This window comes from Mesorhizobium sp. M2D.F.Ca.ET.226.01.1.1 (assembly GCF_004022705.2).
Lineage (GTDB): Bacteria > Pseudomonadota > Alphaproteobacteria > Rhizobiales > Rhizobiaceae > Mesorhizobium.
In genome coordinates, this window is the sequence record NZ_RZOY02000007.1 from 1 (window position 1) to 112,271 (window position 112,271).

Consider the following 112,271-nt stretch of genomic DNA (forward strand, 5'->3'; position numbering starts at 1 on the left):
CGGTGTCGGTCTGCGAGGCGAAGGAGTAGCCGTCGCGGGTGAGTTCGTCGCGCAGCTCCGCGAAATTCTCGATGATGCCGTTGTGGACGATGGCGACGCCGTCGGAAAAATGCGGATGCGCGTTGGTTTCGTTCGGCACGCCATGGGTGGCCCAGCGCGTGTGGCCGATGCCGATCGTGCCGTCGAGCGGGTCGTCCTTCAGCCGGCGTTCGAGGTTGATGAGCTTGCCTTCGGCGCGGCGGCGGCCCAGCTCGCCCTTCTCGACAGTGGCGACACCGGCCGAGTCATAGCCGCGATATTCAAGCCGCTTCAGCGCGTCGACGATGAGCGGCGCGACTTGGCCTCGGCCGACGATTCCAACGATACCGCACATGGCGCTGCCCCCCGATTTCCAGCGGAAAACCCAGCGTTATCTATGGATTGCCGGGCCGCCGTGAAAGTCACTTTGCGTTTCGTTCCGTGTCAGCCGGAACGGTGTTTGTCCAGTGCACCATGTCAGACCCCACTTGCAATCCGGTTACTTCAATTGTTCGCCTTTTCAGACGGATGGTTCTCTTTGCAGCAAGATTTGGCTAGATGTGAGGCCATGAGCGAAGCCGAGCCCACCACGACACTCTGGCGTCCAGTTGGACCGAAGGAACTGGACTTGATCAAGGCCTCCGGCATGCGCGAATTTCCGCCGCGCCTGCCCGACCAGCCGATCTTCTATCCGGTTCTTTCCGAAACCTACGCGATCCAGATCGCCCGCGACTGGAACGTTCCGGCGAGCGGCTCCGGCTTCGTCACCCGGTTTGAGGTCCTGAAAAGCTTCCTGGATGGCTACCGTGTCGAGCACGCCGGCAGCAAAGCGCATCTCGAATACTGGATACCCGCCGAGGACCTGCCTCAATTCAACAAGGCGATCATCGGCAAGATCGAGGTGACGGCTGCCTTCGGCAAAATTACCGAAGGCATCCCCTGAAAAGCTATTCCGCCGCGGCCTTCTTCCGCGCCGCGGCAGCCGAGGCAAAGCGCTCGCGCAACTCCTTGCCCTTGCCGGGGATCGTCTTCTGGCGGGCGCGGCCGAAAGCGAGCGCGTCGTCGGGCACGCTCTCGGTGATCACGCTGCCGGAGGCGATGTAGCCGCCCTTGCCGATCGTGACCGGCGCCACCAGCGAGGAATTCGAGCCGACAAAGACGCCCTCACCGATATCGGTGAAGAATTTCGAATAGCCGTCGTAATTGCAGGTGATGGTGCCGGCGCCGATATTGGCGGCGGCGCCAACGCGCGCGTCGCCGATATAGGTCAGGTGGTTGACCTTGGCGCCTTCCTCGATCGTCGCCTGCTTGACCTCGCAGAAATTGCCGACCTTGGCCTTCTCTCTCAGATCGGCGCCAGGCCGCAGCCGCGCGAACGGCCCGACATCGCAATTGGACGCAATCGTCGCGCCCTCGATATGGCTGAAGGCGTGGATCTTGGCGCCCGAGGCGATCTTGACGCCCGGCCCGAACCAGACATTCGGCTCGACGATGGTATCGGCGCCGATTTCGGTATCGTGCGAGAAATAGACCGTCTCCGGCGCGATTAGCGTCACCCCCGACAGCATCGCCCCGCGCCGCCGGCGCGCCTGCCAGATCGCTTCCGCGTCGGCCAGCTCGGCCCGGTTGTTGATGCCGAGCGCGTTCTCGAAACTTGCCTCCGTCGCCACCACGTCGAGGCCATCAGCGCCGGCGATCTCGACGATGTCGGTTAGATAGAACTCGCCCTTGGCATTGTCGTTGCCGACCTTGTCGAGCAGCCGAAGCGCATGCTTGCCCGCCACGGCCATCATGCCGGCATTGCAGAAGCCGATCTTCTTTTCCTCCTCGGAGCAGTCCTTTTCCTCGCGGATGGCGATCAAGTGGCCATCTTTCTCGATCAGCCGGCCATAACCGGTCGGATTGGGCGGACAAAAGCCGATGACCGCGACGGCGGCACCTTCCGCTAGCTTCCGCCGCACGGCTGCCAGCGCTTGCGCATCGATCAGAGGCGTATCGCCGAACATGACGAGGATATCGTCGTAACCCTTTGATATCGCTTCGCGAGCAGCCAGAACGGCATGCGCGGTGCCGAGCCGCTTCTCCTGCATGAAAGTCTGCGCCTTGGGCGCGAATTTCTGTGCAGCCTTGCGCATCTCGTCGGCGCCGTGCCCGATCACCAGCGCCAGGCCCGTCGCGCCGGCCGCCTCGGCCGCTTTCACGACATGCGCCACCATAGGCAGGCCGGCTATGGCATGCAGCACTTTTGGCATAGCGCTTTTCATGCGCGTGCCCTCGCCGGCGGCGAGGATGACGGACAGGCAGGACCTCTGGCTCATGGATGGCAACCGTATGAAATGGTTTGAATCAATGCATGCTAGCAGCGGCGTGATGCTGCACCAATGCGGTTAAATTCCGGTGAGACGGTGGAGACGAGGTCTCCAAGCGCGAATGTCCGGTGAGGTTCCAGATACAAAAGCACCGCCGCGGTGGCGTCAGCCGGTTACATAGGTCAGGAAATATCCCCGGCCTGCTGGGAGTGCTGTGTCAGCATCGGCGGAGGCCGCGCGAGCGTGTCGTCGGTTCTCTGTTGGCGGGGGCGACTCGAACGCTCCACGCCTCGAAAGCGGGATAGCGAATTCTCGTGAAGGCAAGGTCAAGCTGCGTTTCCGTTCAATATCGGCGGAGACTGGGAGAGATGGATACCATGCGCGTGGCGCGTCTGGAAGTTGGCAGGACATGGACGCGGGGCGGCCCGCGTGCAGGCGTATGGCCGAGCACGCAGCGCCACCTCGCAGCGATCCTGGCTTGCGACGTGGTCGGCTACTCGCGCCTGATGGAGCGCGACGAGCGTGGCACGCTCGAGCGGCTCAAGACCTACCGCAAGGATCTCCTCGAACCGCTGGTCTCCGAGCACCACGGTCGGGTCGTCAAGCTCACCGGCGACGGCATGCTGTGCGAGTTCGGCAGCGTCGTTAACGCGGTGACCTCGGCGATGGCGATCCAGCAGGCCTTGGCGGAGCACGAGTCCGAGACGCCCGAGGAAGAGCGGATTCGCTTCCGCATCGGCGTCAATCTAGGGGACGTGGTCTGCGAGGAGGACGGCGACCTCTACGGTGACGGGGTCAATATCGCCGCCCGCCTCGAAAGCGTCGCCGATCCGGGCACCGTGGTGGTCTCGGGTACTGCCTACGACCACCTTCAGGGCAAGCTCGACTGCGGCTTCACGCCGCTTGGCGACCTGCGCCTCAAGAACATCGAGCGGCCCGTGCGCGCTTACCGCGTCGAGGCCGACGCCAGCGCTGCACCACCTCCCCTACCCGAGAAACCCTCGATCGCGGTTCTGCCTTTCACCAACATGAGCGGCGACCCCGACCAGGAATACTTCGCCGACGGGCTGGTGGAAGACATCATCACGGGATTGAGCCGGGTGGACTCCTTCTTCGTCATCGCCCGAAACTCGTCCTTCACCTACAAGGGCCGGGCAGTGGACCTGCGCCAGGTCGGGCGCGAGTTGGGCGTCCGCTACGTGCTTGAAGGCAGCATCCGCAGAGCAGGTTCGCGGGTTCGCATCAGTGGGCAGTTGGTTGACGCGATCAGCGGGCACCATGTCTGGGCCGACCGCTTCGAGGGCGACATGTGCGACATCTTCGACCTGCAGGACAAGGTGACCGAGAGCGTCGTTGGCGCTGTCGAGCCGAGCATCCGGCTGGAGGAAATCAAGCAGGCGCGCATGAAGCCGACCGACTACATGAGCGCCTACGACCTCTACCTTCGCGCGCTGCCGCGCTTCTACAGCATGACCCGCGAAGGCTTTGCCGACGTGCGTCGGCTCACCAACGAGGCGCTCAGCATCGACCCTGGCTTCAACTTGGCGAAGGCACTCGGCGCCTATATCCGCAGCATCTCCGTGAGCCAGTGCTGGCACGAGCCCGATGATACCAGAGTCGCCACGCGCATGGCGCGCGAGGTACTGGCGGAAGCGCGCGACGACCCCACGAGCCTGCGCTTCGCGGCGCAGGTGATTGCCTACAGCGCGAAGGACTACGAGATGGCGCTGGCCACTATCGAACGATCCCTGCGGCTCAATCCCAATTCGGCGCAGGGCCATACCAGCTGCGGCTGGGTCAACGCACATTCCGGCCGCCCGCTCGTCGCGATCGAGCATTTTCATAGGGCAATGCGGCTGAGCCCAGTCGATCCCGAGAAGGGCATCGCGCTCTCGGGCATCGGGATGAGCTACCTGATGCTCGAGCGCTACGAGGAAGCGCTGGCATGGGGTGAACGCGCGCTGCACGAGATGTCGAACTACGGCTCCTCGCACCGGGTGGTGATCATGGCGCTGGTCAAACTCGATCGGTTGGACGAGGCGCGGACGGCGGCGCAGCGGCTGATGGAGGCGTTCCCGACCTACACGCTCACCCTGCAGAGACAGATCAACCCATGGCAGGACAAGGTGTTCGGCGAGCGTTACGTCGAGGCCTTGGGCATCGCCGGCGTGCCGGAGTGATCATCGCGCATAAAATGGCAACCTACCCCAACCGCCCCAGCACCGGGAAATTCTCAAGCAGCCAGTAGGACGCGCTCTGCACGCCGCCGGTGAGGAAAAACACGCCGGCGACCACCAACAAGGCGCCGATACCCTTCTCGACGCGGCCGAGATGAACGCGGAAGTTGGCGAGGAAGCGCATGAAAGCGCCGGAAAACAGCGCCGCGATCAGGAACGGGATGCCGAGCCCGAGCGAATAGGCGGCGAGCAGCAGCGCGCCCTCGCCCACCGTCTCGCGCCCGCCGGCCAGTGTCAGGATCGGCCCCAGCACCGGGCCGATGCAGGGCGTCCACCCGAAAGCGAACGCCAAGCCCATGATATAGGCGGCGACCATGTTTGCCGGTTTGCCTTGCACCTGGAAGCGCGCCTCGCGCGACAACAGCGGAATGCGCAGGATGCCGAGGAAGTTGAGGCCCATGACGATGATCAGCGCGCCCGCCACCATCGCCAGTTGTCCCTGACAGACCCGCAGCAGGTGGCCGATCGTCGAGGCGCCGGCACCGAGCGCGACGAAAACGGTCGAGAAGCCGAGCACGAAAGCAAGCGAGGCGTAGAGCAGGGCGCCGCGCGCGCCTTCCTTTGCCGTCACGCTCTGATTGCCTCGGAAATCCTCGACCGAAACGCCTGCCATGTAGCAGAGATAGGGCGGCACCAGCGGCAGCAGGCAAGGCGACACGAACGAGACCGCCCCTGCCCCGACCGCGCTGACATAGCCGATGTCTAATGCCATTTCGTCCGCCCTGATTGTGCTGGCACCGATATAGCGACGCGAATGGCTCTTTGCCAATCACCATTGTGTGGCACGTCGCCGCTTCGCGGAGGAAGAAACCCTATCCCCCACGCGTTGTCGGGATAAGCGCGCGATCGCCGCGCGCTTATCCTCAGGGAGATTCAGCATGAAAACGATCGCACTCGGGTTTGCCGCCCTTCTGCTCGGCACCGCCGCGTGCCAGGCCGCCGAGGCCTGGAAGGAAGCCGAAGTCGGCGGCACAAAGATCTACACCGACGCCAAGGGCATGACGCTCTACACTTTTGACAAGGACGAGAAGGGCAAGTCCAACTGCTATGACAAATGCGCCGCCAACTGGCCGCCGCTGAAAGCCAAGGCGAGCGCGAAGGCCGAAGGTGAATGGTCTGTCGTCAAGCGTACCGACGGGACCCACATGTGGGCCTATGACGGCAACCCGGTCTACACCTTCATCAAGGACAAGAAGGCCGGCGATATGAACGGCGAAGGCGTCGCCGGCGCCTGGCACGTCGCCAAGGCTGACTGAATCTGCCCTCGCCACCGCCTGGCTGGAGGGTGGCTGCCGGGTCCTTGGCGATCCGGCAGCCGGCGGTCCTTTTCGACCTGAGCCGGCTCGACGATCGCCTTGCGACACGAGCGCACGACCCGATTCCGCCCGGTTCCAGGCGCTGACCTCACCATCCCCAAAAATGTGATCTTTGCCATACACTCTAAGAGTGTATCGCCGATTGGCGCCTCGCAAATTGGCCGCCTCCCCTTGACCGATCGCAAAAGCGCGGCCATGTGAGCGACGAAAAGAGTGGGATTTCGTCGTGCGTCGCGGAGTTCTTCCGCCACCTCACAGCTGATTAAGAGACCTCATGGACGTCGTCGTCGTCGAATCGCCGGCCAAGGCGAAGACAATCAACAAATATCTCGGCAAGAACTATAAGGTCCTGGCCTCGTTCGGCCATGTCCGCGATCTGCCGGCCAAGGATGGATCGGTGCGCCCCGACGAGGACTTTGCCATGTCCTGGTCGGTCGACACCGCCTCGGGCAAACGCCTTGCCGACATCGCCAAGGCGGTCAAGGATGCCGACGGGCTGATCCTCGCCACCGACCCGGATCGCGAGGGCGAGGCGATTTCCTGGCACGTGCTGGAAGTCCTGAAGCAGAAGCGCGCGCTGAAGGACAAGCCGGTCAGCCGCGTCGTCTTCAACGCTATCACCAAGGCCTCGGTGCTGGACGCGATGGCCAATCCGCGCCAGATCGACGCGCCGCTGGTCGACGCCTACCTCGCCCGCCGCGCGCTGGACTACCTCGTCGGCTTCACACTGTCGCCGGTGCTGTGGCGCAAGCTGCCGGGCGCCCGTTCCGCCGGCCGCGTGCAGTCGGTGGCGCTGCGCCTCGTCTGCGATCGCGAATCCGAGATCGAGCGCTTCATCCGCGAGGAATACTGGCAGATCGCGGCCATCCTCAACACGCCGCGCAACGACAGTTTCGAGGCGCGACTGACGGCCTTCGCCGGCAAGAAGCTGCAAAAGCTCGATATCGCCAACAAAGCGCAGGCCGACGACATCAAGGCGATGCTGGAAGGCGCGACCTTCAAGGCTGTGTCAGTCGAAGCCAAGCCGACAAAGCGCAATCCCGGCCCGCCCTTCACCACTTCGACGCTGCAGCAGGCAGCATCGTCAGGGCTCGGCTTCTCGGCCACGCGCACAATGCAGGTGGCGCAGAGACTCTATGAAGGCATGGATGTCGGCGGCGAGACCGCCGGCCTGATCACCTATATGCGAACCGACGGCGTGCAGATGGCGCCGGAGGCGATCGAGGCCGCCCGCAACGCCATCGTCAGCGAGTTCGGCGCGAAGTACCTGCCGGAAAAGCCGCGTTTCTACACCACCAAGGCCAAGAACGCGCAGGAAGCGCATGAGGCGATCCGCCCGACCGATTTCCGGCGCACGCCCGCTTCCGTTCGGCAATATCTCGATGCCGACCAGGCGCGTCTCTACGAGCTGATTTGGAAGCGCGCCATCGCCAGCCAAATGCAGCCGGCGGAGATCGAGCGCACCACGGTCGAGATCGAGGCGGTCAACGGCGCCCGCACCGCCGAGCTGCGCGCGGTCGGCTCGGTCGTCCGCTTCGACGGCTTCATCGCCGCCTACACCGACCAGAAGGACGAGGACGCGGAGGACGAGGAGAGCCGCCGCCTGCCCGAGATTCGCTCGGGCGAGCAGCTAGCCCGCCAGGCGATCAACGCCACTCAGCACACGACCGAGCCGCCGCCGCGCTATTCGGAAGCGTCGCTGATCAAGAAGCTGGAAGAGCTCGGCATCGGCCGGCCGTCGACCTACACCGCGATCCTGAAGACGCTCGAGGACCGCGACTATGTCACCATCGACCGGCGCAAGCTGGTGCCGCAGGCCAAGGGCCGGCTGCTCTCGGCCTTCCTCGAAAGCTTCTTCGAACGCTATGTCGAATATGACTTCACCGCCTCGCTCGAGGAAAAGCTCGACGAGATTTCCGACGGCAAGCTCGCCTGGAAGGATGTTCTGCGCGACTTCTGGAAGGATTTCTCCGGCGCAGTCGACGACATCAAGGAACTGCGCGTCACCGACGTGCTCGACGCCCTCAATGACGAGCTCGCGCCGCTGGTCTTCCCGGAGCGCGAGGATGGCTCCAACCCGCGCATCTGCCCGAAATGCGGCACCGGAAACCTCTCGCTGAAGCTCGGCAAATTCGGCGCTTTCGTCGGCTGCTCGAACTATCCTGAGTGTTCCTACACCCGCCAGCTCGGCGATGCCGCCAACCCGAACGGCGAGAACGGCAATGGCGACGACGGCGTCAAGCTGCTCGGCAAGGATCCTTACACAGCCGAGGAAATCACGCTCAGAAGCGGCCGCTTCGGTCCCTACATCCAGCGCGGCGAAGGCAAGGAGGCCAAGCGATCGAGCCTGCCCAAGGGCTGGACGCCCGAGTCGATCGACCATGAGAAGGCGCTGGCGCTGCTCGCCCTGCCGCGCGATGTGGGAAAACATCCCGAAACCGGCAAGATGATCTCGGCCGGCCTCGGGCGCTACGGCCCCTTCGTGCTGCATGACGGCACCTACGCCAATCTGGAGAGCATCGAGGACGTGTTCTCGATAGGCCTGAACCGCGCCGTCTCGGTGATCGCCGAGAAGCAGCAGAAGGGCAAGGGCGGCCGCAACGGCACGACGCCCGCGGCGCTGAAGGAACTCGGCGACCATCCCGACGGCGGCGGCAAGATCGTCGTGCGCGACGGCAAATACGGCCCCTATGTCAACTACGGCAAGGTCAATGCAACGCTGCCCAAGGGCAAGGATCCGCAATCGGTGACGATGGAAGAAGCGCTCGCTTTGATCGCCGAAAAGGAAGCCAAGGGCGGAGGCGGCAAAAAACCCTTCCGCCGGGCGGCGAAGAAGGGATAACAGGACGTGGCGCGCAGGATCTCCGGAAGAAGCCACGGCGATCCGCGCCACGCCGACACGAGGGCCAAGGTGGTCAAGGACGATTACCGGCCCTCGCGCGACGAGATCCTGCGCTACATCGCCGAAAATCCCGACCGCTCCGGCAAGCGCGAAATCGCCAAGGCCTTCGCGCTGCGCGGCGAGGACCGCGTCTGGCTGAAAGACATGCTGCGCGACCTGCAGGACGAGGGTCTGCTCAACAAGGAGCGCAAGCGCCTCACCCGCGCGGGCGCGGTGCCTCACGTCGCGGTGCTCGATATTTTCGGCCGCGACGACGATGGCGTGCTCCTGGCCAATCCGAGCGAATATACCGGCGCCGGCTCGCCGCCCGTCATCGCCATCCGCATCTCGCGCGGCGCCAGCGGCCCGGCGCCCGGCATCGGCGACCGCGTGCTCGCCAAGACCTTCCCGACCGATGATCCGTCAGGCCCGGCCTATACCGGGCGGGTGATGAAGATCTTCGAGAAGCGCAGCGACGCGGTTCTCGGCATCTTCCGCGTGCTGAAGGATGGCACCTTCCGCATCGAACCCGTCGAACGACGCCAGCCCGAGTTGATCGTCGACAAGGAATTCCAAAACGGCGCCAGGAACGGCGATCTGGTCGAGGTCGAGCCGGCGCGGGCATCCCGCTTCGGCCTGCCGCGCGCCAAGGTGCTGGCGGTGCTGGGATCGCTGAGCAGCGAGAAGGCGGTCTCGATGATCGCCATCCACGCCCATGACATTCCCCATGTCTTTCCGGCGGACGTGATTGCCGAAGCCGACGCGGTGAAGCCGGCGACGCTTGATCATCGCGAGGACTGGCGCGACCTGCCGCTGGTGACCATCGACCCCGCCGACGCCAAGGACCATGACGACGCCGTCTTCGCGGCACCCGACACCGATGAGAAGAATCCCGGCGGCATTGTGGTCACGGTGGCAATCGCCGACGTCGCCGCCTATGTCCGCTACGGCACGCCGCTCGACCGCGAGGCGCTGAAGCGCGGCAATTCGGTCTATTTTCCGGACCGCGTCGTGCCGATGCTGCCCGAACGCATCTCGAACGATCTCTGCTCGCTGCGCGAGGGCGAGAACCGGCCGGCGATCGCGGTTCGCATGACCTTCTCCTCGGAAGGCCGAAAGCTCAGGCATTCCTTCCACCGTGTCATGATGAAATCGGCGGCCAAGCTCGCCTATCCGCAAGCGCAGGCCGCGATCGACGGTGTCCCCGACGACAAGACACGGCCGATCCTCGACAGCATCCTGAAGCCGCTCTGGGACGCGTATGCCGTGCTGAAGCGCGGCCGCGACGCCCGCCAGCCGCTCGAGCTCGATCTGCCGGAACGCAAGATCCTGCTGAAGCCCGACGGCACGGTCGACCGCGTCGTGGTGCCGGAGCGTCTCGATGCGTATAAGCTCATCGAGGAGTTCATGATCCAGGCCAATGTCGCGGCCGCCGAGACGTTGGAAGGCAAGAAAGAGCCCCTCGTCTACCGCATCCATGATGCGCCGTCGCTCGCCAAGCAGGAATCGCTGCGCGACTTCCTGCAAACGCTCAGCCTGTCCCTGGCGCGCGGCGCGCAGATGCGGCCGAGCCAGTTCAACGGCATTCTGGAACGGGTGCGCGGCGCCGACAACGAGGCTCTGGTCAACGAAGTGGTTCTGCGCTCGCAGAGCCAGGCCGAGTACTCGCCGAAGAACATCGGCCATTTCGGCCTCAACCTTCGGCGCTATGCGCATTTCACCTCGCCGATCCGCCGCTATGCCGATCTGATCGTGCACCGGGGCCTGATCTCGGCGCTTGGTCTGGGGCAAGGCGGGCTGACGCAGCAGGAGGCGGACCGGCTGGAAGAAGTTGCCGCGCTGATCTCTGCCACCGAGCGCCGCGCGATGGCCGCCGAGCGCGACACCGTCGACCGGCTGATCGCCGCCTATCTCGCCGAGCGCGTCAATGACACATTCGACGCGCGCATCTCCGGCGTTACCAAGGCGGGACTTTTTGTCCAATTGCCGCAGTACGGCGCGGACGGCTTTATTCCGGTGTCAACTCTGGGCGGCGACTACTATATCTACGACGAAACCGCCCGATCGCTCTTCGGGGAACGTAGCGGCAAAGGTTATCAGCTGGCCGACCGTGTCGAGGTCCGGTTGGTCGAGGTCGCGCCAATGGCCGGCGCGATGCGTTTCGAGATGCTGACCGATCCGAAGCCCCTGCCCGGCTCGAAGCGGTCGTTCCACAAGGCCAAAGGCCGCGCCCGCGCGTCGCAATCGCGCGTCGGTCCGCGCGGCAGGAGACGATGATGCCAGGCAACTTGCCGGTGGAAGAACAGGTCTTTGGCGGCGAACATCATTCCGGCCGCGTCGCGCGTCCGCTGTGGACGGCGATGAAGCGCGGCATGCTTGGCCGCTGCCCGCATTGCGGCAAGGGAAAGCTGTTCTGTGCTTTCGTGAAGCCGGTGGACAAATGCGAGGTCTGCGGCGAAGAGCTGCATCACCACCGCGCGGACGACCTGCCCGCCTATTTGGTCATCGTCATTGTCGGCCACATCGTGGTTGGATCCTTCATGGCAGTGGAGGCGACTACCACGCTGTCGAACTTACAGCACGCGCTGATCTGGGTGCCGCTGACCCTCATTCTGGCCGTCGCGCTGCTGCAGCCGGTCAAGGGCGCTGTCATCGGCCTGCAATGGGCGCTTTATATGCACGGCTTCGGCGACGAGAAGGACGAGTTCGAGAGCCATTGATAAGCCGGAATGCGCGGCTGTCCGCCCTGGTGCAAAGACCATGGCGCGCAAGCCACTTTCACATCCGAGAAGTTTCCGCTAGGTCGAGCGCATGGAACGAATGACCAAGGCGGATGTCGACAGGCTCGATAAAGGCCTGGCCGTACGCAGCGGCCGGGCATTGCGTCCGCGCGATGCCGCGACCCTCATCCTGCTCGATCGCAAGGACAAGGACGTTCTGGTGCTGATGGGCCGGCGCCACGCCGGCCACGCCTTCATGCCCGGCAAATTCGTCTTCCCCGGCGGCCGCACCGATCCGGCGGACAGCCGCATTGCCGTCGCCGCCACCCTGCCCGGCGAAGAAGAGAAAAAGCTGGTCGCGGGTCCTGGCCGCGCGAGCGCGGCGCGGGCGCGGGCAATTGCCCTGTCTGCGATTCGCGAGACTTATGAGGAAGCCGGCTTGCTGATCGGTCGTAAAGGCGCCTTCTCGACCGCGAAGCGCGACTGGCAGGGTTTCGTCGAGCATGGCGTCGTGCCGTCGCTGGACGTGCTCCGCCTCATTGCCCGCGCCATCACCCCGCCCAATCGCGTGCGCCGTTTCGATACGCGTTTCTTCAGCGCCTGGCGCCACGACGTCGCCGTGGAATTGCCGGATGGCGGCCCGACCAACGAACTGGAAGAGCTGGTCTGGCTGCCGCTTGCCGATGCCCGCAAGGCCGACATCCCCGACATTACCGGCATCATCCTGGAAGAACTGGAAAGGCGGCTTGCCGACGATCCCTTGCTGCGGCCAGGGGGCGCCGTGCCGTTCTTCCGGCTTGTCCGCAACCGCTTTGTCCGCGAAGTCCTTTAGAAGCAGAGCATTTTGATCCCATGACGGTCGATACCCAACAACAGGGCGACGAACGCGTACACTGGTTGCCGATGATCGCGGCGATCTCCTCGATCAGCGTCGTCGGCATTGCCATCGGCCTCGGCATGCCGCTGCTCAGCGTCATCCTGGAAACGCGCGGCCACTCGGCCTCGATGATCGGCCTCAACACCGCGGTTGCCGGCCTTGCCTCGATCGCCGGCGCGCCGCTCGCTACGCCGCTTGCCATGCGTTTCGGCGTTGCCTGGACCATGCTCCTGATGATCTTCCTCGGCGCGCTTGCCTTTGTTGGTTTCCATTTTGCGCCCGACTTCTGGATGTGGTTTCCGCTCCGCGTCGTGCTGCACATTTCGCTGACGGTGCTGTTCATCCTGTCGGAGTTCTGGATCAGCACCTCGGCGCCACCGCATCGGCGCGGCCTGGTGCTCGGCATATACGCTACGGTCCTGTCGTTGGGCTTTGCCGCCGGGCCGTGGCTGTTCGCGCATCTCGGAAGCTCGGGGTTCAGACCCTTTGGCGTCATCATCGCCCTGGTGACGCTTGCCGCGATCCCGGTGCTAGCCGCCCGCAATGAGAGCCCGACCATCGTCGCCGACAGCGAGACCAGCCATTTCCTGCGCTACATTTGGCTGGTGCCGACCGCCACCTTCGCCGTGCTGGTCTTCGGCGCTGTCGAGACCGGCGGCTTTGCGCTGTTCCCCGTCTATGGCAGCCGCATCGGCTATTCGGAGGCCGACGCAGCACTTCTTCTGACCATGATCGGCCTCGGCAATGTGCTTTTACAGATCCCGATCGGCATGATCAGCGACCGCGTCTCCGACCGCCGCTATCTGCTCCTCGTCTGCGCCACGGTAGGGTTGATCGGAACCGCCTTCATGCCGTTCTTCGCGCAGAACTGGCATCTGATGGCGGCGCTTCTGTTCGTCTGGGGCGGCGTCGTGGCGGCCATGTACACGATCGGCCTTGCCCATCTCGGCTCGCAGCTTTCCGGCCATGAGCTGGCGTCGGCCAACGCGGCCTTCGTGCTTTGCTATGGCGTCGGCATGGTTTTGGGTCCACAGGCGATAGGCATCGGCATGGATGCCTTCGGCCCGTCCGGTTTCGGCTGGTCGCTGGCCTTGTTCTTCGCCGCCTACATGCTTCTGGTCCTGGTCAGGCTGATGCGCAAGATTCTCTAGCGGCGAACGCCGCCGGCACAGGGTCTGCTGACATCACCGTGTCAGCAGCACCCCTGCTATACACTGCCTCCAACGCCAGGCAGGAGAATTACGATGATCGACAGCGGCTTTGAAACCAAATCCCTCAGGATGGAGTTGCTTCTGCTCGTCACGTTCCAGGCGCCGGCCGCCGATGTCGAGCGCATCATGGAGGCCGTGGTGGCGATCACGCCGCTGCGCATGGGCAAATATGACAGCAACGCTTATCAGTCGGCGCAAGGCATCGAGCGCTACCGGCCGCTTGAAGGTGCCGCCGCCGGCGCCGAGACGGAGTTGCGCCGCCGGCCCGGCACCGTCGAAGTGTCGTTCGAGATCGCCGACGACCAGGCGCTTGCCGCCCGCGTCGTCGAGGCGATTTTCCAGGCCCACTCCTACCAGGAGCCCGTCATCCGCATTCAACCGCTGCTTGCCAGCCGTTCCAAGGGGCTTGACGACCGCGCCAATCCCAACCGCTGGTGGAACACGACTGGCGACTGGAAAAAGGCTGGTCAGCCGATCAGGGAGAATGCTTGACGCCGTGAATCGGCGACCAGGAATGAGACAAGGAAGGCGCCCGGGCTTGACTTTCCGGGCGCGTTCTTTATGTGTCGCGCCAAGTTTCCCGCGTCCGGGTGTTTTCCCCGTGCTCCAGCGGCCAAAACTCCACGAACATTAACGGACGAACATCATGGCCAAAGCCGCAAACATCAAGATCAAGCTTCTGTCGACCGCCGACACCGGGTTCTTCTACGTGACCAGCAAGAACAGCCGTACCAAGACGGACAAGCTGTCGTTCCGCAAGTACGACCCGATCGCCAAGAAGCACGTCGAATTCAAGGAAACCAAGATCAAGTAATCTGGTTATCCTGAGAAATTGAAACGCCGCCCTCCGGGCGGCGTTTTTGTTTTGGAGCGATCGGACGACGAAGGAGCCGCGCTGCTGGTCAGCACTGGTTCCCCACTCGGTTTCTGTCGTTTGAAATAAGGGGGCCGGTCGGCGTTTGGCAGCGGTACGAGGAGGCCACTATGTGCCAGCGCCGGCCGGCCGACCCCACGGACCCAGGAGATGCGGCGGACCTGAGCATCATGGGGTATTTTTTTGGGATCGGGCCGGCTACTCTACCCTCGTGCCGGCCTCGTCTTCTGTCTATGCGCCGCAGATTTGCGCAAGACCTCATAAAAATCAACCATTTCTTAACCACCGCTCGCGAATCGCTTGGGTTAAGGTAAATTTGTAACCCTGTCAGGACGGCCGGGAATCGGTGCCTTTTCGCGAAGCATGGCCCCCGGAAGTGGAACCGGTTTCGAGATGAACACAGGCCCAAATCTAAATCTCTAGAATCTAAAGCATATGCGGCGAAGCTGAAAAATCGCGAGGCGCTTCAGGCGGCCTTGGCGACCACCCGGTTGCGCCCGCCGCTTTTGGCTTCATAGAGCGCAAGGTCGGCGCGCTTCATCAACGCCTGTACGCTGTCGGCCCCTTTCAGCAACGAGGAGACGCCGACGCTGACCGTCACCTCGATCGTCTTGCCGTCGTTTCCAATGGCAAAAGGCGCCTGCGCGATCTCGGCGCGGATGCGCTCGGCCACCTTTTCGGCGACCGCGCCGTCAGTGTCAGGCATCACCACCACGAACTCCTCGCCGCCGAAGCGGCAGGCGAGATCGATACCGCGCACATTCTTGCGCAGCCGCCTGGCGAATTCGCGCAGCACATCGTCGCCGCCGTCATGGCCATGGGTATCGTTGATCGACTTGAAACGGTCGAGGTCGGTGATCATCACCGACAGCGGCCGCCGCCGCGCCACGGCGCGGTCGAACAGTGTCTGCAGATGGCTGTCGAGGTAGCGCCGGTTGTGCAGTCCGGTCAGCCCGTCGATCACCGCCATCTCGATCGTCTGGGCGACGCTGGCGCGCAATTGGTCGTTGTAGCGCTTGCGCCGCACCTGCGTGCGCAGGCGCGCCGTCAGTTCATGCTGGTCGATCGGCCGGATCAGGTAATCGTTGATGCCGAGTTCCAGCCCGCGCAGGATGCGGCCTTCCTCGCCCTCGTCGGCGAGCAGCATGATCGGCAGGAAGCGGGTACGATCGAGCGAACGCAGTTGCGAGCAGAGCCTCAGCGCGTCGAAGTCGGCGAAGGCGGTCGAGATCAGCACGCATTCATAGGGTGTCTCGGCCGCCTGGAAGAACCCCGCGTTCGGATCGGTCGCGACATCGAGCTCGGCGCTGTTGCGCAGCATCTTCTGGATGCGTTCGACGGAAGACCGGCGTTCGTCGATAAGCAGCACCCTCGGCTTGACGTCCTCGGCCGCGAAATCGCGGCTCAAGAGTTCCTCGATGCCGATATTTCGCGTCGTCGAGGCGCGCAGCCTGAGTTCGTCGGTCAGCGACTTCAGCCGGACAAGGCTCTTAACGCGCGTCATCAGTTGCAGGTCGTTGACCGGCTTGGTCAGGAAATCGTCCGCGCCTGCCTCGAGGCCGCGCACCCGGTCCGAGACCTGGTCGAGCGCGGTGATCATGACGACCGGGATATGCGAGGTCGCCGGATCGCTCTTCAGGCGCCTGCACACCTCGAAACCGTCCATGTCCGGCATCATCACGTCGAGCAGCACGACGTCGACCTTGCCGTTCTCGCAGGTCTCGATCGCGTCCGGGCCGTTGTTGGCCGTCAGCACCTCGAAATACTCGGCCAGCAGCCGAACCTCCAGCAACCGCACATTGGCGGGGATATCGTCGACGACGAGGATCCGCGCGGTCATCTCAAAAGGCTCCGGTTCTGCTGGTATTCGGCATCAGGCATCGCCCAGATAGGATTTGATCGTCTCGATGAAGCGCGGCACCGAGATCGGCTTGGAAATATAGGCCTCGCAGCCGCCCTGGCGGATGCGCTCCTCATCGCCCTTCATGGCGAAGGCGGTGACGGCGATGACCGGAATCGAATGCAGTTCGTCGTCTTCCTTCAGCCATTTGGTCACTTCCAGGCCGGACACTTCGGGCAACTGGATGTCCATCAGGATGAGGTCCGGTCTGTGCTGGCGCGCGAGATCCAGCGCCTCCAGCCCATTGCGCGTGCGAACCGTCTCGTAACCGCTGGCTTCGATGAGGTCACGAAAGAGCTTCATGTTGAGCTCATTGTCCTCGACGATCATGACCTTCTTAGCCATCAATTTCCCGTCTCGATCGCCCTCCAAGGCGAGGACCATCGCAATGCGTCCCCTTCGGACCGCACCCAACCCTTTTCCACTCTAGCCCAATATCATTGACGAAACGGAAACCGGAGGTTGGAAAAGCTGCACCAATTCCATCTTCGGACGCTGCAAGGGAGAGAACGGAGGCTTGCCGCAAGCGATGCTTGCCGTTACTGCGGAGAGAGAGACTCAAAAAATCCACCATTGCAAAGGTAGTGATGGCGAACGCAGCGTCAATGCGCGAGGAAGCGGAAACCATTGCCGTCAAGGCGCTGGGCTTCGTCGCCGCCGACCCGGAACTTCTGCCCCGCTTTCTGGCGATCACCGGCATCGACGCGCAGTCGATCCGCAAGGCGGCCGCGGAGCCCGGCTTCCTTGCCGGCGTCTTGCAATTCATCCTCGCCCATGAGCCGACGCTGCTGCGCTTTGCCGAGGAGACCGGCACGCCGCCGGCCGCCGTCGGCAAGGCATTGCGCGCCCTTCCGCTCGGCAATGACGATCACGAGCGCTCGACATGAGCGACGATCCCGAGACGGCGCGGCAGATCGAAGAGCTTGCCGCCGATGACCGGCCGTTGCTGGTGCTCGATGTCGACGATGTCTTGCTGGAATTCATTCGGCCCTTCCCGCATTATTTGAAGTCGCGCGGTTTTGGCCTGACGCTCGCCTCCTTCCGCCTCACCGGCAATATCGCCGAAACCGCAACCGGCCGGCTGATCGAGCAGCCGGAAGTAACCGCGCTTCTCGGCGACTTCTTCGATGCCCAGGCCGATTGGCAGAGCATCACCGACGGCGCCGCGGATGCGCTGGCGATGCTCAGCCGGGGCGCCGAGATCATCCTGCTGACCGCTATGCCGCACAAGCATCGCGCCGTGCGCCGCACGCATCTCGATGCGCTGGGGCTCGACTACCCGCTGCTGACGACGGAGATGGCCAAGGGTCCGGCCATTGCCAAACTGCGCGGCGCCAAGGGGCGGCCGGTCGCCTTCGTCGACGACCAGCCCTCCAACCTGGTTTCGGCGCGCAGTTCGGTTGCGGACGCGCACCTCTTCCATCTGATGGCCGATAACGCCCTGCGCGCCTTCTTGCCGCCGACGCCCGAGGACATCATCTCGGTCGACAACTGGCGGGAGGCGGCCCCGAAGATTGCGGCCGCGCTCGGGCTTTAGAGAGATTCCAGGAAAAGTGTGAGCGGTTTTCCGTCCGGAATTGCGTGAAAACAAGGAGATTTCCGTAAACGGCGAAACGCCCTAGCTCGGGCTCTCAGGGCTGCAGCTTCGCGCCGGCCCCGCCATTGTCGCCGCCGCCATTGTCGCCACTGCCTGAATCATCGCCCCCGGTTGAATTGTCCGTTCCGTTCGCTCCGTCGTCGCCCGAGTTGTTGTCCTGGCCGGCGTTGTTGTCCTGACCCGCGCTGTCGTCCTGGGGGGCATCGGGCCCCTTCAGCATGGCGCCGTTGACCGTGACGGACCCGTCGGCCTTGGTGTTGATCATCCACTCCAGCCGGCCGTCGGGCAGCATCTTGCCAAAGCCTTTGACGGCCAGCGCGAACGGGAAAGCCTGCGCCATCTGCTCGTCGCTCTTGGCCCCTTCCTTCAGCGCATCGACGATCTTGTCATAACCGGCAACGTCGATGGTCACGGTCGCATCGGGTTTTTCGCCGGGAAACGTCATCTCGCCTTCCAGCGCGACCTCGATATTGCCGTTCTTCACCGTGCTGTGCGCGATCAGGACCTTCGGATTCTTGGCCTTGAAATCGGCGACCAAAGCCTTTCCGAACTCGTCCGAGAGCGGCGGATTCTTATTGAGATCAAAGGCTTCGATTGCCTTCTTCGCCATCGTATCGAGATCGATATTGGCGCCGCCGAAGTTGAGATCGATGTCGGTCGGCAGCAATGGGACGGTCCATTCCGGCAGGGTCTGATGCGGAATTTTCAGGCCGCTGGCCTTGATCGTGTAATTGACCTTGCCGTTCTGGGAGACGCCGTCCATGCCGAATGCGGTGCTGAATTGCGCGGCCCCGAATGTGCCGACAGGGCTATCCACCTCGAAATCCTTGAAACCGTAATTGCCGTCGATCCTTTCCCAGACGGGCAGTGCGGCCAGCATCAGCGATTTGAGCTCGGCCTGGTTCGCCTTGAGCTTGGCTTCGTCCTCATTGGCTACGGCAAAGGCAAGCAGGTCGAGCAGCGGCTTCGTCCGCACGCCTTTGCCGTTTGCGTCCACGGAAAGTTCCGGCGTTTTCAGGGTGAGCGGGAAGTTCAATCCGTTTTCGGGATCATCGACCTTGATCATCTCGACGAAGTTCGAGATTTTTTGCGTGGCCGTGAAGTCGACGCCGCCATTGGCGGCCTTGGTCGCGGTAACGGTGGCTGTGCCGGCGCCGGTCGAGACATCTGCCTGCTGCTTGGCTTCGCGGGACGTGATGGTCATCCCGGCCAATGAGCTTGTCGCGTTGGTGAAGGCAGCGAGCGCCGGATCGTAGACGCTGGTCAGCTTGCCGTCCTTGACCATGAACTCCATGCTCTGGCGCCCTTCCGGCCCATCGAATTCGAAGGACGCGCCCTGCGAGAAATTCGACGAGACGTCCCATGATCCGTCGCTGCGCGGCTTCACCATCAAGGCGTATGGCGCCATGTCGAATTTCAGGAGCTTCTGTTCCGGCACCGCATTGACGAGCGCTTTGACGTCAAGCGCGATCTTGTAGGCGTTGCCCTCCACCGAAACCTTGAGCACGCCCTTGTCGAACGCCTGTTTGCCGAAATAGCGCGCCAGATTGTCCGAAAGCTGCTTGGCGCCCTGGTCGTCTACGGTCTGCGCAAAAGTGGGCGCGCTGAGCGCGAGGACAAAGGCAAGTGGCAAAATACGCTTCACGTCGGTTCTCCGTTGGTCTCGGAAGACGAAACAATATGCTTCTGGTAGGCAAGAAGCGTTACAGCCGCAAGACGCCGACTGTAGGCCAAAAGCGCATTCGGCTAAAGCACCAGACGCATCAATGGCCGGCCGGGCTTGCGTTCGAGAAGCCTCTCGAAGCCGGCCTTCTCGAAAACCCGCGACGAGCCGACGAACAGCCCGATCGAGCGCGAATCGCGCGACAGGTCGATCGGGCAGGCTTCCAGCAGCCTCGCGCCATTCGCGCGCGCAAAAGCGATGCCGCCCGCAACGAGCCGATGCGAGACGCCGCGGCCCCTCGCCTTGACGCGGATGAAGAAGCAGGAGATCGCCCAGACGGCCGGGTCGCCGGCATCGGCCGGATCGACCGGCGCCGAACCCCTGCCCTGATTGTTCCACTCGGGCACGTCGGCGCGCGGGCCGACCTGCATCCAGCCGACGGCTTTGCCATCCTCGAACGCCAGCAGCCCCGGCGGCGGGCCCGCCTCTATGCGCGCCTTGATGAGATCCTTGTTGCGCTCCTTGTCGCTGGCGCGTCGTTCCGCCGGCGCCAGCCGGAAATGCGTGCACCAACAGCCGTAGCAGGCGCCCTGCTTGCCGAAGAGGTCCTCGAAATCGGGCCAACGCTCAGGAGTCAGCGGTGCTATGGTCGTGCTCATGCGTTCTCCCCAGGCCGAGCTTGTTGCCAGCCCTGCGCTGTCGTACCATTGCGTTTGTTCTCTTTATGTTCGCAGCGATGGCGGTTACTGTCAACAATCCCGAACACGGTTTTTGCCGTGACTGCCTCGCGCCTCAGCGCTCGCAGACGCGTCGCTGCGATCGCTGCGGCAGTCCGCGCCTCGTCCGCCACGCCGAGCTCTACCAGCTTCGGATCGCCCATATCGATTGCGATGCCTTCTACGCGGCGATCGAAAAGCGCGACAACCCGGCACTGAAGGACCGGCCGGTCATCGTCGGCGGCGGCCGGCGCGGCGTCGTCTCCACCGCCTGCTACATCGCCCGTATCCAGGGCGTGCGTTCGGCCATGCCGATGTTCAAGGCGCTCGAACTGTGCCCCGAAGCCGTTGTCGTTCCACCCAACATGGAAAAATATGTCGGCGTCGGGCGCGAAGTCCGCGCGTTGATGCAGGCCTTGACGCCGCAAGTCGAGCCGCTGTCGATCGACGAGGCTTTTCTCGACCTTGCCGGCACAGAGCGGCTGCACGGCATGCCGCCAGCGCTGGTGCTGGCGCGCTTCGCGCAGACGGTGGAGAAGGAGCTCGGCATCACCGTTTCAACCGGTCTCTCCTACTGCAAGTTCCTAGCCAAGATCGCCTCGGATTTCCGCAAGCCGCGTGGTTTTTCGGTGATCGGCGAGGCGGAAGCGCCAAGCTTTCTCGCCGCGCAGCCGGTGACCATGATCTGGGGCGTCGGCAAGGCGCTGGCCGCGACGCTGGAGCGCGACGGCATCCGCATGATCGCCCAGTTGCAGCGCATGGAGCGCGGCGACCTGATGCGCCGTTACGGCGCGATGGGCGACCGGCTCTACCGGCTGTCGCGCGGCGAGGACGACCGCCCGGTCGATCCCGACGGCGACGCCAAAAGCGTTTCGGCTGAAACCACCTTCGACACCGACATCGCCGCCCTGGCGGAACTGGTGCCAGTGCTGCGCGGCCTGTCGGAAAAGGTGTCGGCGCGGCTGAAGAAATCCGGCATTGCCGGCCGCACCGTGGTGCTGAAGCTGAAGACGCAGGATTTGAAGCTCCGCACCCGCAACCGCCAACTCGGCGATCCGACACGCCTTGCCGACCGCATTTTCCAGACGGGCCTCGACCTATTGCGCCGCGAGACGGACGGCACCAAATTCCGACTGCTCGGCATCGGCGTCAGCGACCTCTCCGACGACGAAAAGGCCGATCCGCCCGACCTGGTCGACGTGCAGTCGCGCAAGCGCGCGCTGGCTGAGGGCGCCATGGATACGTTGCGCGACAAGTTCGGCAGGAAAGCCGTCGAGACCGGCTACACATTCGGCAGGGGCCGCGCCGCGAATCCGCCCGAGCCGCTTGAAGAGTGACGCCGAGATAAGTCGATGTCTCTCGGACGCTATTTGGCGCGTTTGAGGTCGATCTGGCTCGTCACGACCATTTTGCCCGTAGCCGGATCCATGTCGGTGACTGTCATGCGCATATCGTCGCCATCGATCTTCTCGACGGTCAGTTCCGCGTCGCGGTCGCCATTGACAATTTTCGCCCAGTGGATGTCGAGGTTGATAGCATCGCCCTTGCGGCTTCCGCTGAGACCGGCGGGTCCGCTGCGCGAGCCGATGTAGGTGCCGGTGTAGCTCTCCCCATCGACCTTCAGATCGGCGCGGATTTCCCGCGACATGATCAACAGCGCGCGGCAGGTACCGTCGAGCGACAAGGAGTTCGCCGTCGCGTCCGAGGTGAAGGTGCAGTTGATGTTCATCACCGGCGTGTTCGTCCTGATTCGCACCGTTCCCTTGCCGGCAAACTTGCCCTGCAGCGAGCGCAGGAAGCCCGCCTCGTCGGCATGCGCGCCCGTCGCGCAGACAAGGCAGGCGGCAGCCAGCAAGGTAGCGGTCGATTTCATCAAGACGTCCCCTCTCGCGATCATAGCCCTTCGACGGAAGGCCTGGACTTAACGGATGCCCCGGACATCAGGTTCCGCCGCCGCAATGACGGTTTGTTGACACCGTCACCCGCTGGCCCAGTCGAATGCCGCCGCTATGGGTTGCGGCAGAGGCCCCGGCTTGCGAGATAGCGCCATGGCACCTGCTCCCTCGATCCCAAAAGCCGCGTTCTGGATGGCTCTGTCAATCGCCTCGTTCCTGGGGATGTCGGTTGCCGGCCGCGAGACGACGGCCGAGCTGAACGTCTTCCAGGTGCTGGAACTGCGCTCGGTGATCGGCTTCTTCATCCTGCTGCCGCTGGTGATGACAAGCGGCGGCTTCCCGGCGATGCTCACAAAACGCCCGTTCACGCATTTCGCCCGCAATGTCATCCACTATACCGGCCAGGCGGCGTGGCTATATGCGCTCACGCTGATACCGCTTGCCGTGCTGATTTCCATTGAATTCACCACACCGATCTGGACCGCGGTTTTCGCAGTTGGCTTTCTTGGCGAACGGCTCTCCAGGCCCAGGCTGACGGCTATCCTGCTCGGACTGATCGGGGTGATCATCATCGTGCGTCCAGGCGTCAGTTCGGTCAATCCGGGGCAGCTCATAGTGCTGGGCGCCGCGGTCTGCTTCGGCACTTCGGTGGTCATGGTAAAGTCGCTGACGAGGACCGACAGCGTCGTGCGCATTATCTTCTGGATGCTGATCATCCAGTCGGCGCTAGGCCTGCTGCCCGCGCTCTATGAGTGGCGCAACCCGCCGCTTGCGCTTTGGCCATGGATCGTGGCGATCGCTTTCACAGGCATGTCGTCACACTTCTGCATGGCGCGCGCACTGGCCTATGCGGACGCCACCCTCATCTCGCCGATGGATTTCCTGCGCGTGCCGCTGTCGGCGCTGGTCGGTTGGCTGCTCTATCACGAGCAGATCGACATCTTCACCGCCGGCGGCGCTGCGCTGATCCTCGCCGGCAACCTGCTCAACCTGCAGCGCAAGACGCCGCGAGTGGCAGAGGCGGAAGCAGCAACGCCCTGAGCTAAACCAGCTCCACTTCCACCACGCCGGGCACCGCTCGCATCGCCGAGGCAACCTGCGGCGAGATGCGGTAGCGATTGGGCAATTCGATCTCGACCTCGCCCTGTCCGGCTTCCTTGATCAGCACGAAACTCACCTGCCCCTCGCCCTTGACCGAAAGCTGGTTGGCGAGCGTGCCGAGCGGCGCTGCGTCGCGCACGAAGATGCGCAGCGCCTTCTGGATGCGGCTGGCTTCGTCTTCCAGCGACTGCACGGTCTGGATGCGCAGATTGATGCCCTCCGGCCGGTCCTCCGCCGAAACGGTGATCACCACCGAGCGGCCCGGCTCCAGCATGTCGCGATACTGCGCCAGCCCTTCGGAGAACAGCACCGCCTCGTACTGGCCGGTCGTGTCGGAGAACTGCACCACGCCCATCTTGTTGCCGGTACGGGTCTTGCGCTCCTGCTTGGTGGTGACGGTGCCGGCGAGCCGGCCCGCGGCAGCGCCGCGTTTGACAGCCGCCGAGAATTCACCCCAGTTCTGCACCCGCATCTTCTGCAGCGCCGCCTTGTACTCATCGAGCGGATGCGCAGAGAGATAGAAGCCGACCACCTGGAACTCGCGGTGCAGCCGGTCCGCGGCAAGCCACGGATCGGTCGCCGGCAGGTTGAGCGCCTGCGACTGGCTGCCGAGCGACGCGCCAAAGATGTCGGCCTGGCCGGAGATGGCATTCTGCTGCGCCAGCGAGGCAAGCCCCATCATCCGCTCGACGCCAGCCATCATCTGGGCGCGGTCGTGGCCGAAGCAATCCAGCGCGCCGGCCATGATCAAGCTTTCGAAGACGCGCTTGCCGACGATCTTCGGATCGACGCGTTCGCAGAAGTCGGCAAGGTTCTTGAACGGCTTCTCGCCGCGCACGGCGACGATATGCTCGACCGCCGCGTCGCCGACGCCTTTGAGCGCCGCCAGCGAATAGAAGATCTTGTTCTCGCCGACCTCGAAGGGGCGGAAGCTGGTCATCACCGACGGCGCCACCACCTCGATGCCGAGGCGCATGGCGTCCTGGCGGAAGTCGGCCAGCTTGTCTGTGTTGCTCATATCGAGCGTCATCGACGCCGCCAGGAACTCGACCGGGTAGTGCGCCTTGAGATAGGCGGTCTGGTAGGAGACGACAGCATAGGCGGCCGCGTGCGACTTGTTGAAGCCGTAGTCCGCGAACTTGGCCAGCAGGTCGAAGATGAAATCGGCCTGCGGCTTGGAGACGCCGCGCTCGACCGCGCCGGAGACGAAGCGCTCGCGCTGCTTGTCCATCTCGGCGCGAATCTTCTTGCCCATGGCGCGGCGCAGAAGGTCGGCTTCGCCGAGCGAATAGCCCGACAGCTCCTGCGCGATCTGCATCACCTGTTCCTGATAGACGATGACGCCTTGCGTCTCCTTCACCAGGTGGTCGATCTTGGGATGGATCGAGGCCATCTCCTCCTCGCCATGCTTTCTGGCGTTGTAGGTCGGGATGTTCTCCATCGGGCCGGGGCGGTAGAGCGCCACCAGCGCGATGATGTCCTCGATACAGTCCGGCCGCATGCCGATCAGCGCCTTGCGCATGCCGGCACTTTCAACCTGGAACACGCCGACGACCTCGCCGCGCGACAGCATGGCGTAGGTGTCCTTGTCGTCGAGCGGGATCGTCGCGAGATCGATGTCGAGGCCGCGCCGGCGGATCAGCTTCACCGCCGTTTCCAGCACGGTCAGCGTCTTCAGGCCGAGGAAGTCGAATTTCACCAGCCCCGCCTGCTCGACATATTTCATGTTGAACTGCGTGACTGGCATGTCGGACCGTGGATCTCGGTACATGGGCACCAGCTCGGACAGCGGCCGGTCGCCGATGACGATGCCGGCGGCATGCGTCGAGGCGTGGCGGTAGAGGCCTTCGAGCTTCTGCGCCGTGTCGAGCAGCGTCTGCACGATCGGTTCCTTCTCCGCCTCCTCGGCGAAACGCGGCTCGTTGGCGATGGCGTCCGCCAGCTTGACCGGATTGGCCGGGTTCTGCGGCACCATCTTGGAGAGCTTGTCGACCTGGCCGTAAGGCATCTGCAGCACGCGGCCGACGTCGCGCAGCACCGCGCGCGCCTGCAGCGTACCGAAGGTGATGATCTGGCCGACCTGGTCGCGCCCGTATTTCTGCTGGACGTAGCGGATCACCTCCTCGCGCCGGTCCTGGCAGAAGTCGATGTCGAAGTCGGGCATCGAGACGCGGTCCGGATTGAGGAAGCGCTCGAACAGCAGCGAGAAGCGCAGCGGGTCGATGTCGGTGATGGTGGTCGAATAGGCGACCAGCGAGCCGGCGCCTGAACCGCGCCCCGGCCCGACCGGGATGCCTTGCGATTTGGCCCATTTGATGAAGTCGGCAACGATGAGGAAGTAGCCCGGAAACTTCATCTTCTCGATGATGCCGAGCTCGAATTCCAGCCGCTCGCGATATTGCTCGACCGTGTAGCCCGGCGTCGGCCCATGCGCGGCAAGCCGCGCCTCCAGCCCCTCGCGCGCCTGGCGCGCAAGCTCGGCGGCCTCGGCTTTCTCGGCGGCGTCCTTGTCGGCTGCATCGGCGCCGGTGAAGCGCGGCAGGATCGGGCTGCGGTTCTTCGGATAATAGGAACAGCGCATGGCGATCTCGACCGTGTTGTCGATCGCTTCCGGCAGATCGGAGAACAGCCGAGCCATATCGGCCTGGCTGCGCAAGAAATTGTCCGGCGAAAGTCGCCGGCGATTGTCCGCGGCGACCACAGAGCCTTCGGCAATCGCAATCAGCGCATCATGCGCCTCGTAGTCGTCGCGCTTGGAGAAGAACGCCTCGTTGGTGGCGACCAGCGGCAATTCATGCGTATAGGCCAAGTCGACGGTCGATTTTTCGACCGTGCGGTCGTAGCCGGCGACCCGCTCCAGCTCGACATAAAGCCTGTCGCCGAACAGGCCTTTGAGGAACAGCAGCCGCTGTTCGGCAAGGTCGCGCCGATCGGCCTTCAGCGCAGCGCCGATCGGGCCGCGCGGGCCGCCGGTCAGACAGATCAAGCCGTCGCTTTTGCCTTCCAGCATGACGCTGGTCAGATGGACCGGCTCGCCGGGCGGTGTCTCGAGATAGACCTTGCTGATCAGCCGCACGAGATTGGCATAGCCAGCCTCGCTGGCGGCGATCAGCACGACCGGCGACATCTCCGGCCCTTGGCGGCGGCGGTCGCGCTGGGCCTCGACCGCCTCGCCGGAAAAGGCGAGATCGATCTGGCAGCCGATGATCGGCTGGATGCCGTCCTTGACCGCCTTCTGGGCGAACTCGAGCGCGCCGAACAAATTGTTGGTGTCGGTCACCGCGATCGCTGGCGCCTCGTCCTTGACCGCATGGCCGACGATCGCGCCGAGCTGCAACGCACCTTCGAGCAGCGAATAGGCCGAATGCACGCGCAGATGGATGAAGGTGCGGGCCGGCGCCTCCGGCCGCGCGGCCTTCACGGCTGCTTCGCGCTGCAACGGGTCGCGGGGAAGTCGTTCATCCGCCATGTTTTTCGCGCTGTCCCAAAGACTCAAAATCTATGCAGATGTATTGTCCCGGACGGAGCCATGCCAGTCCAGCACAAATGACCCGCAGGGCACAGGCTTACGGCTCGCTACCGCCTTTTATCAGGCGAACTCCATGATCACGGCGTCGACCGCCAGGCTGTCGCCGGGCTTGGCGTTGAGCCTGGCTACCGTGAGGTCGCGTTCGGCGCGCAGCACATTTTCCATCTTCATAGCCTCGACCACGGCCAGCGTCTCGCCGGCCTTCACCTCTTGGCCCTCCGCTACGGCGATCGAAACAACGAGGCCGGGCATCGGGCAAAGCAGCATCTTCGAGGTATCCGGCGCCACCTTCTCCGGCATCAGCCTTTCGAGTTCCGCCGTGCGCGGCAGCATGGCGCGCGCCGTCACCGACATGCCTTTCCAGGCGATGCGCAAACCGTTCAGCACCGGACGGATTTGCGCCACCACCTTCTCGCGGCCGACCGTGCCCTGCCAGATCGCGTCGCCCGGCCGCCAGTCGGAGGTAACCGTCAACGGCTTGCCGCCGTCGATCGACAGATCGACCTCCATCGGTATGGAAATCATGCCGTCGACGATGGCGACGGATTGATACTGCGCGCCGATCTTCACCACCCAGTCGCGCTTGAGATGGCCGGAATGCGGCGCGAGCCGGCCGCTCAGACGGTCAAGCCGGTCGCGGCGCAAAAGTTCGATCGCCGTTGCGACGGCCGCGAACACCGCCCTTTCCTCGCCATCCGGCGCGACCGGCGAAAAACCGTCCGGATATTCCTCGGCGATGAAGCCCGTCGACAGCCGCCCCTCGCGCCAGCGCGGATGCTGCATCAGCGCCGAAAGGAACGGGATGTTGTGCTCGATACCGTCGACGACAAAACTGTCGAGCGCCTCCGACATCGCGTCGATCGCCTCCAGCCTTGTCGGCGCCCAGGTGCAGAGCTTCGCCACCATCGGGTCGTAGAACATTGATATCTCCGAGCCTTCGGTAACGCCGGTATCGTTGCGGATCACGACGTCGCCGAACGTGCCCTCCTCCGGCGGCCGGTAGCGGGTCAGCCGGCCGATTGACGGCAGGAAGTTACGGAATGGATCCTCGGCATAGAGGCGGCTCTCCACCGCCCAGCCGTTCAGCTTGACGTCGCTTTGCTTGATGCCGAGCTTTTCGCCGGCGGCGACGCGGATCATCTGCTCGACCAGATCGATGCCGGTGACGAGTTCTGTCACTGGATGCTCAACTTGCAATCGCGTATTCATTTCAAGGAAGTAGAAGTTCTTGTCCTTGTCGACGATGAACTCGACGGTGCCGGCGCTTTGATAATCGACGGCTTTCGCCAGGGCCACCGCCTGCTCGCCCATCGCCCTCCTGGTCTTGGCGTCCAGGAATGGCGACGGCGCCTCCTCGACCACCTTTTGGTTGCGGCGCTGGATCGAGCATTCGCGCTCGCCGAGATAGAGCGCCGTGCCATGCGCGTCGGCCAGCACCTGGATCTCGATATGGCGCGGATCGACGACGAACTTCTCGATGAAGACGCGGTCGTCGCCGAAGGAGCTTTTCGCTTCCGAACGCGCCCTGTCGAAGCCGTCGCGCACTTCCGCCTTGCTCCAGGCGATGCGCATGCCCTTGCCGCCGCCACCGGCCGAGGCCTTGATCATCACCGGATAGCCGATCTCACCTGCGATCCTTTCGGCATGGTCAGCGTCTTCGATGACGCCGAGCCAACCCGGCACGGTCGAGACCTTGGCTTCGCTGGCGAACTTCTTCGATTCGATCTTGTCGCCCATCGCCTTGATGGCCTTGGGCTTCGGCCCGATGAAGATAATGCCTTGCTTCTCCAGCGCCTCGCAGAAAGAGGCCCGTTCAGACAGGAAGCCATAGCCCGGATGCACCGCTTCCGCGCCGGTCTCCTTGGACGCGGCAATGATCTTCTCCGGCACCAGATAGCTCTGCGCGGCCGGCGGCGGCCCGATATGCACTGCTTCGTCGGCCATTTCGACATGCACGGCATCGCGGTCGGCATCCGAATAGACCGCCACGGTGGCAATCCCCATCTTGCGCGCCGACTTGATCACGCGGCAGGCGATCTCGCCGCGATTGGCGATCAGGATCTTCTTGAACATTCGGATGTCGTTCCTCCGGCGAAGCGGTCCAGTTCTATGAATAATTCCGGCGCGCCTCAAGTGTCCGCGGATTGGCCCTGCCGGCCGGTGCCGATTGCAGAAAGCGCGCCGAAAAACGTCGCAAGAGACGTTGGCCGCCAGCGCGGAACTCGCTAAAGTTACCCACAAGGCTGAAGGGCTGGCAGGCTGGCATTCGCCACGGGCAGCTTGCCGTTAGCTAAAACATGCAAATAGCTTTGGGAGGAATGCCTCATGAAAACGCGTGCCGCCGTTGCCGTCGCCGCCGGAAAGCCGTTGGAAATCATGGAGGTGGACCTCGAAGGCCCGCGCGAAGGCGAGGTTCTGATCGAGGTCAAGGCAACCGGCATCTGCCACACCGACGAGTTCACGCTGTCGGGTGCCGATCCGGAAGGCATCTTTCCCGCGATCCTAGGCCATGAGGGTGCGGGCATCGTCGTCGATGTCGGCAAGGGCATCACCTCAGTCAGGAAGGGCGACCATGTCATCCCGCTCTATACGCCCGAATGCCGGCAGTGCCCGTCCTGCCTGTCGCGCAAGACCAATCTGTGCACCGCCATCCGCGCCACTCAAGGGCAAGGCCTGATGCCGGACGGCACCTCGCGCTTCTCCCTCGGCGGCGAGAAGCTGTTCCACTACATGGGCTGCTCGACCTTCTCCAACTTCACCGTGCTGCCCGAGATCGCGCTGGCCAAGGTCAATCCCGACGCCCCCTTCGACAAGATCTGCTACATCGGCTGCGGCGTCACCACCGGCATCGGCGCCGTCATCAACACGGCCAAGGTCGAGCAAGGAGCGACGGCGATAGTCTTCGGCCTTGGCGGCATCGGCTTGAACGTCATCCAGGGGCTTCGCCTTGCCGGCGCCGACATGATCATCGGCGTCGACGTCAACAACGACAAGAAGCCCTGGGGCGAAAAATTCGGCATGACGCATTTCGTCAATCCGAAGGAGATCGACGGCGACATCGTGCCTCACCTCGTCAACATGACCAAACGGGGCGCCGACCAGATCGGCGGCGCCGACTACACCTTCGACTGTACCGGCAACACCAAGGTGATGCGCCAAGCGCTGGAAGCCTCGCATCGCGGCTGGGGCAAGTCGGTCATCATTGGCGTCGCCGGCGCCGGCCAGGAGATCTCGACGCGCCCCTTCCAGCTGGTCACCGGCCGCACCTGGATGGGCACCGCCTTCGGCGGCGCGCGCGGCCGCACCGACGTGCCCAGGATCGTCGACTGGTACATGGAGGGCAAGATCCAGATCGACCCGATGATCACCCACACGCTGAAGCTCGAGGACATCAACAAGGGTTTTGATCTCATGCATGAGGGCAAATCGATCCGGAGTGTCGTGGTTTACTAGATGAAGGAGGTCCAGATTCGTGTTCGTATAAGGTTCATCGACTGGGAAAAGTCGACGGTCCATCGAATACGGAATTTTGGCGAGGACCTGTGGCGTAGCTTCAGGGACAACAATCGCATTCAGATCGACTTGGGAGAAATCGATCGGGCAGTTGATGAAATCACGTTTCTCGTACGCGACACTTTTTTGAAAAGGAGCCTGCCAGAGGTGCACCGCCTGCTCAGCGCGCACCTCATGGAGACTGAAGCGATCGTCGACACCAAACCGGTGTGATCAAAGAGGGAGGAAGTAGGAATGGCGGAAAAACTGCATCATTCAATTGACAACGGCCTGCCCAAGGAAAGCGCAAGCTTTGCCGGCGGCACGCTGGTTTGCCTGTGCACCAGCAAGCCGGTGAAGGTGAAGGTCAAGGGCCAGATCGCCCACAACCATGCCTGCGGCTGCACGAAGTGCTGGAAGCCGGAAGGCGCCATCTTCTCGGTCGTGGCCGTTGCCGGCACGGGCGACGTCACTGTTACCGAGAACGGCGATAAGCTCAAGGTGGTCGATCCGGCCGCGCTCATCCAGCGCCATGCCTGCACCGGCTGCGGCGTCCACATGTACGGCCCGGTCGAGCGCGACCACCCCTTCAAGGGCCTGTCCTTCATCCATCCCGAGCGCTTCGAGGAGGACGGCTGGTCGCCGCCCGGCTTTGCCGCCTTCGTGTCCTCGATCATCGAATCCGGCGTCGACCCGAACCGCATGGGGGGCATTCGCGGCCAGCTGAAGTCGATCGGGCTGGAGCCCTACGACTGTCTCAACCCCGGCCTGATGGACTATATGGCCACCTGGACGGCGAAGAGGTCCGGCGCGCTGCCGGCCTGACAAATCCTGCGATTTCTGCCATGGGGCTGGCTGACACGCCGGCCCCATATTGTTTGGAAGCAACGATGCCCGCACCCGTTATCTACGTCGATGCCGACGCCTGCCCGGTGAAGGCCGAGGTCGAGAAGGTCGCGGAGCGCCATGGCGTCGTCGTTACCTATGTCTCCAATGGCGGCCTGCGCCCGTCGCGCGATCCGATGATCCGCAACGTTGTCGTCTCCAAGGGCGCTGATGCGGCCGACGATTGGATCGTCGAGAACGCAAGAACCAATGACGTTGTGGTGACGGCCGACATCCCGCTTGCCGCGCGCACGGTGGCGCTCGGCGCGCATGTGCTGGGACCGACCGGCCGCCCCTTCACGCCGGAGACCATCGGCATGGCGGTGGCGATGCGCGATTTGAAGCAGCATCTGCGCGAAACGGGCGAGAGCCGCGGCTTCAATGCCTCCTTCACGCCGAAGGACCGCTCGCAGTTTCTCGGCGAGCTCGACCGCATCTTGCGACGCGCGCTCAAATCCGTCACACCGGACTGATCCAACGTCTTCAGGGACCCGAGCCATGGGTGAAGACCTCAAGACGCCGATGCATCGGCATATGCAGTTCGCTCTGGCCTTTGCCATCGGCGTCGTCGCACTGCTGCTAGCCCTGCTTTTGCGCGCGCCGCTCCCCTATTCCATTGGCGCCAATGTATTCTTTGCAAGCTATATCGTCCTGGTCCTGACGCTGATGCCACGGCTTACCGGCCGCTATCTCAGCAAGAACGCCCGCGCCACCGACATGCCCGTGCTGCTGATCTTCGCCGTCACGCTCTTCGTCGTCGTTGCAGCCATCGTCTCGCTGTTTCTTTTGATCAACCAGAAAGCCGCCACGCACCCCTGGCAGCTCGGCTTTGCCATGCTGTCGATCCCGCTCGGCTGGTTCACAATCCACGCCATGGCATCGTTGCATTACGCGCATGTCTACTGGAAGGACGGTGGCGAGATCGACGAGAAAACACAAAAGAAGATGCCGGTCGGCGGCCTCGATTTTCCCGGCGGCAAGCGCCCGGAAGGCTGGGATTTCCTCTATTTCGCGACCGTCATCGGCATGACGGCGCAGACCGCCGACACGGCCATCACCACCTCGCAGATGCGCATGGTCGTGCTCGTCCATTCGATCCTGACCTTTTTCTTCAACACGGTCATCGTTGCGGCGGCGGTCAATCTCGCGGTGAGCCTGGGATCTCCGTAATAAATCCGTGATCGTATGAAACATTGCCTTGTGCGGCGACGTATTGAGGGGGAGACAATGACCTGAGAAGCCGCTTGCATGAGGCGGCCGGAGGCAGAATGGACACTGTTGCCAACAACCAATCCGCCGCCAAGCCGGACGGTAAGGACACGACCCTTATCTATCGACAGTCGCGCTGGACGCGGTTGACCCACTGGATCTGGGCTCTCTCGCTGTTCTTCATGCTGCTTTCCGGCCTGCAGATTTTCAACGCGCGGCCGCAACTCTATATCGGCAAGCAGTCAGGCTTCGAGTTCCACAACACGATTCTGCAGATCGGCGCCGAAAACACCGCCAACGGTCCGCGCGGTTTTACCGAAATCTTAGGCCATCGCTTCGACACCACCGGCGTGCTCGGCTGGTCGGGCCCACTGGGACAGGAGACACAGCGCGCCTTCCCCTCCTGGTTGACGATCCCCTCCTACTACGACCTCGGCACCGCTCGCGTCGTGCATTTCTTTTTCGCCTGGGTGCTCAGCGCGACGTTGCTGATCTGGCTGGTCGCCGGCCTGATCAACGGCCATATCCGCCGCGACCTCGCCCCTCGCATGTCGGATCTGCGCAAGCTGCCGCGCGACATCGTCGACCACGCCAAGCTGAAATTCCACCATACGCGCGAATACAACACGCTGCAGAAGATGGCCTATGGCGGCGTGCTCTTCGTGCTTCTGCCGCTGATGATCGTCACCGGGCTGGCCATGTCGCCGAGCATGGATTCGGTGCTGCCGTGGCTCAACGAAATCCTCGGCGGCCGGCAGACGGCGCGCACCATCCACTTCACAATCATGCTGCTTCTGGTCGGCTTCTTCATCATCCACATCCTGATGATCCTTGCCGCCGGCCCGATCAACGAGCTGCGCTCGATCATCACCGGCTGGTACCGCACCGACCTGCCCGCAAAGCATGACGAGCCGGCTGAGAGGAATGTTTGAGATGGCCAAATTCCAGATCACGCGCCGTAAATTCTTGACCGCCAGCAGCCTCGGCCTGTCCGGTATCGCGCTTTCGGGCTGCGATGCCTTCGACAGCAGTCTCGGCATCGGCGGCGGCCTGCGCAGCTTCCTCGAAAACGCCAACGGCCTGACTTACCGCGCGCAGCGCCTGCTCGCCGGACGCGATGCGCTCGCGCCCGAATTCACCGAGGCTGACATCCGTCAGCCACAGCGGCCGAACGGCGTCACGGCTCCCGATGACGACACCTATAAAGGCTTGCTCGCCAACAATTTCGCCGACTGGCGCCTGGAGGTCACCGGGCTGGTCGAAAAACCGCTGTCGTTGAGCCGCGAGCAGTTGCAGAACATGCCGAGCCGCACCCAGATCACCCGCCACGACTGCGTCGAAGGCTGGAGTTGCATCGCCAAATGGACTGGCACGCCATTGTCGCTGGTGCTCGACCAGGCGGTGGTGAAGCCTGAGGCCCGCTACGTCATGTTCCACTGCCTCGACACGATCGAGCAGAGCCTGTCCGGCGACATCAAATATTACGGCACGATCGATCTTATAGACGCCCGCCATCCGCAGACGATCCTGGCCTATGGCCTGAACGGCAAGCCGCTGCCGGTCGAGAACGGCGCGCCGCTGCGCGTGCGCGTCGAACGCCAGCTTGGCTACAAGATGCCGAAATATCTCTACAAGATCGAGCTGGTCGACGGTTTCGCCAATGTCGGCGGCGGCCGCGGCGGCTATTGGGAAGACAATGGCTACGACTGGTACGGCGGCATCTGATGGCCCCTCACCTGCAGGCCGAGCACGATCTTGCGTCGGCCGAGCTTGATGCCATCGAGGAACGTCTCGACAGCGGCAACCGGCATCTGACAGGCCGTGACGATGATCGCGGCCTGGTCTTTGCGCTGCGGGACACAGCCGGACGCCCGATTGGGATCGCCGCTGGCTATTCGTGGGCTGGAATCGCCGAACTCAAGCTGATGTGGGTCGACGAAGCCTGTCGACGTCTTGGTCATGGCAGGAAGCTGCTGGATGCCTTCGTAACGGAGGCTGCCGCGCGAGGCGTTCGACGCATCTGGGTGGCAACGCACGACTTCCAGGCACCGGGCCTCTACGTGAAGGCGGGCTTCGAACGTATGGGCGAATTCGCCGGATGGCCCGAAGGCCATTCCAACATCATTCTCTGCAGGACACTTCCAGGAAACGCCTAGGCGACCTTATCCAGCAGCGGCTTCAGCGCTGGATGGATTTCCGGCGAGGCGTGCTTGATCAGCGTCAGCAGCGCGCGCTCATTGTCGCGCAGCGGCCGCTGGCCGCCGCCGACGCGCTCGGCCAGCCATTGGGCTTCGTCGGCGTCGATGGTCTCCGCGCGGCGAGCAAGCGCCTCGCTGGCCCGGTTCCTGGCTTCCCATTCGGCCTCGATGTTGTCAGGGGAATTATAGGCCTCGAGGATTGCGGAAAACCCGCCCGAGACCATGCGGCTGAAGAACCCGCCCAGCGTCGGCGCCGCCTCGTCGAGGAAATCTTCATGGCGCAGCGCCGCTTCGCGCGTCGGCGGCTCGTAGCCGGCCGAGCACATGACATAGTTGGCGATCGCCTTGACGAAGAGGTCGTTCCACGACGGATCGTTGTCGGCGGCCGCGGTCCGGTCGTTGATCCTGAACAGGACCTCGGCCTCGGCCTTGCTGATGGCGATGTTGCCGTCGCCGCCATAGGCATAGAGGATTCGCCGCAGCAGATCGACCTCGGCCCTGGCGATCAATCCGGGCACAAGTTCGCCGCCGAGCATCAGCGGCCCTCGGCCGTCGATCACCGCATGCGCGACCTGCTCCAGCGCATAGGCCGAAAGCTCATTGGGCGAGGATTTCGCCTCCTCCAGCACATGCACCAAGAGCTCGAGCTCTGTGCGGCTGTCGACCATGCCGTCACGCGAGATCGTACGAACCAGCCAGCCGGCGTTCTCCTGAGAAATGTAGCCCTCAGGCCTTTCCTGGTGGACGATGTAGTCGGTCACCGCCTCGACGAAGAACGGCGCCCATTCGCCGCATTTGTCGCGCGCGCTCTGGTCGAGCGCGAACAGCGCCTCGGCCTCGCCGCGGCTCACCACGCCATCTGCGAACACCTCGCGCCGCAGCATCGCCACGTCCTCGGCCGAGATCTTGTTCTTCGAGGTCAACCCCGCCACCGGAGCGCTCATGATCAATTCGCCCATTGCCGTCCCTGCCCTGTCGCCTATTGCCGGCGAGCCTTTGTCATCCCGCCGGTTTATCAGCATTGTCTTGAGAAACCGGCAAATGGCGTGGTTAGCGAAGACTTGTCAGCCCGGCGCGGCAAGGTGCGTCGAGATTCAGGTCGGCGCACCTTTGATGTCGCAGGGAGGTGACAAGGTGTCGCCGACGGGCTATGGATGGCGCGTCGGGGACTCAGGCGACTGAGTCCTACCTGTTTGCGGGAGAGAGCAGCGCAAGCTGTCGCCGAAGGGGAAATCGCCCGAAATCTCTCAGGCAAAAGAACCGTTAGCAGGAAAGACAACTCTGGAAAGTCGGGATTCGTCCCGCGCCGAAGGTGTAAGCGCTGCCGACAGAGTTCCGGGGCGCGAGTCTCTCAGGCTTCAGACAGAGGGGCACGAACTGGGCCGCCAAAGGCGGTCGATTGCGTGCGACTCTGGAGAAGACATGACGGGCGACGGCACCAGACATCTACCCCTCGAGGATTTGCATCGGGCCGCGGGCGCGCGCTTTGGCGCCTTTGCCGGCTGGTCGATGCCGCTCACCTATCCGCCCGGCGTGATGAAGGAGCATCTTCACACGCGCGAGCATGCCGGCTTGTTCGACATCTCGCACATGAAGCTGTTCGAGGTCAGCGGTCCGGAGGCCGCGGCGCTTCTCAACCGCGCCTGTCCGCTCGATGCCGGCGCTCTGGAGATTTCCCAATCCAAATACACCTTCTTCCTCAATGAGGCCGCCGGCATCATCGACGACCTGATCGTCACCCGCCTTGGCGACGACCGCTTCATGGTCGTGGCCAATGCCGGCAACGCCGTCGAGGACGAGAAGCATCTTCAGGCGCTGGCCGTCGATTTCGATGCCAAGGTCGAGCCGCTCGACCGGGTCTTCCTGGCGATCCAGGGACCGGACGCCTGGGCTGCACTTGCGCGCGCGGGTATCGAGACCGGCTCGCTGCTGTTCATGCACGGCATCGAGCCGAGCCAGAAGTGGTTCATGAGCCGTTCCGGCTATACGGGCGAGGACGGTTTCGAGATCGGCCTTCCGGAGGCTGATGCCCGCGATCTCGTCGCCAAACTGCTGGAAGACGAGCGCGTGCAGTGGATCGGCCTCGCCGCCCGCGACAGCCTGCGCCTCGAAGCCGGTCTCTGCCTGCACGGCCAGGACCTGACGCCCGAGATCGATCCGGCGAGCGCCGGGCTGATGTGGGCGATCCCGAAGGAGGTTCGCGCCGCCGGCCATTTCATCGGCGCCGACGCGCTGCGCTCCATCCTCGAGCGCGGCCCGTCGCAGAAACGCGTCGGCTTAAAGCCCGAAGGGCGCCAGCCGGTGCGCGCCGGCGCGGCGCTCGTCGATGCCGACGGCCATCCGGCCGGCCATGTCACATCGGGCGGTTTCGGCCCTTCGAGCGGCCACCCGGTCGCCATGGGCTACGTCAACACCGCGCTGGCCAAGGCCGGCACGAAACTCTTCGCCGACGTCCGCGGGACGAAAATTCCCGTCGACATCGCTGCCCTGCCCTTCACCCCACACCGCTACCGCAAAGGATGATTTCCAGATGGCAAAGACCTACTTCACTGAAGACCATGAATGGCTGCGCGTTGAAGGCGGCGTCGCCACCGTCGGCATCACCGACTATGCGCAGGAACAGCTCGGTGATCTCGTTTTCGTCGAGCTGCCGGAAATCGGCCGCAAGCTCGCCAAGGGCGATACCGCCGTCGTCGTCGAATCCGTGAAGGCGGCATCGGACGTCTACGCGCCGGTCGACGGCGAGATCACCGAGGCCAACGGCTCACTGTCGGCTGACCCGTCGCTGGTCAATTCGGCGGCGACCGGCGACGGCTGGCTCTGGAAGATGAAGCTCGCCAACGAAAGCCAGCTCGACAGCCTCATGGATGAGGCCGCCTACAAAGCCCATATCGGCTGATAGCAGGATTTTGGAAATGACCGCAGCACCTACTCCCTTCTCGGCCCGCCATATCGGCCTCGGCGTCAGCGACGTCAGGGCAATGCTCGCCACCATCGGCGTTCCTTCCGTCGAGACACTGATCAGCCAGGCCGTGCCGAGATCGATCCGGCTCGACCAGCCGCTCGCCCTGCCCGCTCCGGCGAGCGAAGCGGAAGCGCTCGCCGAATTGTCGGCGATCATGGCGAAGAACACGGTGCTGAAGAGCTTCATTGGCGCCGGCTATCATGGCGTCTTCGTGCCGCCGGTCATCCAGCGCAACCTGTTCGAGAACCCGGCCTGGTACACCGCCTACACGCCCTACCAGGCCGAGATCAGCCAGGGCCGGCTGGAAATGCTGTTCAACTTCCAGACTTTGGTCGCCGAGCTGACCGGCCTGCCCGTGGCGTCGGCCTCCCTGCTCGATGAAGCCACCGCCGTCGCCGAAGCCGTCGGCATCGCTCTGCGCCACCACCGCGACAAGCGCACCAAGGTGGCGCTTGCCGGCACGCCGCATCCGCAGACGCTGGATGTCGTGCGCACCCGCGCCGAGCCGCTCGGCACCGAGGTCGACGGCGAGACGATCGACGACAACACAGCCGCCCTGCTCGTCTCCTGGCCGGACACGTTCGGCGTCTATGGCGACCACAAGGCGGCGATCGAGAAGGCCCGCGCCTTGGGCGCGCTTGTCATCTTCATTGCGGACCCTCTGGCGCTCACGCTGACCGACTCGCCAGCCGCACTTGGCGCCGACATCGCCGTCGGCCCGATGCAGCGCTTCGGCGTGCCGATGGGTTTTGGTGGACCGCACGCCGCCTATTGCGCCGTTTCCGACAAGCTGACCCGTCTGATGCCCGGCCGCCTCGTCGGCCAGTCCACGGATACCAAGGGCCGTCCTGGCTACCGGCTGGCACTGCAGACGCGCGAGCAGCATATACGCCGCGACAAGGCGACTTCCAACATCTGCACGGCGCAGGCGCTGCTCGCCAACATGGCGACGGCCTATGCGATCTGGCACGGCCCGGCCGGCCTGCAGGCGATTGCCGGCCATGTCCATGGGCTGGCCGACCGCCTCGCCTCCGGTCTCAAGGCTGCGGGCGTTGCCGTGCTCGGCGCGAGCCGCTTCGACACGGTGACGGCGCAGGTGAAGGGCAAGGCCGTCTCGATCGCGCAAGCCGCCGAAAAGACCGGGCGGCTGCTGCGCGTCATCGATGCCGACCATGTCAGCATCGCTTTCGACGAAACCTCGACAGAACCCGATCTCGAGGCGATCGCTGGCCTCTTCGGCGCCAAGCCGGGCGCTGAGGGAAGCTCGATGCCCGGCAAGCCGCGCGGCAAGGCGTTCCTGACTCAGCCAGTCTTCCACGAGAATCGCTCCGAGACCGAGATGATGCGCTTCCTGCGCCGGCTGGCCGACAAGGACCTTGCGCTCGACCGCACCATGATCCCGCTCGGATCCTGCACCATGAAGCTGAACGCCGCCGCCGAGATGATGCCGGTGAGCTGGCCGAGCGTCGCCAATCTGCACCCTTTCGCGCCGGCCGGCCATTCGGCAGGCTATCGAGCCATGGCCGAGCAGCTGGAGGCCTGGCTGTCGGAGATCACCGGCTTCGACGCCGTCAGCCTGCAGCCCAATGCCGGCAGCCAGGGCGAATATGCCGGCCTGCTCGCCATCCGCGCCTATCACCGCGCGCGCGGCGAAGGCCACCGCACGGTCTGCCTGATCCCATCTTCCGCGCATGGCACCAATCCGGCGAGCGCGGCGATGGCCGGCATGAGCGTCGTCGTCGTGCGCTGCCTGGACGATGGCAATATCGACATGGACGATCTGCGCGCCAAGGCGAACGAGCATTCCAAGAATCTCGCGGCACTGATGTTCACCTATCCTTCAACGCACGGCGTCTACGAGGAAGGTGCGCGTCATCTGTGCGCGCTGATCCACGAGCATGGCGGCCAGGTCTATTTCGACGGAGCCAATCTCAACGCACTGGTCGGCCTTGCCCGTCCCGGCGACATCGGCGCCGACGTCTGCCACATGAACCTGCACAAGACCTTCTGCATCCCGCATGGCGGCGGCGGCCCGGGCGTCGGCCCGATCGGCGTCAGGGCGCATCTGAAGCCCTATCTGCCGGGCCATGTCACCGAAGGCTCGGCGCATGCCGTGGCGGCCGCCCCCTTCGGCAGCGCTTCGATCCTGCCGATCACCTGGATGTATATTCGCATGATGGGCGGCTCCGGCCTGAAGCAGGCGACAGAGACGGCGATCGTTTCGGCCAATTATGTGGCGACGCGGCTCGCGCCGCATTTCCCGCTTCTCTACAAGGGCCGGAGCGACCGCATCGCGCATGAATGCATCCTCGACACCCGCGTGCTGAAGGAAAGCGCCGGCATCAGCGTCGACGACATCGCCAAGCGCCTGATCGACTACGGCTTTCATGCGCCCACCATGTCGTTCCCGGTTGCCGGCACCCTGATGGTCGAGCCGACTGAGTCCGAGCCCAAGCGCGAGCTCGACCGCTTCTGCGAGGCGATGATCGCCATCGCCGGCGAGGCCGCCAAAGTGGCAAAGGGCGAATGGCCGTCCGACGACAACCCGCTGGTCAATGCTCCGCACACCGCGGCGGAAGCGCTGGCGGGCACATGGACCCATCCCTATTCGCGGCTGGAGGCGGCCTATCCGGCAGGCGACGCCGATCTGGCGGCGAAATACTGGCCGCCGGTATCGCGCATCGACAATGTCGCCGGCGACCGCAACCTGGTCTGCTCGTGCCCGCCACTGTCGGAATATCTCGGCGCCGCCGAATAGCCGCGGCCTTTCAGGCAGTCTTCAGGGCCGGCCCGGCATCGGGCTGGTCCGCCGAGACCTCAGCAATGACGCGGTTGCGCCCGGCACGCTTGGCTGCGTAAAGCGCGGCATCGGCTTGCGCCAGCACCTCGTCCAAAGGACGGCCCGTGGCGGAGCCAAAACCCATGCCGCCGCTGACGCTGCTGCGCAGCGGGCCGCGGGGGGTGGGCACGACCTCCGTGCCGAAAGCGACGCCGAGCCGGCTCGCCAGATCATGCGCCTTCTCAGGCGTGATGCGCGTCATCACCAGCGCGAATTCCTCGCCGCCCAACCGAAAGGCGTCGACCCCGGTCTTGCCGTATTTCTTGATCACCGCCGCGAAGCGGCAAAGCACCTGGTCGCCGGCGGGATGGCCGAAGACGTCGTTGGTCATTTTGAAATGGTCAAGATCGAACATGGCGATCGCCATGAACGGACCGAAGCTGCGATCGCCGTAAAGCTCGCTGAGCGCCCTGCGGTTCATCAGGCCGGTCAGCGGATCGGTCATCGTCTCCGCCTTGAGCTCGATCTGCGCCTGCAGATGGTGCAGCGAAAGCGTCAGCGCGCCGAGGCCCGTCATGCAGGCGACCGCGACGACGGAGTTCAACCGCTCCGCCCAATTGTCGGGCGCGCCACCAAGCACCCATTGACCCTTGGCGACCAGCACCACGCAGCACAGCGCGAAGGACGCGCCACAGGCTCCGCTCAGGAACGAAACGACAAGCAGGATGCGGCGGTCGTGATCGCCTTTTGTCCAGAACATCGTCCCGATCGCCGCGAGCAGCACTGTCACGGAAGCGTAAGTGATCTGGAAGCCGATGCCGTCGAAGCCGAGATAAGTGACAATCGCACAGGCGGCCATCGCGGCCAGTGTGGGCACGACCGCGCGGCGGTAGTCGCTAAAACCGAGATACTGCATGGCCGACAGGCAGATGACCAGGAAACCCAGCGTGAGCAGCGCGAGCACCGCCTGGCACAGCCAGGGGTCGGGATCCTTGGTATAGCGCCAGAACGCGACGACATGGGCGACGAGCACGAGGATGCCGCAGGCGACGGTGAGCACGAAGCGCGCGCGCGGAGCGGTGAACCAGATCGCTAGCATAGTGATGCTGAGGCATGTGCCCGACAGCGCCGCCGCGAGCAGAAGCGAACTAAAATCCAACATTGTTGAGCCGCAGCCTTTTGGGAGTCGTCAGTGACGCCGCATTCTAGGTTAACGGCGGCCCGCTGATACCGTTTTCAGCTAACCTTTCTACCCAACCTTCCGACAAGGTTTACAAAGCATCCACTACTGCATCTGGCAGGCGGAAAGACTAGAAATTTTTGGTTTATATTGAGACAGTTCTTCTTCCACAAGCTCGAGCGATCGGCGCGAAAACGGCATTGTTCCGATGTTGTACACTTGGTAACCGGCTGACAAGCGGGCGTCGGCCCGCCGGAAATTCCGCCCTGTCGCTTTCGGCAATCGACAAACGGAGTGGAACCTGTCCCGTTTCGCAGAAACGGCGTTCGACCGTGGCAGGTGAATTCAACCGGAGCGATTCAATCCAAGCCCGATAGGCCCTTAGCTCTTGTTCAGCAACGCCAGATTGGCGTCGACCACGGTCTGGTCGACCATGCCGGCCTTGGCTTCGAGTAGCAGCACCCTGGCCTTTTTCTTGTTGCCGCGCAGGAGCTGCGAGTAACCCATATTGTTGACGATCTGCGGCTTGCGGCCGGCGACCTTCAACAGCTGCGCATAGGCGCGATCGGCGAAGTCGAAACGACCGAGCTCGTCATAGGACGCGGCAAGCCCCATCCAGGCTTCGGCATTGTCGGATTTGAGCTCGACCGCCTTGCGGAAATGCTGTTCGGCAAGGCCGAAATTCGCCTCGCGGAACTGCGCCTTGCCTTCGACGAGGTCGTTGGCGCTGACATCCTTGGCCACCGGCTGGATCGCCGTGGTCTTGGTTGTGTCGACGTTGTTGTTGGTCGTGCAGCCCGTGATCATCAAAACGGCCGCCAACGCCACCGCTGCCCTGAGAAGTCTCTGACGCATGCCCCTGCCCCGTCGCCCGATTTGCCGGGTCGTTCTTCAGGGAAAGACCATATAGGAGAGCGATTAAGCTTCGGTGCCGAAATGCACCTAAATTTTGGTTGCGCGCCAAGGATGCGTTAACCACCGCGCAGCGACCGTTGAGGTGCAGGAAGTAGCCATTCGCAGGCCGGCATCACCTGAAATATCAACACGCCTCAGTGATGCGCCGTCAGCTTCACGATGATCGGAATGATGGCGATCATCAGCACCACCGGCAGGATGCAGACCGTCACCGGAACCGACATCTTGGCCGGCAAGGCGTGCGCCTTCTCCTCGGCCAGCGACATGCGCTTGTGCCGCATTTCGTCGGAAAAGACGCGCAGCGAGCCCGACAGGCTGGTTCCAAGTTCCTTGGACTGCTGCAAAAGCGTCGCGAAAGACCGCACCTCATCGAGGCTGAGGCGGTCGGCGAGCGCTTTCAGCGCGTCGTCGAGGCTGCGGCCGGCCCGCAATTCCAGCGACACCAGGATCAGGTTCTGGCTGAGCGACGGATAGGTGCGGGAAAGCTCCTTGGAAACCCGCTCGATGCCGGCCTCCATGCTCATGCCGGCATCGGAGCAGACGATCATCAGATCCATGAAGTCGGGAAAGCCGTTGCGGTATTCGCGCATCTTTTCCCGCACCTTCTGCGTCAGCACCAGGCCCGGTAGGAAATAGCCGCCGGCGCCCGACAGGATGATGAAGGTCCAGCGGCTGGTCATGGTCGACTCGGCGCTTGCCGCCCAATGGTTGACCAGGAACGCGCCGAACGCCGCGCCGACCAGGGCTGCGAAACGGATCAGGAAGAACGTGCCGACGGCGCGCGGCTCCATATAGCCGGCCTGGATGAGCTTCAACCGCAGCCGCGCGACGTTTTCCGGGTCGCTCTTGGCATAGAATTCCTGCGCCCGTTTCACCGCCTTCTCGCGCACGGCGTTGGCGTTCTTCTTGGGCGCAGCCTCGGCCTGCTCCTCCGGCTGCATCACCTCGACCTTCAGCCGGCGCTTGACCTCGCTGCGATCCCCCTTGGCGAGCACCAGCGGCCAGGCGACGGCGCCGCCGCCCAGCACCAGGAGCAGCACCGCAACCGGCACCAGCGAGGTCGGCGCGAGCGAGGCGAGGAAGCGGATGACGTCTTCCATCTCAGAACCTGAAATTCGACATCTTGAACATTATGGCGTTGCCGAGCAGCAGCCAGAAGATGGAGCCGCCCAGCATGTACCAGGTCTTAGGCACGTCCCAGACGTCCCGGTAGAATTGCGGCATCAGCACCATGATGGCGGTGAACAGAAGCACCGGCACCGCGGTCAGGATGTAGGCCGACATGCGCCCTTCCGTCGAAATGGCGCGCACCTTGCGGCGCAGCTTGCCGCGATCGCGGATCGTCGCCGACAGACCGTCGAGGATCTCGCGCAGATTGCCGCCCGAACTGCTCTGGATCGACACCGCGGTAACAAATAGCGGCAGGTCCTCATGCCCCACCCGGTCGAACAGATTGTTCAGCGCCGAGACCAGGTCGGAGCCATAGGTCACCTCGTCGGCGACGACGCCGAATTCGGTGCCGATCGGATCGGCCATTTCACGTGACACCATGGCAATCGCCACCGGCACCGGATGGCCGGCCTTCAGGCCGCGCGTGATCAATTCCAACGCCTCGGGCAGTTGCATCCCGAACCGTTTGTGCCGGCGTTTGCGCCAGAAGCGCATGACCATCACAGGCAGCACCGGCACCAACACGACGAACAGGCCAAGGCCGAACAACAGCGGCAAGCCCTTCCAGATCGCCAGTAGCGCCAGTGCCATGGCCACGCCCGAGGTGATCGTCAGGAACTTCGGCAGCGGCGTGGTCATGCCGGACTGCGTGCGCAGGGCGCGGAAGCGGTCCAGGGAAAAGATCGAGCTGCCGCCGTCGATCCCGCGCTCCTTGCGCAGTTGGATCAGCACCTGCTCCTGGCTGATCTTGTTCTCGGCCAGCTTCATGCGGCGGTTGATCGCCGTGCGTTTGTCGCTGCGCCCGGCGTAAAGCAGATAGAGGCCCTCGGCGATCATGATGCCGGTGAGCGCCGCCGCCGCGTAGACGACATAGACCGGGCTGAATCCCTCGAACACCGGCCTAGTCCTGCGGCCGGCCGGGTTCGAAATACCTGCCCGGGAATTCGATGCCCATATTGCGCAAGTCCTCGAGGAAGCGCGGACGGATGCCGGTCGCCTCGAAGTGGCCGAGAATCTTGCCGTCCGCCTCCATGCCGGTGCGCACGAAACGGAAGATCTCCTGCATCTGGATGACATCGCCTTCCATGCCGGTCACCTCGGCGACGCTGGTCACCTTGCGCTTGCCGTCGGAGAGGCGCGTCAGCTGGACGATGATGTCGATGGCGCTTGAGATCTGGCTGCGGATCGACTGCACCGTCATCGGCATGCCGGTCATGCCGAGCATCTGTTCCAGTCGCGAGATGGCGTCGCGCGGGGTGTTGGCATGGATGGTGGCCATCGAGCCTTCATGACCGGTGTTCATCGCCTGCAGCATGTCAAAGGCTTCCTCGCCGCGGCACTCGCCGAGGATGACGCGGTCGGGACGCATGCGCAGCGCGTTCTTGACCAGGTCGCGCTGCTTCAGTTCGCCATGGCCCTCGATGTTGGCCGGACGCGTTTCCATGCGCGCGACATGCGGCTGCTGCAGTTGCAGCTCGGCCGCGTCCTCGATGGTGATCAGGCGCTCGTCTTCCGGAATGAAGGCCGACAGCGCGTTGAGCATCGTCGTCTTGCCGGTGCCAGTACCGCCGGAGATGATCGTGGTCTTGCGGGCATGCACCGCCGCCGCCAGCACTTCGGCCATGTTCTGGGTGATCGCGCCGAATTCGACCAGCTTGTGCAGGCCGAGCTTGTTCTTGGAGAACTTGCGGATCGACACCAGCGGCCCGTCGACGCCGACTGGACGGATCGCCGCGTTGAAGCGCGAGCCGTCGAGCATGCGGGCGTCGACCATCGGCTGCGATTCATCGACGCGCCGGCCGACCGCCGCGACGATTTTGTTAATGATTCGAAGTAGATGCGCCTCATCCTTGAACGGAATGTGGACCTGCTGCAGCTTGCCGCGTTTTTCGACGAAACAGTTCTGGTGGCCGTTGATCAGGATATCGTTGATCTCGGGGTCCTTGAGCAGCGGCTCCAGCGGTCCGAGGCCGACCATCTCGTCGACGATGTCGTCGACCAGCGAGTCGAGTTCGGCGATGTTGATCGCCATCCGCTCCTCGCGCGTCTTTTCAGAGACGAATTCATAAACCTGGCGCCGCATCTCGTCCTTGGGCAGCCGCTCCAGCGCCACGAGGTTGATCTCCTCGAGCAGCATGCGATGGATGCGCACGCGCGCATCGAGCACCTTGTTGGCGCTCTTGACAGGCGTGGCTTCAGGCTTCGGCGGAGCCGGCTTGCGGGTCGTCGGAATGACCACCGCATTGTGGACGACGGGGGCGGGTTCCGGTGCCCGCTGCGGACGCGCGTCGCGGCTCTGCAGGTTGGAAAAGCGGCTGCTCATCCTGCCTTCCTCTTCAGCAAGCCCTTGCCCAGGCCGAACAGCGACTTCGACTTGACCGTCGTCTGGACGGCCTCCTCCGGCAGGATGATCTTCTTGAGGTCGTTGACGACATTGGCGTTGGGGTCGATGGCGTGCAGCGGCACGCCGCGGTCGACGGCCTCTCGCACCAGCCGGTAGTTGTTGGAGATGCCGCCGACGAAATGCTCGCCCAGGATGTCCTGGACATCGGCCTGCTTGATGCCGCTGTCGAACATCTTCTGTTCGAAGCGATTGACGATGACGTTGGGCTTCACTTCCTTGCCGGCGGTCTCATAGACGGCCTGGATGAGACGCTGCGTGTGGCGCAGGCAAGGCACCGTCATCTCAGCGACGATGTAGAGCTTGTTGGAACCAAGCAGCACCGTCTCGGTCCAAGGGAACCAGGTGCGCGGCATGTCGATGACGACATTGTCGAAATAGGCCGCGACGAGGTCGAGCATGCGCACCACTACATCGGTCTTGAAGGAGCGCATGTCCGAGGGGCGCGTCGGCGCGGCAAGCACGCACAGCCCGCTCGCATGCTTGGACAACATCACGTCGAGCAGCTGCCGGTCGAGGCGCTCCGGCTGGTTCTCGATTTCCGTGATGTCGAAGCGCGGTTCAAGGTCGAGATATTCGGCGCAGGCGCCCTGCTGGAAATTGAGGTCGACCACGCAGGTCGACGCGCCGCGCGTCACCGAATGATGCAGTTGGAAGGCCGTCTGCAAGGCAAGGGTGGTAGTGCCGACGCCACCGGCGGCCGGCATGAAGGTATAGATATGCGATTCGGTGTTTTCTTCCCGTCCCGGCCCTTGCAGCGCACGGATGACGGAGCGCACCAGGTCGGCAGTGGTGATCGGCTTGACCAGGAAATCGGCGACCTTGAGCTGCACCAGGATGCGCACCGCCGCCGCGTTGAATTCCTGGGTGACGACGACGACCGGAACACTGCCTTCCAGCCGGCGCATGACGCGCTGCAATGATTCGATCTCTTCGAGCTTCGCCGCATCCATGTCAACGATGAGGGTCCCGAAATCCGCTTCGAGAACCTCGCCGCGCAGCTCGTTGACGCTCTTTTCCAGCGTCAAGAGCTCGATGATCTCGGAAGCCGCGAAAGCCGTCCGCGTGTCCTGCAGAAACGCCCTGTCCGTCGAAACAAGCAGGATCTTCTTGGTCTTGGTGCCAGATGCCATCGTCGTCAGCCGATCAGTTCGAAGTCGTTGATGATGTCGGCGGCGCCGCCGGCCCGGAGCCGGCCTTGGCGCCGACGACGGCGCTCTCCGAACCCGGGCGCTGGGCCGGCACCAGCAGCCTGGTGTTCTGGACGCCGTACTTCCAGGGATCGACCATCTGCATGGCGGTGTTGGACGCCTGCGCGTTGCCGGCCGCCAGCGTCACCCCTTCGGTGCGTGTATAGTCGTCGCTGGTGCAGCCACCGACGAAGCCGGCCACGAGCAGAGCGAGGCAAAGCGATGCGCGCATGGCCTTAGTCCTTTGGCAGGTCGAGGAAGTGGCCGGATATGGTAGCGGCCACCGGGCGGGTAGTGCTGCCGTCGGCCAGCGCCACCGGACGCTTCGGCGCCGAGGCGTCCACTTCCTCGCTGTTGTTCAGGAAATAGTCGGCGGAACTTGGCGGCCGGGTGCCATCGGTAGGTTCGACCATCTTCTTCGACGGATCGACCGGCTTGACCAGGTAAGGCGTGACGATGATCACCAGGTCGGTCTCGCGCCGCTGATAGGATTTCGAGGAAAACAGTGGACCGAGCACCGGCAGCTTGCCTATCCCCGGCACCCGCGATGTCGTGATGTCGTTCTGCGACTGCAAAAGACCGGCGATCATGAAGCTCTGGCCGTTCTTGAGGTCGACCGATGTCCTGGCGCGGCGCACGATGAAGGCCGGGATGGAAATGCCGCTGCTGACCTGGATGGAAGCGGACGGGTCGATCGAGGACACTTCAGGCGCGATGTCGAGGCTCACCAGCCCGTCCTTCAGCACCGTCGGCGTGAAATCGAGGCCGACGCCGTACTTCTTGTAGGTGACGCTGATCTTGCCATTGTCTTCGGAAACCGGGATCGGAAACTCGCCGCCAGCGAGGAAGCTCGCCGTCTGGCCCGAACGTGCAATCAGGTTCGGCTCCGCCAGCCGCCGCGCCAGACCGCGTTCCTCGAGCGCCTTGATGGCGATGTCGATCGACAGGCCGTTGGACAGCAGGCTGCCGATGATCTCACCGGTTCCGGCCCCCGTCACGCTCCCCCCATCCGGGTTCAGCACGACTTTGCGGTTGCCGATGCCATAGGCAAAATTGGCGGAGTATTTGGCGCCGAGGTCCTGACCGGCCTGACGGTTGATCTCGACGAAGCGGACGTTGAGCTGCACCTGCTGCGACGACGAGATGTTGACCGAATTGATCACTTCCTCATTGCCGGAAAAGCGCGACGCGATCTTGCTGGCCTTGTCGGCGGCGACCGCATCGTCGGCCTCGCCCGACAGCACGACGCGGCCATTTGCCGAACCGACCTTGATCTTGGCGTCGGGCACGCTGGCGCGGATGGTGCTTGCCAGTTGATCGGTGTCCAGCGTCACCTCGATGTCGACGGTGCCGACAAGCTGCTTGTTCTGGTCGAACAGGGCGATGCCCGTGGTGCCCAGATTGTTGCCGAGCACGTAGAAGGACTTGTCGGTCAGCGGATTGACGTTGGCGATCTCCGGATCGCCGATGACGATCTGGTAGAAGGCAGCGCTCGTCATGATCGTCTTCGGCTTGCCCTTGGCAACCTTGATCGAGGCGTTCTTGTTCGCCGAGACGTAGACGACGTCATTGTCGGCACGTGCCGGCGCGGCGGCGCCGAGCATTGCCGCCGCCAGCGCGATCACGCCGAGAAGGCGCCACCCTCCGGTCGTCCGAAATGCATCAAACCCAAACATCTTGCCCTGTCCCCGCCGGTCCCCACCGGCTATTGCTGCAGTTCCTGCGGCGGTTCCGGTGAAGGAACCTTGTATTCCTCGACCTTGTCGCCGCGCGTCACGATCACCGTCTTGAACTTCGGCCCTTCCGGCTCCTTCGTCACCGCATTGACGAGCGAGGCTGCGCTGGCTTGCGCGCTTGCGGCAACCGAGCCACCGAAGGACGAGATGGTCGTAAGCCCGCTCTTGCTGGCGCTGGCATCAGCGGCGGAACGCAACGACAGCGACAAAGTGCCGACGGTGCGGGCAAGTGCTACCTTCTGCGCCCCCTCGTTGGTCACCTCGATGGTCACCGAATTGGCGACCTGCGGCGCGGTCTTGCGCTCGTCCGCGCCCTGCCCGACCGAAAGCACCTTGGCGTCGGAGACGACGATCTCGGACGTGACCGTAGAGCCGGCCGCGCCCTGCGCGTTCTTGGACACTTCCTGGATGTCCCCCGCGTCACGCGTCAGCACGACGTCGACCCGGTCTCCCGGCGTGACGAAGCCGCCGACGCCGGCGATCTCATCGGTGCGGATGGTGACGGCCCGCATTCCCGGCGACAGCATGTTGGAAAGGGTCGCGCGACCGTTCGGCCCCGACAATTTGGTCAGCAGCACCGGTTCATTCACTTCGATCGGCGACAGCACGACCCGGCTGCCGTCGGCCAGCAGCTTGTCGATCGTGGGGAAAGCCCCTTGCGGCAGAGAGTCCTGCGGCCATGGGATCTCGGCCAGTTGCGCTCGTGCGAGCTCCATGCCGTAGCGCAGCGGCGCCTGAGCCACGACGATGGTCTTGAACTCGACCTTGGGCTGCTGCGGAGCTTCGACCGTGACGACCTTGACCTCGGGCTGGGCCTTGGCCTGGCTCTTGACCCAGAAGTCCGCCGCAAAGATCGAGATCGCGCCGAAAACGGCTGCGATACCGATCATGGTTATGGCCCTGCCCCGCACGATGAAATCCCTGACGCCCGTGGTCTTTTGTTGGTTGGGCCTCACGCTAGGCATTAATGTTAAAGAATAAGGAACAGCGGGCCGCGCGGACCGCCCTATTTCGGCCGGCTTGGTTATCGAATGGTTTTAGAATAAGAGACAGTTTGATCCCTGAACGGAACAGGAACTCGTTCGCCCGCCAAAAGCGTGGCAGTATCGAGACGTGATTCGCATTACCGGACGCTAGAGCCAGCATGGACGACAGCAACGACCTCTTCGGCAAGATGGAAAAGCCCGCACAGCCGGTACGCGCGCCGTCGCGCCCCGCCGATCCGCTCGTGCAGGCCGCGAAGCGTTCGACCGCCGCCCGCGACGGCAGCGAAGGCTACAGCGCCGCCGACATCGAAGTGCTGGAAGGGCTGGAGCCGGTGCGGCGTCGTCCGGGCATGTATATCGGCGGCACCGACGACAAGGCGATGCATCACCTGTTCGCGGAGGTCATCGACAATTCGATGGACGAGGCGGTCGCCGGCCATGCCACCTTCATCGACGTCGAACTCTCGGCCGACGGCTTCCTGACCGTTACTGACAATGGCCGCGGCATCCCGGTCGATCCGCATCCGAAATTCAAGAAGCCGGCGCTCGAAGTCATCATGACGACGCTGCATTCGGGCGGCAAGTTCGACTCCAAGGTCTATGAGACCTCCGGCGGCCTGCACGGCGTCGGCGTCTCCGTCGTCAACGCGCTGTCCGACCACCTCGAGGTTGAGGTCGCCCGCGGCCGGCAGCTTTATCGCCAGCGTTTCTCGCGCGGCGTTCCGGTCAGCGGCCTCGAGCATCTCGGCGAGGTCCACAACCGCCGCGGCACCAGAACCCGCTTCCATCCCGACGAGCAGATATTCGGCAAAGGCGCGGCCTTCGAGCCGGCGCGGCTCTACCGCATGACGCGCTCGAAGGCCTATCTGTTCGGCGGCGTCGAGATCCGCTGGACCTGCGATCCGTCGCTGATCAAGGAAAAGGACCAGACGCCGGCCAAGGCTGAGTTCCATTTCCCCGGCGGCCTGAAGGACTATCTCAAGGCGACGCTCGGCGACGAATTCCAGGTCACACGCGAGGTTTTCGCCGGCAAGAGCGACAAGCAGGGCGGCCACGGGTCGCTGGAATGGGCGGTGACCTGGTTTGGCGGCGACGGTTTCCTCAACTCCTACTGCAACACCATTCCGACGCCCGAAGGCGGCACGCATGAAGCTGGCTTCCGCAACGTGCTGGCGCGCGGACTGCGCGCCTATGCCGACCTGATCGGCAACAAGCGCGCCACGATCATCACCACCGAGGACGTGATGATCTCCGCCGCCGGCATGCTGTCGGTGTTCATCCGCGAACCGGAATTCGTCGGCCAGACCAAGGACAGGCTGGCGACTATCGAGGCGATGCGCATCGTCGAGACCGCCATCCGCGACCCGTTCGACCACTGGCTGGCCGACAATCCGCAGGAAGCCTCGAAGCTTCTGGAGTGGGTCATCGCGCGCGCCGACGAACGCGTGCGCCGTCGCCAAGAAAAGGAGGTCTCGCGCAAGAGCGCGGTGCGCAAGCTGCGCCTTCCAGGCAAGCTCGCAGACTGCACGCAGAACGCCGCCGCGGGCGCCGAGATCTTCATCGTCGAGGGCGACTCGGCCGGCGGCTCGGCCAAGCAGGCGCGCGACCGCGCCAGCCAGGCGGTGCTGCCGCTGCGCGGCAAGATCCTCAACGTCGCCAGCGCTGGCAACGACAAGCTTGCCGCCAACCAGCAGATCTCCGATCTGATCCAGGCGCTCGGCTGCGGCACGCGCTCCAAATACCGCGACGAGGACCTGCGCTACGACCGCGTGATCATCATGACCGACGCCGACGTCGACGGCGCGCATATCGCTTCGCTGTTGATCACCTTCTTCTACCAGGAGATGCCGAACCTGATCCGCGGCGGCCATCTCTATATGGCCGTGCCGCCGCTCTATTCGATCCGGCAAGGCGGCAAGGTCGGTTATGCCCGCGACGACGCGCACAAAGACGAGTTGCTGCGCACCGAATTCACCGGACGCGGCAAGGTCGAGATCGGCCGCTTCAAGGGCCTGGGCGAGATGATGGCCTCGCAGCTCAAGGAGACCACCATGGATCCGAAAAAGCGCACGCTTCTCAGGGTCGACGTGATCGACGCCGAGCAGGCCACCAAGGATGCCGTCGACGCGCTGATGGGCACCAAGCCCGAGGCGCGCTTCCGCTTCATCCAGGAACGCGCCGAATTCGCCGAGACGGACGTGCTGGATATCTGATCGTCCACTGGTCCATAAAGGCTCCGGTACGGAGACGAATGTGACCTGGACGCGTCTGAAAGAGCTTGTCGAGACACCGCTCAGCGACCTGACACAGCCGACCCGTTCAGACTGGATTTTTGCACTCCGCACGGTTTCGGCCGGGCTGATCGCGTTGCTTTTAGCCTACGGGTTGAAACTCGATCATCCGCAATGGGCGATGATGACGGTGTTCATCGTCGCGCAGCCGGTGGCCGGCATGGTGCTGGCAAAGGGCTTTTACCGGCTGATCGGCACGCTGGCCGGCGGCCTTGCGGCGGTCGGCATCACATTGGTTTTCGGCATCAATCCCTGGCTCCTGGTCACAATCCTGGCCTTGTGGATCGGCGTCTGCACGCTCGTCTCATCGCTGCTGCGCAACCCTGAAGCTTATGGCGCCGCTCTCGCCGGCTATACGGCGATGATCATCGCCCTGCCGGCCTTCGGGCAGCCGCATGTCGTGGTCGACCTGGCCATTGCGCGCTGCGCCGAGATCGTCATCGGCATCGTCTGCGCCGGCGTCACCAGCCGGCTGATCCTGCCGAAGCTCGCGGCCGACGCCATCATCTCGAGGTTGAAGCGCAGCATCCTCGACCTCGCCGAATATGCCTCAGGCGCGTTTTCCGGCGGCGATCCGGCAGGCCTTGCCGCGCTGCAGCGCAAGCTGATCACAGACGCCCAGACGCTGGCCGAGATGCGCACCTATGCGCGGCTGGAAGCGCCGAGCTTCGCCACCCGGGCGCATCCGGTGCGCCGCACGATCGGCCAGCTTCTATGGGCGCTTTCGGCGGCGCGCGCGCTGCATAGCCATCGCCGGCCGAAGAACGCCGCGCTCATCCCGATGCGCACCGAACTGAAGGCGTTCGTCGGAGAATTGGCCACAACGCCCGGCGCGCTCGATGACACAGCCCCCTGGGTGGGGCGGCTCGACGCGATCGCCGGCAAGGCAAAGGAAATGCCGTCCCTCTCCGACGACACCAGCGAGGACACGGTCGGCACCATCACCCGCCTGACCATTGCCGGCGACTTCGCCGAGGCGCTGAAGCAGGTCATGCGCGGCCTGGACGCGCTTCGCTCGCCCGTTTCCCGCAAATCGAGCGAGCGAAGCCAGCCAGCGCTGGTCGTCCACCGCGACTATCAGGCTGCATGGCGCAACGCCGTGCGCGCCGCGCTCGCGACGTTGCTGGTTGCGATCTTCTGGCTGACAACGAAATGGTCGGAAGCGGCCGGCACTGTCATCCTCGTCGCCGTCGTTTCCAGCCTGTTCGCGGCGCGCCCCGATCCAGTGCAGTCCGCCTGGGGTTTTTTCACTGGCACGCTGATCGCGCTGCCCTTCGCGTTCCTCGTCGGCCAGGTCGCGCTGCCAGCGCTGCCCGGCTTCGGCTGGTTCACGCTCTTCGTCGTGCCGATCCTGGTGCCCGCGGCGCTCGGCATGGCCAATCCCCGCCATGTCGGCGTCGCCACCGCTTTCGCCATCAACTTCCTCGCCTTCCTCAGCCCGCATCAGCAGATGATTTACGATCCCGGGCCGTTCTTCGCCGGCTCGGCCTCGATCCTGGTCGGCATCCTGATTGCCATCGGCGTCTTCATCGTCGTGCTGCCGGCAAATCCCTGGGTCACCATCGAGCGCATCTCGCAGGCGATGCGCGAGGACCTGGCTCGGCTTTGCCTGCATGAGCGCATTCCCCGGCGTTCGGCTTTCGAAAGCCTCGCCTATGACCGGATCAACCAGTTGATGCCGCGGGTGCAGCAGACCGGTCGCAAAGGCGATCCCATGCTTGCCGGCAGCATCGCCGCCGTCACCGTTGGACTGGAGGTGCTGAGACTGCGCGACGCGCAACTGAACTCCGCCGTGCCGCACGAAACGGTCGGGTCGATCGGCAATTTCCTGCGCGGCCTGGCTCGCGAGCTGTTGTTCCGGCGCCCGGGCGAGCCGCCGACCGCGACCATCGCGGTGGCCAGACAATATGCGGTCAGCATCGCCGAACGCAGTGACCGGCTCGAAATGCTGCAGATCGCCGCCTCGCTGCGCATCATCGCCGCGGCGATCGAGGATCATCCGGATTTCTTTGCGAAGGGCCGTGTCTGAACAATTCGGGACGTGTCGCGTTTCAGGTCGGACCGGTTCGGAAATGGTTCTTTGTTAGACTGGTCGATACTTTTAGGTTGGACACATGGCGCTCATACGAATGGACAACATCGGAATCGTCGTCGAGGACCTCGACGCGACGGTTGATTTCTTTCGCGCGCTTGGCCTTGAACTCGAAGGGCGTGCCACGATCGAAGGAGAATGGGCCGGGCGCGTCACTGGACTGGGTGATCAGCACGTCGAGATTGCCATGATGCGCATGCCGGACGGCCACGGCCGGCTCGAGCTGTCCCGTTTCATCAGGCCGCCTGTCGTCGCCGATCACCGCAACGCCCCGGTGAACGCCTTGGGCTACCTCCGCGTCATGTTCGCCGTGGATGATATCGACGAGACGCTTGCAAGGCTCAGCAAGCGTGGCGCCGAGCTCGTCGGCGAAGTCGTCCGGTACCAGGACGCGTATCGGCTCTGCTACATCCGCGGGCCTGAAGGGCTTCTCATCGGGCTCGCCCAGGAGCTCAGCTGAGACCTGAAGACGACGTGCCCCTAGGCAGCAGCAATCGCCAGCGCGTGCCCGCGCGCGTTTTCGCGCAGCGCGTCGAGATGGATCGACTTCACCAGCCCGGCAAGATCGCCTTCGGCCAATTGGCCGCCGAGTTCCTTCAGCATCAGCCAGCTCACTTCCTGCACGCCGGCGACACGCCGGCCATTGGCGACCTCGCGCCACACTTTAAGCGCACGCAGGATGATGCCGTGCGTGGCCGGCGCAAGTCCGGCGCTGCGGAACAGCGCCTGCAGCGCCACGTCGTGTCCGCCGGCGAGAAGCGCCGTTACCCGCTGTTCGGACTGTCGGGCAAGCGCCACCAGCGTCGAACCGAAGAAGTCGACCTTACCATGCGCGATGGTGCGGATGATGAAGCTGGCGGTGAGGTCGCCGCGCAGCCGCAGATGCTCGATCAGCGCGGCATGCTCTTCCATGCGCGTCCCCTCGATCAGCGTCACAGAGGCCTTCACGCAGGCGTCGCGCATCACGCGATCGGCGCGCGCGGCCCCCATCATCGCCAGCACCAGCGGCGAACCTTTCAGGCTCTCGCCGAGCTTGACCAGCAGCATGTGCCGGCAGTCGGCCGGAAGACGCCGATCGGCGATCAGCGCCTCGCGCATCAACGGCAGATGGCCATGCCGCTCGGCCATGCGGCGAAAGCTCAGCGAAGCAATCTCCGCGCCGCCGTTGCCGACCAGCGCGGCACAGGCTTCCGGCTCGCCGATCTCGGCGATTGCCGCCGCCAGCGACATCGAGACGACCGGGCGGCTGGCGATCAGCGTCTGCGTCGCCTTCCGGCCGCAGGCGACGCGCTCGACCAGATCGGCATCGGTAAGCAGTGGCGAACGCGCCAACACCAGCGCCGCCACTTCCGGCTGATCGGCGGCCAGGGCACTGATCACCTGCGGCGGCGCGTGATGGCTCATCGACAGCGCCTCGGCAAGCGCCTGGCGCACCTTGCAGGAAGCGTCGTCCAAGAGCAGCGTCAGCGCCGCCTCGGCGGCGCAGCGATCCTCGAACGGCAGATCGGAATTGATATAGGCACGCGCCAGCGCGCTCGCGGCAGCGGCGCGCTCGGAAACCCTTGCCGTATCAATCCATTTTAAAAAGTGCGAAACAACCATGCCGACCAGCTACGCCCCTTGCCGGAATGGTCCCGGCCCCGTCGTGAACGGTAGGCTGGAAATGGTTTACGAACGGTTCACCATGTTTCTTAACCGGCTTGATGGCGCGGCAACCAGCGCCTATCAAGCAGGACATTGGAGGAGATCGACCATGGCCGGGCTTTATCTGGAAGAGTTTGTCGTCGGCCATGTCTTTCGCCACACACTGCGCAAGACCGTGACCGAAAGCGACAACATGCTGTTTTCGGTGATGACGCTCAACCCGCAGCCCTTGCACATCGATTTCGACTTCGCCGCGAAAACCGAATGGGGCAAGCCCCTGGTCAATTCGCTGTTTACGCTTGGCCTGATGATCGGCATTTCGGTGAACGACATCACCGTCGGCACAACGGTCGCCAATCTGGGGATGAAGGAAACCATCTTCCCGCATCCCGTCTTTCACGGCGACACCATCCGGGTCGAGACAACCGTGGTCTCCGTGCGCGAGTCCAAGTCGAAACCCGATCGCGGCATCGTCGAGTTCGAGCATCGCGCCTACAATCAAAATGACGTTCTTGTCGCCAAATGCACCAGGCAGGCGATGATGCTGAAGAAGGCTGCCTGATGCGCTCGCTGCTGTTCGTGCCCGGTGATTCCGAGCGGAAGCTGGAAAAAGGCTTCGGAGCCGGCGCCGACGTGGTCATCGTCGATCTCGAGGATTCCGTAGCGGCTGCCAACAAGGTAGCGGCGCGCGCGACCGCAGCTGATTTCATCTCGAGCCAAAAGCACCGGACAGGTTCGATCATCTATGTGCGGGTCAACGACCTTTCCACCGCCCTCACCAACGATGATCTCGCAGCGCTTGTCCCAGCAAAGCCCGACGGCATCATGCTGCCGAAGTCGAACAGCGGGCAGGACGTCCAGCAACTGGCGGCGAAGCTTCGGGTGCACGAAGCCGAGAACGGGCTGCCGGACGGCGGCATCAGAATCCTGCCGATCATCACCGAGACCGCCGCAGGCGTGCTGGCGGCGGCAAGCTATGCCGGCGCAAGCGCGCGGCTCACCGGCCTGACCTGGGGGGCGGAGGATTTGTCGGCGGCCATCGGCGCGCGCTCGGCCCGTGACGATAACGGCCGCTACACCGACGTGTTTCGCCTGGCGCGCACCATGACCATTCTGGCTGCTGGCGAGGCCGAAGTCGCAGCCATCGACACCGTCTTTCCCGATTTCCGCGATATGGCCGCCTTCGAGAAAGAATGCCGCGAGGCCGAGCGGGACGGCTTCACCGGCAAGATGGCGATCCATCCAGCGCAGGTGCAGGTCATCAACGCCGCCTTCACACCATCCACCGAAGCCATCGAGCGATCGCAGGCGATCGTCGACGCCTTCGCGGCGGCGGGAAACCCGGGCGTCGTCGGCATCGGCGGCAAGATGTATGACCGGCCGCATCTGCGGCTGGCCGAGCGGCTGTTGGCCCGTGCCAAGGCGGTCAAGGCTTCTGCCTGACCCGCTCTACCAGACCATCGGGATCAGTTTGTAACGGACACGCGCGGCGTAGTCGTCATAGCCCCGCAGGCCGGTCCGCAAGGTCTTTTCCTCGATGAAGGTGCGGATGGCGAGCAGGACGATGAAGACAAGCACGGATGCCAGCCCCCACCAGGAGCCAAGCAGCAGCGCCGTGCCGGCGAAATAGAGTATGGCGCCGGCATACATCGGGTGGCGGACATAGCCATATGGACCGGTGGTGATCACCTTCTGCCCACGCTCGTCCTGGATCTTCACGACAGGCGCCGCGAAGCTGTTTTCCAGCATCGTGAGATAGCAGATCCAGATGCCGACGAGCAGCACCAGGATGCCGATCGCCTGCACCCAGACGGGAGCTGCCGACCAGCCGAAACGGAAGTCGAGCCCCATCAGGACCAGCCAGGCGAAGATACCGGTGAGCAATATGCTCAGCACTATCTTGTCGGCCGCGGTCTGGGTCTTCTGGATCGGCGGGCTGAGGCGTTCATTCATCAGGCCTGGATCGCGCCGGGCCAGCGCTACGCCCATGGTAAGGCTCAGCCCGACCATCACGACTATGTACACCCAGGCTCCGGTCCACCGCAGCGTGCCGGCCGATAGAAACATCAGCGCGCCCATGACGCCGAACCAGATGAATGTCTGGAAAACCAATCTCGATATCATTACCAACCTTCCGTGCCGCCCCTAATGGTCGGATCCGACCAGTGGTCTATTATACCAACCATCGGTCTATTCTCAAGCGCAATAGCCTCGGGCATCTGGACGGGAACGGTCGCCGCGTGCACAAGGTTTCGTTATGCCACGTATCATCAAGCACCCGGAGCTCAGGCGAGAAGAGCTGCTGAACCATGCCCAGGCGCTGTTCCTGACGCATGGCTACGACAGAGCGAGCCTCAACGACGTCATCGCCGCCGCCGGCGTCTCGAAGGGCGCCTTCTACCACTATTTCGCCTCCAAGGAGGCCCTGCTGGAGGCATTGGCGGAGCGTTTCGCCAGGCAGGCGCTGGCCGGCGTTCAGGATGTGCTCGGCGATCCGGCGCTCGATCCGCTTGGACGCCTCAACGCCCTGCTCGCGAAGTCACGGCAGGCCAGGGTCGAGACCGCGGCGGAAGCCTGGGCGCTGTTCGAGACGATGTTCCGGCCGGAAAACCTGGTGCTGTTCCACCGCATCAACCTGGCGGCCAGCGCGGCGTTTTCGCCTTTGCTGGTTGAAATCATCAGGCAAGGCGTGGCGGACGGAACATTCCACACCTTCGATCCGGAAGGCGTCGCCGACATCGTCATGCAGTTCGGCATGGCCACGCATGACGTTGTCGCCAAAGCCATTGTCGGTGGCAGCGATGCGGATATGGACACGGCCATAGAGGCCCTGGAGAAGCGCGTGAGGCTCTACGAGATCGCGCTCGACCGCATCCTCGGCCTTCCCGACGGCAGCATCCGGATCGGCGAGCCGGGCTATGTGCGCGCCGTCATGACCGCCCGTCGCGCCGGCCCTACCGCTGCCGTTCCTTCGAAAATCCGCAAGAGGTCCTAATCAGCCCAAGGACCGGCATAGTCGGCATAGAGCTTCGCCGAATCGGGCCTCGGCCGCTCCGGCGCAGGCCCCTGATAGGAGCCGATATGGACGAAGCCGATGACTCGCTCTTGCGGTGACAGCCCCAGGATCGCCCTGCCCTCCGGCACGTCGGAATACCAGTTGCTGATCATATTGGTGCCATAGCCCAGCGCGTTGGCCGCGATCATCAGGTTCATGGCCGCCATGCCGCCCGACAGGAACATCTCCCATTGCGGGATCTTCGGGCTCTCCCGCGGCACCGACACGACGCCGATCACCAGCGGCGCGCGCGAGAAGCGCGCCAGTTCCTGGTTGCGTCGCCCCTCCGGCAGCGGCCCCTCGCGCTGTTCGGCAAGGGCCGCCAGCTTCTTGCCGATCTCGATACGCGCCTCACCGCGATAAAGGATAAAACGCCAGGGCTCGAGCCGGCCGTGGTCGGGAACGCGCGAGGCCGCCGCGATCATCGTCGCGATCTCGGCATCGCTCGGCGCCGGCTCCTTGAGATCGGGGATCGGCGCGGAATTGCGGGTGAGCAGGAAGTCGATGATCGGCGACGCCATTGGCGCAAGTCTCCTAAGCATTCGATAGCATTCAATTTTGAGCTGAAGCACGCCATCGGGAGGTCGGGCGGCTCGGGCGATGGCGTTTTACGCCGGATAAGAAGCCGCCGCGCAACGCGACGCGCTTCTAGGCCTTGAAATTGCCACCGGCTTGGGCTTCAACGCAAGGCATGTTTGAGGGGACACTGCGCCTTTTCGTGATCGCGCTGGTCGCCGCGTTGTTCGCGGTGCCGGTTTCCTTCGCGTTGGCTCAAAACGCCAACGATGTCGGCGACCTCAAGCTTCCAGGCATTTCGAGCTATGCGAAGCCGAAGACAGGAGCGCCGCTGGCGCTCGGCAATGGCGGCGCCATCACGTTGTCGGCGCAATTGACCGACAAGGGCGCCGACATCACCCGCGGTATTGTCTGGCGGGTTTTCAAGCCTCAACCGTCCAGCGACGGCAAGCTGCCGATGGTGGCATCCGCCCATGGCGGCACGGCCGTGTTCCAGCTCGACCCCGGCAGCTATCTCGTCCACGCCTCTTATGGGCGCGCCGGCGCTACCAAGCGTATCACCGTCGGCAAGGACGCCAAGCGCGAAAGCCTGGTGCTCGACGCCGGCGGCTTGAAGCTCGACGCGGTGACATCGGGCGGCGCTCCCATCCAGTCGAAGAAGCTGCGCTTCTCGATCTATGAAGACCATCCCGCTGCCAATGGCGACCGCGCGCTGATCGCCCCCGACGTCGCGCCGAACACGGTGGTTCGTCTGAATGCCGGCACCTATCATGTCGTCTCGACCTATGGCGCGGTCAACGCCGTGATCCGCTCCGACATCCGGGTCGAGGCCGGCAAGCTGACGGAGGCGACAGTCGAACATCGCGCCGCCGAGATGACGATGAAGCTGGTGCGCGAGCCCGGCGGCGAAGCCATCGCCGATACGTCCTGGTCGCTGCTCAACGAGAGCGGCGACCCGATCAAGGAAGCCGTCGGCGCCTTCGCATCGATGGTGCTTGCGGAAGGGCAGTACACCATCATCGCCAAGAACCGCGACCGCATCTACCAGAAGGATTTCACGGTCGTCGCCGGCCAGAACCAGGAGATCGAGGTCGTGGCCAATGAGTCTTCGGCCATCGATCCGGAGGAAGGCGCGGACTAGAGCAAAGCCAGGAAAAGTGTGACACGGTTTTCCGTCCGGAATTGCGTCAAAACAAAGAGATAGAGCGGTTCGCCGTTTCCATGAAACGGTGAAACGCTCTAGACGACCTTACAGTCAAGCTGCCTTGCGCATCCGCTTCGGCAGGAAAGGCACGCGGCCACGCTGCGCCCTCGGCGTCGCCAGGTCGAAAACCGAGCGGTAGAGCCGATCGAGCAGCGCCTTGCGGTCGCGCAGTGGCTCCAGGTCGCTCCATCTCAGCACGTCGCCGACGCGCACCTCGATCGCCTTGCCCGACAGGCGGGCGAACTCGCGGATAAGCAAGGAAAGGCGCAGCGTCAGCGATGTCCTGCCGATAAATTTGGCCACGCGGTTATCGCGCTCGGCCATGTTCATCGGGCCGCTGACGAGGTGGAACAGCCGGCCGTTCTGGCCGGAAAAGTGCATCGGGATGACAGAGGCCTTGGCCTCTTGCACCAGCTTTGCCGGGAACATCTTCCATGGCAGGTCGATGGCACGACCGAAGACCTTGGGCGCGGTGGCCACACCACCTGCGGGGAAGATCACTATGGTGACGCCTTCCTTCAGCAGCCGCACCGCCTCGTGGCGCATCGCCATGTTGTTCTTCAGCGCTTCCTTCGTCTCGGAAAAATCGACAGGCAACGAATAAGGCTCCATCTCGCGGATCCTGAGCAGGTCCTTGTGGATCATGACGCGAAACGGGCGGCCCAGTTGCTCGACAAGCGACAGCACCGCAATGCCGTCGCCGATGCCGAAGGGGTGATTGGCAATGATGACCAGCGGCGTCTCCGGCAGGGCTGCCGGCGGCCACTGAACGGCGTTGCGGACCTTGACGTCGATCAATTCCAACATGCGGCTGAACACGCGATCGCCGGTCGGCACCACCTGGCGGCGCCAAAAGTCATAGAGCACCGCATAGCGGTCGCGGCCCGACAGGCCTTCGACGGAATGGATGAACCACCGCGTCAGCCTCGGCTGATCCGGGTTGGCGTAGGAAAGCTCGGGAAAACGTCGTTCCCGCAGTTTCAGCTTGAGCATGGCGGCTGGTTACAAGGCTGGCGTGACAGGCGTGTGAAAATGGCGGTGGACCACGCCACCGCCCTCTGACTCGTGCTAGTCCTCAGGCCGCGCGACGCTTGCGGTCGGGCGAGACCGCCTCGTCGGAAAGCTGCTTCACAGCATCCTCGAGCTTCAGCGATTCCTGGTCGCGGGAGCCCAGCCGGCGGACATTGACGGTTTCCTCCTCGGCCTCGCGCTTGCCGCAGACGAGGATGACCGGAACCTTGGCGAGCGAATGCTCGCGCACCTTGTAGTTGATCTTTTCGTTGCGAAGGTCGGCTTCGGCGAGCAGCCCCGCGGCCTTCAGCCGCTCGACGACTTTCAGGGCGTATTCATCCGCATCCGAGGTGATCGTCGCCACCACCACCTGCAGCGGCGCGAACCACAGCGGGAAATGGCCGGAATAGTTCTCGATTAGGATGCCGAGGAAGCGCTCCATCGAGCCGCACACGGCGCGATGCACCATCACCGGCTGCTTCTTTTCCGAATCCGAGCCGATATAGAAGGCGCCGAAGCGCTCCGGCAGGTTGAAGTCGACCTGCGTGGTGCCGCACTGCCATTCGCGGCCGATGGCGTCCTTCAGCACATATTCGAATTTCGGTCCGTAGAAAGCGCCCTCGCCCGGATTGATCGAGGTCTTGATGCGGTTGCCGGAGCGCGTGCGGATCGTATCCAGCACATTGCTCATGATCGCCTCGGCATGGTCCCACGCCTCGTCGGTGCCGACGCGCTTGTCCGGCCGCGTCGACAGCTTCACGCTGACCTCGTCGAAGCCGAAATCGGCATAGGTCGACAGGATCAGATCGTTGATGCGCAGACACTCGGCGGCGAGCTGCTCCTCGGTGCAGAAGATATGCGCGTCGTCCTGCGTGAAGCCGCGCACGCGCATCAGCCCGTGCAGCGCGCCGGATGGCTCGTAGCGATGCACATTGCCGAACTCCGCAAGTTTCACGGGCAGTTCTCGGTAAGATTTCAACCCATGCTTGAAGATCTGCACATGGCCTGGACAGTTCATCGGCTTCAGCGCGAAGACGCGGTCGTCGTCGGTATCGTCGCCGGCAACGGTCACCTTGAACATCGCGTCGCGGTACCAGCCCCAGTGTCCCGACGTCTCCCACAGGCTCTTGTCCAGAACCTGCGGCGCGTTGACTTCCTGATAGCCATGCTCGTCCAGGCGGCGGCGCATGTAGTTTATCAGGTTCTGCACCATCTTCCAGCCCTTGGCGTGCCAGAAGACGACGCCCGGGCCTTCTTCCTGGAAATGGAACAGGTCCATCTCGCGGCCGAGCTTGCGGTGGTCGCGCTTCTCGGCCTCCTCCAACAGCGTCTGGTAGGCATCGAGCTGCGCCTGGTCCGCCCACGCGGTACCGTAGATGCGCGTCAGCATCGGATTGTTCGAGTCGCCGCGCCAGTAGGCGCCCGCCACCTTCATCAGCTTGAAGGCATTGCCGATTTGCCCGGTCGAAGCCATATGCGGACCGCGGCAGAGATCGAACCAGTCGCCTTGCGCGTAGATCTTGAGGTCCTGATCCTCGGGAATGGCGTCGATCAGCTCGAGCTTGTAGCGCTCGCCCTTTTCGGCGAAGACCTTCTTCGCCTTCTCGCGCGACCAGACTTCCTTGGTGAACGGCTTGTTGCGCTGGATGATCTCGCGCATCTTCTTCTCGATCACCGGAAAATCGTCCGGTGTGAACGGCTCGTTCCTGGCGAAGTCGTAATAGAACCCGTTCTCGATCACCGGCCCGATGGTCACCTGCGTTCCCGGCCACAGCTCCTGCACGGCCTCGGCCAGCACATGCGCCGTGTCGTGGCGGATAAGCTCGAGCGCGCGCGGATCCTCGCGGGTGATGATCTCGACCTTGCCAGACTTGCCGAGCGGATCGGAAAGATCGCGAAGGGTGCCGTCGAGGCTGTAGGCCACGGCCTTCTTGGCCAACGACTTGGAGATCGACTCGGCAAGGGCCGCACCGGTCATCGCCGCATCGTAGTCACGGACCGAGCCATCGGGAAACGTCAGGGAAACGGAATTTGGCATCATGGTTCTCCTATCCAGTCCCGCAAACGAGCGCGGGTGGTGAAATGCATGTCGCAGGATGCGTTGCCGCATGCAGAGGGTTAGCCGGAGGCGTCCGGCAAGCGGCGCGGTTTTAGAGGCAGTGCCGCGCCAGGTAAAGAGCAGCCGTCAGGAAATGTCGCCAGCGATGTCGCAGGCGCTTCGCACCGGCTTGTGAACGCCGCGTGACGCGGCTTGTATATGAGCATGGAAGACGCCTCACCCAGCCGAACGGCCCTGCGCGTCGCGCGCTTGCGAGCCCTTCATCAATTCTCGCCGCAGGCAGCGCTGTTTCGCGATCCCTATGCGCTCGCGATTCTGGGCGAGGCCGCGCCAGGCGCCGGGGAACTCTCGGAGGAAGACGAGCATGGGCGTCGCATGCGCCTGTTCGTGGCAGCGCGCGCCCGCCTCGCCGAGGACTGGTTGGCGGCGGCCGTTCGGCGTGGTCTCCGACAGGTCGTGGTGCTCGGCGCCGGCCTCGACACCTTCTCGCTGCGCAATCCATATCCAGGCCTCGCGGTGTTCGAGGTCGATCATCCGGCGACGCAGGCCTGGAAGCGCCAACGCCTCGCCGAGGCCGGTCTTGCCGAGCCGGCCGGCGTCACCTTCGTGCCGGTCAATTTCGAACGCCAGAGCCTGGCCGGAGAACTGGCGGCGGCGGGCCTGAAGCCGGATGAGCCGAGCTTCTTCATCTGGCTGGGAGTGGTGCCCTACCTGACGCGCGAAGCGATTTTTGCCACGCTTGGCTACATTGCCGGCGTCGCCGGCTCGGAAGTCGTCTTCGACTACAGCGAGCCGGCCGGGAATCGTGACGCCGCGGGCCGGACGACACTTGCCTTCTATGCAACGCGCGTCGCCGCGATCGGCGAGCCCTGGATCAGTTTCTTTGTTCCCGATGAGCTGGCGAAGTCGCTCGCCGAGCTCGGCTTCGATGATATCGAGGATCTCGATAGTGGCGATGTCGCCGCCCGTTTTGCCAGGACTCCCGAAACCGGCCGCCGCAATTCCGGCGGGCACCTGCTACGAGCCCGCCGCAGCGTTTGAGAAAAACTATTTCACCAGTTGCGGCAAGTCTTTGAGGAAGCTTGCCCGCGTCGCGAGCCCCTTCGGCGTGTCGGTGCGTTTCGTGTCCACGACCAGCCTGGCAAAGACGATCTTTCGGCCGTTCTTCTCGGCCCAACCGACGAACCAGCCGAGCGAGCGCCTGCCATCGTGGCCGAGTCTCGTGCTGCCCGTCTTGCCCTGCACCGTCCAGTCCCCTGCCGTGAAGGTCGGGAGGATCGCCTTGGTCATCTCATGCGCCTTCGCCGACACCGGCACCTTGCTGGCGAGCAGCTGGCGCAGGAACGCCGTCTGCTCGACCGGGGATATTTCGAGCGAGGAATTGATCCAGGATTGCGTGAGGCCATTGTTCTTGCCGGCATCGCCGGAGACATCCTTGTTGCCATAGCCGAGTTTCGAAACATACCCGGCAAATTTTTCGGCGCCGAGCCGCCGCGTGATCTCGCGCGAATACCAGACGATGGAATCGCGTTCCCAGATCGTCGGATCGACGGTTTTCTGGTCGCGCTTTGCCGCCTTGAATTCCTGCTTGTAATCCCAGCTCGGCGTGTGCGCGTCGCTCAGGATTCCGGAATCGTAGCCGATCAGCGCCAGGGTCACCTTGAACGTCGAGGCCGGGCTGACGCGCTTGTCGCAGACGCCATCCTGATAGAGCGTCTCGCCGCTTTGCTGATCCTGGATCAGCGTGCAATGGATGTCGCCGAGCGGCGCCGACTGCGCCCGCACCGGCAGGCCCAGCATCCAGGCCAGCAGGAAAAGGACGATGGCAAAAATGAAGGGATAGCGGTCCATCTGGCGCATGGCGAAGTCACTCCGGTATGAGATTGCGGGAGCGGCTTAGCGAGGCGTCTTGTCTCGATTTTGTCTCAAATTCGCAGTGTTTGTGCAGCTTCGCGTTAACCCTAACAGATCGTAAATTCGGCCTAGAGGATCACTGGCCTGCGAACGGTCTTGCGCTGCTGCGGATCGGACTTTGAAGCGCCTATAGGCCCCTCGCAGCGAACCGGATCTTCATTCGCGGCTTTCGGCACATCGCGCGGCCGAGGCATTATTCCGAGGAATTCGGGCAGCAATCCATCGCCCCGCTTGGCGGCATGGACGTGAAAGGCCAGGAACAGCGACATCACGGGACGACCTCGTCTTTTGGAGGTTCCAGTGTCGCTTCGGCCAGCAGGCGCAGCCACCCGTTTCCGGACGAGCTTCAGCCGTTGGCTTCGCCGCGCTTCTTGCCGATTTGCCAGTAGCGCCAGGGCATGAACCAGACATAGCGCTGGGCGAGCGTCTCCGGCACGCGGTCGATGCCATGCGTTCCGAACGGCCCGCAGCGCAGGATCCGGAACAGTCCCATCCAGCCGCCGGCCCACAGGCCATGGCGGGCGATCGCCTCATGCGCATATTCGGAACAGGTCGGCAGATGCCGGCAGCTGTTGCCGACAAAGCCGGAAAGCGTCAGCTGATAGAGGCGCACGAACGATGTGCCGAGCACGCGCCCGGGTGTCTTGCGCCAGGGCCCCGCCCAGTTGCGCCCGCGCTGGATCGGCCGAGCGCCGTGCGTATGATCGTGATGGTCGCCCATCTCTCCGCAGCCTGTCTTCACTGCGCGATAGATGTGGGCTTCGACGCCGAAACGCAATGCTGTTGCTCTCAAGGCCTTGAGCGCCGAACAGGATGCCTGTCGCTCCACTGGGCGTGGTGAGAAGGAAGATCGCAACGCTCATGGTGGCGGCTCCGCATCCCATGCCACTGGAATGTCGCGATCCGCATGACGTCGTTCAGAATGGCCAGAAGCTCGTTCATGGCAGTAGCTCCTTTGAGCACCGATTAGACTGCCGCTGGCCTTCCTCCTCAAACGAGTATAATTTCCACGTCGGATAACTTGAGGTTATGCGAAATGAAGCGAGGACGGCTGCCGCTGACGGCGCTCAGGAGCTTCGAGACGGCCGGGCGGCATTTGAGCTTCAGCGGGGCGGCGGAGGAGCTTTACGTTTCGCAGGCCGCGATCAGCCGGCAGATTCGCGAGCTCGAAACCTTCCTGCGCCAACCGCTATTTCTGCGCCTGCACCGCCGCGTCGAGCTGACGGATGCAGGGCAGCGGCTGCTCGACCAATTGGTCAGAAGCTTCGACGACATCGACCGGGTGCTTTCGGAGCTAGTGGCGTCGCCGGCGCAATCGGTGGTCCGCGTCAGCGTCGAACCCTCGCTGGCCGCCGTGTGGCTGGTGCCGCGGCTCAATCGCTTTCGCCAGTTGCGGCCCGACATCGACGTATCCCTCGAAGTTGATGCCCGTCCGATCGAGTTCCGCAGCGATCAGCCCGAACTCGCCTTGCGCTTCAGCGCGCACGCCACGTCATGGCCGCGCACAGAGGCCGAGCGTCTGGCTTCGACCGTCGATTCACCGGTTCTGTCGCCGAGGCTGCTGGCGTCGGGCCCTTCCCTGGAAGAGCCGATCGACCTTCGCCATTACACGCTGCTGCACGAGGAAAATCGCCAGGGTTGGGCACGCTGGTTCCAGGCGGCCGGCGTTCCCGCCGACGCTGTCCCCGCGCGTGGCCCGATGCTGGCCGACATCTCGCTTTCGAAGCAGGCAGCGCTGCTCGGCCATGGCGTGGCGCTCGGCGACCTGCTGCAGGTCGGTGAGGACCTCACATCGGGAACCTTGATCAAGCCGTTCGATATCGATGTCGCATCGGGCGCTTACTGGTTGGTGGCAAGGAGCCTGAAAGATTTGCCGGAACCCGCCAGGGCGTTCGCCGACTGGATCCGAAGCGAATTCGCTGCGAAAAGGGAAGCGGCCTGAGCGCCCTCCCTACGCCGCCTGTCCGGCGCGTTTCCTCTCGATCTGGCCGATCGCGTCAACCACCGCGTCGAAGGTCAGCATGGTCGAGGCATGGCGCGCCTTGTAGTCGCGCACCGGCTCCAGATATTTGAGGTCGGCGAAGCGACCTTCCGGCGGCGCGCCGTTCTCCTTCAGCATCTTCAGCATGGTCTCGCGCACGGCACGCAACTCGTCGGCCCTGGCGCCCACCACATGCTGGGCCATGATCGAGGACGAGGCCTGGCCGAGCGCGCAGGCCTTCACGTCATGCGCGAAATCGGTGACCACATCGCCGTCCATCTTGAGGTCGACGGTAACGGTCGAGCCGCACAATTTGGAATGCGCCCTGGCCGTCGCGTCGGCATCATCAAGCCGGCCGATCCGCCCGATGTTTCCGGCGAAGCCGAGAATTTTCGCATTGTAGACGTCGTCGATCATATTTTTCCAATCCGTCGCCGCCGAGCGAACAGGCTTTGCCGCTCTCGCGTCTTCCTTTCGCTCCGCCAGAACCATATATAATGGTGGCAGTCGGGCATCGACAAGGCGATGACAAGCCATTGTCCCTGCCCACATGTTCACGCCGCTTGCGGGATGGAAATGGGCGATTTTCACCCAAAAGGTCGTGGTCCGTTCAACTCGTTCCACCTTTGAGTGGGACTACGGGAGACGCCTTTATGGATGCCGTCATCAAGAAAATCATGCCCCCATCCGAATATATGGAAAAGCCGGTCACCGACCGGCCGACCGAGGCCGAGGTCGAGGCTGCCGTGCGCACGCTGCTGCGCTGGACCGGCGACAATCCGGACCGCGAAGGCCTGATCGACACGCCCAAGCGTGTCACCAAGGCCTTCCGCGAAATGTTCAACGGCTATGACATGTGCGCGGCCGACGAGCTCGGCCGCACCTTCGAGGAAGTTGCGGGCTATGACGATCTCGTTATCGTCAGGAACATAAAATTTCATTCCCACTGCGAGCACCACATGGTGCCGATTATCGGCAAGGCGCACGTCGGCTATCTGCCGGACGGCAAGGTCGTCGGCCTGTCCAAGATCGCGCGCGTCGTCGACATCTTCGCGCACCGTCTGCAGACGCAGGAGGCAATGACCGCGCAGATCGCCGGCGTCATTCAGGACGTGCTCAACCCGCGCGGCGTCGCCGTCATGCTCGAGGCCGAGCATATGTGCATGGCCATGCGCGGCATCCGCAAGCAGGATTCGACGACCCTGACCTCGACGTTCACCGGCGTCTTCAAGGACGCGCCCGAGGAGCAGGTCCGCTTCGTCACCATGGTGCGCGCCGGCGGCTGATGACCGACCGTCGCCGGCCAAACATATAAGGACCGGCGATGTCGGCACTGCAATTTCCACAAGCTCCGTCAGACAAAAAAGCGCTGGAGGAAGGCTCCGTCCTTTCTCCGCGCTTCGACGCTGCGGGCCTCGTCACCGTCGTCGTGACGGATGCCGCGGACGGCATGCTTTTGATGGTCGCGCATATGAATGCCGAGGCGCTGGCGCTGACGCTTGAAACCGGCATCGCCCATTACTGGTCGCGCTCGCGCAGCGCGCTGTGGAAGAAAGGCGAGACGTCGGGCAATTTCCAGCACGTCGTCGAGATGCGCACGGATTGTGACCAAGACGCGATATGGTTGCGCGTCAAAGTGTTGGGCCACGACGCAACTTGTCACACCGGTCGGCGTTCCTGCTTTTATCGGACGGTGGGATTCAACGACGGCAAGGCGACGCTTGCCGACGATGGCAGCAAGCCGCTGTTCGATGCGGAAAAGACGTATCGGAAGCCGGTGTGAACCATTCAATATTCACAAACCACTCAGATTCACTATTCTCAAATATCCTTTTGGTAGAAGGGATATGGGACAAGGGAGATCGTGATGCTCGAATGGGCGTCATTGCGCAGCAAACCTGACGTTCGGGAGGCCAACGGTCCCTCCTCGTCCGGCGGCGCGCCCGGTCCGAAACCACCGATGAAGACAGGCATCTCGTTGGCGCTCGGCGGCGGCTGTGCGCGCGGCTGGGCCCATATCGGCGTGCTTCGCGCGCTTGACGAAGCCGGCATCGAAGTGTCGATGATCGCCGGCACATCGGTCGGCGCCCTGGTCGGCGGCTGCTACCTGGCCGGCAAGCTCGACGAGCTGGAGGAGTTCGCCAGGAGCCTGACCAAGCGGCGCATCTTCGGCCTTCTCGATCTCAATCTGCGCGGCAGCGGGCTATTCGGCGGCATGAAGCTCGACCAGCGCCTGCGCGAGCATCTCGACGGCGCCCGCTTCGATGACCTGTCGAAGCCCTTCGTCGCCGTCGCTTCCGAAATCCGCACCGGCCACGAGATCTGGCTGTCGAGCGGCTCGCTTGTCACCGCCATGCGCGCGTCCTATGCGCTGCCCGGCGTCTTCGAGCCGGTGGCCTGCAACGGCCGCGTGTTGGTCGACGGCGCGCTGGTCAATCCGGTGCCGGTCTCGGTCTGCCGCGCCTATGAGCAGCCGCTGGTCGTGGCCGTCAACCTGCATTACGACCTGTTCGGACGCGCCGCCGTCATCAAGCACAGCGCCGGCGAGCTGGTCGTCGAGAACGATGCGCCGCGCCCCGGCCAGGTCAATTCCCAGTCGCACCAGAGCCGCCTTGGCATCACCGGCGTCATGGTCGAGGCCTTCAACATCATCCAGGACCGTATTTCGCGCGCCCGCCTCGCCGGAGACCCGCCGGACATGTCGCTGCAGCCGAAGCTCAGCCATATCGGCCTGACGGAATTCCACCGCGCCGACGAGGCGATCAGCATTGGTTACCAGGCGACGAAGTCGCAGATCAACGAACTGACCCGCCTGCAGTCCGTTCTGGTCTGAATTCCGTCGTTACGCTAAGGCCGCATCGCTGATACGAAATTGCACCGTGCGGTTTCCGTTCCAGTAATTGCCCGACAGCGAGCCGGCGATATGCACGGTCCTGCCCCTGTTTTTGAACAGGAACTCGCCAAGCGCCGTGTCGACGGCACGGAAGGCGATCGCCTGGATGTTGCCGCCGCTTTGCGATTGCAGGTCGACGCGGATGTGATTGGTGCCGATCGCCCGCGCGTCGGTCAGCCGGTGGCGCGGCAGCACGAACACCGGCGCGATATGCCCGGCGCCGAACGGCCCCGCTTTCTCGAGCGCGTCGAGCAGCGCGATGGTGGCGCCCTCGGCGGCCAAGGCCCCGTCGATCGCCAGGCTTTCCTCGTTCTGCAGCCGGAAGACATCGGCCGCGGCGCGCTCCTCGAAAAAGGCGCGCAGATCGCCGAGTTTCGCGCGTTCGACGGTGATGCCGGCGGCCATCGCATGGCCGCCGCCCTTGACGATCAGCCCGGCTTCGGCCGCCTCGCGCACCAGCCGGCCGAGATCGAAGCCGGTCACCGAACGCCCGGAGCCGGTGCCGATGCCGGTCGAATTGAAGGCGATGGCAAAGGCCGGCCGGCGCGCATAATCCTTGAGCCGCGAAGCGATCAGCCCGACGATGCCGGGATGCCAGCTGTTGCTGGCGGTCACGATGATGGCCGGACCATTGCCGCCGGCAAGTTCCGCGTCGGCTTCGGCGCGCGCCTGCGCCAGCATCTCCTGTTCCATCTGCTGCCGTTCCTGGTTCAGCCGGTCGAGCGTCTCGGCGATGCTTGCCGCCTCGACGGGATCGTCGGTGGCCAAAAGCCGGCTGCCGAGCGCGGCATCGCCGATGCGGCCGCCGGCATTGATGCGCGGTCCAATCAGGAAGGAGAGGTGGAAGGTGTTGATCGGTTCGCCGATGCGCGAGACCCGCGCCAGCGCCGCCAGCCCCTCATTCTTCTGCTGACGCGCCACCTGCAATCCCTTGACCACGAAGGCCCGGTTGACGCCGGTGAGCGGCACCACGTCGCAGACCGTCGCCAGCGCGACGAGATCGAGCAGCGAAAGCAGATCCGGTGGCGCGGCGTTCGGCAGCCTTTCGCGCAGCACCTTCGCCGTCTGCACCAGGCACAGGAAGACAGCGCCGGCGGCGCAAAGGTGGCTTTGCCCTGACAAGTCGTCCTCGCGATTGGGATTGACCAGCGCGTCGGCCGCCGGAAGCGGCCCGCCGACCTGGTGATGGTCGAGCACCACGACGTCGGCGCCCGCCTGCTTGGCCGCCTCGATCGAGGTCGCGCTGTTGGTGCCGCAGTCGACCGTGACGATCAGCTTCGCGCCGCGCGAGATCAGCTCGCGCATCGCCTCCGGATTGGGTCCGTAGCCTTCGAAGATGCGGTCCGGGATGTAGATTTCCGATGGCACCGAAAAATGCGTGAGAAAGCGCTTGACGAGCGCCGACGAGGCGGCGCCGTCGACATCATAGTCGCCGAAGATCGCCACTTTCTCGCCGGCGATGATCGCGTCCGCCAGCCGCACTGCCGCCTTCTCCATATCGGTCAGCGATGCCGGATTTGGCAAAAGGTCGCGGATGGTCGGGTCGAGGAAGCGCTCGGTCTGCTCAGCGGTCACGCCGCGCCCGGCAAGCACCCGGGCCACGACGTCCGGCACGCCGTGGCCCTGCGCGATGGCCAAAGCGGCCATGTCCTGCCGCTCGGTCAGCCGGTGTTCCCAGGAAACACCGGTCGCCGATTGCCTGACATCGAGGAAGAACCGTTTCTCGCCCGTCATGCGACGCGCCGTCTGCACATCATGACTGCGCAGATATCAACACGCGGCGGCCGGAGCAATTCCGGGAACCCACGCAATCCGGGGAAAAGTGTGGAACGGTTTTCTCTGGACGGCGCGCGATGCGTTCAAGCGCGGTGGCGCGCCTTGATCTCGCGCACCGTGCGCGAGGATGAGCGCAGCACTATGGTGTGGGTGGTGATGAAGGTGCGGCCGAACTTCACCCCGTCGAGCAGATTGCCGTCGGTGACGCCGGTCGCCGCGAACAGCACGTCGCCGCGCGCCATGTCCTGCGCGCGATAGACGCGCTTCGGGTCGGAAATGCCCATCTTCTCAGCCCGCGCCACCTTCTCGGGTGTATCGAGGATCAGCCGGCCCAGCATCTGCCCGCCGGTGCAGCGAAGTGCGGCCGCGGCCAGCACGCCTTCAGGCGCGCCGCCGGTGCCGAGATAGATGTCGATGCCGGTCTCGTCCGGATCGGTGGTGTGGATGACACCGGCGACATCGCCGTCGCCGATCAGTCGGATCGCCGCGCCCGTGGCGCGCACCGCATCGATCAGCTTGGCGTGACGCGGCCGGTCGAGGATGCAGGCGGTGATGTCGGAGACGGCCACGCCCTTGGCCTTGGCCAGGTTGGCGAGGTTTTCCGCCGGCGAGGCGTCGATATCGATCAGCCCTTCCGGATAGCCGGGACCGATCGCGATCTTGTCCATATAGACGTCGGGCGCGAACAGCAGGCTGCCCTTCTCGGCAATGGCGATGACGGCCAGCGCGTTGGGCAGGTTCTTGGCGCAGATCGTCGTGCCTTCGAGCGGGTCGAGCGCGATGTCGACGGCCGGGCCTGTGCCGGTGCCGACCTCCTCGCCGATATAGAGCATCGGCGCCTCGTCGCGCTCGCCCTCCCCGATCACAACCGTGCCTTTGATGGCGAGGCGATTGAGCTCCTGGCGCATCGCGTCGACCGCCACCTGGTCGGCGGCCTTCTCATCGCCGCGCCCACGCAGCCTGGCGGCCGCCACAGCCGCGCGTTCGGTCACGCGCACGACTTCCATGGTGAGGATCCGGTCGAGACCGGCCGCGATGTTCTGGGCGATGTTCATGGATGGGCATTCCTCGTTGTCATGAGAGCAGTTCAGGTCCGAACCGCTCTAATTGTTGTTTCGAGCAATTCCAGAACTCCTGAGTACCGAAATTGCTCCGCCTCCCGCCAGAGGCGCGCCTCTTCTGGCAAAGCTCCATGACAACGGCAAGACCGGCTGTGCCACTTTCTGAAAGGACAGCAAAATCAATCGATTAAAGACGGATTGCGACTAGCTCTATTCCGCCCGTTCGATGCGGATCACCTGCGGCTTGTCGGTCAGATGACCGTCCTTGGTGATGCCTTCCACGGCCTTGCGCACCGCCGCTTCCGTCGTTTCGTGGGTGACGAGGATAACCGTCTTTTGCGCCTGCATTTCCGCGCCGACCGCCTGCTGGACGATCGATTCCAGCGAGATGTCGTTGTCGGCCATGCGCTTGGCGATGGCCGCGAAGACACCGGTGCGGTCATGCACGGTAAGCCGGATGAAGTAGCCGCCGGCATGGCTGCGCATCTGCGCTTTCTTATAAGGCTTCAACTCCTTCGCCGGCCAGCCGAACACCGGAGCATGCTGGAAGCCGGGCCGGCTCTTGGCGATATCGGCAATGTCGCCGATCACGGCCGAGGCGGTCGCGTTGCCGCCGGCACCAGGGCCCGAAAGCAGAAGCTCGCCCAGAATGTCGGTCTCGATCGCCACCGCGTTGGTGACGCCATGCACCTGCGCGATGACCGAGGCCGTCGGCACCATCGTCGGATGGACGCGCTGCTCGATGCCGCTGTCGGTGCGCTGCGCGACGCCGAGCAGCTTGATGCGGTAACCGAGATCGGCGGCCGCGCGGATGTCGGCCTGGGTGATGTTGGAGATGCCTTCCATATAGATGTCGTTGGCGGCGATCCTGGTGCCGAAGGCCAGGCTGGTCAGGATCGACAATTTGTGCGCCGTGTCGTGGCCTTCGATGTCGAAGGTCGGATCGGCCTCGGCATAGCCCAGCCGCTGCGCGTCCTTGAGGCAGGCGTCGAAGCAAATGCCTTCGGCCTCCATGCGGGTCAGGATGTAGTTGCAGGTGCCGTTGAGGATGCCAAAGACGCGCGTCACCGCGTTGCCGGCCATCGCCTCGCGCATCGTCTTGATGACCGGGATGCCGCCGGCCACCGCCGCTTCGTAGTTGAGCAGCACGCCCTTCTTCTCGGCGATCTCGGCAAGCGCCACGCCATGCTTGGCAAGCAGCGCCTTGTTGGCGGTGACGACATGCCGCCCGGCCTCCAGCGCCGCCTTCACCGACTGCCGCGCGGGCCCCTCGTCGCCGCCGATCAACTCGACGAAGACATCGATGTCGGCCTTTTCAGCCAGCTTCACCGGATCGTCGAACCATGTCGCGGCGCTGAGATCGATGCCGCGGTCGCGCTTCGCATCGCGGGCGGAGACGGCCGTCACGACGATGTCGCGACCGCACTGGCGGGTGAGCTCGGCCGCCTTGTCGCGCAGCACGCGCGCCACCGAGGCGCCAACCGTGCCGAGGCCGGCAATTCCAACACGCAACGCTTCAGCCATGTCCGGCGACGCCCCCTCAAACTCAATAAATGTCAGGCAAATTCAGCGGCGCGCGGCGAGCGGCACCACATTGTTGGGCTGCTTGGCGGTGGTCGCGAGGAACTTCTTGATGTTGCGCGCCGCCTGGCGGATGCGGTGCTCGTTTTCGACCAGCGCCACGCGCACATAGTCGTCGCCATGCTCGCCGAAGCCGACGCCCGGCGCCACCGCGACATCGGCATGCTCGATCAGCAGCTTGGAGAATTCGAGGGAGCCGAGATGCCGGAACTGTTCGGGGATCGGCGCCCAGGCGAACATCGAGGCCGCCGGCGCTGGAATGGTCCAGCCGGCGCGGCTGAAGGAATCGACCATCACATCGCGGCGCTTGTGGTAGACCTCGCGCACCTCGGCGATGTCGGCGCCGTCGCCGTTGAGCGCATGCGCGGCCGCCACCTGGATCGGCGTGAACGCGCCGTAGTCGAGATAGGACTTCACGCGAGTCAGCGCCGCGATCAGCCGCTCGTTGCCGACGGCAAAACCCATGCGCCAGCCGGGCATGGAGAAGGTCTTCGACATCGAGGTGAACTCGACACAGACATCCATCGCGCCCGGCACCTGCAGCACCGAAGGCGGCGGATTGCCGTCGAAATAGATTTCCGAATAAGCTAGATCCGACAGGATGATGATGTCGTTCTTCTTCGCGAAGGCGACCACATCCTTGTAGAAGTCGAGCGAAGCGACGAGCGCCGTCGGGTTCGACGGATAGTTGAGGATCAGCGCCAGCGGCTTCGGGATCGAGTGACGGATGCCGCGCTCGACCGCCGGGATGAAGCCGTCATCGGGCTCGACCTGCAGCGAGCGGATGACGCCGCCCGACATGATGAAGCCGAAGGCATGGATCGGATAGGTCGGGTTGGGGCAGAGGATGACGTCGCCGGGCGCGGTGATCGCCTGCGCCATGTTGGCGAAGCCTTCCTTCGAGCCAAGCGTCGCCACCACCTGCGTGTCGGGATTGAGCTTCACGCCGAAGCGGCGCTGATAGTAACTCGCCTGGGCGCGGCGCAGGCCTGGAATGCCGCGCGAGGACGAATAGCGATGCGTGCGCGGATCGCGCACCACTTCGCACAATTTGTCGACGATGGCCTTCGGCGTCGGCAGGTCCGGATTGCCCATGCCAAGGTCGATGATGTCGGCGCCGCGCGAACGGGCGCTGGCCTTCAGCCGGTTGACCTGCTCGAAGACATAGGGCGGAAGCCGGCGGACCTTGTGAAATTCTTCCATTTCAGTTCCAGACCATCAGAGTTTCGGCGCGCGATATAAACCTAATTGCAGTTAGGGTCGAGGGCGGGGTCGCATTTGCCCTCGATCTGCTTCAGCGTGTCGCCGCCATGCGTCTTGGCCAGGGTGCTGAGCGCCGCTGAATTCGCCGGCGGCTTGACGCCTTTGCCCTTGGAAAGCTGCGCCTGCTCCTCGGCCTTGAGCTGCGCGAGATTAGCGGCGGTCTCTTCCTTGGTGAGTTGCTTGGCGGCCACCTGCGGCGGGATGTTGAGGTTCGGATAGGAGCCGGTGTCCTTCGGGCCTTCGGTCAGGGCCGTCGGCGCCGCATTGTTCGTTCCGGTACTGGTGCAGCCGCCGGCAGGCAAAAGCACGCCGACCAGTCCAGCGACGACCGCCATGCGGCAAATCGAACCCGGCCTGAGAAAAAAAGTCCCGCCAACATTAATCGTCATATTGTTTTCCTGGCAGCCGGGTTACAGCGAATTGGACCCGGTCAGATGTCCCATGGTAATATGTCAAGAAAACGCTCCGGGAGGAACCCCGCGAACCATGTCCAAACCTGACGATTCGGACAAAGCGGAAAATGGCGGACCTTCGGCCATCGAGCAATATCTGGTGAAGGACCCCGAGCGCTTCGCCTTGAACATGGCGCGCATGGTCGAGCAGGCAGGCAAGGCGGCTTCCGCCTGGGCCGAGCCGCGCGAGAAGGGCGAGGTGCGCGATCATGTCGCCGAGCCCGTCGTCGACATGGTCAAGACCTTCTCCAAGCTCTCGGAGTACTGGCTGGGCGACCCGCAACGCGCGCTCGAAGCGCAGACGCGGCTGTTTGCCGGCTATATGACCGTCTGGGCGAACGCCATCCAGAAGGTGACGCCCAACGCCGAAGCCGCCGACGATGCGGTCAAGCCGGAGCGGGGCGACAAGCGCTTCCAGGATCCGGAATGGGGCCGCAATGCCTTCTTCGACTTCCTGAAACAGGCCTATCTCGTCACCTCGCGCTGGGCGAACGAGCTTGTCGAGCATGCCGAGGGCCTGGACGAGCACACCCGCCACAAGGCGAGCTTCTACGTCAAGCAGGTGTCCAACGCGATCGCGCCGTCGAACTTCATCCTGACCAATCCGGAGCTGTTCCGCGAAACGGTCGCCTCGAACGGCGAGAACCTGGTGCGCGGCATGAAGATGCTGGCCGAGGACATCGCCGCCGGCAAGGGCGACCTGAAGCTGCGCCAGGCGGACTACACGCCCTTCGAAATCGGCAAGAACATCGCTACCACGCCCGGCAAGGTCGTCGGTCGCAGCGATGTCGCCGAGATCATCCAATATGATCCCGTGACGGAAACGGTGCTGAAGCGGCCGCTGTTGATCTGCCCCCCTTGGATCAACAAATACTATATCCTCGACCTCAACCCGCAAAAATCCTTCATCCGCTGGGCGATCGAGCAGGGCCACACAGTCTTCGTCATCTCCTGGATCAACCCGGACGAACGCCACGGCGCCAAGGGCTGGGAGGCCTATATCCGCGAGGGCCTGCAATATGGCCTGGACACGGTCGAAAAGGCGACCGGCGAGAGCGGCGTCAACGCCATCGGCTACTGCGTCGGCGGCACGCTGCTGGCTGCCGCGCTGGCGCTATTGGCACAAGAAGGCGACCACCGCATCAAATCGGCCACCTTCTTCACCACGCAGGTCGACTTCACCTATGCCGGCGACCTCAAAGTCTTCGTCGACGAGGATCAGGTTGCCGCCGTCGAGCGCTCGATGAGCGAAAAAGGCTATCTCGAAGGCACCAAGATGGCGACCGCCTTCAACATGCTGCGCTCGGGCGATCTGATCTGGCCCTATGTCGTCAACAACTACATGCGTGGCAAGGAGCCCCTGCCCTTCGACCTGCTCTACTGGAACTCCGATTCCACGCGCATGGCGGCGGCCAACCACTCCTTCTATCTGCGCAACTGCTATCTCGAGAACAATCTCTCGCGCGGCGTGATGGAACTTGCCGGTCGCACCGTCTCGCTGGCAGACATCACCATCCCGGTCTACAACCTGGCCACGAAAGAGGACCACATCGCGCCGGCGCTGTCGGTGTTTCTGGGATCGCAGTTCTTCGGCGGCGACGTCGAGTACGTGATGGCGGGTTCCGGCCACATCGCCGGCGTCGTCAACCCGCCCGCGGCCAAGAAATATCAGTACTGGACCGGCGGCAAGCCGGTGGGCGACTTCAATGCCTGGCTTGCCGCGGCGCACGAGCATCCGGGCTCCTGGTGGACGCACTGGCAGCACTGGATCGAGAAGCAAGACGACATCCGCGTACCTGCCCGCAAGCCCGGCAAGCGTATGAAAACCTTGGGAGATGCGCCGGGCACCTATGTCAAGGTGCGTGTGTAACGAACTGTAATGTCTGGTGAGTTGACGGGCCGCCAAAACAGCGCGAAATGGTGGCGTCAATCGTTTTAGCGGCCTCAAATCACCTTCCGACGCAGAATAATTCCGAGGCTTGCAGATTCGACACATATCCCGTTTCCGGTTGGGAACAGGAGGGTTATCGCGACGCGGTTCTGGAGTGGCGTGGCGGTGACGAACCGACCGGATACCGAGGGGGAATTTGTTTTGAAATCAGCAGGTTGGCGTCTAGGACGAAGGGAGAGTTGCAGCATTGCGGCAGCGCTCTTCTCCGTGCTTCTCGCATCCTGCACATCGACCGGCGACCCCACCATGTCGGTCGTCTCGCCTGCCTACAATTCAACCGCAGGTGAAATGAGCGCGACGTCCGGCGCCAAGACCGCGACCGCCACCGATTCGTCGGCTCAGGCAGCGTCCGCGACCACCGATGCGGCAGCGACCGTGATGAGCGAAGCCGACACGCCTTTGCCCGAAAAGGTCGCCTACGTGCCGGAAACCAGGCCGCAAGCCGCCTTCCCCGCCGTCGCCGTGCCCGCGGGCGCCGACACGATCGCCGGCAACACGCCGCAACCGCTGGTTCAGCCGGCGCAGACAGCGGAACAGACGCAAACCGCCGCCCAGCAGGTCGCCGCCGGAGATGCCGCCGCCGTCGCGTCGAAGGCGCAGGCGACGACGCAAACCATGAACAACGGCGTCTACGTGACCGCGGGAGAGCCGACGCAGCCGCAGATCGCCGCGCCGAAGAAGGGCCTGTTCGCTTCGCTGTTCAGCACCGCGCCGGCCTCCGCCGCGCCCGCGCCGCTGATCAATTCGCGCTCCGGCGACCAACCGGCGGCGCAGGCCAAGGCCGCAACCGCCGCGCCCGCCCCTGCCAAGCCGATCGTTGAGCTGGCCTCGGCGACGCCGGCCACAAAGCCGGTGCAGATCGCCTCGCTCGACGACCCGAGCTATCACATCACCGGCGCCGATGCCCTTCCCGGCGTGCGCCAGACGGCGCTGTTCGAGATCAAGCGCAAGTCCGGCATCGACGACGAGAGCGACGTCGACCTCAACGAGGATGAGGGCGGCGGTTCCTACCAGGTGGCGTCGGCCGCCGGTATGGCGAGGCTCGCGCCCAACGGCCTCTTGAAGCAGAACGAAAGCGTGGACGTCGCGTGCCTGAAACCGTCGCTGGTGCGGGTGCTGAAGACGATCGAAGGCCATTTCGGCCGCAAGATGATCGTCACCTCCGGCTATCGCGATCCTTCGCGCAACCGCCGCGCCAACGGCGCCAAGAACTCGCTGCATATGTACTGCGCCGCCGCCGACATCCAGGTGCCCGGCGTGTCGAAGTGGGAACTGGCGAACTACGTCCGCGCGATGCCCGGCCGTGGCGGCGTCGGCACCTACTGCCACACCGAATCCGTCCATATCGACGTCGGTCCCGAGCGCGACTGGAACTGGCGCTGTCGCCGCCGCAGCGGCGGTGGGGAAGACGGCTGAGCCCGCCTGCCCTTCTGCCGCGCTCGCACTCACGAGCCACCTTTTTCGCCTTAAATCAGGCCTTTCACAGCGCCGTGAAAAAAGTTGTCGCATGTGGCGACAGATGGGTTGCCGGTTGCCAACAACGCAATTATAAGCCGCTTCGTCTGAGCGCGCCCATCGTCTAGCGGTTAGGACACCGCCCTTTCACGGCGGTAACAGGGGTTCGATTCCCCTTGGGCGTACCAGACCTTTCAGCCATTTAGCACCAGCCGCACTGAAACCGATGGCGATGGGCAAAGGCAATGACCGACACCAGTCAATGGCCGGCGGTCCCGGTCTATAAGCCTCGTGACTATCTCCGCATCCTGGAGCTTTCAGCAACCGGCGATCTGCCGGCGACCTGGGAGGATTGGTGGGAGCTTTTCAAGCGTCCGACGCTGAGCAGCGCCGCCGCGGCTCGCCCGCAATCAGGGTAAAGATCCATGCCGGCAAATTCAAAGCCTGGCTTCAGGCCAACTCGCGTTCGTCGTCGGAACAGACCCGGCAGCAATTCGCTCAGCAACGGCTGGATATGAAACGAGCCCGGCGGGCAGAGCGTCGAATTCCGAAACTGCCCTCGCCTCCGTCTTGGGGGCAAGCGCCGGCCCTTCCATCACATCGGATTCATCGACCGTTAGAGATACTCGCCTATCTCCTGTTGGCCATCGCAATCGGTTCCGTCCTGGTGGCCATTTGGGATGGCTGGCGCGGCTGGAGTTTACGTGAGTTACCCGATTGGCCACTCCCCTAAGCGGTGCGCTGCCGTGCTGCAGCTACGCCGCGCGATCCTGAACAATGGTCGGTCAGCTGCCATCGAGGAGATTCAGCCTGCCCTCTCGAAGCGGAAACGCGCCGTTAACGTCGTTGGCAGTCGCCGGCAGCCGACTGCAGCTCGAAAGTGTAGGGTTCAGCCGGCTCCCAACGGTGGAGGCGCGAATGAACCTGCTTCGAACAGCGCTCCTGTGCGGGGCAATGACCGGCCTCGTGGGGTTGCAGCCCGTCCGCGCCGAGGATCAGCCTGCCCAGCCGAATGAGCCGGCAACTCAACAGCGCCCGGCCATTCACTGCCAGGGGCAGAATTGTTTGCCGCCGAAGGACGACCCGGCCCTGGAGTGCAAAGGGCAGGATTGCACGCCGGCTCCGGCGACCGACCAGCCGGCCGGCCCGGTGATTGAAAAGGTCAAGTAAGCAAGGTCGGCGTCCTCGGCGCCGAGCGGTCAGCTTAACCCGCCATCGATTCCGTCCTGTAAAGCCGCGTCTCGATCGCCACCGACTGTATGGCCCTCAACAAGGCGCTTGGTGGCGGCTGGGACGGCGCGGTCGACACTGCCAGGCCCGAAATCGTCGATGTTGCCAGCGGCCCGCGGCTGGCGACAAAGACCCAGTAAGCGGCGAGCTGACTATGTCGATTCTGCTGTTGACAGCCCGAACAAATCTCCGTGAGTCATGGCCGCAAGCAATCAGCCACTATATAACAATAACAACGGCTTCGAGGTAATGAGATGTCAGGCGCCTACGATCTGGGAACCAATCTTGTCCGCCGAATCTACGAAAAGCGCATAGATGCGCCGGCGATCCTTGATGCCGGAACGCATTTTCCCAATGCGGCGAAGTTCACCGCCGCCTGGCAGGACATCCGCGACGAGGCGCTGGCGGCGAAGCTGAACAAGGCGCCGCGCTTCCACGACATCATGCCGGAGCAGGCCGACATCTCCGCCAATGACGGCCTCGACTGGCGCATGTTCGTGCTCAAGGCCTATGACATGACGGTGCCGGAAAACCTCGCGCGCATGCCGGTGCTGAGCCGGCTGCTCACCGAATGCCCCGAGGTCAAATCGGCGGCCGTCTCATTTCTCGCTCCGCGCAAGCATATCCCCGCCCATCGCGGCCCCTTTCGCGGCATCATGCGCTTCCATCTGGGCCTGGTCATTCCGAAACAACAGGACGGCCGGCCGGCAACGATCATGATGATCAATCACGAGGAACGGCGCATTGCCGATGGCGAATGCATGCTGTGGGACGACACGTTCGAGCACGAAGTCATGAACAACTCCGACCAGCCGCGCGTCGCGCTCCTCCTCGATGTCTGGCGCCCGAAGATGCCGCTCGACATGGAAATACTGTCGCGCGTGATCGTGCGCGGCGTGCAGGTCGGCATGCGCTACCGGGGCGTGTCTTTCGGCGGGTGAAAGCTGCGATCGGGTCTACGCCCGCGCCTCGCGATACGTCCCTGCCCCGCCGCCACGCTTGCCGGGAAACATCGCGTCCCTCGCCAGCAGGCCGCTGACACGGCAGAAAGCCGCGAAGGCGCGGCAGGCTTCCTCGGTGCTGGTGATATCGACCGTCGCTCCGAAGCAGGCGTTGAACGCGGCCTCGTAGAGCTTGCCTTGCCTGCGCTTCGGCCAGTCCTGCAGGAAATCGAGCGCCTGCTCGGCGCTGTAGATTTCCTCGACGGGCAGGCCGGGCGCGGGCGTGATGCGCACCGGCACCTCGAATTGCAGTCTGTCCATTCCCTGTCTCCCGAACTGGCGCAGCCCCGGCAACGCCGCTCGTTGTGAAAAGTTGCTTTGACGGCCTTCTGACCCAGGAATGTGACCTCAGTGCGGTGAAGAATCGCCTTACAGGTGCGGAGGATCGGACAAGGCGATGCAACCCGCATCGCCCTGCCCCATGCCCTGTTCCCTGTGACGCCGCTACTGGTTGGCCGGATCCGTCTCGGCGTCATAGGCCATGCGCGTGACCAGCATCAGCAGATAGGCGGACGGCGCTGCGAACAGTGCGCCGAGCACCATCGCCGCCGTTCCTTCCATACGAAGGGTAGCGGCGACGGCCCAGTAGACGGTGCCGATGCAGATGATCGCCTGGACTGCCAGAAAGGAGGCCGCCGCGGCCGCCCGCGTCAGTGTCTTGAACGTCTTGATGCGTTGCATTGAATGATATCCGAACTGCGCGCACACGACCGACGGACGGCCAGCGGCCGTCGCCGGATCGCGACGCGATGAAAAGGTTTTTGGTTTGAGTGCCGCGCCTTGCGGCCGAGCCTTATGCGGCAGGTGGCGCGCGCGGCTGGTTGGTGCGCGAAGCCGTTGCGCTTGCCGATGCGGCCGCGGCGCCCATCTCGGCCGGCAAAGCCTGGCCGACAATCAGAAAATCGGATGCGGGCGCGAGCGCGCCCGGATTGCCGTTGACGAGCTTTACGGGGAGCGGCCGGCTGGCCCGAACCTCAAGCGCCTGCGCCTTGCCGGTTGTTCTGAGCAGCGCGATCGTGTCACCCTGGCGGGCGGCGCTGATGCTTGAGCCACCCTGGAGCGAGACGGCCGACGCGGAAATTTCGGCCTGAGCGAAGCTCAGCAGCGCGAGCATCAGCAGCGCCATCAGGCCCGCGCAGGCGCTCCTGACAGACGGCAGCTTCGATCTTTCGCGTTCAGGTGCCGCCAAGGCAATCTCCCGATATCAGGACCCGCCCTAGCCCATGGGCCGGCCAAAGGAAAGCCGCAATGGACGCCGCGATCGCACTTCGTCCTTGAACCTTGCGGCTTCCGGTGCCAAATCTGGTGCAGATTTTCGCTCCCGGCTCCTGGGGGCCAACGCCGGCAAACGGACAAAAATGGTTACCTATCTCGACGCCTCCACGGCCCCGCTTCGCAACACCGGCCAAATAAGGCTCTATGGCGAGGAAGGCTTTGCCGGCATGCGCAAGGCATGCGACCTCACCGCGCGCTGCCTCGACGAGCTCGTTGCGATGGTGAAGCCCGGCGTGACGACCGAGGCGATCGACCGCTTCGTCTTCGAGTTCGGCATGGATCATGGCGCGCTGCCGGCAACGCTCAACTACCGCGGCTACACCAAGTCGTCCTGCACCTCGATCAACCATGTCGTCTGCCATGGCATCCCCGACAACAAACCGCTGAAGGAAGGCGACATCGTCAACATCGACGTCACCTATATCCTCGACGGCTGGCACGGCGATTCCTCGCGCATGTATCCGGTGGGCACGATCAAGCGTGCCGCCGAGCGCCTGCTCGAGGTGACCTATGAGTGCTTGATGCGCGGCATCGCCGCGATCAAGCCCGGTGCCCGCACCGGCGCCATCGGCGCCGCAATCCAGACCTATGCCGAGGCCGAGCGCTGCTCGGTGGTGCGCGACTTCTGCGGCCACGGCGTCGGCCAGCTTTTCCACGATGCGCCGAACATCCTGCACTACGGCACCGCCAACGAAGGCGTCGAAATGCGGCCGGGCATGATTTTCACCGTCGAGCCGATGATCAATCTCGGCCGCCCGCATGTGAAGGTGCTCTCCGACGGCTGGACGGCAGTGACGCGAGACCGCTCGCTGTCGGCGCAATACGAGCACACGATCGGCGTCACCGACACCGGCTGTGAGATCTTCACCCTGTCGCCGAAAAAGCTCGACCGCCCCGGTTTGCCGGCCTAGGCTTCACCCGAAGCCTTGGGGTGAGCAGGCATGGGCAAAGTCGACGACGAGCGGGCGTTCTTTTCCGAAGCTTGGATCGAGCCACAAAAGCCCCTGAAAAAGGCAGCGGCGGTGGAAGAAAAGCCGCACTATCACGGCCATCGCGACCGCCTGCGCGAACGCTTTACGGCTGGCGGTCCGGACGCCCTGCCCGACTATGAGCTGCTCGAGCTCCTGCTTTTCCGGCTCATCCCGCGCGTCGACACCAAGCCAATCGCCAAGGCGCTGATCGCCCGCTTCGGCTCGCTGGCCGAAGTGCTCGGCGCGCCGCCATCCCTGCTTGAGGAGGTCAAAGGCATCGGCCCGACGGTCGCGACCGACCTCAAGATCATCGCCGCCACTGCCCAGCGCATGGCGCGCGGCGAGGTGCGCGGCCGCGAAGTCCTGTCCAACTGGACGCAACTGCTCGACTATTGCCGCTCAGCCATGGCCTTCGAGGCCTGCGAACAGTTCCGCATCCTGTTCCTCGACAAGAAGAACGGGCTGATCGCGGACGAGGTTCAGCAGACCGGCACCGTCGACCACACGCCGGTCTATCCGCGCGAGGTGGTGAAGCGCGCGCTCGAGCTCTCCGCCAGCGCCGTCATCCTGGTCCACAACCATCCTTCGGGAGATCCCACACCTTCCCGCGCGGACATCGAGATGACCAAGCAGATCATCGATACGGCCAAGCCCCTCGGTATTTCCGTGCACGACCACATCATCATCGGCCGCAAGGGCAACGCCTCGATGAAGGGCCTGCTGCTGATCTGAAAATAGGAAGACCGACATGCTTCAACTCCGGCCCGCCGCACTATCGCGGCGGGCCCTGTCGATTCGGAACTTCATATTGAAGGTCGCGTTGACAGACTGGTCGGAGAGATCGTAGCCGAACCGCCCGTTATGGGAGACGCCGAGCGTCGCGTACGGCGTGATCGCACAATCGAAACCGGCTTCGAGCACAGCCGCGTTGCGCGCGATCGGAACACCGCCAACGTCGAAAGCGTCGCCGCCTCCGGCAAAACGCATTACGGCGAGCGGCGTTACATCGCCGAAGGCATGACGCCAGCCGGCCATGCCCTTCGCGATCAGCGTGGCCCCGCCGAGATCGAAGGTGGTCGAGGTGCGCAGGCCAGTGTGGGAAGTTCGCATCGGTTTTGGCCGAAGCGCCGGTAAACGCGGCCGCCCCGCCCGCTCGGTGAAGCCGCTCGTGCTCGGCAAACCATCGTCTTTTTAGGGCCGGTACCGTTCGAGGAACGTAATCAGGTGGCGACCGTTCCTGTCCATGTCGCTCGATCCCGATCGCCTGCTAAAGACAACGACCGATGTGCTGGAGGTCGCGTTCCTTCAGGGTGGAGACGCGAATGGCAAGATCGCGTTGTTGCTCCATGGCTGGCCGGATGACGCTACGACGTGGACTTCCGTCGCCAGTGAGCTCTCCAAGGTTGGAGTGCGGACGATCATGCCCTGGCTTCGAGGCTTCGGACAAACTCGTTTCCTGTCGCCTTCGACCCACCGCGACGGCCGAACAGAGGCTCTCGCGCAAGATGCGCTCGATCTGATGGATGCGCTGAAGATCGAGCGTTTCTCGGTCATTGGGCATGATTGGGGCGCGCGCGTTGCCTATGCCCTTGCGGCGGTCGTTCCCGAACGACTGGAAAGCGTAACTGCGCTTTCTCTGGGCTATTCGCCTCGCGGCGCCTTTCCGGTGCCGCCGTTCAGGCAATCGCGCGCCTGGTGGTATCAATGGTTCATGTCGGTCGACCGTGGCGCTGAGGCGGTCGCCGAAGACCCGCGCGGCTTTGCTCGCATCATGTGGGAAACATGGAGTCCGCAAGGCTGGTTCGACGAGAAGACGTTCGAGATGGTGGCGCGAAGCTTCGAAAATCCGGACTGGCTTGCGATCACCTTAAGCAATTATCGAGGCCGATGGCGCGACGAGCCGCGTGATCCGCGTTACGATCCACTGCATCAGAAAATCGCATCGACGGAACAACTTGGCGTTCCAACCCTAATGATCCAGGGCGGAGCTGACGGCACCGTGCTCGCCAAGAGCACTGAGGGCAAGGACAAATATTTCACCGGGAGCTATCGGCGTATCGTCCTGGACGACGTCGGACATTTTCCCACGCGCGAGGCCCCGGCCGCCGTTGCCGGCGCGATCATGGAGCACCTGTCGTGACCGCTGGGCGATCAACCATCGAAGAACGGCTTGTCGCGCGTGGCATTGCAAGACCATCCTAGGCTCCTAGCCTTGCTCGGAAGTCGCACAGCGCCCGGATAAACCCTGCGGGGGCCTCGATTGGCAGCAATTCCCCGCTGCCTTCGATGATCCGGCTGTCCACATTCGCCGCGCCGGCCGCCTTCAGGCCATCAACGTAGGGTTCGATCGGCCGCTTGTCAGCGTCGCCGCGCGCATAGAGCAGCGGTTTTTCAATGCGTGCAGGTTTTGCATTGTGGCGGGCGTCGGCCGCCATCGCGCGATACCAGTCGAAACCAGCCTTGAGTGAATCGGGGCGGCTATAGGCAACGGCGAATCGATCGCGCAGCGCTTGCGAAATGCGCTTCGGCACAGCTGCGAGGACGTCGTGGAAGAAATCGAAATACGCGCGCTCACGAGCCGTGACCAAAGTTTCCGGCAAGTCCACCACGTTGTGAAACGCGAAATGCCAGATGCGCGGATCGGCAAGAAGCTTCTCCCATGGGTCAAGACCAGGAATGACCGTGTTCATCACCACGGCGGCTTTGATCGTTCGCTATGATCTCGCGCGGCTGCAAAAGCGATCATCCCGCCTACGTCGAGGCCAGCGATGAGGATGTCCCGAGCGTCGACGCTTTCGGCAGCTTCAAGCACGATATCGGCGAGAACTGTCTTCTCGGCGGAGGGCGGCGCGCCATAGGAGTCGCCGATATTCGGCAAGTCGGGCGCAAGCACGTGGAAATCAACGCTCAGCGCGTCAAGGACACCGTCATAAAGCGCCCGCGAATGCGGCCAGCCGTGCAGGAGAACGAGCGCCGGCTTCTGAGCATCGCCGGCCCTGCTCGCCGCAATATTCAAGCGACCGACGGGGATCGTGAGGCGCTCGGCCATCGCGCTAGCGGGACTGAACCGCGAGCGCTACCTTGCCCAGATGATGCCGCTCGACCGCACGGTGCGCTTCGGCCGCTTCACCGAGGGGGTATTTGGCGGCGACATGCACGGTGAACGGCCCCATCTCGATCAGGCGATTGAGCCGTTCGAAAAGTTCGGGTTCCGCGCGCCCGTCATAGGCTTCGAGATGCACGCCGGCGCGCGCTTTTGGTTCGGGCGCCACGCCGTTCGGGTACGCCGCGCGCCCGCTCTTGCGGATGGCTTTCAACACCGCCTCCAACCCATCGCTATTTGCAGTGATGAGGACCGCATCGAGCCCGTCGGGTGCGAATTCGCGCACAGCGGTTTCGACTTCGGATGAATGACCGTCGATTGCGGCGTCCGCGCCGAGGTGGCGCGCAAGCGCGACGCCATCCTCTCCAGAGGCGATCGCGAGCACGTCTGCGCCCATGCGTTTGGCCAGCTGGAGCGCGATATGGCCAATGCCGCCACTCGCGCCAAAGATGCCCAACTTCTCGCCAGGCTTGAGGCCGAGCGTTTCAAGCCCGGTCAGGGCGGTCAACGCATCGGCCGGCATCGCGCCCGCTTGCTCGAGATCGAGGCCGTCGGGCACTGGGGCGGCGTGGCGGGCTTTCAGCCGCGCATACTCAGCATAGAAGCCGTTCTTGGCGATGTCGGGATCGTAGCCGTAAACCTTGTCGCCTTCGCGAAAGCTCTTCACTCGCTCTCCAGTCGCAATGACCGTGCCCGCGCCGTCCACCCCGAGAACAAATGGAAAGGAAGGCCTGTCTTCCTTCGTCGCTTCGAAATACTCACCTTCCCGAAGTGATGGATCCCACGGCCCGACGCTTGCGGTGTCGACGCGGATCAGCACTTCGTCAGCCTTGGGTTCGGGTACTGGGAGCGTGTGGAGCGCGATCTCATCCGCGCCGCCGAAGCGGTCGATCGCCGCTGCTTGCATTCTGTTTGCGCGCGCCATGCCTTGGCCTTTCGCTTTCTCGCTATTGAATCTTGACGATATCCTTGTTGCGCGTGCCGTCGAGCGTATGTCGAAGCCGCAGCTTGCCTGGGGGTGGCGTCGAGGCTTCGCTTTTCGCCATCGCGCCGACCGCGCCCTTCGCTGGTGTGATGCCGCCATCGACCAGCCAAACCGCGCCGGTGACGAAGCTCGCTTCGTCCGACGCCAGAAATGCGTAGACATTTGCGACTTCTTCCGGCGTGCCGCGCCGACCAAACGGAACAGCCGTCACCAGCGCCTTCTCGATCGTCGCATCGACGGCGCCCGTCTCCTTATGCGTCCAAGCTGTGTCGATGGGCCCGGGGCTCACGCAATTGGCCCGCACGCCATATTGCGCCTGCTCGACAGCTATGCCCATGACAAAGGAATGCAGAAAGCCCTTGGTTCCGCCATAGGCGACATTCCTGGGCTGGCCGTTAACGCCGCCTTCGGAGCCGGCACAGAGGATCACGCCCTTCGTTTTCCTCAGATGCGGCAGCGCGAACTTCGTCATCAAGAAAGCCGAGCGCACGTTGCAGCGTAAGTGCTCATCGAACTTGTCGGTCGGCATGTCGTCGGTCTCCGCATTGACGAGAAGCACGCCCGCATTATTGACGAGCACGTCGAGCTTGCCGAAGCGATCGATGGCGGCGTCGACACAGGCGCGCGCCTGACGCTCGTCCGCGACATCGGCGGCGAAAGCGATCGCCTCTCCGCCGTCCTTCAGAATTGCGGTGGCGACGTCGTCGATCGGATCGTCGGGCAACCCATTGACAATGACCTTCCCGCCTTCGCGCGCGAACTTGAGACAGACCGCCTCGCCAATTCCTGTTCCGCCGCCCGTGACGATCGCCACCTTGGCCTGCAATCGGCCTTCCATCGGGTGTCTCCTTTGCGGATCACATCCAGCCGTCTCGCGGGTCCCTCCATACCCGCGCCCCAAGCGTCTGGCCGCCTTCGACTGGCGCTCCCGGCCCTTTCCCGGAAACGGGCCGGGCGCAGCGACGTTCCGTCGGCGCCGTCATCCCGGTCGAAAATGTGAACTGCGGCGTAAAGAGCATCGTTTTGTCAATCAGATAGTCGGCTCTGGAATTTCAACCGGAAATCGAGCATGATGCACCTCGGCACTTCGGGACGCTTCGCGCGCTGGGAATGCTGGGAGGAACGGGACATGGCCGTTGTGCTTGTACTCGTTTTGATCGTCGTGGGCTCGGTGTTGTTTCACCTCCTGAGCCCATGGTGGTGGACGCCCATTGCCTCGAACTGGGACTATATCGACAATACTATCATCATCAGCTTCTGGATCACCGGCATCGTCTTTGCCGCTGTCGTCCTCTTTATGGCTTATTGCGTCTTCCGCTTCCGGCATCGGGAAGGCAATCGCGCGGTTTACGAACCCGAGAACAAGCGCCTCGAATCGTGGCTGATGATCGTCACCGCGATCGGCGTCACTGCTTTGCTGGTGCCCGGCCTGTTCGTCTGGAGCCGCTTCGTCACGGTGCCAAGCGATGCGACCGAAGTCGAGGTCGTCGCCCAGCAATGGCAGTGGAGCTTCCGTTTGCCGGGCAAGGATGGCAAGCTCGGCACTTCCGACACCCGCGACGTTACCGCTGATAATCCGTTGGGCGTCGCCCCCAAAGATCCGAACGGCCAGGATGATGTCCTGGTCGAAGCCGCCGATCTTCATCTGCCGGTCGGCAAGCCGATCAAGGTGCTGCTGCGTTCGATCGATGTGCTGCACGATTTCTATATCCCGGAATTCCGCGCCAAGATGGACATGATCCCCGGCTCGGTGACCTATTTCTGGTTCACCCCGACCAGGACCGGTACCTTCCAGGTCCTGTGCGCCGAACTGTGCGGCCAAGGGCACCCGCTGATGCATGGCGTGGTCGTGGTCGACACCGAGCAGGACTATCTGGCCTGGCTCGGCCAGCAGCAGACTTTCGCGCAACTGTCGGCGCCGCAGCAATCGGGCTCGGCGAACCAGCCGCCAGGAAAGACAATCGCGTCCAATCTGGGCGTCGCGGCAAACTCGGAACTTTCGAGGTCCGCACAATAGGGCACGGAGGTGCTCCAATGGTCGACGTCACACCCGCAGATGCCGTTCCGCCCGCCGAAGTTGGGGAGGTGGAACTCTACCATCCGCACAGCTGGTGGACGAAATATGTCTTCTCGCAGGACGCGAAGGTCATAGCGGTCCAGTACTCGGCAACGGCAACCGCGATCGGCCTGGTGGCGCTGGTTTTGTCCTGGCTGATGCGCCTGCAGCTCGGCTTTCCCGGCACGTTCGACTTCATCACTCCGGAGGCCTACTACCAGTTCATCACCATGCACGGCATGATCATGGTGATCTATCTGCTCACCGCGCTCTTCCTCGGCGGCTTCGGCAACTACCTCATCCCGCTGATGGTCGGCGCCCGTGACATGGTCTTTCCCTATGTCAACATGCTGAGCTATTGGGTCTATCTGCTCGCCGTGCTGGTGCTGGTGTCGAGCTTCTTTGCGCCGGGCGGACCGACCGGCGCCGGCTGGACGCTCTACCCGCCGCAGGCCATCATGACCGGCACGCCGGGCGGACAGGACTGGGGCATCATACTGATGCTCTCGTCGCTCATCCTGTTCATCATCGGCTTCACGATGGGCGGCCTCAACTATGTGGTGACGGTGCTCCAGGGCCGCACGCGCGGCATGACCCTGATGCGCCTGCCGCTCACCGTCTGGGGCATCTTCACCGCCACCGTCATGGCGCTGCTCGCCTTTCCGGCGCTGTTTGTCGCTTGTGTGATGATGCTGCTCGACCGCGCCCTCGGCACCTCATTCTTCATGCCGGCGATCGTCGAGATGGGTCAGCAATTGCAGCACAATGGCGGCAGTCCGATCCTGTTCCAGCATCTGTTCTGGTTCTTCGGCCACCCGGAGGTCTACATCGTCGCCCTGCCGGCTTTCGGCATCGTGTCCGACCTGATCAGCACGCATGCGCGCAAGAACATCTTCGGTTATCGCATGATGGTTTGGGCGATCATCGCCATCGGCGCCCTGAGCTTCGTCGTCTGGGCGCATCACATGTATGTCAGCGGCATGCATCCCTATTTCGGCTTCTTCTTCGCGACCACGACCCTGATCATTGCCGTGCCGACGGCGATCAAGGTCTATAACTGGGTGCTGACGCTGTGGCGCGGCGATATCCACCTCACCATACCGATGCTTTTCGCGCTCGCCTTCATCGTCACCTTCGTCAATGGCGGGTTGACCGGACTGTTCCTCGGCAATGTCGTCGTCGACGTGCCGCTGTCGGACACCATGTTCGTCGTCGCCCATTTCCACATGGTCATGGGCGTCGCGCCGATCCTGGTGATCTTCGGCGCGATCTATCACTGGTATCCGAAGGTCACCGGGCGGATGCTCGACGAAACGCTCGGCAAGTTCCACTTCTGGGTAACCTTCCTCGGCGCCTACCTGATCTTCTTCCCCATGCACTATCTCGGCCTGATGGGCATTCCGCGGCGTTACGCCGAGCTCACCGACATGACCATAATGACGGAATCGGCTCATCACCTGAACTCGTTCATCAGCATCATGGCCTTCATCGTCGGCTTCGCCCAGATGGTGTTCCTGTTCAACCTGATCTGGAGCATCCGCCATGGCCGCGAGGCCGGCGGCAACCCATGGCGGGCGACGACGCTCGAATGGCAGACGCCGCAGACGCCGCCGGCGCATGGCAATTTCGGCAAGGAACTGCCGATCGTCTATCGCTGGGCCTATGACTACAGCGTGCCGGGGGCCAAGGAGGACTTCATCCCGCAGAACGTGCCGGGCGACTTCGCTCCCTCCAAGGAGCCGTCATGAGCGTCATCCTGGTCTTTCTGCTGGTGATCGCCGGCTTCGCCGGATGGTGGCTTTCGCACCAACGGCTGACGGCCAAGCCCTGGCTGGAGCAAGGCCTGGCCGGGGATTTCGTCGGTTTCGACCGGTCGGCGCTGCCCACCGCCAAGATCGGCCTCGGCGTCTTCCTCGCCGTCGTCGGCTGCCTGTTCTCGCTGTTCACCAGCGCCTATTTCATGCGCATGGGCCTGCCCGACTGGCAGCCGCTGCCGCTGCCGCGCCTGCTCTGGCTCAACACCGGCGTGCTGGTGCTGAGCAGCGTCGCGCTGCAATGTGCCGTGATAGCCGCGCGCAAAGGCCAGATCGACAACGTCCGGCTTGGTCTTGCCACGGCGGGGCTCACGACGCTTGCCTTTCTCGTCGGTCAGTTGATGGCATGGCGTCAACTGACCGCAGACGGCTATCTGCTCGCATCCAACCCGGCCAACAGCTTCTTCTATCTGATCACCGGCATGCATGGCCTGCACATACTCGGCGGTCTGGTCGGACTTGGCAGGACGAGCATCGGCGCCTGGAATGGAGCGCGGCCGCAGCGGCTTCGCCTCAGCGTCGAGCTCTGCGCCATGTACTGGCATTTCCTGCTTTTCGTCTGGCTCTGCATCTTCGCCCTCCTGGCGGGTTGGGCCGCGACCTTCATCGACATCTGCCGACAGCTGCTGACCTAGGAGACCGGCGATGGCCGAGACGACCATGACGCATACCAGCCAGATGGAGCCCAGGCCCGCCGGTTGGCGCGGCATTGCCGCCGATTGGGCCTCGGACCAGCGGGCGTTCAAGAACGTGTCCTGGGGCAAGGCCATGATGTGGATCTTCCTGCTCAGCGACACCTTCATTTTCGGCTGCTTCCTGCTCTCCTACATGACCGCGCGCATCTCCACGCGCGTGCCGTGGCCGAACCCGAGCGAGGTCTTTGCCCTGCGCATCGGCGGCTCGGAAATCCCTCTGATCCTGATCGCTATCATGACCTTCGTGCTGATCTCGAGCAGCGGAACGATGGCCATGGCGGTCAATTTCGGCTACCGCCGCGATCGCCGCAAAACCGCGATCCTGATGCTTTTGACCGCGGCACTCGGCGCGACATTCGTCGGCATGCAGGCCTTCGAATGGACGAAGCTGATCACCGAAGGGGTGCGGCCATGGGGCAATCCCTGGGGTGCCGCGCAGTTCGGCTCATGCTTCTTCATGATCACGGGCTTCCACGGCACGCACGTCACGATCGGCGTGATCTTCCTGATCATCGTGGCGCGAAAGGTCTGGCGTGGCGACTTCGACATCGGGCGGTCCGGTTTCTTCACCAGCCGCCGGGGTCGCTACGAGAATGTCGAGATCATGGGCCTCTACTGGCACTTCGTCGACCTGGTCTGGGTGTTCATCTTCGCCTTCTTCTATCTTTGGTGAGAGGCAGATATGGCTGAAGCAACCGCAAACGGTCTCGGGCAACACGCGCTGCACGCCACCCATGCGCAGGATGGGGCCACGGCAGCGGTCGCCCCCGCCGAGGTTCATCAGGAGCACCCGATCAAGCTCTACCTGGTGGTCTGGGCCTGGCTGTTCATCCTCAGCACATGCTCCTACCTGGTCGACTATTTCGGCATCCACGGTTATCTCAGATGGTCGCTGATCCTGATCTTCATGATGCTCAAGGCAGGATTGATTGTCGCCGTCTTCATGCACATGGCCTGGGAGCGGCTGGCGATGATGTATGCGATCATCCTGCCGCCGATACTGGTGCTGGTTTTCGTGACCATGATGGTTTTCGAAGCCGACTATACGCTGCTGACCCGCATCGCGTTTTTCGGACCTGGCCCCTGACGAGCGATACAGATCCAGCAACCAGCGGAAACGGCCGGTCCATGTGCCTTGAAACAACAGGCTGCTGGTCCATTTGGTTTGACATATGCGTCGAAAACTCAAGCAGAAGGACGCGCACAATGACCATAGCAAACAGACTGAGGCATTATATCGACGGCAAGGGAATCCCCTACGACACCGTCGCGCATCACCGCACATCCACCAGCAGGCAGGCTGCCATCGCCGCGCATGTGCCCGGCAGCATCATGGCCAAGTCCGTGGTCGTTCACCACGAACTCGGTTATGCGCTGGCCGTCGTCCCAAGCACCCATAGGATCGAGCTCGGCAAGCTGCAGGATGTCATGGACAAGCGCCTCGGGCTCGCTTCCGAGGACGAGGTTGTATCGCTCTTCGATGACTGCGACATCGGCGCCGTACCGCCGATCGGTGCGGCCTATGACGTGCCAGTCATTCTGGATGAAAGCCTGCGCGATGCCGCCGACGTCTATTTCGAAGGCGGCGACCACAAGACGCTGGTGCATGTCAGCGGCAAGGATTTCCGCAACCTGACCACGGGCGCGCGCCAGGCGCGGTTCAGCCACCGCGCCTTCTGAGCGCACCGACGCAGGTGGCCTATGCGCAGCGACAGGTCTGCTTACGTCGCCGGTATGGAGCCAGCCGGAGGCTCTACGACCTTGCGATATACATGCCAGGTGGCGTGACCGAGAATCGGCAGCACGACTGCCAGGCCTGCGAACACCGGCAGCGAACCGATGATCAGCGCGACGGCGACGATCAGCCCCCAGACGGCCATCACAATCGGGTTGGCCACGACCACGCGCACCGAGGTGTGGATGGCTTCGTAGGCGCCGACGTCGCGATCGAGCAGCAGCGGGAAAGCCACGACGGTGGTGCACAGCACGACTGCGGCGAACACGAACCCGATGGCGTGCCCCAGCACGATCAGCGTCCAGCCGCGCCCGGTGGCGAATATCTGGGCGATGAAACTGGACAGTGACGCCGGTGGCTCAGGGCCGAACAGCTGCTCGTAGAAGATCTTGGCGGTCAAAAGCCAGGCGATGAAGATCACAAACAACATGATCCCGACCGCGGCGATGGCCGGCAGCGCCGGAGAATTCCTGACCTCGAACGCGTGTTTCCAGGAAGCATCCAGCCCGGCTTCCCGCCTGCGGCTGATCTCATAGAGCCCGATCGCCGCGAGTGGCCCGATCAGCGCGAAGCCCGATACCAGCGGAAACAGCAACGGCAACGTGTTTGCTCCTGATGTCCAGGTGGCGAGCACGACGCCGACGAGTGGATAGATCATGCACAAAAACACGATGTGCGAGGGTTTGACCATGAAGTCGTCGACACCCCGCTTGAGCGCATCGAAAAGATCGGAAACGCCGATCTTTCTCACCCTGGTATGCTCCAGCGTTTCGCTGGCGCCTGCAATCACGTGAAAGCTTGCCATGACCGTTCCTCCAGATCGGGCCCGGCAAGGTCGCGGAATTCACGGTGCTACCGCTTTGCGTGACTGGCCACGCAAACCGCGACCTGCACCGACTGCCAACATACTCCATTGCGCCCGATTTGTCGTCATTTCATTGGAACGGGTGCGGCAGCCAGCCAGGTCCGCACACTGGCTCCAGAAGACTTTTTTCGATATTCTCTTGCGGCGTCGCGCCGCGCCTTTCTGGGCGTGCAACGGGCGCTGTACCGCTTTGATGGGCCTATGGTCCTTTTCGAAAATCGATCCCGATTTTCGGGGCATACGCCCGGTCGAAAGTGAACGTGATGGACACGCGGACGCTTGTCATACTCGGCCTTGGCATAGTTGTTCTGCTGCTGTTGGGGTTCTTCGCGCTGCCGGCGTAACGGCGCACGTCGCGACCTTTCAACAGTGCAAATGCCGGACGACCAGCGATGGTGCTCGGAAGGGCCGTCTATTTGGAAAATTGCTTCAGGTAGGCGATGACGTTGGCTATGTCCTTGTCGTCCTTTAGGCCGGGAAATGTCATCTTCGTCCCCTTGACCATCGCCTGGGGGGCGTGAAGGTACGTCGTCAGTGTCGGCTCGTCCCATTTGACGCCGGATTTTCCAGCCGCGATCATGGCCGCGGAATAGGTGAAACCGGGATGCGTACCGGCAACCCGCCCGATGACGCCGTTCAGAGACGGACCGATCCTATTCTGGTCCTGGTCGGCAACGTGGCAGACCTTGCACTTGGCGAAGACCTTCTCGCCCGCGGCGGCATCTTGCGCCTGCGATGGGCCTGCGAAGAAGGTCGTAGCGGACAAGACGATAAAAAGCGCTGTTGCACGCATCGCATTTCCTTCCTGATGGTCTCGTTTTGCGTCGGAACGATCGGCACCACACCGGCCCGCTTGTGTGCGCCACGCATAAGAGCGGGGGATCCGGGTTTCTTCAGTGGAATTGCGGCACCTATATACCACAGCATCGTCCAAACGGATAGAAAAAGCCAGCTTTTGCTGAGGCTTAGGCACAATGCGATGCTCGATATGATCGGCAAGGTGTTCGGGCGCGCCATGACGGCCGCCGAACTGGAAAGCCTGTTCCAAAAGCATGTCTCCCGAAAGTGGGAACCGGCTTCGGGAGAAAGACATGCGTAAAATCAAGAACCTAAGTGCATGAAGCGACTATGAAAGATCGCGACGCGCTTTAGGCAACGGGGTCAAGGTGGATCGGTTTTGCAGCTTGCGGCGATCTGGCCGATCGCTTTGGAAAGACCCGCAAGCTCGAAATCGGCCTCGCCGCGCCCCGACAGAAGGCCGAAGCGCCATGACAGCGTCAGCCGGCTCGCTGAAACCAGGCGCTTGATGCCGTCGTCTCCGTCCCTGACCAGGGTTCTGCCGCGCGGGCCGACCGACCAGCTTTCATCGGTCTTGCCGCCGTCGACAATGACGGAGATGGTGATCTTGCGGCTGGCGGAGACCGAATCCTTGAGCTGCAGCCATTCGCTCCAGCGTGGTTCGCCATCGCGCCGGCAAGCCAAGGTCAGCACCGGGCTGTAGCCCAGCGCTCCGCCCCCTGTGATCAGCTTGTTGATGGCATGCAGCGAGGCTGTGATCTGGGCGTCGCTGCCGGTGTCGACGCGCCAATTGCCGAGATCCGGCTCGGTCCGGGCGCCTCCTTCGGCCGCCGCCAAGAGGAGCACCGGGACATCCGGCTCGGCCCGGACGCTCCCGCCGATCGCCGCCAACAAGAGCGCCGCGGCAACCACTAAGCCTCTTACCATGAACCCCAGCCTCACAAATGCCTCCGACACCCGCGAACGCCATCGAAAACAGATAATGTTCAACGGGTGGTATCGCCAGCGGCAGACCATGAAGACAAGTCGCGTGTGTTGCCGCGCCGCCACAATGATATACGCCGTAATGAAAAAGGCCGCCCGGAGGCGGCCTTTCGAAATCGCGGTTCTGAAACCCGTTATTCGGCTTCCTTGGCGGCCTTCTTCTTCGGCGCGGCCTTCTTCTTCGGCTCTTCCGCCTGATCGGCGGCTTCGCCCGCCTTTGCCTCGCTCGCCTTGGCTTCGGCCTTCTTCGAGGCTGCCTTCTTGGCCGGCTTTGCCTTGGTCGCGGTCTCGGCATCTTCGTCGTCGGCCATCAGCTCGTCCTTGCCGACCTTGACATCGTTGACCGAGATCTGGCCGAGCAGATAGTCGACGACCTTCTCTTCGAACATCGGCGCCCGCAGCGCGTTGATGGCTTCCGGGTTGCTGCGATAGAACTCGAAGGCTTCCTGCTGCTGGTTGGCCGGGAAGCGACGCACCTGCTCGAACAGGCCGCGCTGCAGTTCCTCATCCGACACGGTGACGCCGGCCTTCTCGCCGATCTCGGCCAGAACCAGGCCGAGGCGCACGCGGCGCTCGGCAAGGCGCATATATTCGGCGCGCGCTTCTTCTTCCGTCGTCTCTTCGTCGGCGAAAGTACGGCCGGCGGCCTCGAGGTCGCGGTTGACCTGTGCCCAGATGTTGTTGAACTCGGCCTCGACGAGCTTCGACGGCGCCTCGAACGAATACGAAGCGTCGAGCTGGTCGAGCAGCTGGCGCTTCACCTTCTGGCGCGTCATCGAGCCGAACTGGTTCTCGATCTGGCCGCGCACGATCTCGCGCAGGCGTTCGAGCGATTCCAGGCCGAGATTCTTGGCCGTCTCGTCATTGATCTCGAGCTCGCCGGGCGCCGACACTTCCTTGACGGTGACGTCGAAGGTGGCTTCCTTGCCGGCCAGGTGCGCGGCCTGATAGTTCTCCGGAAACGTGACGGTGATCTGCTTCTCATCGCCTGCCTTCGTGCCGACCAGCTGGTCTTCGAAGCCCGGGATGAACTCCTTGGAGCCAAGCACCAGCGGCTGGTCGGTGCCGGCGCCGCCGGCGAAAGCCTCGCCGTCGATCTTGCCGAGATAATCGATGGTCACGCGATCGCCCTCGGCGGCCTTGCCGGTCTTCGGCTCATAGCTGCGCGCCGATTCGGCAACGCGCTTGACCTGATCGTCGACTTCCGATTCCGGCACGTCATAGACCTGACGCGTCACCTTAATGTCGGAGAAGTCCTTGATCTCGATCGCCGGGATGACCTCGTAATTGAGGCTGAATTCGAAGTCGGAGCCGCCGGCCAGGATCTTCTCGGCCTCCTTCTCGTCCTCGGTCATGATCACTTCGGGCTGCATGGCGGCCTTTTCGCCGCGCCCCGAGATGATCGAACGGGTCGAGTCGTTGAGGATCTCGTTGACGACCTCGGCCATGAACGACTTGCCGTACATCTTGCGCAGATGCTGCACCGGCACCTTGCCCGGGCGGAAGCCATTGATGCGCACCTTGTCGCGGGCATCGGTCAGCCGCGCCATCAGCTTGGCTTCCATGTCACCGGCCGGCACGGTGATCTTGATCTCGCGCTTGAGACCGGAGTTGAGCGTTTCGGTGACCTGCATCCTAGAACCTTTGTTTAACAATGAGGCTGCCAAACGGTCCTAGCCGTTTACAGCCTGCCGGTATGATGTTGCCGGAAATGGCTTTTGGTACGGAACCTGGCGATTTGACCGCTAACGCGGTTCAAACTCTCCTGAATAACGCTTAGCCCGATGCGAATAAGTTTTTGTTTTTCCTATAACTTTTCGCATCTTGCAGAGGCGGAAATTCACGTTCCATCACATTCGACACGCCTTTTGTCACAGGCTAGGCCAATTTTCAACTATCTTCGCGCATAGCCGGATAAGCATGATCTGAGCCCCGACATTGACAGAATGATGGCTACATGGGATTGCCGGGGAAAGCGGATGTGGCGGAATTGGTAGACGCCCTGGATTTAGGTTCCAGTGCCGAAAGGCGTGGGGGTTCGAGTCCCTTCATCCGCACCACCCTACGCTGTGACGGGCTTCGGGTGGCGAGCCACCTGAAGATCAGCCGACAACAAATCTTCCGAACCCTTGCCAAAGAGGACCGGAACCATCAACTCCTGGCCGCGCGAGCAAGGCCCTCATGCTCGGCCGCTGCCGCCTTTGCGCATCAAATGCACTTGAAAGAGCCCGTTAAGAGGTTCTTAGTTGCGACAGGCAGGTTGGGGCTCTCTCAGTTGTGCGCATAGTTTCTCTGGTTCTGGGGGTCGGATCCGTTGTCGCGGCGGCGACGTCTCAGGTCGAGGCTTTGGAGTACACTCCGGCTTCTCCTCCGGGTCAGCCGCCAATGCTCGTTGTCTCCGGTGAGTTCGACGCCAATGAATCCTTGAATGGATTTAACCGCGCGGTTGTGAGCAGCGGGGCCAGGGTGATTGTATTTAACTCCCCTGGCGGCAACGTTGGGAGTGCCATTCGGTTGGGGCGTATGATCCGCGCAGCGGGATTGGACACGCTTCAGGTTCACCAACTGCAGTGCGCTTCAGCCTGCTCACTGGCTTTCCTGGGTGGCATCCACCGTTTCGCCGAAGCAGATTCTATCGGCATTCACAGGGCGTTTCTCAAACCGGCTGACGGGATGTCCAACCAGGAAGCGGAGGCCCGTGTCCAGTTCGGAACGGCCGCAATCATATCCTATGTCATAGAGATGGGAGTGGACCCCAAGCTGATCGAATTGGCGTCGAACTACGGCAAGCGCGACCTAAGATATCTATCGGCCGGCGAAATGGCTGAATTGCATGTGACCAATATTGCGGCGAACCGACCACCCACAGATACGTCGCTGGTGCCAGCCGTGCCAAATCCGGTGCCGGAACCTGCTCCTGCACCCGACGCCAGGCAACGGCCGGAGAGCATTGCGGTCGCCTTCGCCAGGGATCTCATCGAGCATCACGGCGACAACGACGATTTCGCGATTGCCCAAGTCCAGGCGTCCTATGCTCCCAAGGTCGACTACTATGGCAAGCCGACGACCTTGAGGTCGATCATTCAGGACAAGAGGAACTATTACAAGCAATGGCCCAACCGCGTGTCTAACGTCCGCGATGAAAGCATTGCGGTCACGTGCGCCGACGATCGCTGCATGGTCTCCGGCGTCTACGACTGGGTTGTGCGCAGCCCTTCGAAGCAGGAAAAAGGCGCAGCCAACTTCAACTATACGATATCGATTGGTCCCTATCCCAAAATCATCGCGGAGACCGGCACCATTCAGCGGTGACCGGGACCATCATCAATACGGACTGCCGCTGACGCCAAGGCCCTTGAACGCTCTAATACAGCGGCTCCTCGAACAGCGTCTTGTCGCCATCCATCAGCGCCTTGATCTGCGCCGTGCCATTGGCCGACAACGCCAGCTTGATTCCGAACGGCCGCACGCGAATGTCGTCCTGGATCGCCACGCCTTCGCCCTCCGGCAGATAGAAGCGGTCGATTCCGTAGTCCGGCGCGATCGTCGCATCCGCGTCACGCAGGCCCCAACCTTCGGTGATGCGTCCGGCTATGTCGGCCTCGTCCGGGCCGGCCGGTGCCGGCGCCTGGCCGAACCAGGCGATCGTCGGCTGCCAGTAGCCGTCAACGCCCTTCCTCAGCCGCACCACGATCGATGTGTCGTCGCTGGAGAGCTTGCCTTCCGGAATGTTGGCGATCAGCTTCACCGGGATCCGCGAAATATTGTTGTTGAGCGAGATATAGTCGCCGCGCAGCAGATCGCGCGGATCGACGGGCTGGATTTTCAGGAGCACTTCCTTGCCGTTGCGCAGGATCGCGGCGCGGCCGGCGATGATCCAACTGAGAAAGCCGATTTGGACAAGCGCCAGCACCAGCGCCGAGACGATCAGTTTCCTGCCGGTCATGCCGTTGCTCCTGTCTCGGCAGGCGCTTTCATGCGCTTTTCGATGCGGATGATGACCAGCGCCAGAACACCAAGCAGCACTGCCGCCGCCAGGAAGAAGCCGGCCGTATCAAGCATCGACTGCAAGGTGACGCTGTAGATGATGGCGAGTTCGAAGGCAAAGCCGGCATAGGCCAGCCAGCGCAGCCCCCTGCTCTCGCGGCCAGCCAGCATGATTGCCGCGACGATGCCGGCAAGCGCGACGATCGAGGCGACGGCAAAGCCGCTGTTGTAAGTGCTTTCATCCGCCAGATCGAACTGGATCGTCGCCACGCCGGTGAGGAAGCCGAACAAGGCGTGCAAGGGCAGCCGGCCGCCCAGCTGAAGGAACCTGTCGATCGGATCCCCTGCCAAGACCGAACCGAAAAAGAGGAGCGTCGAGACGATCGCCAGAGTTGCGCCCACCGGCAACGTATTGTGATCCGATGCCAGGAGAACGAGATAGAGAATGACCGAGAGGACGATCAGGTGGCGCGCGGCCGCGCTGCGCGTCCAGAACGAAATCGCGAACAGGACGATCGCCACGACGATGAAGAGATGCGGAATCTCCGCCCGCCAGTAGAAGCCGAACCCCTTGAGCACCAGCCATGCGTCGGCAATGCCGACCGCCGCCACGGTCAGCGGGTTCGAACGCAGTGCCACGGCCGCCAGCGCCGTGCCTGCACACCAGGTGACCAGCGCCGAGGTTTCGTCGCCCGAAAGGTGGTACATCTGGCCGATCAGCGCGATCGATCCGCCGAAGGCCGCGGCGGCAACGATCCACAGCGCCTCGCCGATCGCCGCGTGGTCGCGCGTCTTCAGCACCGCGCCGCCGACATAGCCGCCAAGGATTAAGGCAAAAAGTGCCGCCACGCGCAGCAAGCGCGGGAACGCCTCCCAATTGGCGGCGACGAAGATCAGGATCGCGGCGCCGAACAGAAGCGCCGCCATCATCGCCAGGATCGAGCCGAAGCTCAGCGACGCGCGCTCGTTGGCGGCGACGTCGCGCGTCAATGCTTCCGCCGTGGCCGCATCGATCAGTCCTGCGTCCCGCCAGCGGGCAATGTCAGCCCTCACCCGTCTCGTATAGCCCGCCATGCTTTCCCCCGAGCCTGGAGCATGATGCCGAAAAGTGTGAAGCGGTTTTGGGACGACATCATGCTCCGCTTTTTTGATTTTAAGAGCCATTTCCTTAGCCGGAACAGCCAAGCCGTTGACGCGGCGGCATTTTCCGATTCGGCCCTCTTTGTGACGCAGGCGTGAATGGCCATTAATGTTGCATTGCACAATTTGCATTGCTGCCATGCGCCAACGGCACTTTTAAATCGATATGATGCCACCTATTTTCTGTTCGTACACAAACGGAATGATCCGAACTAAAGACGAAACGAGAACTACCATGAACCTGATCCGCAACTATCGCAACTGGCGCCGCTACCGGGACACGGTCTCCGAGCTGAGCCGCCTGTCGAACCGTGAACTGACCGACCTCGGCATCAGCCGCAGCGACATCCACCACGTCGCCCGCAAGGCGGTCTAATCCGCTTCGGACCGCAAATGGTCCGAACCGGTTTTGAAGAGAGTAACGACAATGAACCTGATCCGCAGCTATCGTAACTGGCGCGTCTACCGCGACACCGTTAATGAGCTGGGTCGGCTTTCGAACCGCCAGCTCCATGATCTCGGCATCGTTCGCGACGAGATCAAGATGGTCGCCCGCAAGGCGATCTAAGGAATTTCGCCAGGGTCGACCTCCTCCCCGACCCTGACGAATGAGGTCAACCTTCACCTCCTCCCGAGGGTTGACCACCGAAACGGCGCCCGCCGGACCTCCTCCCCCGGCGGGCGTTGTTCAGAAGCGAACGAAGTTCGTCTTCCAGGGGTTTCGCCCCCTTCTGAAACGGCGAAAGGAATTTCGTCAAAGCCGACCTCCTCCCCGGCGATGACGAATTAGGTCGATCTTCACCTCCTCCCGAGGATCGACCCCCAAAACGACACCCGCCGGACCTCCTCCCCCGGCGGGTGTTGTTGTTTTTTGGGCTCGTCGCCCCGGCCGGCCATTTCCCGGCAATTGCAATCGCTTCGCCAAGCGATTATTCCGGCGCTCATGAGCAAAAATCCCGTACACGTCATCGGCGGCGGCCTCGCCGGCTCCGAAGCCGCATGGCAGATCGCGCAAGCCGGCGTTCCCGTCGTGCTGCATGAAATGCGCCCGGTGCGCGGCACCGATGCGCACAAGACCGACGGCTTGGCCGAGCTCGTCTGCTCGAACTCCTTCCGCTCCGACGATGCCAAAAACAACGCCGTCGGCCTGTTGCATGCCGAAATGCGGCTAGCCGGCTCGCTGATCATGAGCGCCGGCGATGCCAACCAGGTGCCGGCCGGCGGCGCGCTGGCCGTCGACCGCGACGGTTTCTCCGACGCCGTCACTGCGAAGATCGAAGCGCATCCGCTGATTTCGATCCAGCGCGAGGAAGTGCCAGGCTTGCCGCCGGCGGACTGGGATCAGGCGATCATCGCCACCGGTCCCCTGACCGCTCCTTCGCTCGCCCAGTCAATCGCGGAAGCCACCGGCGCCGATGCGCTTGCCTTCTTCGACGCGATCGCGCCGATCGTGCATTTCGACACGATCGACATGAACATTTCATGGTTTCAATCGCGCTACGACAAGGTCGGGCCAGGCGGCACCGGCAAGGACTACATCAACTGCCCGATGGACAAGGAGCAGTATTTCGCCTTCGTCCAGGCGCTGCTCGATGGGCAGAAGACGGAATTCAAGCAGTGGGAAGGCACGCCCTATTTCGACGGCTGTCTGCCGATCGAGGTGATGGCCGAGCGCGGCGTCGAGACGCTGCGCTACGGGCCGATGAAGCCGATGGGGCTGACCAACGTCCACAATCCCTCGGTCAAGGCTTATGCCGTGGTGCAGCTCCGCCAGGACAACGCGCTGGGCACGCTCTACAACATGGTCGGTTTCCAGACCAAGCTGAAGCATGCCGAGCAGGTGCGCATCTTCCGCAGCATTCCGGGGCTCGAGAATGCCGACTTCGCGCGGCTCGGCGGCCTGCACCGCAACACCTACATCAACTCGCCGACGCTGCTCGATCCCTCGCTGCAGCTGAAGTCGCGCCCCGGCCTGCGCTTCGCCGGCCAGATCACCGGCTGCGAAGGCTATGTCGAGAGCGCCGCGATCGGCCTGCTCGCCGGCCGCTTCGCCGCCGCCGAACGGCTTGGACAGGCGCCCTCGCTGCCGCCGGCGACCACCGCTCTTGGTTCGCTGCTCAACCACATCACCGGCGGCCATATCGTTTCCGACGACGAACCCGGCAAGCGCTCCTTCCAGCCGATGAACGTCAATTTTGGCCTGTTCCCGCCGGTGGAAGCGCCGAAGACCGACGGCAAGCGGCTGCGCGGCAAGGACAAGACGGTCGCGAAACGCCACGCCATCACCTCGCGAGCGCTGGCCGATTGCAGGGGGTGGCTAGGGTTGCCGGCGCAGGCCGAGGCGGCGGAGTAGGCAGCCTTTGCATTAGACACCATGGCGCAAAGTAGGATACTATCCTACTTTCTCTCGATAGGAATGTTCCATGGAATCTGCCGAGAAACTGTCCATCACCGTCACGCCCGCGATGGCACGTATGATCCGCGAGAAAGTCGAGGACGGCTCGTTCGGCTCGGCAAGCGAGGTTATCCGCGCGGCCCTGCGCGCCTTCCAGCGTGAAGAGGAAGAGCATGCCGAGCGCATGGCCTCGATCCGCGCGCGGGTGAAGGCTTCTCTTGAGGACAAAAGACCCGCCGTGCCGCTCGACGAAGCGATCGATAGGGTGAAGAGCCGGATTTCACAGCTGGCGCGAGACCGTGATGATCCAGCGCCTCGCCGTCGTTCTTAGCGAAGGAGCCATAGCCGATCTCGAAGCCATTGCTGCCTACATCCTTGAGAGCGGCGGCAGCGAAACCGCCGCCAACGGTTTCATCGATCGGATCAGAGAGCGCTGTCAAAGTATCGGAAATGGCCCGCGCGGGGGTCGTCTGCGCGAGGACCTGATGCCAGGGCTTAGGACAGTTCCGTTCGAGCATTCGGCCCTTATTGCCTATGTCATTGAGGGTGATAGCGTATTTATCGTCAACGTCTTCTATGGCGGCCGCCCTGATGCGCGGCGGCGATCCATCCTGAAGGCGGCAGCTACTCCGCGGGCTCCCCACTCGCGACCGGCAATCCAGGCTTCCCCGCCTCTCCCGGATTTCTCCGCACATAAGCGGCCTTCAGCGTCTCCGACGTATCGCGCGAGCCGTCATGGCTCCAGCCGGGCGGCTGGATCAGATAGTTGAGCCGCTGGCCAAGCGACAGCCCTGGCATAGCCGCATCCTTGAACATGCCGATCCACTCGTGGAACGCCACCTTCAGCGGATTGAAGGTGCCAATGTTCTTGACGATGCCATAGCGCGGGCGGTCCTCCTCCAGCTCCTCGACGAAAGTGCCGAACATGCGATCCCAGATGATCAGCGTGCCGGCGTAGTTGGCGTCGAGATAGCGCGGATTGGTGGCGTGGTGGACGCGGTGGTGCGATGGCGTGTTGAAGATGAATTCGAACCAGCCCCACATCTTGCCGATCGTCTCGGTGTGGATCCAGAACTGCCAGACCAGGTTGAAGCCGAAGACGAAGGCAATCACCGCCGGATGGAAGCCCAGCAGCACCAGCGGCGCCTGCAGCACGAACATGAAGGTGAACAGGCCGGTCCAGCTTTGCCTCAGCGCCGTCGAGAGATTGTAGTGCTGGCTGGAGTGATGGTTGACGTGCTCTGCCCACACCCAGCGTACCCGGTGCGCGATGCGGTGATAGACATAGTAGCGCAGGTCATCGAGCAGGAAGGCGGCGACGAACACCCAGACCGACAGGCCGAGATTGAAGAAGCGGAACTGCCAAAGCCACAGCAGCGCCCAATAGGCCACGACGCCGAGCAGCAGGCCGGCGACGACATTGCCAGTTCCCATCATCAGGCTGGCCAGCGTGTCGCGCGTCTCGAACGATCCCTTGGCGCGACCGGTCCGCACCAGCCACAATTCGATCAGGATCGCCGTCACGAAGAACGGGATGGCAAGCTGGGTGACCTGCGGGAAATTATACTCGTCCATCACGCCGCCTTTCTGATCTGATCGCGGCCTTCCAGCGCCGCCGCTATGGCCAGCGCATCGGCTTCGTCGGCGAAGACGAACCTGCCGCCTATCCAGGTGAAATCATTGAGTCGCAGCGAGACGACGTTGCCTTCCCTCGCCAGTGCCAGAACGTCGTACGGGGAGACGATACGCGTCAGAAAACAGTCGCCGATGCTCTGGACGATGCCGCAGCGCCGCGGGCCGAGGTCGAGAAACGCGGCATGATCGTCGGCGGTCAGCCGCACGGCGCCCGGCCTTTCGTCGGGAAAATCCTCGGCAAAGCGTGCGAGCGCTTGATCCGCGTCGGCAAGCGTCGCGGTTGTCGTGCCGCCGGTGAAATGCACGGCCGCGACGGACAGCGCGATGCCGAACGCGACGAGGACGACCAGGACTGGCAGGCTCATGGAAACGCGGCTCCTCCGGCGGCCCGCATTTCTTTGACGCGGGTCCACGCGACAACCCCTAGCACGATTGACGTTTACGTCAAAGGGGCGTCCAGCCCCGCATCGCATGACGCAGGAGCAGCCAGTGCCGGCGCAAGGTGGAGAGCGCTGCCGTTGCGCCGAGCGGCGACCCGCGAGCCCTCTCCATCTTGTCGAGATAGGCGCGGGTTAGCGCCAGCGGCAGGAAAGCCGGCCGCAGCGAAACGGGAAGCGCCGGCGCGGCTTTCTCGAAGGCGTTGAGATGCTCCCGCGCCAATGCGATCATAGCCGCCACCGCGCGCTCGGCAGCCGGCGCATCCTCGCCCTTCACGAACGCTTCCGGCGAAGTGCCGGCTGCCACCAAGATATCGGCTGGCACAAAACACTGTCCACGCCGGCGATGCAGCGGCAAGAGCAACAACAGGCCGGTGATGGCCTGCGCGCAGCCGGCCCTGCCAGCCAGTTCGGCAAAGCCTGGCGCGGCGACCGGATCGAGCACCATGGCCGCAAGCTGGACAAGTGCCGCGGCTGTTTCGCCGCAATAGCCCTCGAGGTCTGTCCGTGACGGCATCGGGTCGTCATAGAGATCGAAGATGCGTGCCTCGAGCATGTTCTCGAAAGCGGTCTTCGGCAGCCTATCGGCGATGATCGTCGCACGCAGCGCATCGGCGGTCGGGTGGCCTGTCTCGGCATCCCCGTCGGCCGCGATGACGTCGCGCCACCATTGCAGCCTGACCTCGCCCGGCAGCGGCTCATGGATGCGATCGCGCACGCCGGCGATTTCGGCGTTGAAGGCATAGAGTGCGAGCAGCGCGTCGCGCTTTTCGGCCGGCGCGTAGAGCGCCGACAGATACCGGTCATGATCGGCGGCGCGCACCGCATCCATGACGATGTTGCCATTCTTGACGATGTTGGACGTACCGGCCATTCAGTCGACGGCGATCAGCGCGGCGGCCACGGCCCGGTCTTCGGCCAGCAGCACGTTGTAGGTCCGCACCGCCGCCCCCGTCGACATCGGGTCGGCCGAGATGCCGGCCTCCTTGAGCGCGACGCGCAGCGCAGCCGGCAACGGCCGCAGATCCTTGCCCATGCCGACCAGCAGGATCTCCACCTTGCCGGCCTCGGCGAACAATTTGTCGAAGTCCGAGGCCTTCAACGCCAGCGGATCGGCGGGCTCCCAGCCATGTATGCCCGACGGCAGGACGAGCAGCGAGCCGCGATGCGACATGTCGGCAAAGCGGAAGCCGCCATTGCCATAGGCCTCGATCGGCGCCTTGCCGGGGAAATGCGCCTCGCGGATGATGATGCCTTTGGCCATGGATCTAGAGCATGATGCCGAAAAGTGTGGAGCGGTTTTCGGACGACATCATGCACTATCTCTTTGACTTAGAGCCGGATGATTTCAGGCCAACTCGACCTGAAATCTCAATCCGGCTCTGACAGCATCAGGTCGTCAGGGCCTTGCCGTTCACCGGCTTCTTTTCCTCTTCGGTCGTGGCCTGCGGCCGCAACTTGAACAGGATCAGCAGCGGCGCAGCGATGAAGATCGACGAGTAGGTACCGAACACCACGCCAAACAGCATCGCCAGCGTGAAGGAACGAATGACCTCGCCGCCGAACAGCACCAGGGCCAGCAGCGCCAGGATGGTGGTGACCGAGGTCAGCGTGGTTCTGGACAGCGTCTCGTTGATGGCGTTGTTCAACAGCTGCGGCAGCGGCATCTTCTTGTATTTTCTGAGATCCTCGCGGACGCGGTCATAGACCACGATCGTGTCGTTCAGCGAATAGCCGATAATGGTCAGGATCGCCGCCAGCGACGATTGGTTGAACTCCAGACCAGACAGGACGAAGAAGCCGATCGTCATCACCACATCGTGCACCGTGGCGATGATGGCGCCGACCGCGAACTGCCATTCGAAACGGAACCAGACATAGAGCAAGATGCCGACCAGCGCGATCAGCATCGCGATCGTGCCCTGCTTGGCCAATTCCCCGGAGACCGTCGGCCCCACCACTTCGACGCGGCGGAAATCATACTGGTCCTGCAATTCGCCCCGCACCTTGTCGATGACGGTCTGCTCGGCATTCTCGCCGGCGTCCTGTGTACCGACGCGGATCAAGACGTCGTTCGGCGCGCCGAACTGCTGCACCTGGATCTCGCCGATGTTGAGCTCGGACAGCCGGTTGCGGATGTCGCCGAGATTGGCGTCGCCCTGCTTGGACTGCACCTCGATCATCGAGCCGCCCTTGAAGTCGATGCCGTAATTGATGTCGATGGTCAGGAACCCGACGACCGACAGGACCGACAAGAGGCTGGACAAGGCGAACGTCCAGCGGCGGATGCCCATGAACGGGATCTTGGTGCCCGGCGGAATGAAGGTTACCGGCGCGCGCGGCAATTCCTTCGGGCGGGCGCGGCGCAGCCAGATCGACACCAGCATGCGGGTGAAGGTGAAGGCGGTGAAGACCGTCGTCAGAATGCCGATCGCGTAGGTGATGGCAAAGCCCTTGACCGGTCCCGTACCCAGCCAGAATAGCACCACGGTGGCGATCAGCGAGGTGACGTTGGAATCCACGATGGTCGCCAGGGCCTTGGAGAAGCCGGTGTCGATCGACTGGATCACCGAGCGGCCGTTTCGTCGCTCCTCACGGATGCGTTCATAGATCAGCACGTTGGAGTCCACCGCCATGCCGATGGTGAGCACGATACCGGCGATGCCGGGCAAAGTGAGCGTGGCGCCCAGCAAGGACAGCAGCGCCACGATCATCGCCACGTGGACGGCCAGCGCGATGTTGGCGAGGAAGCCGAGGAAGCCGTAGGCGACGAACATGAAGGCGACGACAAGGATCGAGCCGATCAGGCCGGCCACTTTACCGGCATGGATCGAGTCCTGGCCGAGGCCCGGACCGACGGTGCGCTCTTCGATCACCGTCAGCGTCGCCGGCAAGGCGCCGGCGCGCAGCAGCACGGCAAGGTCGTTGGCGCTCTGCGGCGTGAAATTGCCGGAAATCTGGCCGGTGCCGCCCAGGATCGGCTCGCGGATCTGCGGCGCCGAAATCACCTGGTTGTCGAGGATGATGGCAAACAGCTTGCCGACATTCTGCGCTGTGGCTTGGCCAAAGCGGGTCGCGCCCTTGGAATCGAAACGGAAGGAGACGACAGGCTCGTTGGTCTGCGAATTATAGGTCGCCTGCGCGTCGACCAGGTTCTCGCCGGATACGATGACGCGGTTCTCGATCAGATAGGGAACAGGCGGATCGTCCTGCGAGTAGAGCACCGTGGAGCCGGCCGGCGGACGGCCCTTCAGCGCATCCTGCACCGGCATCGACTGGTCGACCATCTGGAAGGTCAGCTTCGCCGTCTGGCCGAGGATCTCCTTCAGCCGCTGCGGATCCTGCAGGCCCGGCACCTGCACCAGGATGCGGTCATCGCCCTGGCGCTGCACGATCGGCTCGGTGGTGCCGAGCTCGTTGACGCGCCGCTCGACCACTTCGATCGACTGCGTCAGCGCCGTCGACGTGCGGTATTTGAGGCCGGCGTCGGTGACCGTGAATTTGAGCAGGCCCGGCTCGGAATCGTCTAGCGCCATTTCCTGGATTGAGCCGCCCGAGAACAGGCCGGCGGCCACAGGATCGGTCAGCGGCTTCAGGACCTTCTTGGCCTGGTCGATCTGGGCCGGGTCCGTGATGCGCACCTGCACCGTGCGGCCGGAGCCGGAAAGGCCAGTGTAGTTAATCTTCGGGTTGGCATCGCGCAGCAGCGTCCGGATCTCGTCGCGCGTCGTCTCCATCCTGTCCTTGATCAGATCGTTCTGATTCATCTCGAGCAGGATGTGCGAACCGCCCTGAAGGTCGAGGCCGAGGGTCATCTGCCGCTTCGGCACCCAGCTCGGCAATTGAGCCAGCATGCTTGCCGGGAAAAGGTTGGGCGCGGCGAGGATCACTGTGATGGCCACGGCGAGCCAGATCAGGATCATCTTCAGGCGCGAGAAATAAAGCATTCGTTCTTATCCGTTCAGGCGTACAAGCGCCAGCGTTCCGCCATCGGCTTGGTTGTCGTCTATCGTCGTCATTTCAACCACGGCCGGCCCTATCGTGCTTCCTCGAGGATTGTCAATCTCGCCGGCAGCGCGCCGGTGCGCAATAACACGGCGAATTCCGTGGCGCTTTCGGCCGTGAAATTCCCCGATATCTGCACGGTGCCATGCTCGATGGGTTCCCGGATGATAGGCGCCGAAATCACTTGGCCGTCCAAAATTACGGCAAATGGCTTGCCGATATTCCGCGTGGTCGCCCACTTGAAACGTTCCGTACCCTTGGAATCGAGCCGGAATGCGACGACTGGCTCCCCAGCAACAGCGTCCTGTGTTGCATTGGCTTCCAGCACACTCTCGCCGGCAACGATTACCCGGTTTTCGACAAGATAGGGAACTGGCGGATCGTCCAGCGTATAAAGGACAGACGATCCCGCGGGTGGACGGCTGCTGATCGCGTCATCAACCGGCATCGACGTGCCGACCAGTTGGAAACTCAACCGCCCTTGCCGGACGAGAATCTGCGCCAAGCTATGCAAATCCGCGACGCTTGGCGCTTGTATGAGTATGCCCTCGTCCGTCAATTGGATCGCGGCGTCGGCGATGCCAAGTTCGTGCAGCCGATTTTTGATAATCTCAATCGACTGCGCGAGCACGGCGGATGTTCGATACTTCGAACCTGCATCAGTCATTGTGAACTTCAACAGGCCAGGTTCGCTATCATCCAGCGCAAATTCCTGGACCGGGCCCTCCTTATCGGCGACAGGGTCAAGCAGGGTCTTAAGTGCCGCTTTGGCAGCCTCGACCTGCGCCGGATCGGAAATGTGCACCTGCACGGCGCGGCCCGATGCGATTAGGCCGCTGTAGTTGATCTTAGGCTCGGCATCGCGCAGCAACGTCCTGATCTGGTCGCGCATCGCTTCGGCGCGGCTGCTTCTCAACTCATCCGTATCCAGGTGAAGCAGAACATGTGCGCCCGGCACAGATGCAGAAACATGCGACGCGCCGATGACCATCGAGACCAGGGCAAGCCCGA

General features: G+C 63.4%; 110 protein-coding genes, 2 tRNA genes, 2 pseudogenes and 1 riboswitch (1 of these 115 running past the window's edge). Of the genes and pseudogenes, 60 read left to right on the forward strand and 54 right to left on the reverse strand.

What is annotated here, in order from left to right; genetic code table 11:
- Positions 1-373: pseudogene (locus tag EN869_RS17120) on the reverse strand (glutamine--fructose-6-phosphate aminotransferase); the annotation flags it as partial.
- Positions 374-586: 213 nt separating this feature from the next.
- Between EN869_RS17120 and EN869_RS17125 the strand changes: the two are divergent.
- Complete coding sequence (locus EN869_RS17125; RefSeq protein WP_127227258.1) at positions 587-961, forward strand: ADP-ribosylation/crystallin J1; 375 nt, start codon at positions 587-589, stop codon at positions 959-961.
- Positions 962-965: 4 nt separating this feature from the next.
- On the opposite strand, the gene glmU is transcribed toward EN869_RS17125, so the two are convergent.
- On the reverse strand, positions 966-2,336 hold the full coding sequence (gene glmU, locus EN869_RS17130; protein ID WP_127227228.1) for a bifunctional UDP-N-acetylglucosamine diphosphorylase/glucosamine-1-phosphate N-acetyltransferase GlmU: 1,371 nt from the start codon (positions 2,334-2,336) through the stop codon (positions 966-968).
- Positions 2,337-2,695: 359 nt separating this feature from the next.
- Here glmU and EN869_RS17135 point away from each other — a divergent pair, with 359 nt between their 5' ends.
- Positions 2,696-4,507 carry an adenylate/guanylate cyclase domain-containing protein gene (locus tag EN869_RS17135; RefSeq protein ID WP_245489343.1) on the forward strand — a complete coding sequence of 604 codons (1,812 nt, stop codon included), beginning with the start codon at positions 2,696-2,698 and terminating at the stop codon, positions 4,505-4,507.
- Between the two features lie 22 nt (positions 4,508-4,529).
- Here the strand turns inward: EN869_RS17135 and EN869_RS17140 are convergent, their stop codons facing one another.
- On the reverse strand, positions 4,530-5,276 hold the full coding sequence (locus tag EN869_RS17140; protein ID WP_127227227.1) for a cytochrome c biogenesis CcdA family protein: 747 nt from the start codon (positions 5,274-5,276) through the stop codon (positions 4,530-4,532).
- A gap of 166 nt (positions 5,277-5,442) precedes the next feature.
- Here EN869_RS17140 and EN869_RS17145 point away from each other — a divergent pair, with 166 nt between their 5' ends.
- The 8 genes from EN869_RS17145 (at position 5,443) to rpmG (ending at position 14,383) form a co-directional block, all read left to right on the forward strand.
- Complete coding sequence (locus EN869_RS17145) at positions 5,443-5,820, forward strand: hypothetical protein (protein ID WP_127227226.1); 378 nt, start codon at positions 5,443-5,445, stop codon at positions 5,818-5,820.
- A gap of 334 nt (positions 5,821-6,154) precedes the next feature.
- The gene (gene topA / locus EN869_RS17150; RefSeq protein WP_127227225.1) at positions 6,155-8,722 is read left to right on the forward strand and encodes a type I DNA topoisomerase; all 2,568 of its coding nucleotides are present in this window, start codon (positions 6,155-6,157) and stop codon (positions 8,720-8,722) included.
- A gap of 6 nt (positions 8,723-8,728) precedes the next feature.
- On the forward strand, positions 8,729-11,038 hold the full coding sequence (rnr, locus tag EN869_RS17155; RefSeq protein WP_127227224.1) for a ribonuclease R: 2,310 nt from the start codon (positions 8,729-8,731) through the stop codon (positions 11,036-11,038).
- A complete protein-coding gene (locus tag EN869_RS17160; RefSeq protein ID WP_127227223.1) occupies positions 11,038-11,481 on the forward strand; it encodes a DUF983 domain-containing protein in 444 nt (147 codons plus the stop codon). The genes rnr and EN869_RS17160 overlap by 1 nt, the downstream gene beginning before the upstream one ends.
- 91 nt (positions 11,482-11,572) lie before the next feature.
- Positions 11,573-12,313: an NUDIX hydrolase gene (locus tag EN869_RS17165; RefSeq protein WP_127227222.1), complete on the forward strand. Its 741-nt coding sequence runs from the start codon at positions 11,573-11,575 to the stop codon at positions 12,311-12,313.
- Between the two features lie 20 nt (positions 12,314-12,333).
- Positions 12,334-13,509, forward strand: coding sequence for an MFS transporter (locus tag EN869_RS17170; protein WP_127227221.1), 1,176 nt, complete (start codon positions 12,334-12,336; stop codon positions 13,507-13,509).
- A gap of 93 nt (positions 13,510-13,602) precedes the next feature.
- Positions 13,603-14,061 (forward strand): hypothetical protein, encoded by a 459-nt coding sequence (locus tag EN869_RS17175; RefSeq protein WP_127227220.1) that lies wholly within the window; start codon positions 13,603-13,605, stop codon positions 14,059-14,061.
- 154 nt (positions 14,062-14,215) lie between these two features.
- On the forward strand, positions 14,216-14,383 hold the full coding sequence (gene rpmG, locus EN869_RS17180; protein WP_040995604.1) for a 50S ribosomal protein L33: 168 nt from the start codon (positions 14,216-14,218) through the stop codon (positions 14,381-14,383).
- A 526-nt stretch (positions 14,384-14,909) separates the two neighbouring features.
- On the opposite strand, the gene EN869_RS17190 is transcribed toward rpmG, so the two are convergent.
- The gene (locus EN869_RS17190; protein ID WP_127227218.1) at positions 14,910-16,283 is read right to left on the reverse strand and encodes a PleD family two-component system response regulator; all 1,374 of its coding nucleotides are present in this window, start codon (positions 16,281-16,283) and stop codon (positions 14,910-14,912) included.
- Between the two features lie 33 nt (positions 16,284-16,316).
- The gene (locus tag EN869_RS17195) at positions 16,317-16,688 is read right to left on the reverse strand and encodes a response regulator (protein ID WP_027166515.1); all 372 of its coding nucleotides are present in this window, start codon (positions 16,686-16,688) and stop codon (positions 16,317-16,319) included.
- 242 nt (positions 16,689-16,930) lie between these two features.
- Here EN869_RS17195 and EN869_RS17200 point away from each other — a divergent pair, with 242 nt between their 5' ends.
- Both EN869_RS17200 and EN869_RS17205 read left to right on the forward strand, forming a co-directional pair.
- Positions 16,931-17,230 (forward strand): DUF3572 domain-containing protein, encoded by a 300-nt coding sequence (locus tag EN869_RS17200; RefSeq protein WP_127227217.1) that lies wholly within the window; start codon positions 16,931-16,933, stop codon positions 17,228-17,230.
- Entirely contained in the window at positions 17,227-17,880 is a 654-nt protein-coding gene (locus EN869_RS17205) for a hypothetical protein (protein ID WP_127227216.1), read from the forward strand. Before EN869_RS17200 ends, EN869_RS17205 begins: the two co-directional genes overlap by 4 nt.
- A 94-nt stretch (positions 17,881-17,974) precedes the next feature.
- Here EN869_RS17205 and EN869_RS17210 read toward each other — a convergent pair whose 3' ends face one another.
- Together EN869_RS17210 and EN869_RS17215 are read right to left on the reverse strand one after the other, a co-directional pair.
- The gene (locus tag EN869_RS17210; RefSeq protein WP_127227215.1) at positions 17,975-19,585 is read right to left on the reverse strand and encodes a hypothetical protein; all 1,611 of its coding nucleotides are present in this window, start codon (positions 19,583-19,585) and stop codon (positions 17,975-17,977) included.
- 101 nt (positions 19,586-19,686) lie between these two features.
- Positions 19,687-20,262, reverse strand: a complete 576-nt coding sequence (locus EN869_RS17215) for a GNAT family N-acetyltransferase (RefSeq protein WP_127227214.1) — start codon at positions 20,260-20,262, stop codon at positions 19,687-19,689.
- A gap of 65 nt (positions 20,263-20,327) precedes the next feature.
- On the opposite strand from EN869_RS17215, the gene EN869_RS17220 reads away from it, so the two are divergent.
- Positions 20,328-21,656 (forward strand): DNA polymerase IV, encoded by a 1,329-nt coding sequence (locus tag EN869_RS17220; protein WP_127227213.1) that lies wholly within the window; start codon positions 20,328-20,330, stop codon positions 21,654-21,656.
- A 29-nt stretch (positions 21,657-21,685) separates the two neighbouring features.
- Here the strand turns inward: EN869_RS17220 and EN869_RS17225 are convergent, their stop codons facing one another.
- Complete coding sequence (locus EN869_RS17225; RefSeq protein ID WP_127227212.1) at positions 21,686-22,192, reverse strand: hypothetical protein; 507 nt, start codon at positions 22,190-22,192, stop codon at positions 21,686-21,688.
- A gap of 175 nt (positions 22,193-22,367) precedes the next feature.
- On the opposite strand from EN869_RS17225, the gene EN869_RS17230 reads away from it, so the two are divergent.
- Positions 22,368-23,255: a DMT family transporter gene (locus EN869_RS17230; protein WP_127227211.1), complete on the forward strand. Its 888-nt coding sequence runs from the start codon at positions 22,368-22,370 to the stop codon at positions 23,253-23,255.
- Position 23,256: 1 nt separating this feature from the next.
- Here the strand turns inward: EN869_RS17230 and dnaE are convergent, their stop codons facing one another.
- Complete coding sequence (gene dnaE / locus EN869_RS17235; protein ID WP_127227210.1) at positions 23,257-26,784, reverse strand: DNA polymerase III subunit alpha; 3,528 nt, start codon at positions 26,782-26,784, stop codon at positions 23,257-23,259.
- A 120-nt stretch (positions 26,785-26,904) separates the two neighbouring features.
- Positions 26,905-28,917, reverse strand: a complete 2,013-nt coding sequence (locus EN869_RS17240; RefSeq protein WP_127227209.1) for an acetyl/propionyl/methylcrotonyl-CoA carboxylase subunit alpha — start codon at positions 28,915-28,917, stop codon at positions 26,905-26,907.
- A gap of 252 nt (positions 28,918-29,169) precedes the next feature.
- Between EN869_RS17240 and EN869_RS17245 the strand changes: the two genes are divergently transcribed.
- The 8 genes from EN869_RS17245 (at position 29,170) to EN869_RS17280 (ending at position 34,586) form a co-directional block, all read left to right on the forward strand.
- Positions 29,170-30,297 carry an S-(hydroxymethyl)glutathione dehydrogenase/class III alcohol dehydrogenase gene (locus EN869_RS17245; protein WP_127227208.1) on the forward strand — a complete coding sequence of 376 codons (1,128 nt, stop codon included), beginning with the start codon at positions 29,170-29,172 and terminating at the stop codon, positions 30,295-30,297.
- Positions 30,298-30,570, forward strand: coding sequence for a hypothetical protein (locus EN869_RS17250; RefSeq protein WP_127227207.1), 273 nt, complete (start codon positions 30,298-30,300; stop codon positions 30,568-30,570).
- 21 nt (positions 30,571-30,591) lie between these two features.
- Positions 30,592-31,161 (forward strand): S-(hydroxymethyl)glutathione synthase, encoded by a 570-nt coding sequence (gfa, locus tag EN869_RS17255; RefSeq protein WP_127227206.1) that lies wholly within the window; start codon positions 30,592-30,594, stop codon positions 31,159-31,161.
- Positions 31,162-31,226: 65 nt separating this feature from the next.
- Positions 31,227-31,694: a YaiI/YqxD family protein gene (locus EN869_RS17260; RefSeq protein ID WP_127227205.1), complete on the forward strand. Its 468-nt coding sequence runs from the start codon at positions 31,227-31,229 to the stop codon at positions 31,692-31,694.
- A 25-nt stretch (positions 31,695-31,719) separates the two neighbouring features.
- Positions 31,720-32,391, forward strand: coding sequence for a DUF1345 domain-containing protein (locus EN869_RS17265; protein WP_127227204.1), 672 nt, complete (start codon positions 31,720-31,722; stop codon positions 32,389-32,391).
- A gap of 98 nt (positions 32,392-32,489) precedes the next feature.
- Entirely contained in the window at positions 32,490-33,362 is an 873-nt protein-coding gene (locus tag EN869_RS17270; RefSeq protein WP_127227203.1) for a cytochrome b/b6 domain-containing protein, read from the forward strand.
- A gap of 1 nt (position 33,363) precedes the next feature.
- Positions 33,364-34,155 (forward strand): molybdopterin-binding protein, encoded by a 792-nt coding sequence (locus EN869_RS17275; protein ID WP_127227202.1) that lies wholly within the window; start codon positions 33,364-33,366, stop codon positions 34,153-34,155.
- Complete coding sequence (locus EN869_RS17280; RefSeq protein ID WP_127227201.1) at positions 34,155-34,586, forward strand: GNAT family N-acetyltransferase; 432 nt, start codon at positions 34,155-34,157, stop codon at positions 34,584-34,586. Before EN869_RS17275 ends, EN869_RS17280 begins: the two co-directional genes overlap by 1 nt.
- Here the strand turns inward: EN869_RS17280 and EN869_RS17285 are convergent.
- A complete protein-coding gene (locus EN869_RS17285; protein WP_127227200.1) occupies positions 34,583-35,587 on the reverse strand; it encodes a hypothetical protein in 1,005 nt (334 codons plus the stop codon). The two genes, EN869_RS17280 and EN869_RS17285, sit on opposite strands and share 4 nt — an antisense overlap.
- Before the next feature lie 227 nt (positions 35,588-35,814).
- Positions 35,815-35,901: riboswitch (glycine riboswitch) on the forward strand.
- Between the two features lie 149 nt (positions 35,902-36,050).
- On the opposite strand from EN869_RS17285, the gene gcvT reads away from it, so the two are divergent.
- The 3 genes from gcvT to gcvP are packed head-to-tail and all read left to right on the forward strand — an operon-like array spanning position 36,051 to position 40,351.
- A complete protein-coding gene (gene gcvT / locus EN869_RS17290; protein ID WP_127227199.1) occupies positions 36,051-37,151 on the forward strand; it encodes a glycine cleavage system aminomethyltransferase GcvT in 1,101 nt (366 codons plus the stop codon).
- Between the two features lie 7 nt (positions 37,152-37,158).
- Complete coding sequence (gene gcvH / locus EN869_RS17295) at positions 37,159-37,527, forward strand: glycine cleavage system protein GcvH (protein ID WP_112101258.1); 369 nt, start codon at positions 37,159-37,161, stop codon at positions 37,525-37,527.
- 16 nt (positions 37,528-37,543) lie between these two features.
- Positions 37,544-40,351 carry an aminomethyl-transferring glycine dehydrogenase gene (gene gcvP / locus EN869_RS17300; protein ID WP_127227198.1) on the forward strand — a complete coding sequence of 936 codons (2,808 nt, stop codon included), beginning with the start codon at positions 37,544-37,546 and terminating at the stop codon, positions 40,349-40,351.
- 10 nt (positions 40,352-40,361) lie between these two features.
- Here gcvP and EN869_RS17305 read toward each other — a convergent pair whose 3' ends face one another.
- From EN869_RS17305 to cpaB, 9 genes are all read right to left on the reverse strand, one after another.
- Positions 40,362-41,534 (reverse strand): GGDEF domain-containing protein, encoded by a 1,173-nt coding sequence (locus EN869_RS17305; protein ID WP_127227197.1) that lies wholly within the window; start codon positions 41,532-41,534, stop codon positions 40,362-40,364.
- Between the two features lie 399 nt (positions 41,535-41,933).
- Positions 41,934-42,407 (reverse strand): hypothetical protein, encoded by a 474-nt coding sequence (locus EN869_RS17310; RefSeq protein WP_127227196.1) that lies wholly within the window; start codon positions 42,405-42,407, stop codon positions 41,934-41,936.
- A 194-nt stretch (positions 42,408-42,601) separates the two neighbouring features.
- Positions 42,602-43,567 carry a type II secretion system F family protein gene (locus EN869_RS17315; protein WP_127227195.1) on the reverse strand — a complete coding sequence of 322 codons (966 nt, stop codon included), beginning with the start codon at positions 43,565-43,567 and terminating at the stop codon, positions 42,602-42,604.
- Position 43,568: 1 nt separating this feature from the next.
- Positions 43,569-44,534: a type II secretion system F family protein gene (locus EN869_RS17320; RefSeq protein ID WP_127227194.1), complete on the reverse strand. Its 966-nt coding sequence runs from the start codon at positions 44,532-44,534 to the stop codon at positions 43,569-43,571.
- A 4-nt stretch (positions 44,535-44,538) separates the two neighbouring features.
- A complete protein-coding gene (locus EN869_RS17325) occupies positions 44,539-45,960 on the reverse strand; it encodes a CpaF family protein (protein WP_127227193.1) in 1,422 nt (473 codons plus the stop codon).
- Positions 45,957-47,171, reverse strand: coding sequence for a response regulator/pilus assembly protein (locus EN869_RS17330; protein ID WP_127227192.1), 1,215 nt, complete (start codon positions 47,169-47,171; stop codon positions 45,957-45,959). The genes EN869_RS17325 and EN869_RS17330 overlap by 4 nt, the downstream gene beginning before the upstream one ends.
- Positions 47,172-47,184: 13 nt before the next feature.
- Entirely contained in the window at positions 47,185-47,460 is a 276-nt protein-coding gene (locus tag EN869_RS17335) for a hypothetical protein (RefSeq protein ID WP_127227191.1), read from the reverse strand.
- A gap of 4 nt (positions 47,461-47,464) precedes the next feature.
- Positions 47,465-48,832, reverse strand: coding sequence for a type II and III secretion system protein family protein (locus EN869_RS17340; RefSeq protein ID WP_245489351.1), 1,368 nt, complete (start codon positions 48,830-48,832; stop codon positions 47,465-47,467).
- A 101-nt stretch (positions 48,833-48,933) separates the two neighbouring features.
- On the reverse strand, positions 48,934-49,854 hold the full coding sequence (gene cpaB / locus EN869_RS17345; protein WP_127227189.1) for a Flp pilus assembly protein CpaB: 921 nt from the start codon (positions 49,852-49,854) through the stop codon (positions 48,934-48,936).
- A 254-nt stretch (positions 49,855-50,108) separates the two neighbouring features.
- On the opposite strand from cpaB, the gene parE reads away from it, so the two are divergent.
- The 3 genes from parE (at position 50,109) to EN869_RS17360 (ending at position 54,793) form a co-directional block, all read left to right on the forward strand.
- On the forward strand, positions 50,109-52,163 hold the full coding sequence (parE, locus tag EN869_RS17350) for a DNA topoisomerase IV subunit B (RefSeq protein WP_127227188.1): 2,055 nt from the start codon (positions 50,109-50,111) through the stop codon (positions 52,161-52,163).
- Between the two features lie 40 nt (positions 52,164-52,203).
- A complete protein-coding gene (locus EN869_RS17355; RefSeq protein WP_127227187.1) occupies positions 52,204-54,270 on the forward strand; it encodes an FUSC family protein in 2,067 nt (688 codons plus the stop codon).
- Between the two features lie 85 nt (positions 54,271-54,355).
- Positions 54,356-54,793: a VOC family protein gene (locus EN869_RS17360; RefSeq protein ID WP_127227186.1), complete on the forward strand. Its 438-nt coding sequence runs from the start codon at positions 54,356-54,358 to the stop codon at positions 54,791-54,793.
- Positions 54,794-54,813: 20 nt separating this feature from the next.
- On the opposite strand, the gene EN869_RS17365 is transcribed toward EN869_RS17360, so the two are convergent.
- Positions 54,814-55,935: a DUF2336 domain-containing protein gene (locus EN869_RS17365; protein ID WP_127227185.1), complete on the reverse strand. Its 1,122-nt coding sequence runs from the start codon at positions 55,933-55,935 to the stop codon at positions 54,814-54,816.
- A 151-nt stretch (positions 55,936-56,086) separates the two neighbouring features.
- Here EN869_RS17365 and EN869_RS17370 point away from each other — a divergent pair, with 151 nt between their 5' ends.
- Together EN869_RS17370 and EN869_RS17375 are read left to right on the forward strand one after the other, a co-directional pair.
- Entirely contained in the window at positions 56,087-56,539 is a 453-nt protein-coding gene (locus EN869_RS17370) for a MaoC family dehydratase (RefSeq protein WP_127227184.1), read from the forward strand.
- Positions 56,539-57,420 (forward strand): CoA ester lyase, encoded by an 882-nt coding sequence (locus EN869_RS17375; protein WP_127227183.1) that lies wholly within the window; start codon positions 56,539-56,541, stop codon positions 57,418-57,420. The genes EN869_RS17370 and EN869_RS17375 overlap by 1 nt, the downstream gene beginning before the upstream one ends.
- A gap of 6 nt (positions 57,421-57,426) precedes the next feature.
- On the opposite strand, the gene EN869_RS17380 is transcribed toward EN869_RS17375, so the two are convergent.
- Complete coding sequence (locus tag EN869_RS17380) at positions 57,427-58,101, reverse strand: isoprenylcysteine carboxylmethyltransferase family protein (protein WP_127227182.1); 675 nt, start codon at positions 58,099-58,101, stop codon at positions 57,427-57,429.
- A gap of 133 nt (positions 58,102-58,234) precedes the next feature.
- Here EN869_RS17380 and EN869_RS17385 point away from each other — a divergent pair, with 133 nt between their 5' ends.
- Positions 58,235-58,972: a TetR/AcrR family transcriptional regulator gene (locus EN869_RS17385; RefSeq protein WP_127227181.1), complete on the forward strand. Its 738-nt coding sequence runs from the start codon at positions 58,235-58,237 to the stop codon at positions 58,970-58,972.
- Here the strand turns inward: EN869_RS17385 and EN869_RS17390 are convergent.
- On the reverse strand, positions 58,969-59,553 hold the full coding sequence (locus EN869_RS17390; RefSeq protein ID WP_127227180.1) for a nitroreductase: 585 nt from the start codon (positions 59,551-59,553) through the stop codon (positions 58,969-58,971). The genes EN869_RS17385 and EN869_RS17390 overlap by 4 nt on opposite strands.
- A gap of 170 nt (positions 59,554-59,723) precedes the next feature.
- Between EN869_RS17390 and EN869_RS17395 the strand changes: the two genes are divergently transcribed.
- On the forward strand, positions 59,724-60,689 hold the full coding sequence (locus EN869_RS17395) for a hypothetical protein (RefSeq protein ID WP_127227179.1): 966 nt from the start codon (positions 59,724-59,726) through the stop codon (positions 60,687-60,689).
- Positions 60,690-60,803: 114 nt separating this feature from the next.
- Here the strand turns inward: EN869_RS17395 and EN869_RS17400 are convergent, their stop codons facing one another.
- Both EN869_RS17400 and thrS read right to left on the reverse strand, forming a co-directional pair.
- Positions 60,804-61,745 (reverse strand): 1-acyl-sn-glycerol-3-phosphate acyltransferase, encoded by a 942-nt coding sequence (locus EN869_RS17400; protein ID WP_127227178.1) that lies wholly within the window; start codon positions 61,743-61,745, stop codon positions 60,804-60,806.
- An 82-nt stretch (positions 61,746-61,827) separates the two neighbouring features.
- Positions 61,828-63,801, reverse strand: a complete 1,974-nt coding sequence (gene thrS, locus EN869_RS17405) for a threonine--tRNA ligase (protein ID WP_127227177.1) — start codon at positions 63,799-63,801, stop codon at positions 61,828-61,830.
- Between the two features lie 219 nt (positions 63,802-64,020).
- On the opposite strand from thrS, the gene EN869_RS17410 reads away from it, so the two are divergent.
- Complete coding sequence (locus EN869_RS17410; protein ID WP_245489342.1) at positions 64,021-64,863, forward strand: SAM-dependent methyltransferase; 843 nt, start codon at positions 64,021-64,023, stop codon at positions 64,861-64,863.
- Between the two features lie 6 nt (positions 64,864-64,869).
- On the opposite strand, the gene blaOXA is transcribed toward EN869_RS17410, so the two are convergent.
- The 3 genes from blaOXA to yidD form a co-directional block, all read right to left on the reverse strand.
- Positions 64,870-65,682: a class D beta-lactamase gene (blaOXA, locus tag EN869_RS17415; protein ID WP_127227176.1), complete on the reverse strand. Its 813-nt coding sequence runs from the start codon at positions 65,680-65,682 to the stop codon at positions 64,870-64,872.
- Positions 65,683-65,804: 122 nt separating this feature from the next.
- Positions 65,805-66,008: a hypothetical protein gene (locus tag EN869_RS17420; RefSeq protein ID WP_127394944.1), complete on the reverse strand. Its 204-nt coding sequence runs from the start codon at positions 66,006-66,008 to the stop codon at positions 65,805-65,807.
- Between the two features lie 74 nt (positions 66,009-66,082).
- Positions 66,083-66,457 carry a membrane protein insertion efficiency factor YidD gene (gene yidD / locus EN869_RS17425; RefSeq protein ID WP_127227255.1) on the reverse strand — a complete coding sequence of 125 codons (375 nt, stop codon included), beginning with the start codon at positions 66,455-66,457 and terminating at the stop codon, positions 66,083-66,085.
- 315 nt (positions 66,458-66,772) lie between these two features.
- On the opposite strand from yidD, the gene EN869_RS17430 reads away from it, so the two are divergent.
- Entirely contained in the window at positions 66,773-67,678 is a 906-nt protein-coding gene (locus EN869_RS17430) for a LysR substrate-binding domain-containing protein (protein ID WP_127227174.1), read from the forward strand.
- 9 nt (positions 67,679-67,687) lie between these two features.
- Here EN869_RS17430 and EN869_RS17435 read toward each other — a convergent pair whose 3' ends face one another.
- Positions 67,688-68,134: an iron-sulfur cluster assembly scaffold protein gene (locus tag EN869_RS17435; RefSeq protein WP_127227173.1), complete on the reverse strand. Its 447-nt coding sequence runs from the start codon at positions 68,132-68,134 to the stop codon at positions 67,688-67,690.
- A gap of 236 nt (positions 68,135-68,370) precedes the next feature.
- On the opposite strand from EN869_RS17435, the gene folE reads away from it, so the two are divergent.
- The 3 genes from folE (at position 68,371) to EN869_RS17450 (ending at position 70,550) form a co-directional block, all read left to right on the forward strand.
- Positions 68,371-69,003: a GTP cyclohydrolase I FolE gene (folE, locus tag EN869_RS17440; protein WP_127227172.1), complete on the forward strand. Its 633-nt coding sequence runs from the start codon at positions 68,371-68,373 to the stop codon at positions 69,001-69,003.
- Between the two features lie 38 nt (positions 69,004-69,041).
- A complete protein-coding gene (gene hisI / locus EN869_RS17445) occupies positions 69,042-69,500 on the forward strand; it encodes a phosphoribosyl-AMP cyclohydrolase (protein ID WP_127227171.1) in 459 nt (152 codons plus the stop codon).
- 84 nt (positions 69,501-69,584) lie between these two features.
- Positions 69,585-70,550 (forward strand): patatin family protein, encoded by a 966-nt coding sequence (locus EN869_RS17450; protein WP_127227170.1) that lies wholly within the window; start codon positions 69,585-69,587, stop codon positions 70,548-70,550.
- 9 nt (positions 70,551-70,559) lie between these two features.
- Here EN869_RS17450 and recJ read toward each other — a convergent pair whose 3' ends face one another.
- The 5 genes from recJ to EN869_RS17475 form a co-directional block, all read right to left on the reverse strand.
- A complete protein-coding gene (recJ, locus tag EN869_RS17455; protein ID WP_127227169.1) occupies positions 70,560-72,344 on the reverse strand; it encodes a single-stranded-DNA-specific exonuclease RecJ in 1,785 nt (594 codons plus the stop codon).
- A 125-nt stretch (positions 72,345-72,469) separates the two neighbouring features.
- The gene (gene glpX, locus EN869_RS17460) at positions 72,470-73,441 is read right to left on the reverse strand and encodes a class II fructose-bisphosphatase (RefSeq protein WP_127227168.1); all 972 of its coding nucleotides are present in this window, start codon (positions 73,439-73,441) and stop codon (positions 72,470-72,472) included.
- Between the two features lie 216 nt (positions 73,442-73,657).
- On the reverse strand, positions 73,658-74,971 hold the full coding sequence (locus tag EN869_RS17465) for a homoserine dehydrogenase (protein ID WP_127227167.1): 1,314 nt from the start codon (positions 74,969-74,971) through the stop codon (positions 73,658-73,660).
- 42 nt (positions 74,972-75,013) lie between these two features.
- The gene (locus tag EN869_RS17470; protein ID WP_127227166.1) at positions 75,014-76,231 is read right to left on the reverse strand and encodes an LL-diaminopimelate aminotransferase; all 1,218 of its coding nucleotides are present in this window, start codon (positions 76,229-76,231) and stop codon (positions 75,014-75,016) included.
- A gap of 41 nt (positions 76,232-76,272) precedes the next feature.
- Positions 76,273-76,626, reverse strand: coding sequence for a hypothetical protein (locus EN869_RS17475; RefSeq protein WP_245489341.1), 354 nt, complete (start codon positions 76,624-76,626; stop codon positions 76,273-76,275).
- Between the two features lie 151 nt (positions 76,627-76,777).
- Between EN869_RS17475 and phaC the strand changes: the two genes are divergently transcribed.
- From phaC to EN869_RS17500, 6 genes are all read left to right on the forward strand, one after another.
- A complete protein-coding gene (gene phaC / locus EN869_RS17480; protein WP_127227165.1) occupies positions 76,778-78,613 on the forward strand; it encodes a class I poly(R)-hydroxyalkanoic acid synthase in 1,836 nt (611 codons plus the stop codon).
- Between the two features lie 369 nt (positions 78,614-78,982).
- A complete protein-coding gene (locus tag EN869_RS17485; protein ID WP_245489340.1) occupies positions 78,983-80,110 on the forward strand; it encodes a YcbK family protein in 1,128 nt (375 codons plus the stop codon).
- A 152-nt stretch (positions 80,111-80,262) separates the two neighbouring features.
- A tRNA-Glu gene (locus EN869_RS17490) sits at positions 80,263-80,337 on the forward strand.
- 57 nt (positions 80,338-80,394) lie between these two features.
- Complete coding sequence (locus tag EN869_RS34440; protein ID WP_167506923.1) at positions 80,395-80,568, forward strand: hypothetical protein; 174 nt, start codon at positions 80,395-80,397, stop codon at positions 80,566-80,568.
- Positions 80,569-81,067: 499 nt separating this feature from the next.
- Positions 81,068-81,319 carry a hypothetical protein gene (locus EN869_RS17495; RefSeq protein WP_127227163.1) on the forward strand — a complete coding sequence of 84 codons (252 nt, stop codon included), beginning with the start codon at positions 81,068-81,070 and terminating at the stop codon, positions 81,317-81,319.
- Positions 81,320-81,633: 314 nt separating this feature from the next.
- Positions 81,634-82,320, forward strand: a complete 687-nt coding sequence (locus EN869_RS17500; protein WP_127227162.1) for an aspartyl/asparaginyl beta-hydroxylase domain-containing protein — start codon at positions 81,634-81,636, stop codon at positions 82,318-82,320.
- Positions 82,321-82,335: 15 nt separating this feature from the next.
- On the opposite strand, the gene EN869_RS17505 is transcribed toward EN869_RS17500, so the two are convergent.
- The 3 genes from EN869_RS17505 to EN869_RS17515 all read right to left on the reverse strand — a co-directional run bounded on the left by EN869_RS17505 (position 82,336) and on the right by EN869_RS17515 (position 83,506).
- Positions 82,336-82,641, reverse strand: coding sequence for a DUF982 domain-containing protein (locus EN869_RS17505; protein WP_127227161.1), 306 nt, complete (start codon positions 82,639-82,641; stop codon positions 82,336-82,338).
- Between the two features lie 183 nt (positions 82,642-82,824).
- Positions 82,825-83,061 carry a hypothetical protein gene (locus tag EN869_RS17510; RefSeq protein WP_127227160.1) on the reverse strand — a complete coding sequence of 79 codons (237 nt, stop codon included), beginning with the start codon at positions 83,059-83,061 and terminating at the stop codon, positions 82,825-82,827.
- A gap of 112 nt (positions 83,062-83,173) precedes the next feature.
- Positions 83,174-83,506 carry a hypothetical protein gene (locus EN869_RS17515; RefSeq protein WP_127227159.1) on the reverse strand — a complete coding sequence of 111 codons (333 nt, stop codon included), beginning with the start codon at positions 83,504-83,506 and terminating at the stop codon, positions 83,174-83,176.
- Positions 83,507-83,738: 232 nt separating this feature from the next.
- Between EN869_RS17515 and map the strand changes: the two genes are divergently transcribed.
- Together map and radC are read left to right on the forward strand one after the other, a co-directional pair.
- The gene (map, locus tag EN869_RS17520) at positions 83,739-84,566 is read left to right on the forward strand and encodes a type I methionyl aminopeptidase (protein ID WP_127227158.1); all 828 of its coding nucleotides are present in this window, start codon (positions 83,739-83,741) and stop codon (positions 84,564-84,566) included.
- Positions 84,567-84,596: 30 nt separating this feature from the next.
- Positions 84,597-85,358: a DNA repair protein RadC gene (radC, locus tag EN869_RS17525; protein ID WP_127227157.1), complete on the forward strand. Its 762-nt coding sequence runs from the start codon at positions 84,597-84,599 to the stop codon at positions 85,356-85,358.
- Positions 85,359-85,379: 21 nt separating this feature from the next.
- Here radC and EN869_RS17530 read toward each other — a convergent pair whose 3' ends face one another.
- Positions 85,380-85,736: an autotransporter domain-containing protein gene (locus tag EN869_RS17530; RefSeq protein WP_245489339.1), complete on the reverse strand. Its 357-nt coding sequence runs from the start codon at positions 85,734-85,736 to the stop codon at positions 85,380-85,382.
- A 133-nt stretch (positions 85,737-85,869) separates the two neighbouring features.
- Between EN869_RS17530 and EN869_RS17535 the strand changes: the two genes are divergently transcribed.
- Positions 85,870-86,766: an alpha/beta hydrolase gene (locus tag EN869_RS17535; RefSeq protein WP_127227156.1), complete on the forward strand. Its 897-nt coding sequence runs from the start codon at positions 85,870-85,872 to the stop codon at positions 86,764-86,766.
- A gap of 58 nt (positions 86,767-86,824) precedes the next feature.
- Here the strand turns inward: EN869_RS17535 and EN869_RS34770 are convergent, their stop codons facing one another.
- From EN869_RS34770 to EN869_RS17550, 4 genes are read right to left on the reverse strand one after another with little or no spacing between them, the layout of a single operon-like run.
- Positions 86,825-87,316 (reverse strand): alpha/beta hydrolase, encoded by a 492-nt coding sequence (locus EN869_RS34770; RefSeq protein WP_210213826.1) that lies wholly within the window; start codon positions 87,314-87,316, stop codon positions 86,825-86,827.
- Complete coding sequence (locus tag EN869_RS34775) at positions 87,316-87,675, reverse strand: alpha/beta fold hydrolase (protein WP_210213825.1); 360 nt, start codon at positions 87,673-87,675, stop codon at positions 87,316-87,318. The genes EN869_RS34770 and EN869_RS34775 overlap by 1 nt, the downstream gene beginning before the upstream one ends.
- 4 nt (positions 87,676-87,679) lie before the next feature.
- A complete protein-coding gene (locus EN869_RS17545) occupies positions 87,680-88,654 on the reverse strand; it encodes an NADP-dependent oxidoreductase (protein WP_210235020.1) in 975 nt (324 codons plus the stop codon).
- A gap of 22 nt (positions 88,655-88,676) precedes the next feature.
- Positions 88,677-89,552 carry an SDR family oxidoreductase gene (locus EN869_RS17550; protein WP_127227155.1) on the reverse strand — a complete coding sequence of 292 codons (876 nt, stop codon included), beginning with the start codon at positions 89,550-89,552 and terminating at the stop codon, positions 88,677-88,679.
- Positions 89,553-89,843: 291 nt separating this feature from the next.
- Here EN869_RS17550 and EN869_RS17555 point away from each other — a divergent pair, with 291 nt between their 5' ends.
- The 6 genes from EN869_RS17555 to EN869_RS17580 all read left to right on the forward strand — a co-directional run bounded on the left by EN869_RS17555 (position 89,844) and on the right by EN869_RS17580 (position 94,959).
- Positions 89,844-90,731: a cytochrome c oxidase subunit II gene (locus EN869_RS17555; protein ID WP_127227253.1), complete on the forward strand. Its 888-nt coding sequence runs from the start codon at positions 89,844-89,846 to the stop codon at positions 90,729-90,731.
- Between the two features lie 17 nt (positions 90,732-90,748).
- A complete protein-coding gene (gene ctaD, locus EN869_RS17560) occupies positions 90,749-92,518 on the forward strand; it encodes a cytochrome c oxidase subunit I (RefSeq protein ID WP_127227154.1) in 1,770 nt (589 codons plus the stop codon).
- The gene (locus EN869_RS17565) at positions 92,515-93,219 is read left to right on the forward strand and encodes a cytochrome c oxidase subunit 3 (protein WP_127227153.1); all 705 of its coding nucleotides are present in this window, start codon (positions 92,515-92,517) and stop codon (positions 93,217-93,219) included. Before ctaD ends, EN869_RS17565 begins: the two co-directional genes overlap by 4 nt.
- 10 nt (positions 93,220-93,229) lie before the next feature.
- Positions 93,230-93,952: a heme-copper oxidase subunit III family protein gene (locus tag EN869_RS17570; RefSeq protein ID WP_127227152.1), complete on the forward strand. Its 723-nt coding sequence runs from the start codon at positions 93,230-93,232 to the stop codon at positions 93,950-93,952.
- Positions 93,953-93,961: 9 nt separating this feature from the next.
- Complete coding sequence (locus EN869_RS17575; protein ID WP_127227151.1) at positions 93,962-94,366, forward strand: cytochrome C oxidase subunit IV family protein; 405 nt, start codon at positions 93,962-93,964, stop codon at positions 94,364-94,366.
- 119 nt (positions 94,367-94,485) lie between these two features.
- Positions 94,486-94,959 carry an aminoacyl-tRNA deacylase gene (locus EN869_RS17580; protein ID WP_127227150.1) on the forward strand — a complete coding sequence of 158 codons (474 nt, stop codon included), beginning with the start codon at positions 94,486-94,488 and terminating at the stop codon, positions 94,957-94,959.
- 41 nt (positions 94,960-95,000) lie between these two features.
- Here EN869_RS17580 and EN869_RS17585 read toward each other — a convergent pair whose 3' ends face one another.
- The 4 genes from EN869_RS17585 to tig all read right to left on the reverse strand — a co-directional run bounded on the left by EN869_RS17585 (position 95,001) and on the right by tig (position 99,295).
- Positions 95,001-95,819 carry a DUF2189 domain-containing protein gene (locus tag EN869_RS17585; RefSeq protein WP_127227149.1) on the reverse strand — a complete coding sequence of 273 codons (819 nt, stop codon included), beginning with the start codon at positions 95,817-95,819 and terminating at the stop codon, positions 95,001-95,003.
- Positions 95,820-96,291: 472 nt separating this feature from the next.
- Positions 96,292-96,672: a cytochrome c family protein gene (locus EN869_RS17590; protein WP_127227252.1), complete on the reverse strand. Its 381-nt coding sequence runs from the start codon at positions 96,670-96,672 to the stop codon at positions 96,292-96,294.
- Between the two features lie 368 nt (positions 96,673-97,040).
- Positions 97,041-97,604, reverse strand: coding sequence for a hypothetical protein (locus EN869_RS17595; protein ID WP_245489338.1), 564 nt, complete (start codon positions 97,602-97,604; stop codon positions 97,041-97,043).
- A 191-nt stretch (positions 97,605-97,795) separates the two neighbouring features.
- Complete coding sequence (gene tig / locus EN869_RS17600; RefSeq protein WP_127227147.1) at positions 97,796-99,295, reverse strand: trigger factor; 1,500 nt, start codon at positions 99,293-99,295, stop codon at positions 97,796-97,798.
- Between the two features lie 341 nt (positions 99,296-99,636).
- On the opposite strand from tig, the gene EN869_RS17605 reads away from it, so the two are divergent.
- Together EN869_RS17605 and EN869_RS17610 are read left to right on the forward strand one after the other, a co-directional pair.
- A tRNA-Leu gene (locus EN869_RS17605) sits at positions 99,637-99,721 on the forward strand.
- Between the two features lie 325 nt (positions 99,722-100,046).
- Positions 100,047-100,973, forward strand: coding sequence for a hypothetical protein (locus EN869_RS17610; RefSeq protein ID WP_127227146.1), 927 nt, complete (start codon positions 100,047-100,049; stop codon positions 100,971-100,973).
- A 52-nt stretch (positions 100,974-101,025) separates the two neighbouring features.
- Here EN869_RS17610 and EN869_RS17615 read toward each other — a convergent pair whose 3' ends face one another.
- Both EN869_RS17615 and EN869_RS17620 read right to left on the reverse strand, forming a co-directional pair.
- Positions 101,026-101,607 (reverse strand): GDYXXLXY domain-containing protein, encoded by a 582-nt coding sequence (locus tag EN869_RS17615; RefSeq protein ID WP_127227145.1) that lies wholly within the window; start codon positions 101,605-101,607, stop codon positions 101,026-101,028.
- Positions 101,604-102,722, reverse strand: a complete 1,119-nt coding sequence (locus EN869_RS17620; protein ID WP_127227144.1) for a DUF2157 domain-containing protein — start codon at positions 102,720-102,722, stop codon at positions 101,604-101,606. The genes EN869_RS17615 and EN869_RS17620 overlap by 4 nt, the downstream gene beginning before the upstream one ends.
- Before the next feature lie 21 nt (positions 102,723-102,743).
- Between EN869_RS17620 and EN869_RS34445 the strand changes: the two genes are divergently transcribed.
- The 6 genes and pseudogenes from EN869_RS34445 to EN869_RS17645 form a co-directional block, all read left to right on the forward strand.
- Complete coding sequence (locus tag EN869_RS34445) at positions 102,744-102,887, forward strand: hypothetical protein (RefSeq protein ID WP_167506922.1); 144 nt, start codon at positions 102,744-102,746, stop codon at positions 102,885-102,887.
- 136 nt (positions 102,888-103,023) lie between these two features.
- Positions 103,024-103,164: a DUF1127 domain-containing protein gene (locus EN869_RS17625; protein ID WP_127227143.1), complete on the forward strand. Its 141-nt coding sequence runs from the start codon at positions 103,024-103,026 to the stop codon at positions 103,162-103,164.
- 51 nt (positions 103,165-103,215) lie between these two features.
- Positions 103,216-103,356, forward strand: coding sequence for a DUF1127 domain-containing protein (locus EN869_RS17630; RefSeq protein ID WP_127227142.1), 141 nt, complete (start codon positions 103,216-103,218; stop codon positions 103,354-103,356).
- Between the two features lie 375 nt (positions 103,357-103,731).
- Positions 103,732-105,141 carry a methylenetetrahydrofolate--tRNA-(uracil(54)-C(5))-methyltransferase (FADH(2)-oxidizing) TrmFO gene (gene trmFO, locus EN869_RS17635; RefSeq protein ID WP_127227141.1) on the forward strand — a complete coding sequence of 470 codons (1,410 nt, stop codon included), beginning with the start codon at positions 103,732-103,734 and terminating at the stop codon, positions 105,139-105,141.
- A gap of 70 nt (positions 105,142-105,211) precedes the next feature.
- Positions 105,212-105,514, forward strand: a complete 303-nt coding sequence (locus EN869_RS17640) for a type II toxin-antitoxin system ParD family antitoxin (RefSeq protein WP_127227140.1) — start codon at positions 105,212-105,214, stop codon at positions 105,512-105,514.
- Positions 105,486-105,707, forward strand: a pseudogene (locus EN869_RS17645) (type II toxin-antitoxin system RelE/ParE family toxin); the annotation flags it as partial. The gene EN869_RS17640 and the pseudogene EN869_RS17645, both read left to right, overlap by 29 nt.
- A gap of 100 nt (positions 105,708-105,807) precedes the next feature.
- Here EN869_RS17645 and EN869_RS17650 read toward each other — a convergent pair.
- The 6 genes from EN869_RS17650 to EN869_RS17675 form a co-directional block, all read right to left on the reverse strand.
- Complete coding sequence (locus EN869_RS17650; RefSeq protein WP_189341214.1) at positions 105,808-106,758, reverse strand: sterol desaturase family protein; 951 nt, start codon at positions 106,756-106,758, stop codon at positions 105,808-105,810.
- Positions 106,758-107,183: a hypothetical protein gene (locus EN869_RS17655; RefSeq protein WP_127227138.1), complete on the reverse strand. Its 426-nt coding sequence runs from the start codon at positions 107,181-107,183 to the stop codon at positions 106,758-106,760. The genes EN869_RS17650 and EN869_RS17655 overlap by 1 nt, the downstream gene beginning before the upstream one ends.
- Positions 107,184-107,262: 79 nt before the next feature.
- Entirely contained in the window at positions 107,263-108,129 is an 867-nt protein-coding gene (locus EN869_RS17660; RefSeq protein WP_245489337.1) for a phytoene/squalene synthase family protein, read from the reverse strand.
- Positions 108,130-108,519 carry an Mth938-like domain-containing protein gene (locus tag EN869_RS17665; RefSeq protein ID WP_127227137.1) on the reverse strand — a complete coding sequence of 130 codons (390 nt, stop codon included), beginning with the start codon at positions 108,517-108,519 and terminating at the stop codon, positions 108,130-108,132.
- Positions 108,520-108,646: 127 nt separating this feature from the next.
- On the reverse strand, positions 108,647-111,202 hold the full coding sequence (gene secDF, locus EN869_RS17670; RefSeq protein WP_127227136.1) for a protein translocase subunit SecDF: 2,556 nt from the start codon (positions 111,200-111,202) through the stop codon (positions 108,647-108,649).
- Positions 111,203-111,291: 89 nt separating this feature from the next.
- Positions 111,292-112,271 carry the 3' portion of a hypothetical protein gene (locus tag EN869_RS17675; RefSeq protein WP_127227135.1) on the reverse strand. The gene runs 34 nt beyond the window's last position, so only the last 980 of its 1,014 coding nucleotides appear in the window; its start codon lies off the right edge, out of view; the stop codon is at positions 111,292-111,294.

Coding starts and splice junctions, on each gene's coding strand:
- secDF (WP_127227136.1), bottom strand. CDS start 111,202: ATGCTTTATTTCTCGCGCCTGAAGATGATCCTGATCTGGCTCGCCGTG.
- EN869_RS17335 (WP_127227191.1), bottom strand. CDS start 47,460: ATGCGCGCATCGCTTTGCCTCGCTCTGCTCGTGGCCGGCTTCGTCGGT.
- blaOXA (WP_127227176.1), bottom strand. CDS start 65,682: ATGCGCCAGATGGACCGCTATCCCTTCATTTTTGCCATCGTCCTTTTC.
- EN869_RS17245 (WP_127227208.1), top strand. CDS start 29,170: ATGAAAACGCGTGCCGCCGTTGCCGTCGCCGCCGGAAAGCCGTTGGAA.
- EN869_RS17215 (WP_127227214.1), bottom strand. CDS start 20,262: ATGAGCACGACCATAGCACCGCTGACTCCTGAGCGTTGGCCCGATTTC.
- EN869_RS17495 (WP_127227163.1), top strand. CDS start 81,068: ATGAACCTGCTTCGAACAGCGCTCCTGTGCGGGGCAATGACCGGCCTC.
- EN869_RS34445 (WP_167506922.1), top strand. CDS start 102,744: ATGATGCCGAAAAGTGTGAAGCGGTTTTGGGACGACATCATGCTCCGC.
- ctaD (WP_127227154.1), top strand. CDS start 90,749: ATGGTCGACGTCACACCCGCAGATGCCGTTCCGCCCGCCGAAGTTGGG.
- EN869_RS17145 (WP_127227226.1), top strand. CDS start 5,443: ATGAAAACGATCGCACTCGGGTTTGCCGCCCTTCTGCTCGGCACCGCC.
- EN869_RS17555 (WP_127227253.1), top strand. CDS start 89,844: ATGGCCGTTGTGCTTGTACTCGTTTTGATCGTCGTGGGCTCGGTGTTG.
- map (WP_127227158.1), top strand. CDS start 83,739: ATGGTTACCTATCTCGACGCCTCCACGGCCCCGCTTCGCAACACCGGC.
- EN869_RS17160 (WP_127227223.1), top strand. CDS start 11,038: ATGCCAGGCAACTTGCCGGTGGAAGAACAGGTCTTTGGCGGCGAACAT.
- EN869_RS17125 (WP_127227258.1), top strand. CDS start 587: ATGAGCGAAGCCGAGCCCACCACGACACTCTGGCGTCCAGTTGGACCG.
- EN869_RS17225 (WP_127227212.1), bottom strand. CDS start 22,192: ATGAAATCGACCGCTACCTTGCTGGCTGCCGCCTGCCTTGTCTGCGCG.
- EN869_RS17580 (WP_127227150.1), top strand. CDS start 94,486: ATGACCATAGCAAACAGACTGAGGCATTATATCGACGGCAAGGGAATC.
- EN869_RS17485 (WP_245489340.1), top strand. CDS start 78,983: ATGAGCGCGACGTCCGGCGCCAAGACCGCGACCGCCACCGATTCGTCG.
- EN869_RS17505 (WP_127227161.1), bottom strand. CDS start 82,641: ATGGACAGACTGCAATTCGAGGTGCCGGTGCGCATCACGCCCGCGCCC.
- EN869_RS17435 (WP_127227173.1), bottom strand. CDS start 68,134: ATGATCGACGACGTCTACAATGCGAAAATTCTCGGCTTCGCCGGAAAC.
- EN869_RS17230 (WP_127227211.1), top strand. CDS start 22,368: ATGGCACCTGCTCCCTCGATCCCAAAAGCCGCGTTCTGGATGGCTCTG.
- gcvH (WP_112101258.1), top strand. CDS start 37,159: ATGGCAAAGACCTACTTCACTGAAGACCATGAATGGCTGCGCGTTGAA.
- rpmG (WP_040995604.1), top strand. CDS start 14,216: ATGGCCAAAGCCGCAAACATCAAGATCAAGCTTCTGTCGACCGCCGAC.
- EN869_RS17470 (WP_127227166.1), bottom strand. CDS start 76,231: ATGGAAGAATTTCACAAGGTCCGCCGGCTTCCGCCCTATGTCTTCGAG.
- EN869_RS17530 (WP_245489339.1), bottom strand. CDS start 85,736: ATGCGAACTTCCCACACTGGCCTGCGCACCTCGACCACCTTCGATCTC.
- phaC (WP_127227165.1), top strand. CDS start 76,778: ATGTCCAAACCTGACGATTCGGACAAAGCGGAAAATGGCGGACCTTCG.
- gcvT (WP_127227199.1), top strand. CDS start 36,051: ATGACGGGCGACGGCACCAGACATCTACCCCTCGAGGATTTGCATCGG.
- EN869_RS17630 (WP_127227142.1), top strand. CDS start 103,216: ATGAACCTGATCCGCAGCTATCGTAACTGGCGCGTCTACCGCGACACC.
- EN869_RS17205 (WP_127227216.1), top strand. CDS start 17,227: ATGAGCGACGATCCCGAGACGGCGCGGCAGATCGAAGAGCTTGCCGCC.
- EN869_RS17385 (WP_127227181.1), top strand. CDS start 58,235: ATGCCACGTATCATCAAGCACCCGGAGCTCAGGCGAGAAGAGCTGCTG.
- EN869_RS17390 (WP_127227180.1), bottom strand. CDS start 59,553: ATGGCGTCGCCGATCATCGACTTCCTGCTCACCCGCAATTCCGCGCCG.
- EN869_RS17200 (WP_127227217.1), top strand. CDS start 16,931: ATGGCGAACGCAGCGTCAATGCGCGAGGAAGCGGAAACCATTGCCGTC.
- EN869_RS17610 (WP_127227146.1), top strand. CDS start 100,047: ATGCTCGTTGTCTCCGGTGAGTTCGACGCCAATGAATCCTTGAATGGA.
- EN869_RS17590 (WP_127227252.1), bottom strand. CDS start 96,672: ATGCGTGCAACAGCGCTTTTTATCGTCTTGTCCGCTACGACCTTCTTC.
- EN869_RS17360 (WP_127227186.1), top strand. CDS start 54,356: ATGGCGCTCATACGAATGGACAACATCGGAATCGTCGTCGAGGACCTC.
- EN869_RS17190 (WP_127227218.1), bottom strand. CDS start 16,283: ATGACCGCGCGGATCCTCGTCGTCGACGATATCCCCGCCAATGTGCGG.
- gcvP (WP_127227198.1), top strand. CDS start 37,544: ATGACCGCAGCACCTACTCCCTTCTCGGCCCGCCATATCGGCCTCGGC.
- EN869_RS17410 (WP_245489342.1), top strand. CDS start 64,021: ATGAGCATGGAAGACGCCTCACCCAGCCGAACGGCCCTGCGCGTCGCG.
- EN869_RS17375 (WP_127227183.1), top strand. CDS start 56,539: ATGCGCTCGCTGCTGTTCGTGCCCGGTGATTCCGAGCGGAAGCTGGAA.
- EN869_RS17535 (WP_127227156.1), top strand. CDS start 85,870: ATGTCGCTCGATCCCGATCGCCTGCTAAAGACAACGACCGATGTGCTG.
- EN869_RS17285 (WP_127227200.1), bottom strand. CDS start 35,587: ATGGGCGAATTGATCATGAGCGCTCCGGTGGCGGGGTTGACCTCGAAG.
- EN869_RS17640 (WP_127227140.1), top strand. CDS start 105,212: ATGGAATCTGCCGAGAAACTGTCCATCACCGTCACGCCCGCGATGGCA.
- tig (WP_127227147.1), bottom strand. CDS start 99,295: ATGCAGGTCACCGAAACGCTCAACTCCGGTCTCAAGCGCGAGATCAAG.
- EN869_RS17430 (WP_127227174.1), top strand. CDS start 66,773: ATGAAGCGAGGACGGCTGCCGCTGACGGCGCTCAGGAGCTTCGAGACG.
- EN869_RS17500 (WP_127227162.1), top strand. CDS start 81,634: ATGTCAGGCGCCTACGATCTGGGAACCAATCTTGTCCGCCGAATCTAC.
- thrS (WP_127227177.1), bottom strand. CDS start 63,801: ATGCCAAATTCCGTTTCCCTGACGTTTCCCGATGGCTCGGTCCGTGAC.
- hisI (WP_127227171.1), top strand. CDS start 69,042: ATGTCGGCACTGCAATTTCCACAAGCTCCGTCAGACAAAAAAGCGCTG.
- glpX (WP_127227168.1), bottom strand. CDS start 73,441: ATGAACATCGCCCAGAACATCGCGGCCGGTCTCGACCGGATCCTCACC.
- EN869_RS17280 (WP_127227201.1), top strand. CDS start 34,155: ATGGCCCCTCACCTGCAGGCCGAGCACGATCTTGCGTCGGCCGAGCTT.
- EN869_RS17565 (WP_127227153.1), top strand. CDS start 92,515: ATGAGCGTCATCCTGGTCTTTCTGCTGGTGATCGCCGGCTTCGCCGGA.
- EN869_RS17220 (WP_127227213.1), top strand. CDS start 20,328: ATGTTCGCAGCGATGGCGGTTACTGTCAACAATCCCGAACACGGTTTT.
- parE (WP_127227188.1), top strand. CDS start 50,109: ATGGACGACAGCAACGACCTCTTCGGCAAGATGGAAAAGCCCGCACAG.
- EN869_RS17585 (WP_127227149.1), bottom strand. CDS start 95,819: ATGGCAAGCTTTCACGTGATTGCAGGCGCCAGCGAAACGCTGGAGCAT.
- EN869_RS17270 (WP_127227203.1), top strand. CDS start 32,490: ATGGACACTGTTGCCAACAACCAATCCGCCGCCAAGCCGGACGGTAAG.
- EN869_RS17570 (WP_127227152.1), top strand. CDS start 93,230: ATGGCCGAGACGACCATGACGCATACCAGCCAGATGGAGCCCAGGCCC.
- EN869_RS17365 (WP_127227185.1), bottom strand. CDS start 55,935: ATGGTTGTTTCGCACTTTTTAAAATGGATTGATACGGCAAGGGTTTCC.
- EN869_RS17450 (WP_127227170.1), top strand. CDS start 69,585: ATGCTCGAATGGGCGTCATTGCGCAGCAAACCTGACGTTCGGGAGGCC.
- dnaE (WP_127227210.1), bottom strand. CDS start 26,784: ATGGCGGATGAACGACTTCCCCGCGACCCGTTGCAGCGCGAAGCAGCC.
- EN869_RS17595 (WP_245489338.1), bottom strand. CDS start 97,604: ATGGTAAGAGGCTTAGTGGTTGCCGCGGCGCTCTTGTTGGCGGCGATC.
- EN869_RS17575 (WP_127227151.1), top strand. CDS start 93,962: ATGGCTGAAGCAACCGCAAACGGTCTCGGGCAACACGCGCTGCACGCC.
- EN869_RS34770 (WP_210213826.1), bottom strand. CDS start 87,316: ATGAACACGGTCATTCCTGGTCTTGACCCATGGGAGAAGCTTCTTGCC.
- EN869_RS17550 (WP_127227155.1), bottom strand. CDS start 89,552: ATGGAAGGCCGATTGCAGGCCAAGGTGGCGATCGTCACGGGCGGCGGA.
- EN869_RS17655 (WP_127227138.1), bottom strand. CDS start 107,183: ATGAGCCTGCCAGTCCTGGTCGTCCTCGTCGCGTTCGGCATCGCGCTG.
- EN869_RS17665 (WP_127227137.1), bottom strand. CDS start 108,519: ATGGCCAAAGGCATCATCATCCGCGAGGCGCATTTCCCCGGCAAGGCG.
- EN869_RS17515 (WP_127227159.1), bottom strand. CDS start 83,506: ATGGCGCTGCTGATGCTCGCGCTGCTGAGCTTCGCTCAGGCCGAAATT.
- EN869_RS17310 (WP_127227196.1), bottom strand. CDS start 42,407: ATGCGTCAGAGACTTCTCAGGGCAGCGGTGGCGTTGGCGGCCGTTTTG.
- EN869_RS17165 (WP_127227222.1), top strand. CDS start 11,573: ATGGAACGAATGACCAAGGCGGATGTCGACAGGCTCGATAAAGGCCTG.
- EN869_RS17615 (WP_127227145.1), bottom strand. CDS start 101,607: ATGACCGGCAGGAAACTGATCGTCTCGGCGCTGGTGCTGGCGCTTGTC.
- EN869_RS17370 (WP_127227184.1), top strand. CDS start 56,087: ATGGCCGGGCTTTATCTGGAAGAGTTTGTCGTCGGCCATGTCTTTCGC.
- EN869_RS17265 (WP_127227204.1), top strand. CDS start 31,720: ATGGGTGAAGACCTCAAGACGCCGATGCATCGGCATATGCAGTTCGCT.
- EN869_RS17650 (WP_189341214.1), bottom strand. CDS start 106,758: ATGGACGAGTATAATTTCCCGCAGGTCACCCAGCTTGCCATCCCGTTC.
- EN869_RS17275 (WP_127227202.1), top strand. CDS start 33,364: ATGGCCAAATTCCAGATCACGCGCCGTAAATTCTTGACCGCCAGCAGC.
- EN869_RS17175 (WP_127227220.1), top strand. CDS start 13,603: ATGATCGACAGCGGCTTTGAAACCAAATCCCTCAGGATGGAGTTGCTT.
- folE (WP_127227172.1), top strand. CDS start 68,371: ATGGATGCCGTCATCAAGAAAATCATGCCCCCATCCGAATATATGGAA.
- EN869_RS17315 (WP_127227195.1), bottom strand. CDS start 43,567: ATGGAAGACGTCATCCGCTTCCTCGCCTCGCTCGCGCCGACCTCGCTG.
- EN869_RS17140 (WP_127227227.1), bottom strand. CDS start 5,276: ATGGCATTAGACATCGGCTATGTCAGCGCGGTCGGGGCAGGGGCGGTC.
- EN869_RS17620 (WP_127227144.1), bottom strand. CDS start 102,722: ATGGCGGGCTATACGAGACGGGTGAGGGCTGACATTGCCCGCTGGCGG.
- EN869_RS17400 (WP_127227178.1), bottom strand. CDS start 61,745: ATGCTCAAGCTGAAACTGCGGGAACGACGTTTTCCCGAGCTTTCCTAC.
- EN869_RS17465 (WP_127227167.1), bottom strand. CDS start 74,971: ATGGCTGAAGCGTTGCGTGTTGGAATTGCCGGCCTCGGCACGGTTGGC.
- EN869_RS17325 (WP_127227193.1), bottom strand. CDS start 45,960: ATGAGCAGCCGCTTTTCCAACCTGCAGAGCCGCGACGCGCGTCCGCAG.
- EN869_RS17170 (WP_127227221.1), top strand. CDS start 12,334: ATGACGGTCGATACCCAACAACAGGGCGACGAACGCGTACACTGGTTG.
- EN869_RS17195 (WP_027166515.1), bottom strand. CDS start 16,688: ATGGCTAAGAAGGTCATGATCGTCGAGGACAATGAGCTCAACATGAAG.
- EN869_RS17250 (WP_127227207.1), top strand. CDS start 30,298: ATGAAGGAGGTCCAGATTCGTGTTCGTATAAGGTTCATCGACTGGGAA.
- EN869_RS17475 (WP_245489341.1), bottom strand. CDS start 76,626: ATGGCGGTCGTCGCTGGACTGGTCGGCGTGCTTTTGCCTGCCGGCGGC.
- EN869_RS17260 (WP_127227205.1), top strand. CDS start 31,227: ATGCCCGCACCCGTTATCTACGTCGATGCCGACGCCTGCCCGGTGAAG.
- EN869_RS34775 (WP_210213825.1), bottom strand. CDS start 87,675: ATGGCCGAGCGCCTCACGATCCCCGTCGGTCGCTTGAATATTGCGGCG.
- topA (WP_127227225.1), top strand. CDS start 6,155: ATGGACGTCGTCGTCGTCGAATCGCCGGCCAAGGCGAAGACAATCAAC.
- gfa (WP_127227206.1), top strand. CDS start 30,592: ATGGCGGAAAAACTGCATCATTCAATTGACAACGGCCTGCCCAAGGAA.
- recJ (WP_127227169.1), bottom strand. CDS start 72,344: ATGACGGGCGAGAAACGGTTCTTCCTCGATGTCAGGCAATCGGCGACC.
- EN869_RS17305 (WP_127227197.1), bottom strand. CDS start 41,534: ATGTTGGATTTTAGTTCGCTTCTGCTCGCGGCGGCGCTGTCGGGCACA.
- EN869_RS17660 (WP_245489337.1), bottom strand. CDS start 108,129: ATGGCCGGTACGTCCAACATCGTCAAGAATGGCAACATCGTCATGGAT.
- EN869_RS17510 (WP_127227160.1), bottom strand. CDS start 83,061: ATGCAACGCATCAAGACGTTCAAGACACTGACGCGGGCGGCCGCGGCG.
- EN869_RS17340 (WP_245489351.1), bottom strand. CDS start 48,832: ATGCTCGGCGCCGCCGCGCCGGCACGTGCCGACAATGACGTCGTCTAC.
- EN869_RS34440 (WP_167506923.1), top strand. CDS start 80,395: ATGACCGACACCAGTCAATGGCCGGCGGTCCCGGTCTATAAGCCTCGT.
- EN869_RS17135 (WP_245489343.1), top strand. CDS start 2,696: ATGGATACCATGCGCGTGGCGCGTCTGGAAGTTGGCAGGACATGGACG.
- yidD (WP_127227255.1), bottom strand. CDS start 66,457: ATGGGCGACCATCACGATCATACGCACGGCGCTCGGCCGATCCAGCGC.
- EN869_RS17395 (WP_127227179.1), top strand. CDS start 59,724: ATGTTTGAGGGGACACTGCGCCTTTTCGTGATCGCGCTGGTCGCCGCG.
- EN869_RS17380 (WP_127227182.1), bottom strand. CDS start 58,101: ATGATATCGAGATTGGTTTTCCAGACATTCATCTGGTTCGGCGTCATG.
- EN869_RS17625 (WP_127227143.1), top strand. CDS start 103,024: ATGAACCTGATCCGCAACTATCGCAACTGGCGCCGCTACCGGGACACG.
- radC (WP_127227157.1), top strand. CDS start 84,597: ATGGGCAAAGTCGACGACGAGCGGGCGTTCTTTTCCGAAGCTTGGATC.
- EN869_RS17240 (WP_127227209.1), bottom strand. CDS start 28,917: ATGTTCAAGAAGATCCTGATCGCCAATCGCGGCGAGATCGCCTGCCGC.
- EN869_RS17545 (WP_210235020.1), bottom strand. CDS start 88,654: ATGGCGCGCGCAAACAGAATGCAAGCAGCGGCGATCGACCGCTTCGGC.
- EN869_RS17330 (WP_127227192.1), bottom strand. CDS start 47,171: ATGGCATCTGGCACCAAGACCAAGAAGATCCTGCTTGTTTCGACGGAC.
- trmFO (WP_127227141.1), top strand. CDS start 103,732: ATGAGCAAAAATCCCGTACACGTCATCGGCGGCGGCCTCGCCGGCTCC.
- glmU (WP_127227228.1), bottom strand. CDS start 2,336: ATGAGCCAGAGGTCCTGCCTGTCCGTCATCCTCGCCGCCGGCGAGGGC.
- cpaB (WP_127227189.1), bottom strand. CDS start 49,854: ATGATCGGTATCGCAGCCGTTTTCGGCGCGATCTCGATCTTTGCGGCG.